Below are 100,248 nucleotides of genomic sequence, written 5' to 3'. Positions count from 1 at the left end.
AATACCTGCCTGTCACGCAGGGGGTCGCGAGTTCGAGTCTCGTCCAGACCGCAATTAAAATGTTGTGTTGAGTTAGTTAATTTGATTTAACTAACTGTGGTTTAAGAAATTAGACCGATGAGAAGCTTATCCAAACGGATGGGCTTTTTTTGTTTTGTGCGGTAATCGTGCGGTAATTTTAATGACAAAAACCATTTTTTGTCAGTTTATATAAAAAGAATCAAATTACTAAAACAAATAAGGTATGTTAATTAAATAGAATTGTGTCTGAGTATATTACCTAATCATGCTATTTTCTATATCGCTTAACTTTTAAATACATTTAGGAAAACCTAATCTTCAGTAAGTTCCTAACATCTCTTTTTTTGAACCTCTTTAAAGGCGTATTTAAATTCAATTGTTTACATCTATTTTAAAAAATCAGGAAAAACCCCTTTTTATAAGGGGGCTTTTTCCTGATTAACAGTTTATTAACATGTTTTACGGAGATTATAACTTTAGTTTTGTAGGAAGAAATATTTCTATATGAAACACTTATCTACTCTTACCTTTCTCTTTTTTCTTAATATTTCATCATCCCTGAACGCCCAAGATGTTCTATGGGAAAAGTCCCTCGGTGGATTGCAAGCGGAATACTTGTTCGATGCACAGCCCACAGATGATTTTGGTTTTATTTTGGCTGGAAGCTCTGTATCAGATAAAAGCGGTAATAAACAAGATAAAAATATAGGCAACCTCGACTACTGGATTTGGAAAATGGATGAACACGGCGGCCTGGATTGGCAAAAAAGTTTTGGTGGTGATGGGCTTGACCTACTTAATAAAGTTCTTACCACAAGGGACGGGGGCTTTTTGCTTGCAGGAAGCAGCACTTCCTCCATAAGCGACTACAAGAAGGAGAAGGCATTAGGGCTTGAGGATTTTTGGGTTATAAAGCTCAATGCCGATGGTTCTGAGCAATGGCAAAAGACATTGGGTGGCTCTGGTAGTGATATATTGAAAACAGCTATAGAAATGCCAATGGGCGGGTATCTTATTGCAGGTTCATCCTCTTCACCGATGACAGTACAAAAAAAAGGGAAAAGTTTTGGAAATAAAGATTATTGGGTTATACGGCTCAACACCTCGGGAGAAGTGGAATGGGACATAAGTTTTGGAGGAAAATATGTTGATGAAGTTGAGGCAATATGCCCTGCGCCACAAAATGGTGTCTATGTTTTAGGGTACAGCAATTCCGGGGAAGATGGCAATAAGACCACAGAACCCCTTGGCAGTGGTGATTATTGGCTTTTGCGCCTAGATGGAAAGGGCAATTTATTATGGCAAAAATCATTTGGGGGCGAGGGTGACGACCATCCCTATGCGGCACTCCAACTTAAAGACGGCAACATAATCGTAGGCGGTGTTTCTTCCTCCCAAAGTAGTACAATAAAACAAGCCAATAATAAAAACGGTACAGACTTTTGGATATTTAAACTCGATGATTCCGGCACCATTATTTGGGAAGAAACCTACGACATAGGCGAATACGATATGCTCTCCAGTATAGAAGAAAACAAAGATGGCACCATCCTCTTGGGTGGATATGCCAAAAGTGAAAAAGTGGGTCTCAAACGCAATGATAGCAAGGGCATCAATGACTATGTTGCCATTAAAATAGATACTGAAGGCGAAGAGAAATGGCGACAAGAAGTGGGCAGCAATGGAGATGATGTGCTTCAACGTCTTGTGGAAACACGTGACGGTGGTTATGTCTTGGCAGGAACCAGCAATGGAGTGGTCTCGGGAGAGCGCAACAGCTCGCAGGGCCGTCATGATTTTTGGGTGGTAAAACTGGGAGACAAGGACAAAGATGACGACGAGACTAGCTCAATGGCGGAAGCTTATCCAAATCCAACAAGTGGTTTTACAAATGTCATCATCACCTCTGAGTTTGAAACGGGCGAAGCCTTTCTTTACGATATCAGGGGCAGGCAACTTCAACATTATATTTTGTCAAGCCGTACTTTACCAGTGGATTTACGGGGGTTACCTATCGGTGTGTACCTTGTTAATATCGAAACCAATGTAGGGAGCGATTCGGTTAAAATTCTCAAAAAAGACTAATCACAATCACACAAAATAAAAAAACATCATGAAATTCAATTCTTTCATAATCATTCTATTATTCACATGCTCTGGTTTGTTAGCACAAAATGGAGATGGGAACAGCTTCAACTCCTATTCTACCGATCCTTATGCCAATATAATACCTCCTACGCCAAATGCTTCCACCTTTAATCAATACGGCAAACTTCAGGTAAACACTTCCACAGGACAACCCAACATATCCATCCCTATTTACACCATAGTGGAGGATGGGGTCAAGGTTCCTATCAGTCTTAACTATTCAGCCACAGGGATAAAGGTAGATGATATATCATCTACAGTGGGGTTAAAATGGTCGCTCAATGCAGGGGGTATGATTTCCCGAACTATAAATGACAAAGATGATTTTAGTACATATACATCTCACGGATGGATTAATGGAACAAATTTGAGTTACTTTGACGAATGGTTGGACGATTATAGTAATTTTGATTATAACAGTTATGATCAACAAGTTAATGTATTACAGCCATTCTTGACACTTCATGATAACTGGCCAGACGATTTTTCATATAATTTTCTTACTTATTCAGGTGGTTTTATGTACAACCCTGATGGAACTGTATTAAAAGAGTTTAGGGATAAATTAGAGGTTTCTGGGAATCGTAATGGATTTACAATTAACGATATGAATGGAAATTCTTTTGAATTTGGGAATGACATTGAAACAAATAAAGTTGACACTCGATTTTACGTCCAGGGTGAGACCAATATAAACATTACGAATGAATTAGAAGATGTTGGCTGGATGCTGAACGAAATCACTACCAAAAACGGTAAGACCATAACGTTTGAATATGATTCCTATACTTATACCTATGATAGGAACCCGGTCTCGCAACGGATGGTTTCATCGTCTAATTGTAGCCCTACAACCTGTACGTTTCCGTTAAACTGTCAAGATGAAGGAAACTCCCAGCTAAAGAACGATAAAATCCATGGTACAGGATTACAACAGGAGACAACCAATCAATTATTAAAACGTATCTCGACGGATAAGGTTGAGGTTGAGTTTATATATACAGACGGCAGTGCCAACGGTCACGGGGTAGATGGCTGGGACAAAAGGATCGATAAAATTATCATCACTGACCTTGTTAAAAATTATGTTCGGGAATTCCATCTCGGGTACGATGTGTTTGATGGGCTATATTCGAGACTTAAATTAACTGAGGTAAAAGAAAAAGGAGCAGATGGAAGCTTTAAGCCCCCCTATCATTTTGAATATGAAGACGGAAGCCTTCCAAATCCAGATAGTTTTTCCAAAGATTACAAAGGATATTATAATGGGCAATATAATTTGTCCTTGTTGCCAAAGACCGCAAGTACTTTAAACCGTAAAAGAACCACGATAATTGATCCAAATTCAGGTCCCGTTGTTACTTATCCCGGATACGATATACTCTCTGATCGATATTTTGATGAAAATTATATTGATATAGGTGTTCTTAAAAAAGTTTACTATCCGACAGGCGGAAGATCAGAGTTTGAATACGAAGTAAATGCAGAAGGAGAAAATATATCAGAACCTATTATTGAAAAAATGGGAGGTGCCATTAGTACATCATTCGATGATTCTCAAGACCCAGAAGCCCCTGCTATTTATAAAACCTTCAGTGCATTGTTCCGATTTGATGAAACAGTTGGCAAATTAGACCTTTCAAATATAATAGGCTGTCAAGTATGTGGACAAGAGGATTTTCGTGTTGCCAAAATATATTTGTATAAATACAATGGAAATGTTGGAGAACAAATAGATTGGAATAAAAGGTTTTTACCGGAGGTTACGTATACATCTTTTGATAGTCCTAGTTTACCATTACCTACAGAAAATGGTGTTTATCTTGTGCAGCTAAGGGTTCATACACATTTTTTTCCTCCCTATACCTCATCTGACCCTTTTATAAGTGTTGACTTGAATTGGCATCAAAAAAAGATTGATAAAAATGATAACATAATCTTTCAAGAACATTATTATGGTGGTTTACGGATTAAAGATATAAAGGATTTTGACGAAACGGAGACCGTCTATAATCACAAATCTTTCAACTATTTAGGCAGTGTCCATCATTTTACTTCAGAAATCATATCATCAGACTTTTTTAAAGAAATCGCTGGTCAAGACATTTTTTCTACTGAGGTTATCTTATTGCCAGGATCACAGAAAAAAGATGGATACTATTATTCTAAGGTAGAAACAATTTTTAAAAATACAAATAAAGAAAGCAAGATTGTAGAAGAATACGAAGGCATAGAGGGCTTTAAAAGAATACGAGGAGGTTATCTTAAAAAACGCCGAGTTTTTGACAGTGATAATCATTTAATGGAAGCTCAAAGCAATAAATATATTGGTTATGCCCATGAAGAGATGCTTTTTATGACGCCAACACTTCAGAATGCAACTGTTTATGAATATTATCAATGTAATGCCGGAAATTATTTGCTTAGGCCTGTGCCAGCATACAGTCAGCCCACACAAACCAATCAATATGAATATGAAACTTCAAGTAAAATACTCGACTCCACGATAACCATAAAGAAGTTCAACAACAAAATTATTGCAAATGTCACCACATATCAGCATAACCAAAACCATCTGGTAACAAAAGAGACCATCGACCATCGGTATGGCGCAACCTTGGATGCTAATGACAATATCAATCTTTTTATGAACGACCCCGATGCCGAAAAGATAAGTGTTGATTACGAATACCCAGAAGATTTTCCAGGCGAGCCTACCCTAACGGGCGTGCCCGCCTCATCAGTGGTAAGTAAAAAGGTTTACAACAATTCCCTGTATATACTCGGGGAGTTTTGGGAATTCCACAACGGGAACATCAAATCGCTATACCGCTACAATCGAGGTCAAGGTACACATACCGGAGGACCGAGCTACGTGGATACGGGTGCTGAAAAAATAGCAAAATATATAGTAAACAGTGATGGCAACCCCATACAGATAACAAAAGTAATTGGCACCCCTACCGCATACATTTGGGGATACAACGGTCAATTTCCCATCGCCAAGATTGAGAATAGCTCCTATGGCTCAATTGATACAAACTTGCGCAATGATGTCATATACGAATCAAACAGTTCCAATCCCAATGAGCAGTCGCTTCTCAATGCTTTGAACAACTTACGAAATAGTTTACCAGATGCTAAAGTGACGACTTTTACTTACAAACCCCTCAATGGTATAACAAGCGTGACTGATCCCAAGGGTAATACTCAATATTTTGAATATGATGAGTTCGGCCGTTTGGAATGGTTGAAAAACGATGAGAAACAGATGATCAAAAAACACGAATATCACTACAAATCACAATAAGAGAATTGAGTCCTGACCTAAAAAACAGCATTTTGAAAACAATTACTTATATCTATTATATTAACAATCAATTAACATTAATAAGAAATAGAAACGATCAACGTGTCTCTTCCTTATTGGGAACACTTACATTATTGCTGACTATGTTCCTTTTCTTGAGCACTATGGCACAAAGCCCCGGCCATAATTGGGTCAAGACGAAAACGTACAAGATACCCATTGTTACCCAATCACAGCCTAGTCAATCAGCAGTAAAGAACGATATTACCTATTACGATGGGTTAGGGCGCCCTATTCAGCAAATAGCGGCACACCAAGGAGGTACTGGGGGCGACCTAATCACGCATATTGAATACGACGCCCTGGGAAGGCAGGAAAAAGAATTCCTTCCTTATCCAAGGAGCAATTCATCGCTTGATTTTGAAAGTGGAGTCCTTGGCAGTTCTTCTACGTTTTATGGAACACAGAACCCTTATTCCCAAAAAAAATTTGAAGAATCGCCCCTCAACAGGGTGCTCAAACAGGCAGCTCCAGGTGATGACTGGCGAATGGACTTGAGCGAGCATGAGGTCAAGTTCAACTACCAGACCAATAATTCAATAGAGGTTCACCACTTTACAATTGCCGCCAACAATTCATTTTTGCCCGAACTGGAATATGAAGAAAAGTACCCTGCCAACCAACTTTATAAAACCATTATCTATGATGAAAACAACGAAAACAAGCACACCGTGGGAAGTATCGTTGAATTTAAGGATAAACTTGGGAGGGTTGTCTTAAAACGACACTATACAACCTTGACGGGACGGGATGTTGATCCAGACCCTACCAGAACTTTAGATACGTATTATGTATATGACGATTATGGAAACTTGGCTATCGTCATCCCGCCCAAGTTATCGGAGCAAATTATAGTAGGGGGCATTTTAAATGGGAATGCTGATGATCTATTAGACGACTTAGGATATCAATATGCCTATGACCATCGTAACCGACTAAGAAAGAAAAAACTACCGGGAAGACAAACGGAGTTTATCGGTTATGACCCTTTAGATCGACCAATTTTTCAAGGACCAGTACTTTCCCCCTTTGGGGATGGCGCCTTGGGTTCCATACGTACAAAATATGACTCTTTTGATCGTGTGGCCTATACCGTATGGGTTGCAGGTTGGTTAGGTGGGGGAGCAATAGATCAAATGGAAGGAAGCACTACATCAACACCCCTATCCGAAACACAAACAGGCACTAGCACCATAAACGGGGTAAAATTTGGATATACAAATAATGTTTATCCTACTACGGGCTATCACGTACTGACAGTGAATTATTATGATGATTACGATTATTGGGGCGCCCCAAGCAGCATTCCTAGCAATGTGGGCGATGGCGACATCCCCGTTTATTATGATAAAACAAACGAGCCCAATGGAATGCCCACTGGGACTTGGGTACGCATCCTAACCGATGAAAACACCTCCGATGCCAAGACCAGTTATACCCTTTATGATCGAAAATCACGAGCCGTACGGGTTCGAACCAACTATGCACAAGGCGGTTACACCCAAGCGGATACCAAGTATAACTTTATAGGCAACCCGATATATACCCTTACTAAGCACCGAAAAGAAAGTGGCACACCAGAACTGATACTTCGAGACACCTATACTTACGACAGTCAAATGCGGGTGGCAACACATAGGCATAAAGTGAACAACCTTTCTGAACGTCTTTTGGCTAAAAACGAATACGACGACCTTGGCCGTCTTGAAGTTAAAAAAACAGGGGGAACCGATGTAACGGGCGGTAATTATTTTCAAAAAGTGGACTATACCTATAATGTACGTGGCTGGCTAACGGGAATCAATGATCTTGAAGATCTTGCTGAACAAGGAGAACCATTGGATCTATTTGCCTTTAAAATAAATTATACCGAGGTGGAAAATGATATCAACGGGGCAGTTAAACCACTCTTCAACGGCAACATCGCCGAAACCTTTTGGCGTACCAGCAGTGACAATATTAAACGAAAGTACGGATATAGCTACGATTATACCAATCGCCTTTTGGATGCGTGGTACCAAAAACCAGATGCGGCCAACCCGATCAACCAAAGCTTTGATGAACACCTTACCTATGATAGCAACGGCAATATATTGACATTAAAACGTAACGGGTCGCAGGAAGTCACCGGTACACCCATTGCTATAGATGATCTTAACTACGATTATGATGATGGAAACAGACTAACAAGCGTTTTTGATAGTGAAAATAACCCTGAAGGATTTAACGATGGTAATCTGGTGGATGGGGATGATTTTTATACTTATGATGATTTTGGAAACCTTACCGAAGACTTATACAAAGGAATTACTGATATAAGCTATAACCATCTAAACTTACCCGTTAAAGTTGCCTTTGGCACTGAAGGGGTTATTGATTATCTTTATACAGCTGATGGCTTAAAATTGAAAAGAAGCGTGACCGAAGGAGGTACCCTAACAAAAAGTATAAAATATAGAGAAGGCTTCCAGTACACCAATGATACCTTGGACTTTTTCCCTACGGCCGAAGGGTATGTTAAAACTGTCCGAAACCAACTTGGTGGGGGCGGAGGTGGTGGCCCCACCATAGTGACCTATAAGTATGTCTATAACTACACCGATCACTTGGGAAATATAAGGGTAAGATATACCAAAGACCCACAGACGAACGAACTTGCCATACTGGAAGAGAACCATTATTACCCTTTTGGCCTTGAACACAAAGGCTACAATAGCGACCAAAAGAAAATCAGTTTCTTACCTGAGACCAGTACCATAGCGCTTACCCCCGTGAACCCGTTTTTGGGTAGCAGTTACAAGTACGGGTTCCAGGGACAGGAAAGACAGGATGAACTCAATTTAGGCTGGGAATCTTTTAAGTACAGAAATTATAATCCTGCCATTGGAAGGTTTATGAACATCGATCCCCTGGCTGAAGATTACTCATATCAATCACCTTATAATTTTGCTGAAAATAAAGTGATTGCAAACTTTGAGTTAGAAGGATTGGAGGCTGTTAGCATCCATACGAGGGCTTTTGCACCTTTTAAAAGTTTTGGCGGAGGATTTTCAGGTGATGGAGCAAATAGAAGATTTACAACTTCACAAAATGTAACATCAAGAATGAAGCAAGCGGTTAACATTGATTTTAATCAAAGTACGCCTGCCGTTTCTGGTGGAACGCAAACGAGTGACTCAACACACCATCCACTTTTAGGGACAGATACTGCCCCAAGCAGAAATGCTTTGAAAAATGTGCAAATCGGAGAAACAAGTACTGGAGCAAAACAAGTTAGTTTCCAATCGGAAATGGAAGGGGCAAACCCACTCACACCTGCATTTGCCACACCAAATATAGATGTTGATGGAGCTTTTTCAATATCATCTAATCAAGAAACGGGTGTTTTGAGTATATCTGCAAACATAAGTGGAGATAACTTTCCCTCTACTGAAAGCTTCATTACCGATAGTGCAGGAAACTCTGTGTTTGTAGGTGTTAGTGCATTGCAAGGAAATCCTGCATCTAGTCTTTCAGGCGAAGGTGGAACCGAAATGATTAATACTGACATTCAAATAAACTTTAACTCTGACGGTGTCTTTCAAAATGTGAATTACAATGGACAGGAGTATAATATATCAGATTATAATAAAATGTTTGAAGATCAAAACCCAAACGGCAATTAAGAAATGAATACTTTTATAAAATACTTCTTTATAGCTTTAGTAATCTCTTCATTGGTGTTATATGTAGCAACAATAAAAGAAGGTGTTGAGACACTTGACTTGGAAGGCGGTTACTTCAAAAATATAGGCAAAACTTTTGAATACTTCTTTTTATGGGTCATACCCTATTGGTGGTATATTTTAATTGGGGCATCTACAATTTTAGGGGTTATAGCAGCCTTAGTAATCAAGAAGTTGAAATAAACAAGCCCACTCTTCGAAGTAGGCTTTTGTATCTCACAGCACGGTAGGTAGTGTCCCAAAAAATTAACCGCCCACCGAGGCGGTTTTTTTATGCCCTAAAGCGCCGCCACATTTTTATTAAAGAAATCCTTGAACTTGGATTTTGTGAGCATACTGTCGATAATGCGGAACAGGGCTTTTTTATCTTCTTCTTCCAGTTGCTGTATCAGGTTGATACGCTCTGAAACCGTTTTATCGACTACCGTTACTTCTTCGGGAACATCGCCCTTCATATGCACGAGCTCGTCAAGGGACACGCCAAAATACTTGGCGAGCCTGTCGGCCACTTCTATCGAGACATCGCGTTCCCCTTTTTCCATCTTGGAATAGTTGGACGGGTGGACGCCCACGGCGTTGGCGACTTCCTTCTGCAACAGTCCCTTTTGTTCCCTGAAGGTTTTTATGTTCTCTGCTAAGTTCATAGGCTTTACTATCTGAAACACCACAAAAATAGTCAAAACGTACAATTTTATCAACATTATAATCAATTTGTATATTTATAATTGTCAATATGGAATTAAATAAATAACTTTGTAATAGTCAAATTGTCTAAAAATAGTTTTGTATGCTCGAGACCACCAATCAAGAACAACTGATATATGAGAACGACCTGTTACAATTAACGGTCTTGGGCGGTATCAAGCTGGAAGGGCTGGACAGGATGCGTGTCACGGTAAAACTACAGTTGCAAGAGAGCAGTCGCCCGCCCGTGCGCCACAACCTTGACCTGTACAACGACAACCAACTGGAAAAGTTCATCCGCAAGTGTGCCGAGAAACTGGAAATAGGCACGTCCGTCATATCGGCAAGCCTCTACGAGCTGACCGAGGAACTTGAAAGATACCGCATCCAGAGGATAAAAGAGGTCGAGGGCGAACTAAAGCCAGCCCACAAAAAACTAACGCCCGCGGAACAGGAAAAGGCAGAGGCATTTTTAAAAGAACCGGATTTACTAAAGCGTACGAATGACCTTATCGGAAAATCTGGTGTCATCGGCGAAGAGATAAACAGATTGTTAATGTACATCATCTTCACGAGCCGGAAACGGGAACAGCCGTTGCACGTGATAAGCCTTGGGAGTTCCGGTACGGGAAAGACCCACTTGCAGTCGGCCGTGGGCGAGCTCATCCCCGAGGAAGAGCGGGTCAGCATCACGACACTATCGGAAAATGCCTTTTACTACTTCGGCAAACAAGAACTAAAGAACAAAGTGATATTAATAGAGGACTTGGACGGTGCGGAGAATGCGCTCTACCCACTTCGCGAACTACAGACCAAAAAACGCATCGTAAAGACCATCGCCAGTAAGAACAACAAAGGCGAGACCCAGACAAAATACCTTGTCGTGGAAGGCCCTGTGTGCGTTGCGGGATGCACCACCAAGGAACATATCTACGAGGACAATGCCAACCGCAGTTTTTTGCTCTACCTCGATGAAACGGAAGCACAGGACAAAAAAATAATGGACTACCAGCGCGCCGTGTCGGCGGGACAGATAAACACCTACGGCCAACGGGAAATACAGGAATTTTTACAGGACACACAGCGCATACTGAAACCCATAAAGATCATCAACCCCTTTGCCAATATGCTCAACCTGCCCCAATCAGTATTTAAACCGAGAAGGACAAATAATCACTACTTACAGTTCATTGAAGCGATAACTTTTTACCACCAATATCAAAGAGAAAAAAAACACGACAAGGAAACGGGCGAGGAATTTATAGAGGTCGCCATAGAGGACATCGAGAACGCAAACCTACTCTTAAAGGAAATCCTGTTGCGCAAAAGTGATGAACTAACAGGAAGCTGTAGAAATTACTTGGAGGAACTTAAAGCATACTTAGAATCAAAGAAGAAGAAACAATTTACAGCCCTTGAAATCAGAAAGGTATTACGGTTGCCCAAGACCACCCAATGGCGCTACCATAAACAATTGAACGATAGTTACCTTATCAAGAAAGTGGCCAAGAAAGGAAAGCAGGCCAACCGTTTTGAGCTGACCGATGAAAAGGAATACAGGGAACTCGAAGCACAGATACAAAATGTACTGGACGAGTGCCTCGACAAGATTAAATCGTCTGTGGCGACCCGCCACGGTTCCACCGTTCCAAACCGTTCCAAACGCAAAACGGAACGGTCAAAGGCAAAAAAGACAGCGAGTTAGGCCAACCGTTCCAGCGTTCCACGAAAAGGTATAAGTGGACTTTAAAAAAGTCAGTTGTATTATGAAAAAACTAATCCTAAAAAATAGCAGTTACGAATACCTGCAACGTGGTTTTGGCGAGTGGCTCGGCATCCTCGGGTTCAATCCCAAGAGCGTTGAGGGAATGCCCATACGGATACGTGAATTTTTGCACTTTTTAGAAAGCAAGAACATCAACCACATTACACATTTAAACCAACAGCACTACAAAGATTATTACGATCATATTTACACCCGGGCGAACCAAAGGCGTGGCGGTGGCTTGAGCAACGTGTACATCAACCAGCACTTGCAGGCCATCGAAAAGTTCTTACAGTTCCTGCACCACAAAGGCGTTACCAAACTGCCACACTTGGGCATCCCATTGTTGAAGATCAACAAAAGGGAAATCACGGTATTGTCACAGGAAGAAATAAAGCTGCTCTATAAGGCCACCCGTAGCGAAGTGGACACGATAAAAGCCGAAGCCCTGCAAGCGAGGGACAGGGCAATGCTGTCCGTTTATTACGGTTGCGGACTGCGAAGGGAAGAAGGTGCTTTTTTGGAACTGGGCGACATCAACCTTGACAGGCGTGTACTGCACGTGCGCAGGGGGAAAAATTACAAAGAGCGTTTTGTCCCCTTTAGTAAACCCAACACAAAAACCTTCGAGGAATATATCTATGACCACCGGCCACTGTTGGCCAAGTCCAAGAACCAGGGCAAACTCTTTTTGAACCGTTTTGGCAAACCCCTCAGCGGTGGCGGATTGTACGTACGGTTAAAACTGTTGCAATTAAAGATAGACGATATCGAACTACAGGCAAAAACCATCGGGCTGCACACCCTGCGCCACAGCATCGCAACGCACCTTCTGGAAGCAGGGATGCCCCTTGACAGGATAAGCCGTTTTCTGGGTCATTCTTCATTGGAAAGCACACAGATCTATACACACCTAATCGATAAAAAAGATGGCGACATTTAAACATTACTTGGAAAGCCTTGGCCTCAGCAAAAGCACGATAACGGGCTATAACAATTATGTGCTCGATTTTATCAGTTGGTTGGACATGGACAACACCGAAGCCGAGAACGTAACGGCAAAGGAACTCACGGGCTATCTTCACAAGCTACAGGGACAGGGATTGCAGAACAAGACGAAGGCCATACGGCTCAACTGCCTCAAGCACTTCTTCAACTGGCAGATACAATGCAACAAAAGAAATGACAACCCCGCAAAACACATCAAAATAAGAGGAACAAAAACCAAGAAACTTCACGACATTTTTAGCCTCGCAGAACTGGAAAAACTCTACAACGATTATAAAGTGCCCGATGAAAATGATAAACGAAATAAAAGGAACTGGTGGCAAGAACACCTGCTCACACGAAAGCGGAGTAAAGTGGCTTTAGGGCTGTTGGTGTATCAAGGGCTGACGACTGCCGAAATAGACCGAATGACCGAAAGGGACCTGCACCTTCGGGAAGGAAAGATATTTATAAAAGGTGCCAAGAAATCCAATGAACGGACATTGGAGCTCAAACCCCACCAGATTATGGACCTGATGGAATACACCTTGCAGGTGAGGCAACAGCTCTTACAGCTATCGGGCAAGACCACGGAACAATTATTCGTGAGCAAGGGAAAGAGCTTACAGTCCAACAATAACTGGAAACGGCTCAGCCAAGTAATTAGAGAGGACAATAAAAAGTTCACGAATTTTAAGCAAGTCCGGGCGTCGGTCATTACCCATTGGTTGGGAATTTACAACCTTAGACAGGTTCAATATATGGCAGGGCACAAATACGTGAGCTCGACCGAAAGCTACTTGGTGAACCGGTTGGAAGACCTTCAAAGTGACATAGACAAATACCATCCAATGCTGTAAAGCAACCTAAGAGGTTGCAACGGTATTGTCTATGAGTGCCCGTCCCTTATGGGGTTTTTGCACAACAGCAACCTAAGAGGTTGCACTTTTTAAGGCTGAATTCTAAAAATTAGTTTTTTTTATATAGAAAAGTAAATATAGGCGTATCGTTCTTTAGGAAGGAATATATCCCAAAAATTGAAGAAATTATACCGATGAACTGCCAAATATCCATACCTCAAATATACAAAAATCCCCACAAAATAAAACCCAGTTTTTTCGTGCCTCAAAAGCCCCTGTCCTTTATCCTGTTCCGCCCGCCACACTTCTGCATTTTGTTGGCTTGCCAAACCGCCCGCACAGCACATTGCATGTTTTGTTCAAAGCCGCCTATTGAATGAACACCTGTACCACAAAAATGCAAAGAGCTGTTGCCACCGCCGAAAGCCAAAAAATGCCCCCAAGCAAAGTTACATAACGCAGGAGCTTTATGGTACACACGAAAAGAACGGTACGGTAAAAATCAAAAACAGAGGGCGTGTAGCCATAAATTGCGTTATGTAAAATTGCCGACCTGCCCCAGCACCGTCCACGGAAAGACCTTCGGATTATGAACCCGGCGTACTGGACGGCCAGTGTCCCTATCCACAAAAATCCATTGGACTTAAAATCCAACGTGCCAATCCTTGTGGCGCTCTACGCCGCTGGGCTAACCATCCCGATAGCGGCGGAAAGCCCAACGCCCCTTCCGCCACCCTTCCCGCCCCTATCGGGACGGAAAAAAGGGGCAACGGACTGAAAATCCGTGTGCCCTTAAAAAACACCATCCAAACATCTTATCCCAAAATTCAGAAAAAACAATAAAGAAATTTTTTATCAAGAATCCGTTCATCAAAACTGCGTTCACATCTTTTTTAAAGCAGATTATCCTATCTAACTTTGCAACGTTACTTACTGTTAAACAGTATATTAATCCTTCCTGAAGTTTTTGTCACAACCTTTTACAAGACCATATCCTACCTTCGTTTGGAAGGTCCGGAAAACCGATGTCCTTTTTTTATTTACAGAAAAACTAAACTTTTATCAAGCCCCGTCATATATATAAATGAAGGGCTTTAAAAAAACTGAAGCCAAAAACTGTGTTGACATTGTTACATAAAAACACAGATAGAATAATAACCACAAAAAAATAGGGTCAAATATGGATCAAAAAATAAAAGAAACAAAAATGGAACGGAAATTTAAATTTAAAATCAATATAGAGATGAGCAGTAAATCAAGGAAAAAGAACAAAGGAAGAAAACCGTCCGTCAACTGGTGGATGGTCAAGAAGCTCGTGACGATAGCTTTTGTCATAATCAAGATAATGATTACATAAATATCAGTATATTTATGGTATGGAAGGATGGACGTTCTTTGATGATTTTTTTGACAGGTGCTCTAGGGCAAAGGGCAAAAGCGGCCAGGAAATATGTTAGGTTCGTACAAGTACGGGTTCCAGGGACAGGAAAGACAGGATGAACTCAATTTAGGCTGGGAATCTTTTAAGTACAGAAATTATAATCCTGCCATTGGAAGGTTTATGAACATCGATCCCCTGGCTGAAGATTACTCATATCAATCACCTTATAATTTTGCTGAAAATAAAGTGATTGCAAACTTTGAGTTAGAAGGATTGGAGGCTGTTAGCATCCATACGAGGGCTTTTGCACCTTTTAAAAGTTTTGGCGGAGGATTTTCAGGTGATGGAGCAAATAGAAGATTTACAACTTCACAAAATGTAACATCAAGAATGAAGCAAGCGGTTAACATTGATTTTAATCAAAGTACGCCTGCCGTTTCTGGTGGAACGCAAACGAGTGACTCAACACACCATCCACTTTTAGGGACAGATACTGCCCCAAGCAGAAATGCTTTGAAAAATGTGCAAATCGGAGAAACAAGTACTGGAGCAAAACAAGTTAGTTTCCAATCGGAAATGGAAGGGGCAAACCCACTCACACCTGCATTTGCCACACCAAATATAGATGTTGATGGAGCTTTTTCAATATCATCTAATCAAGAAACGGGTGTTTTGAGTATATCTGCAAACATAAGTGGAGATAACTTTCCCTCTACTGAAAGCTTCATTACCGATAGTGCAGGAAACTCTGTGTTTGTAGGTGTTAGTGCATTGCAAGGAAATCCTGCATCTAGTCTTTCAGGCGAAGGTGGAACCGAAATGATTAATACTGACATTCAAATAAACTTTAACTCTGACGGTGTCTTTCAAAATGTGAATTACAATGGACAGGAGTATAATATATCAGATTATAATAAAATGTTTGAAGATCAAAACCCAAACGGCAATTAAGAAATGAATACTTTTATAAAATACTTCTTTATAGCTTTAGTAATCTCTTCATTGGTGTTATATGTAGCAACAATAAAAGAAGGTGTTGAGACACTTGACTTGGAAGGCGGTTACTTCAAAAATATAGGCAAAACTTTTGAATACTTCTTTTTATGGGTCATACCCTATTGGTGGTATATTTTAATTGGGGCATCTACAATTTTAGGGGTTATAGCAGCCTTAGTAATCAAGAAGTTGAAATAAACAAGCCCACTCTTCGAAGTAGGCTTTTGTATCTCACAGCACGGTAGGTAGTGTCCCAAAAAATTAACCGCCCACCGAGGCGGTTTTTTTATGCCCTAAAGCGCCGCCACATTTTTATTAAAGAAATCCTTGAACTTGGATTTTGTGAGCATACTGTCGATAATGCGGAACAGGGCTTTTTTATCTTCTTCTTCCAGTTGCTGTATCAGGTTGATACGCTCTGAAACCGTTTTATCGACTACCGTTACTTCTTCGGGAACATCGCCCTTCATATGCACGAGCTCGTCAAGGGACACGCCAAAATACTTGGCGAGCCTGTCGGCCACTTCTATCGAGACATCGCGTTCCCCTTTTTCCATCTTGGAATAGTTGGACGGGTGGACGCCCACGGCGTTGGCGACTTCCTTCTGCAACAGTCCCTTTTGTTCCCTGAAGGTTTTTATGTTCTCTGCTAAGTTCATAGGCTTTACTATCTGAAACACCACAAAAATAGTCAAAACGTACAATTTTATCAACATTATAATCAATTTGTATATTTATAATTGTCAATATGGAATTAAATAAATAACTTTGTAATAGTCAAATTGTCTAAAAATAGTTTTGTATGCTCGAGACCACCAATCAAGAACAACTGATATATGAGAACGACCTGTTACAATTAACGGTCTTGGGCGGTATCAAGCTGGAAGGGCTGGACAGGATGCGTGTCACGGTAAAACTACAGTTGCAAGAGAGCAGTCGCCCGCCCGTGCGCCACAACCTTGACCTGTACAACGACAACCAACTGGAAAAGTTCATCCGCAAGTGTGCCGAGAAACTGGAAATAGGCACGTCCGTCATATCGGCAAGCCTCTACGAGCTGACCGAGGAACTTGAAAGATACCGCATCCAGAGGATAAAAGAGGTCGAGGGCGAACTAAAGCCAGCCCACAAAAAACTAACGCCCGCGGAACAGGAAAAGGCAGAGGCATTTTTAAAAGAACCGGATTTACTAAAGCGTACGAATGACCTTATCGGAAAATCTGGTGTCATCGGCGAAGAGATAAACAGATTGTTAATGTACATCATCTTCACGAGCCGGAAACGGGAACAGCCGTTGCACGTGATAAGCCTTGGGAGTTCCGGTACGGGAAAGACCCACTTGCAGTCGGCCGTGGGCGAGCTCATCCCCGAGGAAGAGCGGGTCAGCATCACGACACTATCGGAAAATGCCTTTTACTACTTCGGCAAACAAGAACTAAAGAACAAAGTGATATTAATAGAGGACTTGGACGGTGCGGAGAATGCGCTCTACCCACTTCGCGAACTACAGACCAAAAAACGCATCGTAAAGACCATCGCCAGTAAGAACAACAAAGGCGAGACCCAGACAAAATACCTTGTCGTGGAAGGCCCTGTGTGCGTTGCGGGATGCACCACCAAGGAACATATCTACGAGGACAATGCCAACCGCAGTTTTTTGCTCTACCTCGATGAAACGGAAGCACAGGACAAAAAAATAATGGACTACCAGCGCGCCGTGTCGGCGGGACAGATAAACACCTACGGCCAACGGGAAATACAGGAATTTTTACAGGACACACAGCGCATACTGAAACCCATAAAGATCATCAACCCCTTTGCCAATATGCTCAACCTGCCCCAATCAGTATTTAAACCGAGAAGGACAAATAATCACTACTTACAGTTCATTGAAGCGATAACTTTTTACCACCAATATCAAAGAGAAAAAAAACACGACAAGGAAACGGGCGAGGAATTTATAGAGGTCGCCATAGAGGACATCGAGAACGCAAACCTACTCTTAAAGGAAATCCTGTTGCGCAAAAGTGATGAACTAACAGGAAGCTGTAGAAATTACTTGGAGGAACTTAAAGCATACTTAGAATCAAAGAAGAAGAAACAATTTACAGCCCTTGAAATCAGAAAGGTATTACGGTTGCCCAAGACCACCCAATGGCGCTACCATAAACAATTGAACGATAGTTACCTTATCAAGAAAGTGGCCAAGAAAGGAAAGCAGGCCAACCGTTTTGAGCTGACCGATGAAAAGGAATACAGGGAACTCGAAGCACAGATACAAAATGTACTGGACGAGTGCCTCGACAAGATTAAATCGTCTGTGGCGACCCGCCACGGTTCCACCGTTCCAAACCGTTCCAAACGCAAAACGGAACGGTCAAAGGCAAAAAAGACAGCGAGTTAGGCCAACCGTTCCAGCGTTCCACGAAAAGGTATAAGTGGACTTTAAAAAAGTCAGTTGTATTATGAAAAAACTAATCCTAAAAAATAGCAGTTACGAATACCTGCAACGTGGTTTTGGCGAGTGGCTCGGCATCCTCGGGTTCAATCCCAAGAGCGTTGAGGGAATGCCCATACGGATACGTGAATTTTTGCACTTTTTAGAAAGCAAGAACATCAACCACATTACACATTTAAACCAACAGCACTACAAAGATTATTACGATCATATTTACACCCGGGCGAACCAAAGGCGTGGCGGTGGCTTGAGCAACGTGTACATCAACCAGCACTTGCAGGCCATCGAAAAGTTCTTACAGTTCCTGCACCACAAAGGCGTTACCAAACTGCCACACTTGGGCATCCCATTGTTGAAGATCAACAAAAGGGAAATCACGGTATTGTCACAGGAAGAAATAAAGCTGCTCTATAAGGCCACCCGTAGCGAAGTGGACACGATAAAAGCCGAAGCCCTGCAAGCGAGGGACAGGGCAATGCTGTCCGTTTATTACGGTTGCGGACTGCGAAGGGAAGAAGGTGCTTTTTTGGAACTGGGCGACATCAACCTTGACAGGCGTGTACTGCACGTGCGCAGGGGGAAAAATTACAAAGAGCGTTTTGTCCCCTTTAGTAAACCCAACACAAAAACCTTCGAGGAATATATCTATGACCACCGGCCACTGTTGGCCAAGTCCAAGAACCAGGGCAAACTCTTTTTGAACCGTTTTGGCAAACCCCTCAGCGGTGGCGGATTGTACGTACGGTTAAAACTGTTGCAATTAAAGATAGACGATATCGAACTACAGGCAAAAACCATCGGGCTGCACACCCTGCGCCACAGCATCGCAACGCACCTTCTGGAAGCAGGGATGCCCCTTGACAGGATAAGCCGTTTTCTGGGTCATTCTTCATTGGAAAGCACACAGATCTATACACACCTAATCGATAAAAAAGATGGCGACATTTAAACATTACTTGGAAAGCCTTGGCCTCAGCAAAAGCACGATAACGGGCTATAACAATTATGTGCTCGATTTTATCAGTTGGTTGGACATGGACAACACCGAAGCCGAGAACGTAACGGCAAAGGAACTCACGGGCTATCTTCACAAGCTACAGGGACAGGGATTGCAGAACAAGACGAAGGCCATACGGCTCAACTGCCTCAAGCACTTCTTCAACTGGCAGATACAATGCAACAAAAGAAATGACAACCCCGCAAAACACATCAAAATAAGAGGAACAAAAACCAAGAAACTTCACGACATTTTTAGCCTCGCAGAACTGGAAAAACTCTACAACGATTATAAAGTGCCCGATGAAAATGATAAACGAAATAAAAGGAACTGGTGGCAAGAACACCTGCTCACACGAAAGCGGAGTAAAGTGGCTTTAGGGCTGTTGGTGTATCAAGGGCTGACGACTGCCGAAATAGACCGAATGACCGAAAGGGACCTGCACCTTCGGGAAGGAAAGATATTTATAAAAGGTGCCAAGAAATCCAATGAACGGACATTGGAGCTCAAACCCCACCAGATTATGGACCTGATGGAATACACCTTGCAGGTGAGGCAACAGCTCTTACAGCTATCGGGCAAGACCACGGAACAATTATTCGTGAGCAAGGGAAAGAGCTTACAGTCCAACAATAACTGGAAACGGCTCAGCCAAGTAATTAGAGAGGACAATAAAAAGTTCACGAATTTTAAGCAAGTCCGGGCGTCGGTCATTACCCATTGGTTGGGAATTTACAACCTTAGACAGGTTCAATATATGGCAGGGCACAAATACGTGAGCTCGACCGAAAGCTACTTGGTGAACCGGTTGGAAGACCTTCAAAGTGACATAGACAAATACCATCCAATGCTGTAAAGCAACCTAAGAGGTTGCAACGGTATTGTCTATGAGTGCCCGTCCCTTATGGGGTTTTTGCACAACAGCAACCTAAGAGGTTGCACTTTTTAAGGCTGAATTCTAAAAATTAGTTTTTTTTATATAGAAAAGTAAATATAGGCGTATCGTTCTTTAGGAAGGAATATATCCCAAAAATTGAAGAAATTATACCGATGAACTGCCAAATATCCATACCTCAAATATACAAAAATCCCCACAAAATAAAACCCAGTTTTTTCGTGCCTCAAAAGCCCCTGTCCTTTATCCTGTTCCGCCCGCCACACTTCTGCATTTTGTTGGCTTGCCAAACCGCCCGCACAGCACATTGCATGTTTTGTTCAAAGCCGCCTATTGAATGAACACCTGTACCACAAAAATGCAAAGAGCTGTTGCCACCGCCGAAAGCCAAAAAATGCCCCCAAGCAAAGTTACATAACGCAGGAGCTTTATGGTACACACGAAAAGAACGGTACGGTAAAAATCAAAAACAGAGGGCGTGTAGCCATAAATTGCGTTATGTAAAATTGCCGACCTGCCCCAGCACCGTCCACGGAAAGACCTTCGGATTATGAACCCGGCGTACTGGACGGCCAGTGTCCCTATCCACAAAAATCCATTGGACTTAAAATCCAACGTGCCAATCCTTGTGGCGCTCTACGCCGCTGGGCTAACCATCCCGATAGCGGCGGAAAGCCCAACGCCCCTTCCGCCACCCTTCCCGCCCCTATCGGGACGGAAAAAAGGGGCAACGGACTGAAAATCCGTGTGCCCTTAAAAAACACCATCCAAACATCTTATCCCAAAATTCAGAAAAAACAATAAAGAAATTTTTTATCAAGAATCCGTTCATCAAAACTGCGTTCACATCTTTTTTAAAGCAGATTATCCTATCTAACTTTGCAACGTTACTTACTGTTAAACAGTATATTAATCCTTCCTGAAGTTTTTGTCACAACCTTTTACAAGACCATATCCTACCTTCGTTTGGAAGGTCCGGAAAACCGATGTCCTTTTTTTATTTACAGAAAAACTAAACTTTTATCAAGCCCCGTCATATATATAAATGAAGGGCTTTAAAAAAACTGAAGCCAAAAACTGTGTTGACATTGTTACATAAAAACACAGATAGAATAATAACCACAAAAAAATAGGGTCAAATATGGATCAAAAAATAAAAGAAACAAAAATGGAACGGAAATTTAAATTTAAAATCAATATAGAGATGAGCAGTAAATCAAGGAAAAAGAACAAAGGAAGAAAACCGTCCGTCAACTGGTGGATGGTCAAGAAGCTCGTGACGATAGCTTTTGTCATAATCAAGATAATGATTACATAAATATCAGTATATTTATGGTATGGAAGGATGGACGTTCTTTGATGATTTTTTTGACAGGTGCTCTAGGGCAAAGGGCAAAAGCGGCCAGGAAATATGTTAGGTTCGTACAAGTACGGTTACAATGGGAAGGAACGGCAGGAGGAACTTAATCTAAATTGGATTGATTATGGTGCACGTAACTACGATGCGGCACTGGGCAGATGGATGAACATTGATCCTCTTGCTGAAGATTATTTTGATAATAGTCCATATAATTATGTGGCAAATACGCCGTTAATTGCTTATGATCCCGATGGTAAAAGAATAGCAATTGTTGGAGATAAAGATTATAGACAACAGGTTTTGGCTAAATTAATTTCATTAGCTTTAGCTTCTGAAACTGGAGCAGCACAGTTAAATGCAACTATTAAATCCGATAATACTTTAACCTTTTTTGACCCCGAGAGTGATTTTGACAATTTAAATATGTCTGATGCGGACAAAAACGGAAATAGGTCAGTAGGTTTTTCAATTGATAAAGAAAATAAAAGCCTTGATGCAGAGAATGGAAGAAACGGCAAAGAATTAGCATCAAACTCCAATACCAAAATAGGGCATGAGTTAGCCCATTTTAATAATGATTACGAAGGTATCTTAATTCAAAACGGTAGACAGATGAGAAATCCATTTGACGCAAGTGAGGTTCAAGCAGTCGAAGTTGAAAACCAAATTCGTAAAGAACTCGGAATGTACGAAAGAACACATTATGGCGGTGTCAATGTATATGGAATGTCAACTAAGCAAACCCAGTATGCGGGATATTATGAATTGACAAGAAAGAGTAGTTATGCTCAAATAGCTAAGGATAATGTAAATAGGAGCCAAATCATAAAGGGAAAAGGGTTTAAAATTTCCACTCAGGGTGTAGGTACGTATAGTTATAGACATAGAAGATTACTTCCATTTGTCAAAAAACCTGTACCAAATGAAGAAACAAGTATTGAAAAAACCAACTAAAATGAAAATTTTCTGTATATTTATTACATTGCTTACCCTTACTTCTTGTTTGGAAAGAAGTGAACCTTTTATTGATATAGATAGTTCAACTTGGAATAAAGAAACTATTGATTTTGCTTTTCAACACTGTGATTTAAATAAAAATTCTTATAACCAAATAGGAATACCTCCTATTTATAATTCTGAAAATGAAACAATAACCCTTAAAGAGGATTTAGAAAGCATATTAGAAGTTAGAAATATCTTTATTGATACCCTTTTAGGTTTAAATTTACGATATCAAGAGAACGGTCATATAACGATAGATGAAATCTATGATAAATCATCAGAACTTAATTTTATTAGTTCTTCATTTAAAGTCTATCCAAGTTCTGGTAAAGCATATTCATTTTCTTTTTTTTCTAAGAATAGTGTCGAAGTAGAAGAAATAGAGAATGTAAATCCTGACGAAATTACTTTAATAAACAATGAGAGATGCATTAATGATTTAACCCCAGGATATCCCCTAGACCTAATTGTTATTAAATCAACTATTGAAAAAAAAGAAAAAGAAGAAACAATCTATAATATAGAGCATATGGCTTTTGGCTCTACAAGCCATTAACAAGTTCTTATGCATACACCCCAGTAATGTCCCAAACAGGTGCTTTTTGACAGTAAATAGTTTTAGCAACTGTATATCATTAATTTACAAAAATAATAAGACTTGTTTTCAGGGCTTATTCTATTCATTGAAATATAGAAAACGTCTTAGAGGCTATATGGTAAGACTTCTATATTCCTAAGTGGCTCAAAATGGTGCTTAGCTATATTTGCAGATGAATTGTAAAAACTGCAACCAAGCTAATTGTATAAAAAAAGGAAAACGAAATGGGAGATAACGGTTTTTTTGCAAAAATTGTTTTTCTTCATTTCAAGACTCATATCGCTATAAAGCCTACCAACCCACAACCAATACCCTAATTATAAAACTGTTGAAAGAAGGCTGTGGCGTGTTAAGTATTCCAAGGATCATTGGTATATCCAAAAACACAGTGCTTTCCCGAATGTTGAAATTAAGCAAACAAATTACAGCTTCAGACTTATCAAAATTTGGATACAAATATGAGCTTGATGAAATGTGGACATTTATAAAAATGAAAGAGGATTTTACTTGGATCACGTATGCCATCGAAAGAGACTCCAAAAATGTAGTTGGTTTTTTAATTGGAAGTAAATCTAAAGCAAATATCAGACCCCTTGTGGAAGAAATATTATTGCTCAGCCCATAACTGATTTATACAGATAAATTGAATATATATCCAAGTCTTATCCCGAAAGAAATTCATAAGGTATTTAAATATTGTACTAACAAAATTGAACGCAACAATTTAACCTTACGGACTCATGTAAAAAGATTGGCTAGACGAACCATTTGTTTTTCTAAAGATGAAAAATACCTTGAAGCACATCTTAAGATATACTTTTGGAGGTAACAATACAAATTAAATTTTCAGTTTTCTACTTTTGAGGATTGCCGAAAAAAGTGTAATGTTCAAACCTCTTAGAAGAGTTTCGTTCAAAGGAAGGTGTTTTTATGAAATAAGAACTTGAAATAATTATATTAAAACTACTCGATGAAAAATAACAAGGAATGTTCCCTTGGAAGTGCTCAAAAGTATCTGGGCACAACAACAGGAGCATTCAAAAGGAAAAAGCGAACTATAAAAAATAACTTTTAGAACTTTTCTTATGACATATTGACGCTTTTGAATTAATGGCTAATATTTTGATAATTGATTAACATAATTATTAAATATTTTTGTGAAATTTTTATAACTGGCAAACTATTCGGTAATTCAAATAGCTTATCAGTCTTGAAGGTTTTGAGTTCGAAATCTACGAAGACTGGCTTCTCTTCGATGGTATGAAGCTGATTAAACAATATAATCGATGAGCAATAGGAAAAAATATCACGTAACTCAAAGAGAAGATGGAAGTTGGCAAGGTAAAAAAGTTGGAGGAGAGAGAGCCTCGTTTATAGCTGATACCAAAGCCGAAGCGGTTCAACGTATGTCCGAAATCGGAAGAAATCAGAATAATACGTCTGTACGTATTCACAAAACTGATGGAAAATTTCAAGAGGAAAGAACCTATGGAAATGATCCACACCCACCCGATGGATAATTATACCCAATTCAAAAAGGACGATTTTTAAATCGTCCTTTTTTATTGATATTGAGGTCTTAGGGGTTTACCCTAAAAAGAGCTTATGACGTCACAATGCAATCTTGCCTTTGATGTCCTAAAAGATTGCCAACGGAGTTTGCTATCGACTCAGATGACATCCGAAGACACGATGTCTTTTTATATTGCACTCATCAAAGTAATATAAAAGATATTGGCCAATGAAGGACAATACCTTTTTAAATAGTTGTGTTAATAAAGATAAGCTTATAAGGTGGTATAAACATAAGTTTCTGGTATCCACAAATTAGTAATGATTATTAATTACTTTTATAATTATGTAAACAGTTAATCACAACCGAAATACTAATGAGGTTTCTACTTGAGAATGTACCATACAACGAACCTGATGATAGCGTTACTTCAAATCAGCAGAACGGAAACGAAGCAGAGGTTCTTGGAGCCGCTAATCTTCTGCGAGCTATGGGGGCAGAAGTTAGTTGGGGTAGTAGAAATGAAGACGGTCGAAAAATTGATTTAATTGCTTCCTATGACCACCCTTGGATTAAAAAGGAAAGAGTCTTGATTCTAGTGCAAGTAAAATCTGGACCAACATATGGAGAAAAAACAGTTGATGGATTTAAACTATTTTCTGCATCTAAGAAAGCAGTAATGCGAACCTCACATCCCATTTGTTTGATTTGGATCGACAGAGAGATTCAATGTAATTATTGGGCTTATATACATCCTCATTCAACACCATCTAATCAGACTTACAAAGATAATCATAGGATTTCTCCGCCTATGAGATTTGACATTGCAAGAAGTCAATCTAAGTTCATACCAAATAAGCAAGGTGGTAAGGGCGTCATTATGCCATTCGGAGACTTTTCGGATTTAAAACAGAGAAGGTCAACCGTTCTCAACGAATACAAGTCCTTAAAAAACAAAAACCTCGTCAATCCCAATCTAGGTATAGTTGAAATTACTCGTATTGGATGGAGACATATGTTTAGGAAAAATAGGGCTGCCCAAAATAAAGAATCCAGTCTCGTTGTAATTCCATATTTAGAAAAAATCATTCAGGATAAACCTACTTCTATTTACGTTTCGGATTTAATAAACAAGGCTCAAGATAATTATAAATACAGAAGAAGCGAGTACGTTCTCTCCTATGAAGACGTAAAACTTTTCAAAGCTGGAGCAACCAATAGTGTTAAAGTTGTTATTAGGCTAATTGAAGAGATTAGATGGCCAGAGGATTGGATTTCAAATGCCTACTTAAGTCAACTTATAGATAGGAAAGTAAGTCTTCTTAGTAGTTATTATAAAGAGTGAGAGCTGCCAGTACTTGCAAATAAAGTTTGTCATTAATTTATAAAAACCTGACATTTTCACTTGATAGCGCACTGGTTAGTAGCTCTCGGTACAAAGATAAAAAAAAGTAGCGTCTTGAAAAAGCTATAATTAATGAAGATGATAACCATAAATTGAAAAAAATAAATATAAACAAACAATTCGGTAAGCGAAAAGTGGTGTACTTTTCAATTCTACCCAACAATATTTAGCAAAGTGAAATCTTCAACAAGAAAAATTGATAATAATAAAGACTTCGATACTGAATTAAATTTCATTAAGAGAATAGATGCAATTGAAAATATTGAGTTAAAAGAAGCTAATACTAGCGATCTATTTGCTTTATTGAATAGAGGAGAACTTAAATTTAAACTTGAAATAAGCAATATCTTTTCAGAGAACGATAATCTTCAAGAACTTTCTTTTTCACTTGAAAATAAAACCTTCATAGTTAAAGAGTTTAATGATGTGGGCAAGAAAACAAAAATATCTTCAGAAAGTGGTGTCCAACTTCTTACATCTATTGAATTAGACACATTTCACTCAACCGCATTCAAAAAGAAAGGGCGTTATAAATCATTTTACCCTGTAGAATTGAAAGATGTTAAAACCTTTCATAATGAATTTGAAACGGTAACCTATCAAAGAAACGGCATTGAACATTTTTATGATTGCCTAAGGATTACTATCGAAAAGCGTAAATATGATTTGACTCAAATCAAAGATGAAAATCGAGGGTATTATGTGTTTGAGTGTTTGCAAGATCAAAATTTTGAAGATTTTTCAGACGCATGTTACTCAATTCAACAAGCCGTAGGATTTATAAATAAACTAATGGTCGGTGGAGAAAAATTCATTTTTGATGGTAATGGTGAGTTTTATTATTCAAATTTTATCAGACCGACCCTTAGAGGGTTGTATTCTCCAATATTTTCAAATCCCTATTCAAAAATGGATATTGAAAGAAAGGTTGCAGAAAAAATGGTTAATAAGTTGTCAAGAATTTCACTTGAGGACTTATCGAGCCTAACAACTCGAATACATCAAAACCCTGTGTTCTCGGTAGTAATTTTAATAATCTTAGAATCAACTTCAATCGCATCTTTGTTGCTAATACCCTCATCATTTGCCGTAATTATTGAACAGCTTTCCAAACATCTGAATGTTGAAGAAATTGGGCTTGATAAGCCAATTGATGATCCAGAGTTAGAGTCCACTATAATTGACCAGTTACATCAGGTTATCGACCAAAACAAAAAAGATTTAACCCCCGAAAATATCCTAAAACTCAAAAGAAGGCTTAATGGCATCAATAGGCCTATGAATAAAAGAGCGTTGACCAATAACGAGAAACTTACTCGACCTTTTGAACAACTAGGAATAGATTTGACTTTACATGATATTTCCATAATTGAGCATCGAAATGATCTGTTCCATGGGAACGTTCTTCTAAATACAAAACAGAGCAGAGATGAAGAAACCACTAACTTGTATATGGCTTATGTTTCTGCAAAACTGTTTACACTTATAAGTAAGCTAATTTTGAAGAGCATTGGGTATAGTGGTTATATTTACAATCAAGCTAAGTATTTAGAAAAAAAACTTGATTTGAAAACCAATGAACAATATTTCGACAAGATATAAATACCGTTTTGCCTCATTTAAAATAACATTAAAAACTGAAAATAGAGAATACCCGAATAGAAGTTGATACGCAATCCATCAATCCAATGCTTAAAATCCAAGTGAATTTGGAGTTTCCGTATGCATCAGAAATTCCTGTCTCAATATCAGGGAAATTATGCCACCAAAACGGAAAAATACTGTCTGTACTTACAGAATATGAACTAAATAGTGATAACGATTTCGGATTAACCTTAAAAACCGAACAGGAAAAAAAGTCAAAAGAAAACGATCAAAACCGACATAATATCCAATTAAGTGCTTTGCTTTCTTCCTTGGTTATCCAATCAATCGAAGAACAACGAGAAAAAACCAAAAACAAATCTGTTGAATTTTATATCGAATTTATTGTTAAAACATTAAATCAACCTGCAAGTTTAGATAATCTCCAAGGTAATGACTTAGTTCGTCTGAATATAGAAAGAAAGCACTCAAGAATTAAAGTTGAACAAAGTGATTGGGTAACCAACTTCGCTCCAAAATTGGGTATTGGGAGTTTTTTGTTATTAGAACTGAACGTAGCCGAAAATAATGTTTCAGATTTCTGGAAAGATCTTACCCAATTGCTCAAATCCAGTATTTTGGAGATGGAAAGAAATATAAGACTTGGAGAATGGAAAAAAACAATAGAATATTCAAGACAATTTTTTGACGGACTAAATATTAAGAACAATAGAAATACGGACGCACCGTTCGAAAAGAAATTAAAAGAGGTGCTCATAGCGGAACAGCATAACGAAGAAGGAATTAACAACTTACTGAAAGCGATAAAGTCTTTATTCGATTTTACCTCAAAATATGTCCATCCAAAAGATAGGTCTGGAATTGTCAAGCCATATCCGAATGCAGGAAAAGAAGATGCATATCTTGTTTATACCCTATCTATAGGATTGTTCAATTTAATAAATAGTAAAATTCTAAAGTAACGTGAAAAGTACGAGGCAAACCGGGCATCGCTACATTTCTTCTTTTGAGATATATGTGTAAAATAATATTGTAGCCAGCATGAGATGATAGAGAATTTGCATCCAATATCATAAATTTTCCTACCTTTATAGTTCAATTTATTACTGACTCCCTAGTTACTTTCTGAATGCGGGAAACCGTAACTCTCGATAAATTAGTTTATCTAATTTGCCTTATTGATATATACTTAAATAATACTATTATGCCAATTTTAAAAGACATTATTGAATGGGTGGAAGATAAACCAAAGTTTTGGCAATATGCCGTTAACCGCATCATTCGGAACAAGAACCTTACTGAAGCTGATATCATTGAGCTGGTTGAAATATGCAAAGCTGATTATGAAATCTCGGATTCTGAATTTGAAGATGTAGATATCGAAGCCTTAAAAGAAATAGTAGACAGTTCTGAGTTGGAGCAAAGTGTAAAACTGGTAAAAATTAATGAAAATAAGAATATTAATGCGCTCAAGGATGATTCCGAATTGACTTTTGCTGAAACCGGTGTGACGGGAATTTATGGCGATAATGGTTCGGGAAAATCAAGCTATGTGAGCATACTAAAAAACACCTGTAATACTCGAGGGGATTTACCGACCATCAACCACAACTTATTTGACCCTGATAGTGAGAGCAAGGTACAAATTGCGAAGGTAGGGTATGAAAAGGAAGATGGATCTACCGGTACGGTTATCTTAGAGGATGGTGAAATTGATAGTTCTGTTCTAATGGCTATTGATGTTTTTGACACATCAAGTGCAAACCATTATATCGAGGGCGAAGATGAAATTGCTTTTATTCCCTCTGGCTTGGTTGTTTTAGAGAAACTTGCACAAGCATGTAATAGTGTTGACGAAAAAATAGATGAAGAAAAAAGTCGTCTAGGAGCTACGGCTTTTGACTATTCTTTTTTGATGGATGACTTTGGAACTGAAGTCTCAAAGTTTCTTGAGGGGATAAATGAACATACCAAGGAGGAAGAATTAGAGTCGCACTCAAACCACACTGAAGAATCTGAAGAAAAAATAAAAAAACTTTCCGAAAAAATATCTAAATTAAAGGCTACCGACCCGGCTAAAGAGATTAAGGAGAATAACCAAAAGGTAAAAAGATTTAAAACATTAAAATCAAGATACCAAGCCGTAGATACTGCATTTTCTGAAAAATCACTGAACTCGGTGAGAGATTATATCAATGAGTTTATTATCGCCTCAAACGCTTCAAAAACTGCATCACAAAAAGCATTTTCTAATTTACCTATCGAAGATGTAGGTGGTGATAGTTGGAACAGGCTTTGGGAAAGTGCAAGAAGGTTTTACAACCAAGTCAATGATGATGACGAATTCCCCAACACTGATGACGATGCTACCTGTCCTCTATGTTTACAGGAATTGGGCGATGAGGCCAAGAAACGATTTTTAAATTTTGAAGAATTTGTAAAAGCAGATTTACAGGAGCAATTGGAAAAATCGACTGAAAAACTTCAAAAAGCAAAGGAATACTATGAGAACCTAGACTTCGATTTTTCTCAATACCCACCGACCATTGAGGAAATAGAGGATATTTCTGAAGGATTTGAAGATTTACAAAACTCGTATCACGCAACGTTGGAAACAGAGAGAGATAAAGTAGTTAACCTCATTGGAGCTTTAAAAAATATTGAAACAATACCAAAAGTGGAATTTGAACACACGCCAGTAGATATAATAGATATACTAATAGCTGATTTTGAGAAAAGCAATGAACGTCTTTCCAAGGTTTCTATAGAGAAAGAGCTTTCGCCTCTTGAAAAAGAGCATAGAAACTTATTGGCCATTAAAGAACTATACAAACATCAACAAAAAGTTATTGGTGAGATAGCCCGAAAGAAAAGGGTGGTCAGTTTAGATAGTTGCTTGTCACAATGCAATACTAGGAACGTCACTCTTTTTAGCAACAGCTTAGCTGAAAAATATGTAACAAATACCTTAAAAGATAATTTTAAAGATGAACTGAAACATCTGGGATTTAAAAATATCGAAGTAGCTGCAGGCATGAGGGGCCAGAGAGGTAAGCAATACCATTATCTTCAGTTAGATACCTCCTATGGAAAGGGTCTAAGTCTTAAAGACATATTGAGTGAAGGGGAGCATAGATGTATTTCCTTAGCGACTTTCTTGTCTGAACTCTCACTATCTGAACATAAATCTGCCGTAATCTTTGACGATCCTGTGTCATCCCTCGACCACAAATGGCGAAGTAAAATTGCCAAAAGAATAGTACAAGAAGCCCTTGAGCGACAGGTCATTGTTTTTACCCACGATATTACATTTTTGATGATGCTTCAGGAAGAATCTGAAAAAGGGGCTGGCCCCATTGAAGTTAAAAGTCTGACTCGAAAGAAAACAGAAACAGGAATTCCTGCTGAGAATCCACCTTGGGATGCGCTTAATGTTAAAAGACGTATAGGAACCTTGAACAATTATCACCAGAAACTTGATAAGATTGAGCGTACTGAAACTGAGGAAATGTACCGCAATAACGTAAAACCATTTTATGGAAAATTAAGAGAGACATGGGAGCGGCTTGTGGAGGAAATATTACTCAATATGTCCGTACAAAGATTTGGCAGGGAAATCCAAACACAAAGGCTTAAAAAAGTGATAGATATAACTAAAGAAGACTATGATATCATTGATGTAAATATGAAAAAATGCTCAACTTTTTTTGACGGTCACGATAGTGCTGGAGCTCTTATCGAAAGTTATCCTGATGCTGAAGAGGTAAAAGCAGATATCGAAATATTGGAAAACTATGTTATAGACTTAAGAAAACGCAGATAGTTAAACTATACGCAAGTTAAATATATAATTGGCTATATTCACGTTGATAAAAGCCTTCATCATTAAATCTCCTTAAATTAAGAGAGGTATAGATTAAATTCTTAGCCACAGCAAATGAATTGAGTTGATTTTTGAGTTGAACATAAAATAAAATAATTTTTTGATTACATCCAAGAAAAATGTAATTTTATATTTCCAAAAAATTATCAGAGATGGAAAAGAGTGACCTAAGACCAGTAGAAGTTAGTAGTATGTACATAAAAAATATTGATGAAGGCGGAGGAAGGGCAATCAAGAAGTTTCAAGGATTTTTCCACTGCTGGAACTTAATCGATGGTATCAATTACGCCGTAATTGAGGACATTGACGGCAATGTGGGACAATATGAGGCCAACAACATCAAATTTTTGGATAGGGAGATCAACTTAGATTAAAAATGTCAAGAATTTCTAATGTCTTCCAGCACCTCCAACCTTTTTTTAATTTCATATCGATAATGTACCAAACAGGTTCTTTCTATAAGCAATTTTTTTAGCAGTTGATTATCATTATAATACAGCGATATAAGGTGTAAAAACATATCTAATTCTATCTTTTAGAACTTTTAAAAATCTTTTATAACCTATTAAATAGGGTTTATTAACTCTACGTGGATTAAATTGGTGCTTGGGGATATATTAAAATTGGTTTTTAACTTGTTCTAAAATTGAGGTATAATAATTTCGATTAACCTATAATACCTGAGATTATAATTAATTCGTGATTAGAGTTAGCTCTTTTTATAATTGGTATATTTTCTATTTAAGAATTTCTTCTCTTATATAATTCTTAGTAGGAATGAGGTGCTTATCATCTTTCATTTCAATAACAGATTCTAGTATTTTTTCCCAACGTAAAGCCTGACAATTTCAGAGTTAACATTATTCTATATTGCCAATGCAATTTTCCATTTTGTATTATTCAACAGTTTAATTTTTTCTTTTTTATTGATTTCAGCAAGAAAAAAAATAACCTCAAATTCTTTTTGTTTTTTAAGTTTTTGTTCTATTATTGCCTATGTAAAAAACCTTGTTAAGTATTGTAAACACTGAATTTGTGCTGAAAAACAGAAAATTCAAATATTTGCAACGCAAAACATAAAATCTATGTTTTTTTAGCACTGAATTTTGGATTTAAATTTAGTTCTAATTGTATAGGGTGAAATATAAAAATAGAATTTGTAAGATTAATCGCATCATAAATAATTATCAATAGTGGTGATTTTATAATATAAAGAATACAAAATATATGCGTGAGCACATAAACGATTTAATAAGTGGATTAAAACCTGTAGAAGCAATCAATATCAATCGAAAGTTGGGTGAAGTGGACTTAAACTTTGGTATTATGCCTAAAATTGATAAATCTAGTTTAGGAGCATTTATATCTTATATGGCCATTGCTCAGTTAGATCAATATTCAGATTTAAAAAAGACCCGAAGTTTGTATGATATTTATGAGTCAGAACATTTTATGGATATCCATTTAAGTTGCTACTTCAGAAGGCTAATTCTACAATCAATTAACCAAATCCCAGAACTGATTGACCGTGTAGTTAAGATGGAGAATGTGAATTTAAAGCATTTTGAACAGACAAAAGAGATACAAAGTCTTGTATTTGAGCATTTGGTGAATCGCATATCATTTGAAAGAGAAATGGATTTAGCTGTATATCTATTACGAAACCACTACATAGGCCTATTCAACAGGTCTTTACAAACAACGCTTGATAATTTTTACCTTGAATTTAAAGAGTCTAATTTAGAGTTTGATAAGTTTTTTTTCGGTAGGATAGACAAGGTCAACTTTCGATTTTTAATGGATATTTCTGAATATGATATAGAAATAATTCATCTTGGCTTTATGATCGCATTTAGAATCCCTATTTCTTACAAAAGAGCAATAAAATTTTATACATATCTAGGTGCTTTTTATGATTTAGGTAGAAAAAATAGAATAATACAGAAGTTTATGGTAGACGATATTTTAAATCATGGTCTTGATTTAAATAAACAGCAGAATGTTGTTCCGGATAATCCAATAGAACCAGAAGAAACTAAAAAAAGAGGACCTAAACTATAATGGCAAATTTAGATAAAAATATAATCAAGGCTGCTGAAGAAGTAGCTTTTCAGGATAAAAATGCAGATGTAATATTTAATTACAAACCATCAGACTATAGCATCCTAAAGGCAATTGACATCAATGATAGCTTTACGGAAGAAGAGATGCAACATATTGCCTATGTAAATACAAGGACAATGTCATTAAGGCAAGCTCTAATAATACAGATTGAAGATCGTTTACATAGGGAGATAAAATTTGATACTATGGATTTTGAAGACCTATGTAATGTCTGTAATGTCATTTATAAAGGTGTTCTTAAGAATAGAGACAAGAAAAAATTAAACTATTCTTTGGAGTACTGTCATCCTCGATTGAATATAAGAGGAAAATACAGTTATGCTGCTTTTTTAAGATATTATGAACCCGCTTTATTAAAAGTTATTTTAATACGTAATCTTTATAAAATTAAGAACGAAATTCTACTCGATCTAGTTCTTATAATAAAAAAAGTACAATTATATCGCAGTTAAGTGTACAAAACTTCTCTGTACACCTAAATGAAAATTTTTTAAAACTCCACATTACATTTGACGGTATAATAATCTTAAATACTGTCAAGTTATGAACAACCCTAAATTAATGCTTATCACAGATCAAGGAGTACAAGAATTTGTTCCAAAATTTTTTTTGGACAAAGTAATCTCCGATCATCAAAAAGAAAGTCTTATAGATGATAAAAATGATCCCAATTTAAAAGAAGAGCAATTGGTAAAAAAGCTCTACACGATGGCGCAGGTAATAAAAATCTTTATGACCTCAAGACCTACAATTTATGCATGGATAAAAAAGGGATTACTACATCCAGTGACCATTGGAGGTCGTGTTTATTTTCGTCCATCAGATATTGACCAATTAATTGATGATCGTGGAAAAGAGGAATAATTTCTTCCCCTTTCTAAAATCAATTACAACTTCAAATTAAAAAGTCCAGCCCGGGATGACTTTTTAAATGTTTAAAATAATTTCAAAATAGAACAATCCAGACCTTGTAACTCATCTTGTTGAAGAATCTTAATAATACAGATAAACCAATCTAAAATTACTTATTTAAAGACTTTAAATAAGTAACAAAAGCTTACTAAATCAACAATGCCTGTAAGTAATAGCATTGGTTGAGGTAGCAAGTGGTGTCTTTGTACTCCCTATCGTACGTACAAAAACGGATTATTCGCTAAAGCTCATACAATGAAAAATAAAACCGAAAGAATACAATTACGCGTTTCACTTGAGGATAAGAATTCCATTGAAAAGATGGCCAGAAGTAAAAAAACAAACGTGAGTCACTTAATGGTACACTCAGTTTTAAATAAACCGATTTATATTAAATGGCAACCTGACATTTACGCAGAAGAATTAAAAAAAGAACTCTCAACCATAGGGCGAAATTTATTTCAATTAGTAAAATTAAGAAGAGTATATAAGTTTCCAGAAACGATGGCTCTTCAAAATAATATTGATGAAATAGAAAAAATGATGAAAAAAATAAACCACTATTATGATAGCAAAAGTAATTACTAGTGGGAGTATAAAGAGCCTTATGAAGTATTTAACGGATAAGGAATATAGTTTAGTTGATATGAATAAGGTGTTGATGAATGGTTCTTATAATCCTGTAGTGGAAGAGTTTACACGGTTGCAGAAACAAAATGTACGGTGTAAATCGCCGAACTTTCATATCATCTTATCTTTCGCAAAAGATGAAATTATCACACCTAAAATACAGAACGATATTTTACAGGATTTTATAAAGCAATTGGTAGGGCCTGACCAAATGTGGGTGGCTATTGAGCATCCAAAATCAGGTACTCATCAACACCTTCACATTGCAATGAACAGAATCCAGAGTAATGGTAAAGCACTTTCCAGTTCCAATACTGCTTATCGCTGCCTTGATATTTGTAGAAGATTGGAAAAGAAATATAATCTTCAGCAGCTGTCAAGTTTCAAAGGAGAAAATCAAAATATCAGGAAGGAGAAACTAAAAGAGATTATCAATGTGACCATCAGAAAAGTATCGAATATGAATGACTTTAAGGTCGAACTGCGTAAACATCAATTCAAGGTGTTGCAGGCAAGAGGAATTGCCTTTATTGATAAACAATGTGGCGCAAAAATTAAAGGAAGCGATTTAGGTAGAGAGTACAGCTTGATGTATATCAAAAAACGGATAGAAATGTATAGTGCTCTGAGAGCAGAGATGAATAGTGAAAGAACTCAACAACTTCCAGAAGGTATAGAACCAGAAGGAACATTGATAGCAGATATTGCCAACTTCACCGCATTTTTATTAAAGGATAGAACGAGGAGATCCTACCAACAAGAGGAATATGATCCAGAAAAAGAGCGCAAAAAACGAAAGAGACGGCGAGGACGAAGAATGTAATAATAACCAAAAAACTAACTATTATGGAATCAGAAAGTAATAAAAGACTAGTAGAAAAAATGGATATAATTGTGCATCATTTCTCTAAACTGGAAATTTCCGATCAGAATTTAACAAATGCACTTCAGAGTATTGATACAAGAGAAATAAGCAGTTTAAAAAATGAGTTAAGTTTATTTCCAAAAAAGATTAAGGCGTTTAATGAAAAACAGGAGAGTAATTATGAGAAAATACAGATAAGTCAAATGGTTCTTCAAGAATGTATAGATCGCTTATTTAATGATCTACCGAATGATGGTAAATTTATAAGCGAAATCAATTTTGGTGAAAAAACCTCAAAACGATTTTTAAAATTGGTTTTAGCGATATTTTTGGGGATTTATATTACTATTAGCATTGGCTACTTTGGGACAAGATACTATAAAGAGAGGCCTTATAAAAAAGCTTTTGAAAGCTTATATGATATTCCAGGAGAACAATCAAAACATATAATGAAAGTTGAATGGGAAAAAGTCAACGGAAATGAATATAAGCGTTAAAATTAAATAGCAAGGGGAATGAAAGTCCAATTTTATTTCCCTTGTTTATCCAAATTAAAATAGTAATCTTTATTCTTACGTAAAACAAATTCGGAATAGTCTCGAGGTAGGTTCAAGGGGTCTTCAGTATTTTCACCCTTATCAAAAATAAAGTCTACGCAAAGTTCAATTTCCCTATTATCTGATAACTGATTCAAGAGCTCTCTATAATTTTGTTCTAAAAGATTGTGGAACTGTACCATTGCAGATTTAGAATTATCACAGGAGCCTAGTATTGTTTCATCAGCAAAGAAATGATTGTCGTATAAAAAGTCTATTGAGTTTTCACCCAGTCCATCAGCATAACGCCACCGTGGGAATGTTAAATTAAGAAAATGAATCATCTCAATATAGATAGGGTCTGTGGTAAAATCTTTAATTTCAAGGCCAGGTGGTAAATCAATGTTTTCAATCATCTTGTGTTATTTTTGTACTACTATTTGTGCTCCTGTATGTACTCCTCTTTAATTATAGCAAGCATATTATAAAATTGAGTATTTTTAGAGGAAGAGGTTATATTTGATTCTTGGATAATCTTGGAAATCACTTTAGGATGAGACTGTGTTTTGCCATAGATATTTGCATAATATTCTTTAATCCCTTTTAGATTTATTTTTTCTTTTTTAAAGATAGAATTATTTTTCAGGTTTTTTAAATTTAGGGAACAATCTTCTTTTGGGACACGCTTTAAGGTGCCCTCTTTAAATCTCTTTGTAATTTCTACAGAGGCAATATGGGTGGCTTTATTATACATTTTTAAATGAATAGGGGCGTTTTCAGAAAATTGACCATTTGTCTCTGATCTCAATTTTTCTAAATAAAAATAAAATGCCTGTATGGAAGAATAACCAGCAAGCATATCGGCAACCATTTTATCTATATGTTTTAATTGATCCGGATTCATTTTTCTGTCAATATTTTTGTGCTACTTTATAAATTTTAAAAGAATCAAGGTCTGTCAAATATAATAAAAAATATAGCAAATTTGCTATATTTTATGATGTTACATCTTTCGAAATTGCTTGAGTGAAAACTCAAGAGGATAAAATATTTGTGAAAAAGTTTGGCAAGAACCTTCGTAAGGTTAGAAAATCCAAAAAAATATCAATGACGAAACTTGCCTTTGATTCAGGTTTGGAGTATTCTCAGATTAGTAGAATAGAATTAGGACAAATAAACACATCCATTGCGGCTGTTAATAGTATTGCGTTGGCTTTGAAGATAGAAACCAAGGAGTTATTTGATTTTTAATTAGTAAATAAAGTAGAAAAGTTAAGCTTCCCAAGCTTCCTTAATTTTTAATGCTACTTTTAAATATTAAACCGTCAAATTAAATTTGATTTTATTTGATAAGGAAAGTAAGGGTAAGAGAATTTAATACCTAATCAAATTTTAACAAATTGTGGTAAACCGTAATAAATCAACTGCATAATTTGTATATTTAGAGACAGTAAATAGTCTCAGGTTATATTATAATTTCAAGAGCTAATGATAATTCATTAGCTTTTTTATTTTAGGTTATTAAAAAATGAATTGTTTATGAAAATTAAAAAGATAAAAATTGAAAACTACAGACTCTTAAAGAAGTTTTCAATTGATTTAGAAGAAATAATGTCTTTGGTAATTGGTAAAAACAATACAGGGAAGACTTCACTATTAACAGTCATAAATAGTTTTTTAAATGGTTCTGATAAAAGTAGGTTTTCATTTGATGATTTCAATATAGATTTTAAAAATGAATTAAGAACCTTAATTGAAGAGGAAATTCCGTTACAAGAAAATTATAAATCAGTAGGTATAAAACTTAAACTTTTTATCGAGTATAATGAAGACGATAACTTAGCTAACCTTAGCAGAGTTATGATGGACTTAGACCCTGAAAACAAGTTTATTGTTTTAGGTTTTGAATATCATTTAACATACGATTCATTAGAGAAAATCAAGCAAAAGTATACTGAATTTCAAGCTAAAGAAGTTGTAAAACTTGGTGAGGACGAAAACTATAGACTGAGAGATATATTTTATTTTTTAAAAATATATCAAGGGGAGTTCTTTAAATCTAGTCGAAAATCTATAGAATACAATAGAATTGATGAAATTGAAAATGAAGATAATTTCATTGATTTAGATGTGGAAAAAATATCAACTAAAGATATTATAAGTTTTAAATTTATTAGTGCTAAAAGAAGTGTAACAAATAAGGAGAATGATCAAACACTATCAGGTCAAACATCAGAAATTTATAATGAAACAGAGAAAACAGATGAGCAAAATGAAAAAATAGAGCAATTTAAAGAAGAACTAATAACAACAGATTATGCGCTATCAGAAATTTATGAAACTCTATTCGAAGTTGTTGTTGAAAAAGTACGATTATTTGGAGGTATTAAAAGTGATGATTCCACCATTAAAATAGAATCTTCTTTACAGCACAGAGAATTATTATCAGGAAACACAACAGTTATGTACAAACATAATGACACAACTTTACCTGAATATAATAATGGTTTGGGATATATGAACTTGATTAGTATGATATTTCAGATTGAAATATTAATACAAGAATTTAAAAAGAGTAAAGATGAAAAGCCTGCCGATATAAACTTGTTATTTATTGAAGAACCTGAAGCGCATACACATCCTCAAATGCAGTATGTTTTTATTAAAAATATAAAGTCTTTACTTGACCAAGGAATAGTTCGAGAAGATGGTGATAATAGAAAACTACAAACTGTAATAACAACACATTCTTCTCACATAGTTTCTGAAAGCAATTTTGATAATGTAAAATATCTGAAAAAAGAAGATGAAAACAATGTAATTGCAAAAAATCTAATAGACCTTAAAAAACAGTATGAAGCTGATTTAACACAGTATCAATTTTTAAAACAGTACTTAACTATAAGTAGAGCTGAAATATTCTTCGCAGACAAAGCCATTTTAATTGAAGGCGATACAGAAAGAATTTTGATTCCAACTCTAATGAAAAAGTTAGATAAAGATGAAGAAAGAAGATATATCGCTTTGGCAGATAAAGACCCAAAACTTCCTTTGTCCTCTCAAAATATTTCTATAATCGAGGTTGGAGCATATTCGCAGATTTTTGAAAAATTTATTGAGTTTATAGGAATAAAATCCTTAATAATAACCGATCTGGATTCTGTGGGTGATGATACTAAAAAGTGTCGAGTTGCTTTAGGTACTAATTATTCTAATGATGCTCTAAAATTATTTTTTAATAATGCCACTTTAGACGAGTTGAAGGCATTTACAATTGATGAAAAGAAAGTTTCAAAAAATGTAGAAGAATGGCAAGTTGATGTAAATGGAAACCTTTGTGTTGTTTATCAAACAATGGAAAATGGGGTAAATGCTAGAAGTTTTGAGGACGCATTTATTCAAATCAATAGAGAATTCATTAATGGAAAAAAAGAATCCTTTAGAGGATTAAAGAATAGAGCGTATTTTGATGTTGCAGCAAATGATTCTTATAAATTAGCTGAAGAATGTATTAGAAAAAAAACACATTTCGCGCTGGATATTTTATTCCATACAAACGAAGAATTTAATAATTGGGAAATACCTCTATACATTAAAGAAGGATTATTATGGCTAAAGTAGTAGAAGGAGATATAGAAGTATTAGATGAATTTAAACAGATAATTAACCACATTGGAAATGGTAATAATTTCTTGTTAAGTGGTGGAGCTGGTAGTGGAAAAACATATACTCTAGTTCAAGTTATTAAAAAATGCATTGAAGATTTCCCTACTTCAAAAGTTGCTTGTATGACATATACTAATGCTGCTGTGAAAGAAATTGAAGAAAGAGTAAATCATAAAAATTTAAATGTTACTACAATTCACGATTTCTTATGGGATAATATTAAGCATTTTCAAAAAGAACTAAAACAAAGTCTTATTGTTTTAGCTAATGATGATTTAATTACCAGAATTAATATTTCAAGTGTTAGCCCTGTTCCAGACGATTTTTTTAATGGTTTAGAAAAAGGAATTCAATATAAAGAGTATTTACGTTTACAAGAAGGTATTATATCTCACGATGAATTATTGATATTGGCTAATCACTTGTTTCAAACATACCCAAAGCTAAATGATATCCTTAAAGATAGATTTAAGTTCATTTTTGTAGATGAATATCAAGATACTAGTAAATTGGTAATAGAGATTTTTTTAGAACATTTTAAACTAAGTAATAAAAAAAATATTATTGGTTTTTTTGGAGATGCAATGCAATGTATATACGATAATACTGTTGGCAATTTAGATGAATATAAAGGTGAAGAAGATGATAAAGTTCGAGAAGTTAAAAAACAACAAAATAGAAGAAATCCAAAATTAGTTATTGATTTAGCCAATAGGCTAAGAACAGATGGTTTGGTACAAACTGAATCGGATGATAATAATGCTCCAAATATGAATAATGACGGCACTTTAAAAGTCGGAGATGTTCAGTTTTTATATTCCGATGATAACAATATTGAAGTAGTAAAAGAACATCTTGGTTGGGATTTTAATGACTCTAAAAACACTAAAGAACTTAATTTAACCCATAATCTAATAGCAGACAAAGCTGGAATTAGAAATTTGATGAATATTTACAATAGTGATGGTATAATACAATACAAAAATCGAGTTCGAAAATATATCAAAGATAATGGAGTTGATGAAGATTTCTCTGCTATGACTTTTGGAAAAGTTTCAGATTTCTTAGTAGGTGTAAGTCCTACAAATCGAATGCAACAATTTATCGATGATAATCCTGAATTGTATGATGTAGCCAGAAATCAGAATTGGGAGGTTTTCTCGAAAATATATGTAGATAAAGACCAATTACTTGATGATAAGAAACAAAGTGAGGATGATGAAAATAAAAAAGGTTCAAAGCGAGATGCTCTAATAAGACATTTATTTAAAATAGAAAACAATATTTTTCTGTATTCAAATAACCGATATAATGAGTTTCTAAGAGCCACAGACTATAGATTTAACATACGTAAAATAGAGGACAAAAAAGTTTTAAAAACAAATATTGAATCATTGATTAATGTTGGAGAAAAAACTATTGAAGAAGTAATAAATGAAGCTAATGAAAATGGTGTTTGCTTAATTGATGATAAATTAGAAAGGTTTATTGCTGATAAGGAATATTTGTTTAACAGAGTTAAGAATGTAAAATATAAGGAGTTCCAAAAATTATATATTTATTTAGAAGGTTTTACACCTTTTTCAACACAACATAAAACTAAAGGAGCAGAATTTGATAATGTATTAGTGATTTTAGACAATGGAGGATGGAATAATTATAATTTTAAAAACCTGTTTTTAGTTGAAGGTTCTGAATCTGTATTAGAAAGAACACAAAAATTATTCTACGTTTGTTGTACAAGGTCTAAAGAAAAGTTAGCCATATATTTTAATTCACCCAATGAAGCTGTATTAGCAAAAGCAATTGAATGGTTTGGAGTTGAAAATGTTATTGATTTAAATTAATTTAAAAGAGATTGTGGACAGCTTTAACCTATATAGAGAAGCAAAAGACCAATATGAGAAATTAATTCCAGAAAGAAATGATGGGTTAATCCTTTTATCTCTATATGCAAAATACAAGGATAATGACTTCACAGAAGAGAATATTATATCAACTATAACCAAGGTCTTTAAAGATCAGGGCAATGAAAGTTCGAGGACTGAATACAACAGAAATAATTCTATAATATTAAGGTTTCAAGAGTCTTTTCTATGGAGAAACGCATCTAAGAAAACCTATCAATTCAAAAAATACGGATTAGAACTTTGTCAGAATATTGAAAAGCGTTTAATCGAAAAATACAATCCAGCTAAAATCAAACGGTTCTTTGCCGAATTGCACAAAAGTCTCACTGAAAACATTGAGCAAAATAGAGACTTTGATGAATGGATTGAAGACCATTTTGAGATTAGACTTCCCGAACTTACTTCACAAATAGAAATATTAGACCAACAGGTTAACGATTCTGTAAAGGATTTTAAGACAGAAATAAATTCTGAAAACCAAGGCATACTCGATGTTCTTAAAGGTATTGAAATACGTCTTGAAGTAATTAAGGAACAAGCATTCGAACTTAGAAATGCATTTCAGATTTCCTATGATATAGATGACCTTTTAATTGGTCTTCTCGAAGAGAATAAAGGACAAAACTATATCTCAAATATTTATAGGGTTCAAAATTTTCACGATAATTCTAGAAGCCAGTTAGAACAGGTAAGTAAAAGAATTGAAAAAATAAAGCCACGAATTAGAGAATTCATTTATGATTTCAACAAAAAGAATTTTGATAGAAAAACTAACAAGTTCATTGACTATCTACTACAACAATCAGTAGTAGCTAGGGAAGGAAGTTCAAAAAGAATACAGTTTCCTAATAACCTTTCAGGGTTAGTCGTAAAGTCCACAACTCACAATCTTAAATTCAATGTTATCCCAATGAGGGAAATCAGTCCCAAACTGCCTATTGAGGTTACAAAAAGAAAGGTCGATGTTTCTAAAAGAAAAGAACTATTAGAAAAGACCTTGAAATGGAAGCAGGACAAAGAGAGAATTCGTTATTGGACCAATTTAGCATTAAAAGAATTAGAACTACAAGGTTTTCTTGATTTTACACCTCTTTTCTTTAAAATTCTAAAAGAAGACCAACTTATAATCGCTGTTAAAACAGCCCATAATATTATAAGAAAGAACACTACAAACAGGAATAAATACAATGTAGGTGTTAAAAAAGAACCTGTGTACGACACAAGAAAAAAAGGAATTTCCTTATGGCAGATGACAATACAGAAAAAATAGATACCTATAGTTTTTTAAACATTAAGAAGGCAAAAAGCATTTTTGCAAAACTTGATTACACACTTAGAAATGGTATTCATATTCAAAGGGAATATCCCTTAAATGTAAACTTATATCGATTTTTAAACGAGTCTGAAAACTATGAATCACTTAAAAACTATTATAAAGATTTTTTCAATTTAAATCTCATAAAAGAAGGTACTGACTTTAACAACTACTACTATTTAAACTTTAATGAAGACGGTAAGGGCAATGTACCATCTGACAATCGGGATTATCTAAAAAGCGAATATATCATTATAGGAATGTTATTCCTAAAAATGTTTAAGCTCGATGGAAACATCGAGCTGGATAGTGTATCTGAATTCACTACCCTCTTATATGAGGAATATGAAGAACAGAAAAATGCATTAAGGAAACTGATAAACGACAATTCTTCCGATAAGAGTACAGATTTGAGTGACCAAAGATTTGAAACAGTAATTTCCAAGGCTTTTGAAAAATTTGGGGATTTGGGCTGGTTAAAATGGGAAAGAGAAGATGAGAAGAATAAATTCAAAATAATGCCATCTTTTGAACGCTTGCGTATTAACTATCAACCCCAAATCGAAACGATTGACGATTTGATAAAGGAATTAAAAGATGCAGAATAATTATCCACGTATATACAGTCTGTCCACGATTAGTATCAAACAGCATTTCAATGCCGATTACCTTTTTCATCCATATAGAACAGACTTCAGTGGCGAGAGTGGTAGCGGAAAGAGTATGATTGCAGATATGATTCAGTTGGTTCTCGTAGGTTCAAGTGAATTTAAATCTGCAACTGAAGGTAATAAGCAAAGAAATGTCAAAGGGATGCTAATTACAAAAAAAGGCCATTCATCAACTAGAGGTTATATTTTTCTGAACATTGAGGTTAGCCCAAAAAATTTTTTTGTTATTGGGGTTTACATTGAAGGAACAAGCAATGCGGCAGAAATGTTCATTATTCAAAACGGCTACGATTGGGATGATCTGACTACTTTGAATAAGCCAGTTTTCAATAAGGATTTAATAATAGACAATAAGATTGATACACTTAAGAATCTTTGCGAACGGGTTGAATTTGCTAGGATGAAATATTTCAGAAGAAAGGATTACCACCAAATCCTTTACGATAATGCCATTTTGTCTTTGGATTTAACGAAAGATGAAACTCTCAAAACTTATGCAAATATCTTAAGGTCTTTCTCAAGAGGGAAAGGTTTTAAAACTGAATCTGAAGATTTAAAAAAATTCCTTTTTGGCGATGATGAAAAAAATGCCATTATAGAAAAGTACAATGAAGAAGTTGAAAATATAAATAATGACTTCTACGAACACAAAAGATATTCTCAAGAAATCGAACTTATAAATGACAAGCAAGTTTTACTAAAAACTATCCTAGAAAAACAAAATAACTACAAGACCATCTACACGCAATATTTAGTAAAAAAGTTCAGTTACTGGAATACTTTCAAAAAGAAAACAACTACCAAGAAGCTCAAAATAGCCAAAGAACTAAATTTAAAAAAGAACGAGCTACAATTTCTCGAAAATGAAATTCTGAAATTAAAAATAGAGGATTTCGAAGAGCTGTTGGGCGTTATGAAAAAAGTTATCAAACTAACTGATAAAAACGAAGATAAAAATGATATAGCAGAACAATTTGTAGATATCGGTCAGTCCAAACTTCAAATTGAAATAGTAGAAAAATGGCTCTCTTCCCACAATAATAATATTGAAAAAGTAACTAAATGGTTTGCTTCTCAACGGCAAGAGAATAATAATAAATCTGCTTTACAAGAATTTACAAAATACCTTACCACTAATAATATTCTAGATGCTTTTAATGCATCCAATTGGCTAATTGATTACAAAGAAGAAAGCAAGGAACATTTAAAAAAAATCAAAGAATTAGAAAAGGACATAGCAGAGCTGGAATCATTATCAAGATTTTCAGACTTAAACAATCCAGAATCGTTGGTTAACTGGGCTGTAGATAATTTAGACTTTCCACTATCGAATATACTTGAAAGTATTTTAATCTACTTTCAAAAATATGAGAAGGTCAAACCTTCGGAAGAAAATTCCAAGAGGTACGTCCCATTTCCAGAGCAGCTTTTTCGCAATATAGATTCAAATATTAAGGATAAAAGTGAACACGGGTTTTGGCTTAATCTAGATGGTGTCTATGAGTTTATAGCTTGTTCAGAACATCGTGCTCTAAATGTTGAAGACCCAAATGATATTATAGAATCTTTATCTAAACTAAAGGAAGGTGTTGAAGAAAAATTATCCAAGCTTATCACGAAAAAGCAAAATATAGAACACCTTAAAAATGCACTGTTTGAATACAGTAATCTTGAAAAGCACATTGACCTTTTTAAAAGAAAGGACGAGCTACTTAATTTCAAAATTGACAATAGTTTGGAAGACCTTTCTGAAGATTCTTTTAAGCTTCATATACAGGTACAAAAGAACAAAGCTAAAATCCTTGAGAAATATAAGTCTTTACAAAAGGAATATGAGGAATTTACAAGCAGAAAGAGTCTTCTAGAAAATTATCAAAATAGAATTAAACAATTACAGTCTGAACTTTTCGAAGATGATAATCCTATTAATATTCAATTAATAGAAGAAAGAATGGCTTCAGAGGAACAACATCTGACAGAAAAAGAAAAAAACTTGAAAGAAAAGAACTTTGATGAAAAGCTATTTTTCGAAACGTACTCCAAGGATATTGTTAATAAATCTAGACTTGCATTCTTAAATCTAAAACATCAACTTTTAGACGCTATCAAAGACCTAAATAGAGATATACAGCAAAAAGAAGAACAACTCACTTTGGCACAAGAACAAATAGATGAAACCAAGCAATCAAACGAACAGCTTTTTAAATCAAAAATTAATTTTGATGAAAATATTGAAGAAGCTTTAAATCCTGATAATGGCGGAAACAATTCTTTTCAAGCTAAAGCCAATAAAGCACAACTTGCTTACAATGAATATTTAAAGATAATAACCAAAGACCTGCCGTATGATGAAACTGCTTCAATAGGACAATTGGCAAATTATCTCTTGCCAACTGTATTTCCTACTCATAAAGTCAATGAAGATTTAATTGAAAACGATATTGTAGAAAGGTTAAACAAACTAACTCAAGATATACAGGAAATCGGTTCTAGAAAAGTAGAAATTTTAGGAAGCATCTTTAATGACGTTTATAAAGTTTATACAGGATATCTTACGAAGATTAATGAAATTGATAACTATCTCAAAAAAGGGAACAGAGGTATAACTGGCGGGAACAAAGCATCATTAACTTCTAAAAAATCAATCCACTACCCAGAGAATTGGCTTACCACCTTTAGGAAACAGCTACATAATCAACTTAACTATACGGGTTTATTTAGTGAACTTCGTGAAGAGATTGATATTAATGAGATGATGATTAAAGCATTTCAAAAACTTGGTGGTAGTACTAAAGTTGGACCTGAAGATTTAATGAACCCAAAATCCTATTTTGATTTGGTATTTGAGTTAAAACTCGAAAACGAAGAAGTCAATTCTGGTAGCAATGGACAAACCTATGCGGCTAATGCTTTATTATGCTTGGCTAGGCTATCACTAATAGAAGAAAAGGACAAAGAAGGATTAAAAATTATGCCAATAGACGAAGCAGAAGGTTTGGGAAGCAATTATGATATGCTGCACGAACTAGCAAAAAAAGAAAAATACCAAATTATTACAATGGCAATTGAGACGGCAGGCGAAATAACAGAAAACGGTCAATACATTTATATTATGAACGAGAACAACTTGGCCAATGTAGATAGCTTTGTACCACCTTTAGGTATCTTCTCTGAAGAAGTGACTGAAGACATTGACGAATACATACAATCCCTATCAGATAATGAATAAGAACATTACTTGGAAAGAACTTAAAGCGCTTGATGATTTATATCAAAATAAAAGAACTAGGGCGATAATTCAAGGGCATCCTTACATTAACCATCTCATTCACGAAAGAGGTATTTTGGACTTAAAGCCGGATAACATAAAAGTTATAGTTTCCACCGATAGGTTTGATACGTTCTACGAAAAGGAATTCAAAAAACCTTTTGAAGAAGCAAAGAAGTTTTTATTAGAAAATGACATTAAGTCAACAGCCAAAAAAGCTTTCACAATCGAGGATGTAAAAACGCTAATGTTCATTGCAGAAAACAAGGTAGAATTAAAGAACAATCCGACTAATATAGAAGACTTCTCAAATGAGTTTTTTGACACCTCAAAATACCTTAAGAATAGAACGAGCGTAAGAAAAGCAGTTTTTAAAATTTTAGACATCTCACAATTCCCGTTGGACAAAAAGGAAAACCAATGGCGGTTGGTAGTTGATAGTACACATCCAAAAGCTGTAATAATGTGTGAAAATAAATCCTTCTTAAAACAACCTTGGATTGCAAAAGAGACGCAAACGAAATTATGGTACGTTGGCGGAAACAACATCGCTATTATTGATGATATAGATGAAAACGATCTTTCAAAGCCAATCTACTATTCCTGCGATTGGGATTTGGCTGGCTTACAAATTTATTCTAGAATAAAGGCTAAACTTAAAGAGCGGAACAAAGATATTCAGTTATTATACCCAAATGAGCCACATAAAAGAATAAGTACCTATATTGATTATCACTATAGTCATTGGAATTTAACAAAAAAGTTATCTGGTTTAGAGTTAGAAATTTTTTCTAAGAAAGAATTATTATTGATAAATAACTTAATTCAAAATGAAGAATGGATTGAAGAGGAATCATTGGATTTGATTGAAACCCTAGAAATAAATAGTATAATTAGCAAATGAATTTTAAATTATTAGCAATTAGACCACTAGAAAAATGTGGTAAAAAGTTTTTAAAAAACTTACAAAAGAATAGAATCTATAAAATGTATAATGACTATACATTCTATTCTGATGGTATTCTTTTAGATGATTTTGACACTAATAATCCAGAATATTCATCAATTGATAAAATAGAATATAGAAACAAATTGCCTAAAGACTTTTTTGGATCAAAAGTTAATGTGTCGGCAATTATAGGGAAAAATGGAAGTGGTAAAAGTAGTCTGGTTAATTTGTTTGTATCTGCTATTAATCAAATGTCTATTAAACTTCAAGCTCAAAATAAATTGGAAACTACTGCTTACCTTATTCCTACTGGAGAAGATGGTGAAAGCAAAATTTATTGTGAGTTTTATTATCAACTAGAAGGCGAATACTATATAGTTATAATAGAAGATGGAGAGTTTCTTTTTAAAACTTTGGATGGTGAAATTAACTTTGATTTCGAAAAATTCTTTTATTCAAATGTCATCAATTATTCGATATATGGTTTCAATTCTTGGGAACTTGGTGATTGGATAGACAATTTATTTCATAAAAATGATTCATATCAAATCCCAATAGTAATCAACCCAAAAAGAGAAAGAAAAGACGAAGGTAAAGCAGGTATTATAGATATAAATAATGAAAATTATTTATTACAACAGCGCCTTTTATCAGTTGTTATAATGAATAAAGATTTCGAAGTTACACAAAATCTTACCGTTCATTCTTTAAAACTAGATTATAAAAAAACAAAATCTTTTTTTGCCTACAGTAAGGACATCTACCAAGAAGGCAATGATTATACAGATGAAGAAAAGATAAAGCAAAATTTTCAGAAAGTTTTAAAATCAAATCTAGGCATAAGTTTCAGGTCAAATAATAGTAACCAACCCCCAACTCTATACTTTGATTTAGACAAAGTACTGGAAGTATTTAAAGAAAGATTAAATATTAATACTATATCTATCCCAGAAAATGTTCTTTATAGATTAGATATTTATATCATTTATAAGATAATAAGCATTTGCGAAAAGTATGTTAGTTACAATGGCTTCGTAACAGATGATGGTAGTGAAAAACATAAACGCTATTATATCAATATTAATGGTTTTATTGATAAGTTAGAAGGCAGTCATAGTCATATTGTTTTAAAGCTCAAACAAGTTGTGAATTTTATAAAAAACTATGAAAACATCTGGAAAGTGCTTCTTTATGAAAATTCAACTACGAAAATCTCTATAAAAAAATTATCAAATGAATTAATTTCTAAATCAAATTCCAATTTATCACTTATAGAATTGCTTCCACCTGCTATTTTTGAAACAAGATTATTCTCCAAAAATAATATTGATTTATTAGATAGTATTAGTTCTGGAGAAATGCAATTAGTACATTCTACGAGTTCGGTGATATATCATTTAAGTAATTTGAATTCAGTAGAAAAGGATGATGTTTTAGTCAAGTACCAGTATGTAAATCTTGTTTTAGATGAAATAGAACTTTATTTTCATCCGGAGTATCAAAGAAAGTTTTTGAAAAGATTATTAGATGATATCAATAGGGCAAATTTAAATACAATCAAAGGAATAAATATTTTGATAATTTCCCATTCCCCTTTTGTTTTGTCGGATATTCCAAGTCAAAATGTACTTTTTCTTGAAGTTGATGAATCCAAACAAGCAATTCCAAAAAAATATGGTTCTGATAATACCTTTGCTGAAAATGTCCATGAAATTTTATCAAATGGCTTCTTTTTAAACAATATGATGGGTGAATTTGCAAGATCAAAAATTCAAGAATTTTTGAGTTTTGAAAATGAGGATAAGTCTGATTCAATAGAACAGAAATATAAAGGAGAAAGAGCTGATTTTGTAAAACTTATTGACCTTGTAGGTGAAAAATATATAAGTAATATTCTCAAAAATCATTTAGAAGTTTTAGACAACAAATATTTAAAAGGCAAAAATCGTATTGAAAAACTTCAAGAAGAAATTGAAAGACTTCGATCAGAAAAAAAGAGATTAGAGGATGAGGAAAATTAATTACCATAAAGATTCTAAAGCTTTTAAGGACTTCAAGGAAGAATACAGTAAATGTATATTAGATAGGAACCTTCTTAATAAAGCTGAAGCTGAAAAGCTTTTAAAAAACATAGGTATTCAATATTCTTTGAAGAAAATATTGTTGTTACCAATTGAAGAATTAATAAAATTACCAGAGTTAAGTTCTTCAAATGTATTTAAAGGTCTAGACCAAAAAGAGATACAATTAAAAAAGAATAAAATTAAAGGCGTCTTCAACTATACAAGATATCAAACTAATATTTTATCAAATTTCTTTATGAAACACAGTAAAGAATTAAAGATTAAAACATGCTGTTATTGTAATATAGATTTTGTAAATCCGTATATCCCTTTTTCAAATGATTTCATGGATTTTTACCATTTTATCAATAGTTGTACAAAAGCTGATTTATTAAAAATAAAAAATATTGGTCCCAATCGAGCAGATATTATAATAGGTAAATATCAAGGTAAGATTAAGAAGTATAAGGATATCGAAAATTTAATTGATGATATTAGAATAAAGAACATATTAAAAAATCTCACAGACCAATCTGGAGTTTTAAAAACTGATAATTTTTTAGTAAAAAATAAAAACCATTTTACATTGGACCATGTTTTGCCTCAAAATCTTTATCCATATCTTTCACTATGCTTGTTTAATCTGACACCAAGCTGTTACTCTTGTAATTCAAAACTAAAACGAGATGCTAAAATATACAGTAGTATTTCTGAAATAAAATCTATTTCACCAACCGGTGTTGAGGGTGTCTTTGATTTGAATTTTAAAATTTATTTCAAAGACGGTTTTGATGAAAATAATCTACCAGATACAGCTAATGAATATTCCATCAAAATTGATAGTATACATAAAGAGTATATAGAAAAATTAAATCTTCAAGGAAGATATAATTTTCATAAGGATATTTCTTTTGGATTAATTGATAAACGTAAAACATACTCTGACTCACAGATTCAAGAAATTGTAACTTTATTTGGCGAAAAAAATATTGAAATTAATGAGGTTCAGTTGAAGAAACAGATTTTTGGTTCAATTATTTTTGAAGAAGATTCAAATACTCAATTTGAAAAATATAAAAAAGATATTGCAAAACAACTGGGTATAATTTAAAACTGCTAAAACAACTTTATTATAAATTCTTTAACTAGTTATAGAAACCTTTATGTTTGGAGACCTCTTAAATTTTATCTCTTTATAATAGTGAGAAGCTCTTTAAAATAATATTTAATAAGTTTAGTTCTATTCCATTTCATTAGGTCTTGAATATTGTCTTTAATAGAAGAGTCCTCAGTCCGACTAAAGTTATATTGCCAAGAATGTATTGATTCGAGTAAGCCTCTAGCTATATTTTCTTTAGCATTTTCAATAGATTTCCCATTATTAAATTTTGAAAAGTGGAGTCCATAAAAAACATAAATATTTTCATCTTCAGTTCCTTTTGAATGAATTAATGAATCTTGTAGTGATTCAAGAAGTGTTTTATCGAATAAGGTCTCGTAAAAAGACTCAGCAGTTTTACATGCAGTTGAATTATTTATATTCCATAGCGTACCTATATAAGCCCTAGTTCTTATAGCTATAAAGTGATTTTTAATATCATAGGCAGACCAGCATGTGTTGTTGAATATTAATGGTGAATGGCGTCCAGCTGCTAAATGGGCAAACATTCCCATATGACTAAATTTATAGCAGGTAATTTCGTGTGAGTTTTCAAGAGTAACTCTTTTTGAACTAATTTTATTTTCTTTAATAGGAACTTCTTTAAACATTTTAGGAAAAATTGATGAGGGGTAATTTTGCTTTTTGAACTCTTTTGTTTTAAAAGGAGTTCCATTCAATTTTCTTGGAAAAATTTTTGTAGTAACCTTTATAAGAGGTTCTCCCTTGGCATTTACTTTACCTGATTGAGGTGCTAAACTCAACGAAAAGAAATATTCAAATATATGCTCCTGTCCAAATTGATCTACATATTTTTCTTCAATTAGTGAGCCTTCCGTTTGTTCACCATGACTACATAAATGCAATATGTTAAAAGGAAGTTCTTTAACATAATAATCCAAATTTATTGAAGAAGCTTTTTCTTTGATTAAGGTATTAACATGATAATTGTTCTCCTCTAATTTATTTATTACAAAATCTGTTTCTTCTCTAGAAAAAAATCTTGGAGAAAAAACAATAGCCGAATCGATATTGTAATTATCTTGAAAATAAATGTTATTGAAAATAAAAAAATCAGCATTTAATTTTAACCCAACATAAGTACAAGGGATTATATTTTCTATTATTAATGAATACGGAGCACCTATGGTAAAGAATGTTACAAAATCATAATTTTTAAATTCAACATTTTCTATTTTATTGTAAATTAATGATTGTAATTTAAGATATGATTTCTCCTCTAATTTAGTTTTGGTTTCTTCTCTCCATAATTCAATTAATTCCAAAAATTTCTTTTCATGAAAATCATATGGTTCAATAAACTCTATATCTGCATCAATTGAAATTGCATAATTTGTTGCAACAACCGTTTCAAAGGAGTTATCATTTTCAACTAATATTAACCCACCTTTATTTTTTTTCTCAATTTCTATATCTTTAGCATTCTCATCAATTTTTATAGCTTTTTCTTCTTTTGAAGCTATCTGTAAACCTAAAAGTAATTGTTCGGTAGTGCAGGGAATATTTTCTTTATTACTTATAGGCTGTAAGAAGAAATCAACATCCTCTAAAGAATTAACATCTATGATATTATATCCATCTAAAAATGATAAATAAGATTTTTGATTTTCGTTTAATCCAACAAGAATTAAATATTCACACCCACCAATTCTATTTAAAGTGTTCTTTAGATTAATGTCCAACGTTGTTGCTCTTATTCTAGTTATTTGATGTTCGTCATTTATATTTAAATTTTTACCATCATTTGCTTGAGTCACTTCAGAGAACCCAAATATTAAAGAATAGCGCTTTGGACTATTTATATGAGATGAAACAACGGTAGTTAATATAGTCTCATCTCTATGTGCAATACAGAAATATTCATTATCAATTTTTGGAATAGGACTTGGCATAAATCTTTATTAAAAAAGTTTCATTAGTTAAAAATAGATAAATAGTTTTTCACACATAAGAATCAAGCTTTTCGTTTCTCCAAATTCTCTGTTATTTTGTTGCTAACACTAACAAGGTACATCGTTTCTTACTTAGTAATATAATTGAATGTCATTCTTTTAAATATCTCTCCAATTGCTTCCAGATTAATAGCTTTTGTCATCAAGAGCACTTTGTCATGTTAACTTATTCGTTCATATCTCGTTTCTAGAATGTCTTTGTAAGCGACTTTCATATCATTCGATAAAAATGAGTTATCAACCCATTCCATAGCTTTGGGTTTATTTTCAAACATTCTTTTAAAAACTCCTTTTATTTGTTTTGGAGTCAATCCTAAACCTTTTCCTAGAGTTTCAAAATGGACTTTTTTTAGCTTTTTCTTTTTACCCTCTAAAGTCAATGCTAACTCTTCTTTATCTTCAGGTAGCACTATTGTCACATTCAACAAATCGTAAGCAGGGGCTAAGACCCAACCCGTAGAAGATTCGATCATAGAGAAGTTTTTTAAATGCATATCATTATTGCCCGTTAAAAAACTAAATAGCACTAATTCAAAATAAAAGATCTTATCCAATAAGGGGTTACTTGAATATGCTCCCAAAGCCCTGCCTACTTTTTCCATCGAACTTCGATATTTATCAAAAGCCTCAGTAATCTGAAACATATCTTGCATATGGATTTTATCGCCTGTTTCGGTTCGATCAATCCGTTTGGTTACGTACGCAAGTTCTCCTGAAGCAAGTCGTATCAAACCTGAAGGTACCACATTAATATCATAAGCTTCTGCGATTCGCATTGTTAGATGTTCATTGGCGGGCATTTCAGGGAAATGTTGTGAAGGTGGCTTAAGTATAAACTGACCGCCTAAAGCTCCTACTACTGTTAAACGATTATCAGGTTGTTCTTGTGCATCCGTAAGTAAGGTCATCGATAACTTGGGTTGTACTCCAGGAACAGTTACACTACGTTCTACCACATCTTTTGCTAATTCAGCCATTTGATCAATGGTATAAGGTATCTTTGGAGGTGTGGGGGTTCCAAAAAACTCTAGCGAACACTTTTCATGAAAATCCGATGTGCCTTCAAGAGGCTTATAACAATACAGACATTTATTCTTCATCTTCTCCATTTATGGGTATAATACTTACAGCTCCAATGCAATTTTGACAACAGGCCAATAAAAGGCCCATTCGATCATTTGAATTGATTTTCCAATTCTTACTGGCAATCTCCAACAACCAACCTTCAGGGATTAAGCCTTCAAAAAAAGGAAATAACCGCTTATCTTTATAAGGTTCTTTTGTTACCGGCATTGTAAAACAAATAAATTGATTTGGATTCTGTTCTACATAGTCCTCATCATAATGAAAAATATATTCTCCTTCATCAGTTTCAGTAATCAATCCTGCAAGATTTTCTTTATAAAATACCTTACCTTGTCTCATCCTCGTTTAAGTTTTTTAAATTGACAGGGACTAACGTATGACCAAACATTGCCAATACCAAATTGACCTTATCTAGATTAAGATTGGTTTTTCCTTGTTCTATTTTACGAATAACAGTCAATGCCACACCAGCTCGTTCTGCAAACTCTTTTTGGGTCAGATCTACTGCTTTACGTCTATCTTTAACAAACTCTGATAAACTTTCCATTATATGCTTTTAAATATAAAATATAACAAATATACGTAATTATATGCTTTTAAATATAATTACAAAAAATAAATTGATTTTATATGCTTTTGAATATAAATTTAAATTTCTGTATAGTAGATATTTTGAATATTGTTATGGTTAAGCTGTGCTTAAAATTTAATAAAACTGGCATCTAGTTTATACACCCCAAGCTTCTTTCAGCTTCAATGCTGCTTCTAAACTTGATAACTTTAAATACCTTCTAAATGCTTTTTCAGTTTTATGTCCCGAAATTTTCATAATTAATTGAACATCAATTCCATCTAAATAGGCATTGGTGCAAAAAGATCTCCTACAAGTATGGGAACTTATTAATTCATATTTTTTATAGGTTTTCGATTCTTTTATGCTCCCTCTTTTGTGTTGAAGTTCTACTGGTGTATTAATATTTGCAAGTTCACCGAGATCTTTTATGCGTTTGTTAAAAACAAAACTGGTTACATTTGGAGAAGAATAACCATACTTTTTTAAAATAGCTTTAGCAAGAGGACGGAGTGGCACGATAACTTTTCCTGAAGTTTTCTTTTGTCGTATTTGTAATAAGCCATCATGTATATATTGAGGTTTTATTCTAGATATATCTGAAAAGCGGAGACCTGTATAGCACCCGATAATAAAAAAATCTTTCACTTTCTCTAACTCACTATCTGAACTACAATCAAGCTTAGAAATAGCTAAAATTTCATCACTTTTTAGGTATATATGGTCAACTTCTTCTTGTATGGTTTTATAGGCGGATAAATCAATAGGCTCTATTTTTTTAGTTTGAATACAATAGTTAAGAAAAGACTTTAAATTTTTAACGGACTTTCCAATGCTATTGTTTTTAAGTCCCACGAGCTTATCTCTGCGAACATATTCATAAGCCAGAAAATGACACCAATCGTGATAAAACTGATAAGTAAAAGACTGAAAAGTAATTTCTACCTCTCTATAATCTTGGAAAGACAGCAAGTGCTTTTTTAATGTATTGTAATCTTTAATAACATCTGCAACAACTTTATCCTCTTTATCTTCGATGAATATATCTAACTCTGTGAAAAAACCTTGAGTACTTTCATTTAATTCATCAATTGATCTATTATTAAAATGATATTTAAATTTCTTGCGTGTTAACGGTATTGCTTTTTCTTTGTAATGATAAATTATAGTGTTGACTAACTTTTCAAGTTTTTCGAATTCGGCAAACTCAAAAGGTATTTCCGCTGAGTTTTTTAGTCTTTTCTTTTTTTCGCTCCAGTGTCTCTTGGCTATTTTAATTCCTGTATCAATTTGAACACGTTTTTTTCCGTTTTCATAATATCGGATTTTTAAAGGAATATTAGCTCCGGTTTTTTTAGAATTGGCATTGATATTAAATGAAAACTTATACATAGAAAAAAATTTATCGTGCGGTAATCGTGCGGTAAATTTAAATAAATTCACTTAAATTATCCTAATTTAATGTATAATTAATTTATTAAATATTTGATTACAAGTTATATATTTAATATGCTGTAAATTGATGTAAAAGCATTAGGGTCTCGTCCAGACCGCACATTAAATTATGTAATCGCTTAGAAATCATATAGATAGCTAGGCGATTTTTTTATGGGGTAACAATATCAGTACAATGCTCTCATAAATAACTGATAGCTACAACATTACCTTCAGCCTGTTAAACACCTAAATTTTATACCTTTGTATAGTGTCCTTTAGCTATACATATCAAGATTGGAAAGAAGGTAAAATTCTTTGGAATGGAGTCGATGGTAATTGGCATAGGAGCGATTATATTGCCAAGGGCTGTATAGCCCAAATTAATTCAGAGCAAGAGAAGATTTTTGAGAGAGAAGCCAAATTAATTACTGAAAGACTTTTAGAGGACTACGTGGTTGAAAAGCGAACAGATACAAACAGGGAAACAACAATTAAAAATACATATAAAACTGTTGAAAATTTACTTGGTGGTGATGTGAATTCATTCAATGATACATCATTATTATTTGAAACTCGTGGTGATAATTACTATGAATTGTCAGATGAAATTGATAGAAAATTAATACCTCCACGGAATTGGGATGATTTCGATGAAAGTGAAATTAGGTCAATCCAAGATGCCTACGAAAATTATAAAAATAGAGGTGATCAATGGAATTATAAAACTGTTCAAACACCGATTATTGAAATACTAAACAAGCACATTGATTATATAGGTGAGGTTAATGCCAAAGCGTATCTAGACTACTCCAACCATTTAAGAAAATTCAATGGAGAAGTATACAATTCATTTGATACACATATTTCTGAATACAGGTTATCTAAAATAAGAAGTAAACTGAAGAAAGGTAATTTCATTGATGAAAGGACTAACAGTATTTATTTCGAAAGAGTGTTTCAGAAAAAATATATTTTCAGAAGTGAAAGAATAAATTGGATTGGAACCAAACAATCACTTCGCTGTTTCATACAAAAAATTGAAACTTCCTTTGAAAAAACCGATACCAGAAGCAAATGGGGTACACTACAAAACTGTTTCATTTATAATGGTGAGGAAATAGAGCCTGATACTATCCGCAAAGCGAAACCAACCAAAAAATCTTTGACTGAAGTTAACTTACTTACCAAGCTTCTGAATAATTTCGGGTTTTAACGACAAATCTACCTCACTCTTCAAAATTCTTTGCAACGTTAAAGTCTATTTAATATAGTAATCTCACTTATTATAGGCGACAACAAAATATAAGTCATTTTAAGGCTTGTTCATCATTTCTACTTTTATCAAAAATTCAAAGAAATGGCAAGTAGTCAAGATGATACAAACTCTCTTATGAAGCTCTTAATTAAAGAGGTTGCAGCCGAAGCTTCAAAGCGATTAGTATCAGCCGTTGAGCAGCATCTCGAGAACAAAATTGCAAACGCTCTAAAAGGTCAAAAACTACTTGTTGATTCCGATGAATTAGCAAAACAGCTAATGGTTTCAAAATCTACAATTGTCAAATTGCGCAAGCAAGGTTTACCTACAATTCGAATTGGTGATAGTGTGCGTTTTGATCCAGAAGATGTTTTGCTTTTTATTAATAACAGTTTTAAAAATAAGCCAGATGATAACAAAGGATAAGCTGAGCAGATCAGCAATACTAGAATTAACAGAAGGAGGTTGGATATATTTCATTTCTCTTTTTCCAGAACTACCAAACGCTAAGATTAATGACAATCGATGTAAGAATATAATTAATCACCTTCGTGGAGAACAAAATGCTTCTTTGAGCTGCTATCATAAAGATGATAGGTGGATTTTACATGATCATGGGGATCCAGATTGGAGTGGTGACGTTTTTACAATCTACGGATTGATAAATAATGTTACTGAGTTTCCAAAAATAATAGAAGGTATTTATCGTGAAATTACTGGAGAGGAACCACCTGCTTTAGATACTAGGTCAACATCTAATATTGAAGAAGTGAAGCTTCCAGAAGGAGTAGATTTTGAGATTGAACCCATAGACTTTAAAAGTTTAGAAAAAGCTGAGAATGATTTTTTAGAAAAATTTCATATAAAAATAGAAGCTATGAAAGAATATAATTCCAAGTTTTTATCTTCTTATTCATTTAGAGCCAAGAGCGGGAAGCAGTACCGTATTAAGAAAAAGGTTGGCGAAGTGTTAATTGCATATGAATACGCAGAGTCTGTTAAAATTTATAAACCATTTGACAAAGAATATAAATTTACTTGGTTAGGTGATAAACCAAAAGATTACGTGTTTGGTTTGTCTATGCTGAATAACTTAAATGATGAGCATAAAAAATATAAAAATGAAAAATATCCCGACGAGAACAAAAAACTGAGTTTGTTACTATGTGCAGGAGAGAAAGATACCTTAGTCGCTAGGTCAATGGGGCTTAACTCAATATGTTTAAACTCTGAAAGCACTTCTTTTTTCCCTGAAGTATTATATATTCAGTTGTTGGATTTGAATGATTTTTTAGCTGATAAATTTCAACTACTTGTGCTATATGATATTGACAAGGCAGGTGTAAAATTTGCTAATAGAATTGAAAGTAAACAAGGAAAGTACGATTATAACTTAAAAGTTATTGAGTTACCAGAAAAACTAGCAGAGAAAGAAGGTAAAGACTTAGCAGATTGGGTTTCATTAGGGTTTTCAAAGGAAGAGTTGATAGATATTGTCAATAACCCCGTATCTCCTATTTCAGACATTTCCCCTAGCGAACAGATTAAAGACGACAGTACTTCACTAGAAGAAAATCAAGGAAAAAGTAAGAGTCAAAATGAAAGTTCTGAAAATACTAATTTACATCTTGAAACTGAAATTTCAGATAATATAGTAGAAGGCTTACCTTCATTTTTTCGAGAAGCTATTGGTCCATTTGAAAAGGAATATCGGACTATGATGACTTTAGCTTTTATTACAGTATTAGGTTCTGTAACTAAAAATGTATTTACAAACTTCCGACGTGATAGGCTTTATCCAAATTTATACACTGTAATTATTGCACCTCCTGCATCAGGGAAGAGCTTGATAAAATGGGCTAGAAAACTGATTATGCCTGTTGAAGATTTTTTGAACAAACGTAGCGAAGGTTTTGCAAAAAGTTATGAGCATGATCTTGAATTAGTAAATAATGGTGAAATGAATAAATCCGAACTAGGGAAAGAACCGCCCTATGTTCTTCATTTAATACCTACAGATATTACTTCCGCAATGTGGATAAAACAAATATCTGACAATGATGGAGAGGGGCTTATGTATGACACAGAAATTGATGGTCTCGTTGAATCAAATAGTGGAAACTTAAGGTCATTTACTGATTACCTCCGGAAAGCCTATGAAGGAGAGCCACTATCACTCATGCGAAAAACAGATAGAGAAAGGATTTTAGTTAATGAAGGTAAGATGTCCATGCTAATTTCTGGAACTCCTGGTCAATTTACTAAACTCATTCCAGATGCTGAGAATGGTTTATTTAGTAGAATAGTACCGTGCAAATTTTCAGGCAAAAATGAATGGCAAAATGTATTTGAGCCAGATGAGTTTGATCTTCAGTCCCATTTTGAAAGTTTATCTAAAAGAGTTCTTAAATACTATATGCATCTTGATTCATTTCCAGAACCAATTAAATTCAGTCTTTCAAATGAGCAAAAAATAAAGCTTGATAAAGTATTCTCGAAAAGACTTAAAAAAATCAACTACGAAGCTGGTCTGGATGGTAGAGCGACTGTAATGAGGCTAGGAGCAATTACTGTTAAGATAGCAATGATACTTACAATGTTTCGAAGGTTTGAAAATGATGAGGTTTTCAATCAAAATCCTTGTCATACAGATGACTTTAACTCTTCTTTAAAAATTTCTGAAATAGTGTTAAGCCACGTTTTATCAACTTTAAAAATGATGAAAGACGAAAAAATTGAAAATTCTTATCGAGGGAAAAAGCGAGATTACTTTTATGCCTTGCCAATTACATTTACATATAGAGAGTCACAAAATATTGCAGAAGAACTTGGTATTAACTTGAAAACTGCTGAAAAGTGGATTTATAGTTTTCGAAATAAAGGCTTTCTTATAAACCCTGAAAAAGGGCACTATAAAAAAGTAGCATAATAGGTAGCCCTATTCGTTGTCTATGGGCAACGGATGGGGGTACTTTATCCTAATCGTTAAATATAATCGTCTATGGCAACATTCAAGTTTATAATTAGAAAGAACAAATCATCAATTAACAAGGATGGTACTACACTTTTGTTTTTGAGATATACACATAAAGGTAAAACTTCTTATTTCACTACCAAAAAAAGAATTCCCGTTAACTCTTGGGATCAAGATGGACAGAGAGTAAAAAGATCATATAACGGTCATTCAACACTAAATATGTATCTGTCTAAATTTAGGCAACAGATAGAAAACATCGTAAACAAAGCTTTATTTGATTCAATAGAGCCTACAACTAATTTTGTGCGTAATAAATATGATTCAGAAAATAGTAGAGAGGGGAAAGAGAAGAAACAGGAGATAGATTTATCTTTTGAGCAATTTGCGCTTCAGTTTATAAAAGAATCTAAAAGAACTAAAAAGCCTTCTACAATTAGAAGTTACAACGACTTCATTAATATACTTGACCTATATAAAAAGAGTAGAAAAAGAAGAAAGCTTGTTTGGGAAAGCTTCAACATGGATTGGTATTATGATTTCATGGATTTCTATGTTTACGAGAGAGGAGCGAATAACAATACATTTGGAAAAATGATAAAAACGTTAAAAACCTTTTTGAATGCAGCAACAGATCAAGGCTGTAATTCAAACTTAGAGTTTAGAAATAAGCGTTTTAAAGTTTACCAAGAAGAAGTAACCAATATCTATTTAAATGAAAAAGAGATTCAAAAGCTATTAGACATTGATTTGTCAAATAATTTAAAGAGACAGACTATTAGAGATTTGTTCGTTATAGGATGTTATACAGGATTACGTTTTGGAGATTTCAAACAAATTAATCAGAAAAATATAAGTAACGACCGCTTGAAGATAAAAACCCAAAAGACTGGAAAGTATGTTGTTATTCCTTTTCACCCGATAGTAAAGGACATTATCAATAAGTATGATGGCAAATTGCCAAGATCCTATTGTAATAATATTATAAATACTGAATTAAAAGCCTTAGGTAGGTTAGCCAAATTTAATGAGAATGTGATTCAAGTTCGGATGCATGGAACGGAAAGAAAAGAAACAAAATATAAAAAATGGCAGTTAATCTCTACTCATTGTGCTAGAAGATCGTTTGCAACTAATTTATTTAAACAAGGTTTCCCCGCTATAAGTATTATGAAAATTACTGGGCACAAGTCTGAAAAAACTTTCATGCGGTATATTAAAGTTACCGAGGACGAAGTAGCAACAATGCTGGAAGAGCATTGGAGTGATAATTTAAAAAAAGCAGTTTAACTTAATCGTATTATTATGACAAAAACACAATTAGTAAAGATAATAGACAATCGTATTCAAAATATGGCTACAAAAGGGGTTTATTACCCAAGAAGATTGAAACCAAAATGGGATAGCTTAAAAAAGGTGAGTGAAAAAATAGAATTATTTGAAAAGTACTTAGATAGCAGTACTTCTTCAATAGGCTTTCTAAGGTTAATGAAAGTAAACCTGCCTAATAAAACTCTTGAGTCAATTATTATAGAGAATAAGAGTTGTTGTGATATATTAAGTATTGATGATCCATATCAAAAATGCATTAACAAATTCAAAAAATATAAGAATGGAAAAGATTATCTAATTATTAAAGGAATAAGCTAAGGGCCGCTCTGTTAAAGAGTGCTTCATATAGTTAGCGGTTAAGTACATTAAGTTGTATTTTTACAGTGCTTAAAATCAAAAGCTATAAGAAAATAAAGAATTAGACATATAGATTTAGCGTTAGCTGTTGTTCTGTTTGAGAAAATCGCCAGTTTTTAAAACCACATGAATAACAAGTTCTAATGCTCACGCTATGGCGTGGGTTAGTACTTGTTTGTGGTTGGGTGTCTGGCGATACCTCTTAAGCGACAAGGTTTGAAACCCCACGCTTCTTTATTTATAATAACCACTAAGGGGTTCGGTGATCATATCAAACAAAAAATGAAGAATTTAATTTTAATATTACTTTTATTTACTGTTTTTAACTCATTGTCTCAAGAGGTAGAATCTAACTTATTTAAAAGCTATTTTATTAAAGAAAAAGACTTAACAGCTGATAGAATAGTTAAATTTAATAACAAGTTTAATATTGAGCAGAAAAGTGAAAATCAATTTAAACTTGAACTAAGTATAGGTCAGGATATTTTAAATGCTCAAGTAAGCTTTATTGAAAAGACATCTTTTGGTGGCACAAGCTATTACCAATATGATGGAAATGCGATGATAAATGGAGAGCCTAATAGAATTTCGATTGAATCTAGTGTTGGACTAGAAAGTTTCGCAAAAGGCTTAGGCTATAAAGAGTACTCTAATCAAGATTTACAATTGTTCGAAATTCATTTTTTTTACTGGGCTAGTAATATCGAAGAGCCTCTAATTAAATCAAATTTTTACTTATATCCAATTAACAATCTAGCTCAAGGTGATAGAGATTATATTAAAACGAATGACAGTAAGAAAATCAATTTAAAACACGTACTAAAGAGAGAAAAGGTCAACAGTAAAATAACCGGAACTTATGATTTAAATGACTATATAGCTTTTAGAGTTATAGAGTTAGAAAACAATCAAATTTTATTTTCCCTTAGTTTTGGTGCCATTGGTTATATAGAAGGTTTAAGTCATTTTGAAAATAAAATTTCTGTTTTTGAAAATAATGTTTTTGGGCCTTGCAAATTTCAAATTACTTTTAAGAAAAATAATCAAATTGCAATAAAAACAGTTAAAGGGAATGGCGGGAGTGATTGTGGGTTTGGTAATAGAGCTTACATATCTCACGAGGAACAGCTTTATGTTAAAGTCAGTAATGAAACTCCTAATATAAGAAAGGCTCGATAGTATATACTAAGTTTTCTTTCAGTGTCTTTTTATTATAGAGGAAGGCACTCAAAGAAACTTCAGCTATGGAATAACATATAAAGAAATACGACATAACCTCTTTGCTAAACTCTACTTATAAGTATTCTATTGTTTTGCAGTGTAAAGTCCCTCTCATTAATTTAGATAAGCAACAGTTATTTTTATATTTTAGATAAAAATTTTAATCTAATGGAGAAGAGTAATTTAATTTTAGAATTTGAAACTGATTTAAGGAGTAAGATTAATGAAATGAAAAATAAAAAAATTCATAATCCATCTTTATTCTTAAATATGGCTAATGAGGAAGGATGGTATGAAGCCACCAAGAAATTAATTTCAAAACCTAAAAACACTACTGGGTTTACAGATTTACTTTTGAAAGGCAGAACAGATCTCTCCTTAGAAAGTTTAGTAGTGCAAAAAAAGTACAACTCTTTATTTTCTAATGAAGAAATAAAAATGTGTCAAAGTAGACTTTCTTAGATTTACTAACCAATCTGCTTACTAAAAGGAACAAATGCACTTGTAAGAGAAGAAGTGTAATGATCATTATCATTTACTGTAATAATTTCAGTTGTATATAACCATCCCCCTGGTACTCTTCGAACATTAGTGTTTTTATATTCAGCATTATCAATTGTTACCTCTTCGTTTAATGCAAGCTGATATATATTTTTCATAATTAAATTAATTTATACTTAAAGATCCTTTATACTTATCAAATAACAAACTTTAATCATAAAAACTTATAACAAAGCTCAATTAATTAAAAGGGTATCATTGCAGAGTAGAAATTATCGTTACCGCAACAACTATTAATTTACTTTCCCTCTTTTTTTTACCAGTAATTGCTACAAAAATCGTTACCGAATAAAGTTGGCAAACATTTAAAGCATTATATTTTAACGTTTTATAATAATAAGTAAGCGGTCTGAAATAGACTTATAAAAAATAAATATCTTTGGTTTTGAGTTTTCCTCTTGGTAACAATTTGATAATAGTACATTTTGTTTATTACATCAAGTATTTTAAAGGATAATTTAGCAAGATTATTAATTTACAAAAACATTTATGCCATTAAGATTTGCTACACATAGTAAGAGAGTTCAAAAAATAGCTGTTGAGCATGGATGGGAGCCATCAGCGAGGTATACTAATCTAAGAGACGTGCAAGATTTTGATAATGTAAACTTTATTGACATAGACTTTAAGAATTATGACTTCGATAAGCACTTAGATGCAGTAAAAGCAACAAAACCACATTTAACTGTGGCACAGGATGTTATTCATTTAGGAGAATTAGATCGAACTCTTGATCAAGCTGAAGAGTTAAATAAACATGCTGATAAAGTTATTATAGTTCCTAAGGCTATAGGTTTTGAAGGGATATTGGAATCCGCTATACCTAAAAATTATATTTTAGGATATAGTCTGCCTACTAAATATGGAGGAACAGAACTTAAACCAAAAGAATTTAAAAGACCTGTACACCTTTTAGGCGGGAGACCAGACACACAAAGAAAATTAGGTGATTTAATGAATGTATATAGTTTTGACTGTAATCGATTTACATTAGATGCTAAGTTTGGAGATTACTTTGTTGGTACAAAGTTTGTTCCACACCCAATTGGCGGATACGATAATTGCATAAAAGATTCAATAAAAATGATTAACTTACTGTGGGAAAATTATAGTTATGAATCCAAGTTTTGATGAAAAAGACCGAAAGGATTTTCTAATCCAAATGTACAATCAGCTTTGTTCTGAAATAGACAGGCATATAAAAATTATATGGCAGATTGTAGGTGTGCTTTTAAGTGCTTTTGCAATATTTGCACTTGTTGAAAAAGATATTATTTCAATTGATATTGCATCTGATATATTAGTTCTTGTATGTGGATTGAGTATAGCAATTATTATAGAATCAAACTATTGGTATAATAGAAATCTTGTTATTATAGCTAATATTGAACGTCAATTTCTAAAGGAATCCGATGCAAAAGAAATACATTACTATTTCACAAAACATAGGAAAAATAATTCATACATAGATATGATGAAAATTCAAATATGGTTTATTATAATTCTTCTCTGTGTTATCTTAGTGTATCATTTTTCAGAACAAGTGTTACCCTATATAAATTTAGATGCTTCTAATTTTTCACCAATAAAAGCGACACCATATATAGTTGTTTTAGTTGGCTCAATTGTACTGTTAAGATTTCATAAAAAAAGGATAAAAAATTATAATGCGTTTATTAAAAATTCTCCAGGAGTTCATCAAGAAAATTCAAGTGACTTTGAATCCAATTCGGATCATACAACGTAAGTAGCCCTATTGGATTAAGATAATTATCCCTAAACCTTGATTTTGCCTTGCAATCGCTATGGTTTAATTACTATATTCGATTAGGTTTGTTATATTTACAAAGGTCATTTCATTAGAAAAATGACAAATTGAATGATAAATTCCCAGCTATCGGTATATACTGGTAGCTGTTCTTCTAAAATATAATTATGAATCAATATGAAACTTTACTTCGCCATGTCTATGAAAATGGTAAGGATAAATCCGATAGGACAGGAGTAGGTACGAGAAGTGTTTTTGGCTATCAAATGAGATTTGATTTAAATGAAGGATTTCCTTTGGTAACAACAAAAAAAGTACACCTTAAATCGATTATTCATGAATTATTGTGGTTTTTAAAAGGTGATACAAATATTAAATATTTAACGGATAACGGAGTGACTATTTGGAACGAATGGGCAGATGAAAATGGAGAACTTGGGAGTATTTACGGATATCAATGGCGCTCATGGCCAACGCCAGATGGAAGACATATTGATCAAATATCTAATATAATAGATACGATAAAAAGCAACCCAGATTCTAGACGAATAATTGTAAGTGCTTGGAATGTTGCAGATATTGATAAAATGGCATTACCACCTTGTCATACGCTTTTCCAGTTTTATGTCTCTGAAGGAAAACTATCCTGTCAGTTGTATCAAAGGAGTGCTGATTTATTATTGGGAGTCCCATTCAACATAGCATCTTTTGCATTATTAACCATGATGATTGCAGAAGTTTGTAATCTGGAATATGGAGATTTTATTCACACATTTGGTGATGTGCATATTTACAAAAATCATTTCGAGCAAGTGAAATTACAACTAAGTAGGAACCCTAAACAATATGCAAATATGATTATAAATAAAGAGGTGAAATCAATTTTTGATTTTGAATATAATGATTTTACATTAGAGGGGTATGACCCCTACCCTCCAATAAAAGCTCCAATAGCAGTATGATAGGAGTTGAAATATTTTCGGGTCCAGGAGGGATGGGCTTAGGTGCAAAGTATGCTGGTATTGATATTGCTTTGGCAGTTGAAAAAAATTTCTATGCAGCACAAACATATCTGGAGAATCATAAAGGTACTACAGTTGTTCCAGAGGACATTAAGAATATTCAAGAATTTAGCTTTAAAAAGAAAAGTCAAGGAGTAGTACTTTTTGGTGGACCACCTTGCCAAGGATATTCTAATGCCAATAGAAAAACTAGATTTACAAATAATCCGAAGAACTGGCTATTTATGGAGTTTATGAGGTCAGTTGATATAGTTAAGCCAGATTGGGTGGTTATTGAAAATGTTCCAGGGTTAAAAAACTTAGACAAAGGGTTTTTTCTAGAAGAAATATGTAATAATCTACACTCTAGGGGTTACACACCTAATTTTAAGATTTTAAATGCTGTTGATTTTGGTGTTCCTCAAAAAAGAGAAAGAATATTTATTGTTGCTTCATTACATGGTATAGCTTTTGAATTTCCTATAGGGAATTTTAAGGATAAAATAGTAACAGTAGATGAAGCATTTTCAGACTTACCTTTCTTAAATAACGGTTCTAAAGAAGATGTTTTAACTTATAAGTGTAAGGCAGAATCAGATTATGCAAAATTAATGCGTGGTAAAAAGAGAAAAGTATCTCAAAACTACGTGTCAAAAAATTCTGATTTGGTAATTGAAAGATATAAACATATACGACAAGGTCATAATTGGAGTGATATTCCATTAGGTTTAATGGCAAATTATACAGATCCCTCTCGTTGCCACCATGGTATTTATAGAAGATTGAAGTCTGACGAACCAGCTTATGTAATTGCAAATTACAGAAAGAGTATGTTGATACATCCAACTGAAGATAGAGGCTTGTCAATTAGAGAGGCTGCAAGATTACAATCTTTTCCAGACAATTATATATTTAAAGGGCCATTAGTGCATATACAGCAACAAGTAGGGGATGCGGTTCCCCCATTACTCGCGAAGGCAGTTTTCGAAGAAATAATTAATATAAGTTAATTAAATAATGAATTTAAACAATTCTACATTAGATGATTGGTTAATATCACCAAGTAGTGACTTTTTAAAAAGGGGAGGTGATGATTTTGAATATCATTCGAAATATGATGTTTTTAGAAGTTATTTAGGAAATGGTTTACATAATGAAGTGACAAAACAAGCTATTTATAATGAAATTAAAAATGAGCAAGATTTTGATAAAGTTATTTGGCTAAATGACCATGGTCCAAAACATATTAAAGCGGTTATTGAGAGAGCTAGTCAATTATTAGATACCGGTAAAGATGATATTCAAAATTTTATTTACAGTTTAAATGCTAGAGAAGTCTTCTTATTATTAAATGCAATCCAAGTTCATGATATTGGAAATTTTTATGGTAGACATAATCACGAAAATAGAGTCTTGGACGCTATTAAAAATGGTTTAACACCAATTTTATTCGATATAACTGAAGTAAAATATATTAATGATATTGCAAGAGTGCATGGTGGAAAAGTTAAATATAAAGACGGTTCGAAAGATAAAAACACCATAAGAACTATAAGGAAGGAAATAATGTCGAATAGTTATCCGATTCGGCTTCAAATGTTGGCTGCTATTTTAAGATTTGCTGATGAACTAGCCGAAGAAAAACAAAGAGCAGATATTAACAGTTTAGAAAACGGTAGCTTACCTAAGGGTAGTGAAGTATTTCATGCTTTTTCAGCTTGTATAGACTCTATAAATGTAAACCATCCAAAAAGCACTGTGGAGGTACATCTCAAGATACCTAAAAAATATGTTACTCGTACTTTTGGTAAGCTTGTATTTGAAGAAGGTAAAAAAAGAATAATTAATGTATTTTTATTAGATGAGATTTATAAGAGAATTTTAAAAATGCATTATGAGAGAATTTATTGTTCAAAATTTTGGAAAGGAATGATTGAAATTGAAAACATTTGGGTTCAAATTGAATTCTACAAAGACTTTGATGCCTTATCAGAAACTCTAGATTTTAATGAATTAAACGTGCATAAAGATATTACATTTAATTTGCATGATAATTATTATCCAATTGAAGGAGATAAAAATATCTTTGATCATTGTCCAGAATTGATTTATGAAAATTCGTCAAAAATAACAGGTGAAAGCTTAAAACTAAGAATCGAAAAAGATGAATAAAAATCCATTTGAATTTAAATATCCTGATGATATCAACCCTAATGATGTTATTGATTTATTTGTTCCAGTTTTCGGTGAATATTATAGTGTGCCTGTTGTCGGTCATACATTCATAAACGGAGCAAGAGGGTCGGGTAAAAGTATGATGTTTCGTTTTATGAAACCAGATTGCCAGGTCTTAGTAGATGATGAAGGGATAAGATTAAAAGAACCTAGAAAAATATGTGATATTGGCTATTTTGGGATTTATATACCAATTAAGAAAGGACATTTAAATAAAACAGATATTAAGCTAAATAATAAACATGGAGAGGCTTTACTAAATGAGCATTTCATGGTCATTAATTTTGCTTTATCAATATTTAAGGAACTTTCAGAAGCTGGTTTTGAAGATAATGATGTTAATAGAAAGGCTCTTGCTTATTTCTTTAATAATGTTTTTGTGAAATTTCTGAAATATTCTGGTTATGATGAAAGCAAAGTTTTAGATAAAGATAATCCAATACAAAATACCTTTGAGAATATTATAGATACGTTAAGATCTGTATCCAGTGAGTTTCAACATGGTTATATTAAAAAACTAATAGGTTCTACAGAACCAATACCATATAATGGTGCTCTATTGTTGTACTCTGATTTTCTTTTTGAGATTTTAACAAGAATTAGGAAGCTGCCATTTATGCCAACTAAACCAATTTATTTATTAATCGATGATGCAGACGAGCTTTCAGAAACACAAAGAAAAATATTGAATTCGTGGGTGTCATTAAGAACTACTAATGAGGTAAGCTTGAAGATTTCTACACAGCTTAAATATAAGGTATTTAGTACGATAAATGGCTCCAGAATTGACACTCCACATGATTATTCTGAAGTTAATGTAAATGATATTTATACAACCAAAAAAGATCTGTATTATAAGAGGGTAAAAGAAATAGTTGAGAAAAGATTGATAAAGTATGATTATAAAATAACTGACCCGGAAGTTTTTTTTCCAGTTGATGAAGCCCAGAAGAATAAAATTGAAGCGATAAAAGACCAGTATATCAAGGAGCAATTAGAATCAGGTAAAACAGAAGGGCAAGCTTATGACTTTGCGTATAGATACGCTGAACCAGATTTTATAAAGGGACTTGGGGGTAATAGATATACATATAGTTATGCTGGTTTTAAGCAGTTAGTAAATATTTCATCTGGAATTGTAAGAGAGTTTATAGACTTTGCTTCTGAAATGTATGTTGGAGAGTTATCAAGGACAGATGAAAGAGAATTTGAATTCATAAGTCCTTCAGTTCAAAATCATGAAATAAAAAAATATTCTAGAAAAAAAATGGAATCAGAATTTGATAAATATAAGAAGGAAGCAGCGAATAAAGGTGACATGGATAAATTGAGAAATTTAATTATGGGTATGGGTGGTTTATTTCAAAAAATAATAGTGTCAAATGCATCAGAAAGAAGAGTTTTTTCTATTGCCTTAAACGATGAGCCAAATGAAGAATTATCAAGGATAATTGATTTGGGAATTCAACATGGGTATTTACAAAAATCTATGATAGGTAATAAGTATGGAACTGGTAAATCAAGGCTATATATTCTAAATAGAATTTTATCTCCTCATTTTGGATTAGATCCTTCTAGTTTTGCAGGTTACAAGTTTATGGATGCTTCGATATTAAAATTAGCTCTTGAAAATCCAAGAAAATTTATATTAGCAATAATTAAGGATATTGACGGAGCTATAGATGATGGTCAAATATCTATGTTTAATGAAATTGATGATAGCCATGTTTTATAATTTCAATGAATTCAGTTCAAATGTAAATGATTTGTCAATAAATGTATTCATATGTTCAGCTAGTTTTGAAGATAGATGCTTTGTTATACCAAAACTTATAGAGGAATCAGATGTCAAAGAGAGCTATATTTTTTTTAATGAAAATGAAGCAAAAAGTATTTGTGTTAATGCAGAAGAATTAAGTAATTTATTAGAAATAAAATCTAATCGTGTAGCGTTAAACTCTAATGATGCAATATCAAACTATATTGAAATAATGAGAGTGATTAATGATATTACTCATAATTATAAGAAGCCTAATATATTAATCGATACAACCACTTTTACTCATGAGTCTTTATTAGTATTAATTAGGCTGATTGAAAATAAGAAACAATTATTAGGTAATGTTTTTTTGAGTTATGTTGGTGCCAAAGAGTATTCTGTAAATGACGAAAAAGATGAGGATAAATGGTTGTCAAAAGGAGTTGATGAAATAAGAACTATAATTGGATTTCCGGGTTTTACAGATCCAACGAAGAAAAATCACTTAATTATTTTATTTGGCTTTGAATATGATAGGACACTCAGAATTATTGATGAGTATGAATACGATTCTATTACTTTGGGATTTGGAGACCAACCTATCGAAGATAATCATATGAAAATTAATTTTGAACGTCACAAACGACTCTTATCAAGGCATCCTGAAGCTAGTGAATTTAAATTTTCTCTTACCGATCCTTCAGAAACTAAAAATCAATTGCTGGAATATATCGAAAAAGAAAAATTATCTGACAAAAATATTGTTATAGCGCCAATGAATAACAAAATTTCTACTGTTGGAGCAGGTTTTGCTGCTATTTCAAATCAAAATATTCAGCTGGCATATGCGAAAGCTAGTTTATATAATACTGAGGGATATTCTTCCCCTAGTGATAATATATATTTTTTTAAAATTGATTTTGAATAATTTTAGCTTACAACCTTAATACAATAGATTACCAGTTTTATTAAAGCTATCGTATTATATCTTTCAAACAAAAAGCAAAAAGTTTTTTCATTGCACTTACCAAAAAATAACCAAGGATATGTGCCTATAATGGACTATTATTTTTGCATATACATCACCAGCCAATTCTCAAAGCTGGAATAACAAGATTAAAGTGTAAAATAATTTACCTCAATAAAGTTTAGGATTACAATAATTTAATGCTAAATTTGCCAAAAATTAAAGTAATTGAAGGCAATTTTTGATAGTCATTATAAAGATGTTGTGTTGTCCTCATTAATTTGAGGAAGTGGTTCAGAGTAATCTGACCGATGAAAGGCTTTTCCAAATGGAAAGGCTTTTTTTGTTTGGGGCTTTTAGTATATTTAAATAAAATTAAAGATTTATGAGCACTTTACAAGACTTAGTTGGTAGAACTGTCAATATAGATATTGAAGGTCTTCAAGAGGGTAATGAACCCCTTGAAATGGCATTTGTAATTACTGATGTGCGCTTAAATGATTACTATTTTATAGAAAAACCATTTGAACAAATTTTTATTGAAATTTCTGCAACTCCAGTTAACTTTGAGACCTTGGATAAAGATTTAAAAGAGTGGTGGATAGATAATTATTCCGATCATTATTTTTCACTTGAAGAGTTAAAATGGCATCCCGATTATAATAAAAAAGTTAAGTGAGGGCTTTATATAGTGTGGTTAGAATACAAAAATCAGTACAATGTTTCTAAGTGTATCGAGATGTTCTGAGATATGGATATAAATAATCACATGCAATTTTAGTGTATAGAGATGTGTAGAGCGTAATTAGCATCCCTTTTCAACCCGCTCGTCCAGACCGCTACTTTTACTTCAAAGAAGTAGATAAACAAAGTTGTGTTGTCCCGATTAAGTTCGGGAAGTGGTTTAGAAATAGACCGATGAGAAGCTTATCCATATGGATGGGCTTTTTTTGTTTTAAAATGCTTCCATATCATAGCTTTTCTTTATTTCTAAAAAATTAACAAGTAGATTACGTCTAACTTCTAGATGTTTTAAAATTTGATAATGAGAAGATTAAGGCTATAGTTGGTTTTGTGGTTAACAGCAGCTTCAGTTTCATTAGCAATAATAGGCTTTCAACTCTTATTTTATGGGTACTTTTGCGCATAATTGACAATAAATTTTGTCAGTTTATTTATAATCTATTAAAAATTTTAAACATTATGATTAAAAAATTACTATTTGCGTGTATTATAACTTTAGGGTTAAACTCATTTGCCCAAACTGTTGTTTTTGAAGAAGATTTTAATGACGAAAGTACTTGGGGTTCTTGGATTTTAGCAGATTTAGATGAAGATGGCGAACTTTGGGAATTTGCCGATGCTGAATTTCAAGAAGTAGAGTCGTTTAATGGAGGGTTTGTTTGGTCTTTTTCTTGGTATTTGGAGGCATTTACTCCAGACAATACGTTAACAAGCCCGAATATCTCATTGCTAACAGAAAATAATTTAGAATTAACTTTTAAGGTTGCTGCGTATGAAGATGAAGAGGTGTTTCAAGAGCACTATGCTGTGTATGTTATCCCAGCAGCATCAGAATTCTCTGGAACTGAAGAGCCTGTTTTTGAAGAAACGCTTGATGCTCCTTATTATAATCCTGCTAAAACTGTAAATGTTGACATTTCTTCGTTTGCTGGTCAAGAAGTAAAGTTGGTTTTTAGACATTACGATTGTACAGACATTTTTTACATTGGAATGGATGATGTACAAATAACACAATCTGAATTAGGTGTTGATGGTGTTCAAAAAGAAAACATAAAAGTATATCCTAACCCTACAACAGATATTGTTTCTGTTCAGGGAATACAAGATGTAAATAAAATTCGTGTATTCAATCTTCAAGGAAAGTTATTAAAGGAAACGAGTGCTTCAGAAATAAACATCGAGCAATTCCAGGCGGGGACGTATCTAATCAATTTCTATACGGACAAAACAGTATATTCAAGAAAGGTTATTAAAAAATAATTTTTTTAATAGAAAGCATAAAAAACCCGAAACGTTTGTTTCGGGTTTTACTTTTTTAAAGAAAATTAAAAATTAATTATCGTTATCGGTCTTAACCTTCATTTTGGTTTCGCCGTCTTCTTCTTTAATTTTTACTTTTTTGTCTTCGGTTTCCATTTTTATTTTGGTTTCATCACCGTCAACTTTTTTCTCTACTTCAGCACCTTCGTTCTGCATTTCTTCTACCATTTCTTCAGCTTCTGTCTTTTCTTGATCGCGACAAGAAGTTAATGGGGCTAAGAATAATGCAGCTAAGGCAATCATTGCTATTTTTTTCATAATAACTCGTTTTAGTTACTGGTTAAAATTTGGTTTACATGTCATCAGTACCACCGGTGCCTGTATTTTCTTCCACTTCATTAACACCTTCTTCGATAGCATCTCCTGTGTCATTCACAGCATCTTCAACTGCATCACCAGCATCGTCCATAGAATCTTCTACATCATCTGCTACGTCTTCTACGTCGTCTGCTTTTTTGTTGGTGTCTCTACAAGACACGAAAGTGGTGCTAAATGCGACTACTAATGCTAAACTTAAAATTACTTTTTTCATGATTTTTGGGTTTTTGTTGTTAGGTTACTATATTTAGTTATCATCGCCAATTTTGTCAATCTCTTCGTTAACTTCTTTGTTAACTTCCTTATCAACTTCTTTGGCAGTTCTTTCTAAAATTCCTTCAGTTTCATCAGCTGTTTCTTCAGTTTCTACTTCTACTTCACGAACAACTTCTTTAGTTTCCGTTTTGGTCTCTCTACACGAAGTTGTAGAGAAGCCTACTAATGCCAATGCGGCTACAATAATTACTTTTTTCATAATTGGTTTGTGTTAAATTACACAACAAATCTATGTATTTTAACAGTTGGCATATTGTAAAGTTTTATTAAAATTTGAAACGAAAGTCTTTAAAATAAGTAGTTTTAGAGGAAAAAATGAACTTTAAAGACCTATATCAATTTCTACGGAAACTTCAAAAAAATAATAATAAGGAGTGGATGGACGAACATCGCGGCGAATATCATGCCGTGCGCGATTCGTATATTGATTGGTTAAACGAAATGAATATAAAATTAGCCGCTATTGATCCAGATTACACGCCTACCAATGGAAAAAAAGCCATCAACCGAATAAATAATAATTTAATGTTTCACCCAAACAAACCTATTTATAAAGACCATTTTGGGGCGGGTTTGGACCAAGAAAGTAAACAAGGCGATTTCTACATACATTTAGGAGTAAATGAATCATTAATAGGCGGGGGCTATTGGCACCCTTCTTCCAAAATTTTGAAAAGCATTCGAGCAGCGATAGATTATAATGGAGAAGATTTGAAAAACATTCTGAATAAAAAGAGCTTTAAAACCATGTTTGGTGAAATGATAGTTGATGATCCTCTTAAAACATCACCTAAGGGGTACACTCAAGACCACAAACATATAGATTTGCTTCGGCGAAAATCGTTTGCAGTCTCCTGTCCACTTACTCAAAAGGAAGTAATGGCATCAAATTTTGAAGAAAAAGTCATTGCTATTTACAAAGAAATGTTGCCTTTTAGGCGTTATTTAAATCAGGCCGTTACGGTGTAATTTAGTTATATAATCTAAAGTAATATTTGTCGCGCCGGTATTGCTATTCACAAAATGCCCCGCAATCATCCCGGTTTTTTCCCTGAAACTTCCGTTTGTAACCAGCTTGGTTAAAATTTCAGTGCATTCTGTTGCTGAATCTACAACAAAAAGTCCAGCTAATTGCTGTAACCGCTTGGCTTCAGGAAAGTTTTCAAAATTCTTTCCAATTACAATAGGAATCCCAAAAGTGGCGGGTTCTAATATGTTATGCAGTCCAGTTTTGCCCATTGCACCACCTACATACGCAATATCGGCATAGCTATAGATTTTGGTCAATAAGCCAATAGTGTCAATTATAAAGACAGAATAATCTGCTAAGTTTTTTCCTTCTTTTTCTGAATATAAAACCGAAGGGCCTTTCAGTTTTTTCCTAAACTGCTCAATTTTTGAATCAATAGTATGAGGCGCAATAATAAACTTTACATCTTCCGTAGCTTCATTAATATAATTCAGCAAAATGGCTTCATCTTCTGGCCAAGTGCTTCCGCAGACAATACAAAGCGAATTTTCTTTAAATGCTGAAATAAAAGGTAAGGAGTTGTCGTGTTCAATTTGGTGTGAAACACGATCAAAACGAGTATCTCCACTCACAGTCACATTGGTGATGTTAATATGTTTCAATAGTTTTTCTGAAGTTTTATCCTGCACAAAAATATGATCAAAACTTTTTAGAGCCTTTCGCATAAAACTACCGTGACCTTTAAAAAACACTTGCCCTTCCCTAAATAACCCTGAAATTAATAGGGTAGGAATGTTGCGATTTTTCAATTCGAAAAGATAATTTGGCCAAAACTCATACTTTACAAATAGAACAAGTGATGGATGAACAGCGTTTATAAATTTTTTGGCGTTAGAAATTGTATCTAATGGAAGATAAATCACCACATCGGCCACTGGGGTGGTTTTCTTTACTTCGTAGCCCGATGGTGAAAAAAATGAAACCACTATTTTATGATTTGGAAATTCCTTTTTTACAACCTCCATGATGGGTAGGCCTTGTTCAAACTCCCCTAATGATGCGCAATGAAACCAAATAGTTTTATCTTCAGGAGTAATGTGTTGTGACAAATTTTCAAAAACTTGTGTTCTACCTGACACAAAAAGCTTCATTTTTTTACTGAAATACTGTGCTATCCATAAAAACAGGTAACTAATTCGGGTTAAAAAACTATATAAAATACGCATACTTGGAATTTACACCGCTAAAATACGGTATTATACTATTATTGGAAATTTATAGTTATATCTATTGAAGTTTTAATAGCAAAATCCTCTTTTTTTCTGAAAATCCTATTATAAACAAGAGCAGTCTGTGACTTATTTCCCCGTGAATTTCAAAATAAAATTGGTTTAACAAAAAATTAGTACGATTATAAATGGTTGGCACGGTTTTTTATATAATTTAGAACATTAAAATAGAAGAAGAAAGATATGCGAATTATGAAAAAGAATTTAAAGGTACTGTTCCTTGCTGTATTTGTTGCGGTCGCATCATGCAGTTTTACGACTAAAGAGTTTAACGATACTGATAAAGATAAAGTACTTATAGACCTTATAACGTATGTATTGCAAAAAGGGCATTACAGTCCGTCAGATATAAACGATGAGTTTTCTGCAGAGGTTTATAAAGATTTTATAACTGGGTTAGATCCATTAAAAAGATACTTCCTTGCTTCAGATATTGAAGAGTTCAGTAAATACAAAACTGAGATTGACGACCAAATAAAAAGTAAAGACCTTACGTTTTTCAACTTGGTGTACAATCGTTTGCAAGAACGGATGGAAGATGTGAAAAAAATCTACCCTGAAGTACTAAACACTCCTTTTGATTATACAAAAGACGAATCCATAAATGTGGATTATGATAATATTGATTACGTATCTTCAAAAAAAGAACTAAAAGAACGCTGGAGACAACAGCTTAAGTTTTCCACTATTTCTACTTATTATGATAATGTTGAGGAAAATAAAACAGCAGCTGCTGATAATGATTGGGAAGAAAACGAAGACTTTAAACCTGAGAGTGAAGAAGAATTAGAAATTGAAGCTCGCGAAACTTCAAAAACTTCATTAGATGAGTATTTCGATTTCACACAAGATTTAGAACGAAAAGATTATTTCTCAATCTATTTAACCACGATTGTTGAAGAGTTTGATCCGCATACCAATTATTTTGCTCCGCCAGATAAAGATCGTTTCGACCTTAGAATGAGTGGACGTTTAGAAGGTATTGGGGCAAGGCTTCAAAAGAAAAACGATTATATAAAAGTAATCGAAGTAATAAGTGGTGGTCCAGTATGGCGTGGTGATCATCTTCAAGTAGGAGACTTAATCACCAAAGTTAGACAAGAAGACGAAGATAAGGCTGTGAGTATAGTGGGAATGCGTGTTGACGATGCCGTAAAACTGATAAAAGGACCCAAAGGTACAAAAGTGACGTTAACGGTAAAACGTGTAGATGGCGCTATTGAAGAAGAAACTATTACTCGCGATGTAGTAGAATTAGAAGAAACGTATGCTAAATCTTCTCTTATTGAAAAAGAGAACAACAATTATGGGCTTATAAACCTTCCGCAGTTTTATTTTAATATGGAAGACTATAAAGAGCGAAATGCCGCTAGCGACGTAAAAAAAGAAATTGAACGCCTTAAAGAAGAAGGTATAGAAGGATTGGTTCTTGATCTTCGTGGAAATGGCGGAGGTTCTCTACGCACCGCAGTAGATATTGCTGGTCTTTTTATCGAAGAGGGACCTGTAGTTCAGGTAGCTTCTAACGGTAAAAAAGAAGTGTTGGAAGATGAAGACGACGCAATCGTATGGGATGGGCCATTAGTAATTCTAGTTAATGAGCTTTCAGCTTCAGCTTCTGAAATTTTAGCTGCAGCGATGCAAGATTACGAACGTGCTATTATATTAGGAAGTAAACAAACCTACGGTAAGGGTACTGTTCAAAATGTATTGGATTTAAACCAATGGATTAGAAAAAGTGATATGGGCGATATGGGAGCTTTAAAAATAACAACTCAAAAGTTCTATAGAGTTAATGGTGGATCAACACAGCTTGAAGGTGTAAAAAGTGATGTAGTTATGCCAGATCAATACAGTTATTTTGATGTAGGGGAACGCGATTACGATAATCCGCTGCCATATGATAAGATAGACTCAGCTGATTATAAAAAATGGGATGGTTACATTGACTATAAGGAAACCATTAGCAAGAGTAAAGCCCGTATGGAAAAAAATGCACAACTTCAATTAATAGATGAAGATGCAAAATGGATAAAAGCACGTCGCGATGAGTCTGAAGTTCCACTTAACTTTGACAAATATGTAGCCGACATAGAGAAGCGAAAGGAAGAGACAAAAAAGTTTGAAGAGATAGATAAATATGATAATAAATTAGATTATAAATCGCTTCCTTACGAAATTGAAATGATGAGGCAAGATACCACCCTTCGTGAAAAACGTAAAAGGTGGCACACAAATCTTGCTAAAGACATTTATGTTGAAGAGGCAATTAACGTTCTTAGAGACCTGAAAATAAATAATATTAAAGCCGGAAAAATGGCAGATATTAAAAATTAAGTTGCGTTATAAGTGTTGTAAGTAAAATGGAAAGCTTGAACCTTTTTGTTACATTTACAGCGTGAAAACATCTACTTCATTAACAAAATTAGCGCTCCAAAAGTTCAAGAAGAACTTTTGGGGCGTTTTTAGTTTTTCATTTTTAGTAGTTTGCGCGCTTATTGCAATTTTTGCCTATGCCATAGCGCCGGATAATTCGCAAGATGCTAACCAGATGCATCTTTCTGTTCACTCAAAACAACCCGGTTTTGCAGTGAAAATGCTTACAGTGCCGGCAGAGCTTAAAGAACAAAATGCCATTTCGGTGTTTTTCTTCGGAAAAAAGAATGCCGATAGTGAAATTCCTATCTCAGCCTATTCAGTAAAAGATTCAATACTTCAAGCAACATTATATACAGGCGATGGCAGCAAAGGACTTCAAAAGGAATATCCTTTAAAATTATTTCCGGAAGCTAAAAGCGTTAAAGAAATTCCTCAAAAGTATATTTCAGAAAAAACGTTTTTACTAGGCACCGATAAATATGGCCGCGACCTTTTAAGCAGAATGCTAATTGGTATCCGAATATCATTGGGCATCGGTTTTGTAGCGGTTTTTATTTCTTTAGTGATAGGAGTTAGTTTAGGTGCAATAGCCGGTTATTTTGGCGGAAAAGTAGATGCAGCCATTATGTGGATTATCAATGTTACGTGGTCTATCCCTACCTTACTTTTGGTAATTGCCATCACTTTAGCTTTAGGGAAAGGTTTTTGGCAGGTTTTTATTGCTGTTGGGCTCACTATGTGGGTTGAAGTAGCAAGAGTTGTAAGAGGGCAGGTAATGGGCGTTAAACAAATGCAATATGTTACAGCGGCAAGAGCTTTGGGGTATAAAGATTTCAGAATTATTACCAAACATATATTACCCAATGCGATGGCTCCTGTCATTATTATTTCGGCGGCTAACTTCGCTTCGGCAATTTTAATTGAAAGCGGGTTAAGTTTTTTAGGAATAGGCGCACAGCCGCCTATGCCTAGTTGGGGAGGTATAATAAAAGATCATTACGCCTATATTGTGTTAGGGAAACCATGGCTAGCCATTATCCCAGGTTTAGCTATTATGAGTTTGGTAACTGCTTTTATGCTAATTGGTAATGCGTTAAGGGACGCTTTAGATGTAAAAACATAAAAGCAAACCACTACACTTAGTCTACTCGTGTATAATTTTCAGAATAATATTTATTGCCCTGTTCATCAAGCGCTATTTGACTAAAAGTACTTTTAGTCATTTCTAGATTAAAACGGAACACTTTTGTAGTGTCTATTATTTTCATCATCTGAAAAGATCCATACTCTAAGCGTTCTTCTAGAGTGCCGTCTTTTACAATATAGTTTCCATAACCAAACCATTCTACAGAATCCTTTGGGTTGTAACGTGTCCACATTACCTTATTATTTGTGTACATTTTAACTTGGCGACTATTTTTATAATTTTCAATTGTATCAACCACCATATTGTTTTTGTACATATATTGATCTTGAAGCTCCCAAACACCTTTGAGAGTGTTTTTTTCTTGTTGATCTGTTGTTGAAGCACTAATTAATATGGTAATAAGGGTTAATCCGAGAATAAGAAAAGTTACATTTTTCATAGGGATAGATTTTAAGTAAAAAAATTAGGTATAGTAAGATACAAAAAATCAACATATTATATATGAATATGGTTTTTGTAAAATTAAGATTTCGCGTAGTTATAAAATAGAAAAGCCATCACAGCTGTGATGACTTTTCGCCCCAAATTTGATCGACCCATTTTTAAGTTGGTCAACCTACTTATGTATAACAAAGCTACTAAAATTTATAAATCTTATATCATAATTTTCATTTTTGTGAAAAAAATAAGGGTTAGTACGTAGGATATAACTCTCTAAAATAGAAATGGTTACTTTATTTTTTGTAAGAAAATTCTATAATTGTTTACTATATTAGTATAGCTTTTCAACTGTAAATACATATAAAACAGTTAAAAAAAAGTAAATTCAGTTTTCAGCGTTTTTAAACATAGTATCTTTAAAAAATTCTTACTGTACTTATGACACTACGTTGGGTAATTTTCATTTCAATATACATTTTAGTCGATATTTATGCTTTTCAAGCCATTAAAACGGTAACTCGAAGTTATTGGGTGTATGGTCTTTGGGTGCTTATTTCACTTCTAGTATTGGGAGCCTTAATTTATCAATTAGGAATTAGTTCTGATAGACTGATAGGTGTAGAAAAAATGTATGTTTTTGGCTTTTTCTTAGTCGTTTTTGTTCCAAAATTAATATTGGTTATTTTAATGTTCGGCGAAGACATTATTCGTTTATTCGTTGGACTTTTTACAAAAATTGGCGGTGGTAGCGAGGCATTTCACCTTCCCTCGAGAAGAAAATTTGTTAGTACCTTAGCATTAGGGATTGCAGCAATACCTTTTGCTTCTTTGTTGTACGGAATGTATAAAGGAAAGTACAATTATAAAGTGCTTAAATATGCGTTGGAGTTTGACGATCTTCCCGATGCTTTTCACGGCTATACTATAACACAGTTGAGCGACATTCACAGTGGGAGTTTTAATGATGAAGAAAAAGTAGCTTACGCAGTTAACTTAGCCAATGAACAAAAAAGTGATGTAATTCTTTTTACTGGAGATCTTGTAAATAATGTTGCAGATGAAATGAATCGTTGGAAAAAAACTTTTTCAACTTTAAAAGCAAAAGACGGGGTGTTTTCAGTTCTTGGAAATCACGATTATGGCGATTATGTAAGTTGGGAAACCGAAACTGCTAAAAATGAAAATCTATCACAATTAAAAGCCCTTCAAAAAGAAATAGGATGGGATTTATTGTTGAACGAAAACCGAACGCTTACACGGGATGGAGAAAAAATTAAGTTAATAGGAGTTGAAAACTGGGGCGAGGGAGGATTTAAAAAAGCAGGTGACCTTAATAAGGCTTCTGAAGGTGTTACAAAAGAAGACTTTAAAATACTAATGAGTCATGACCCATCGCACTGGAAAGCTCAAGTAAAAGAAGATGATAGAAATTACCAACTTACCCTAAGTGGTCATACCCACGGCATGCAGTTTGGAATTGATATTCCTGGATGGATTAAATGGAGCCCGGTGAAATATAGGTATGAAAACTGGGCTGGTATTTATGAAGAATTTGGAAGATACATAAACGTAAATCGTGGTTTTGGCTTTTTAGGGTATCCAGGAAGGGTTGGAATGTGGCCTGAAATTACCGTTATCCAACTTAAAAAACGAGGTAAAGACGCATAATGCGTTGGAAATACTATATTTGTAATAAGATTTATTCAAGAAACACTATAAGCAAATGTCAAAATTTGGAGAATTAATCGAAACGAAACTACCCGTCCTACTTGCATTTTTTGCAGATTGGGATGAAGCTTGTAAAGAAATGCACCCAACCTTACGGGATGCAGCTGCCGCGCTTGGCGATAAAGCAAAAGTTGTAAAAATCGATGTAGATAAAAATCAAGAATTGGCCGAAGCACTTCGCGTTAAAGGATTGCCTACGCTTATGATTTACAAAAACGGCGAAATGAAATGGCGCAAGAGCGGAGAACAAGATGCCAATACACTTATCGGTTTAGTCAAGGAGTATATTTAATCCTTCGTACCTAAGTGTGTTCGCTAACATTTTGATAAAAGTGAAAAATCACATCCTGAACGTCACGACTCACTCTTTGTTTTTCAATTATTATTACCTACTATTTGATTCAAATATCAATAAATAACACTTATGATTTCAGAAATAATTAAAAACAGACGATCTGTTTTTCCAGTTCAATATAACAACCAACCTATTTCAGAAGAAGAAATACAAAAAATAGTAGGAGCAGCAAATTGGGCACCTACACATAGAAAGACCGAACCATGGCGCTTTAAGATTTTTCATTCTGAAACTGCTAGAAAAAAACTAGCTGATTTTTTAGGTAAAACCTATAAAGACATAGTTGAAAACCCTTCAGAATTTAAACAACAAAAAATTGAAGAAAAGCCCATGCAGTCTGCTTGTGTTATTGCTATTTGTATGCAACGCGACCCAAAAGAATCGGTACCTGAATGGGAAGAAATTGCAGCAACTTCCATGGCTGTTCAAAATATGTGGTTAACCGCTCACGACATGAAAATTGGTGGCTATTGGAGTTCTCCGCCATTGAAAGATCATTTGCATAATTTAGTAGCGCTCAATAAAGGGGAAAGCTGTCTAGGCTTTTTCTATATGGGGAAATATGATGAAAACCTCTCCGAAGGACAACGCAAAACTTCCATAGGCGAAAAAACTACTTGGGTTTAATAGAAAAGTTTCTACTTTAATTTTTTTGAAAAAAATTTAAAAAAGGCTAACCATTAAAATTTATAACTAAAAAATTAGTTTAAACTAAGTATTTAGTTTATATTTGATTCCATAATAGTGATACCATGAAACAACTTACAAAAGCAGAAGAAGATATTATGCATATTCTCTGGGAACTTGGAGAAGGCAATGTGGCAGCAATAATTGACGAGTTGCCAGAGCCAAAACCAGCATATAATACTGTTTCTACTATTGTACGGATTCTGGAAAGTAAAGAATTTGTGGATTATAGAAAAGAAGGTCGCGGGCATATTTACTTCCCAAAAGTGAAAAAAAACGAGTACAGTAACCAGTCAATCAATAAATTGGTAGATGGTTATTTTCAAGGTTCGTTTAAGAGTATGGTATCCTTTTTTATGGAGAAGAACGACATCAGTATCAATGAACTGGAAACGATAATGAACGAGATTAATAAAGAAGAAAAGTCATGATACATTATATAGTACAAACTATCGCTTTTCAACTACTGTTTTTGGTAGTCTACGATCTATTTCTGAAAAAAGAAACCTTTTTCACATGGAATAGGATTTATCTTTTGGCAACCCCAATTATAAGCTTTTTGCTTCCTTTATTTAAAATTGAAGCGTTTAGAAACGCAATTCCAGAGCAGTATTTAATACAACTTCCGGCGGTGATTATTGGTGGTGAAACAGCTCAAAAATCCATACAGTTAGATGCCGTTACTATTTCAGAAACAGGTGCATCTTTTTTGACTATTTCAGAAACAGTACAAATTATCTGGTTGCTAGGAATGTTGGTAGCATTAACTCTTTTCAGTTTAAAAGTGATCAAGTTTTATAAGTTAAAACAATCGGGTATTAAAAACGAATTTGAGAACTTGAAAATCATCCAACTACCAAACAGCAAAGCGGCTTTTTCTTTTTTCAATACCATTTTTTTAGGAAGTGATCTTTCAGAAAAGCAAACCGAAAACATTTTACTGCACGAGAAAGTACACGCAAAACAAAAACATACAGCCGATTTGTTATTTTTTGAAGCCTTACGCATCATTTGGTGGTTTAACCCATTGGTGTATGTGTTACAGAAAAAGATAACCGAACTGCAAGAATTTATAGCCGATAGTAGTGTGGCTAAACAGCAAACCAGAAAAGCATATTATCAAAACTTATTATCGCAGGTGTTTCAAACATCGGATATTTCATTTACAAATACATTTTTCAATCAATCATTAATCAAAAAACGAATCGTTATGTTACAAAAATCAAAATCAAAGAAAATTTTTCAACTAAAGTATTTATTACTTATTCCCGTAGTTTGCGCCATGTTGTTTTATACATCGTGTACCAATGAAGCGGACGAAGTAAAAGAGGAAGCAAATTTAGTTTCAAACACTGGCGATAGTGAGGTGATGACCAAAATCAATGAACTTTCCGAAGCTATTATGAAAAAAGGAAACTTGACTCCTGAAGAAGAAAAAGCGTTACAGTTTTTGGCCACAAAAGCAGAACCTGGAGATAAGGTATATACTTCTGTTCAAGAATATCTTGACGAAACTGAGGACGACACAGATGTTCCGTTTGCGGCAATCGATAAAGTGCCTACTTTCCCGGGTTGCGAAGGGATGAGTAATGAAGATGCTAAAAAATGCATGTCTAATAACATAATGCAATTAGTTGTAGACAATTTTAATAGCAAAGTAGGCGATAATGCCAATTTAAATGGAAAGCAGCGCATTTTTGTTCAGTTTAAAATAGACAAACAAGGAAATGTTGCAGATGCCAAAGCGAGAGGGCCACATCCCGATTTAGAGGAGGAAGCACTTCGTGTGGTAAATAAAATCCCACAAATGCTACCAGGTGAGCACAGAGGAAAAAAGGTAGGTGTGCTATATTCATTGCCAATTATTTTTGAAATTAATTAAAATAGGCCTACAGATAAAAATTCAAACCCGAAACAGATCTGTTTCGGGTTTTTTATTGAAGAACTTCATTTTTCAAAGGATAATTGTAATATATGCTTCTATTTTTACTACCGCAGATGCAAATTCTTTTATCCTATTTTGTGTTTTTATATGTTCTTCGGTTTAAAAACCAAAAAAGAATCCCAACTATCAATATACCTGCAATTACAAAGATATACCAATAGGTTTGAGTAGGTTCCTGTGCTAGATCGGTAGTGCCATAATATACAAAAGCACCCCAATAGTAGGGTGATTTTTGTGGGTTGGCTATGTTTTCGTTGTTTAAGTAATCTAAACTTGCTTTATGAAGAGAAATATCCCGGGACCCTGTATTTTTTAAATGCTTATAGTAATTCTCTATTAATTGGGCGGTGCTTTTATCGTTTACCTGCCACAATGAAAACAGTACATTGGGAGCACCTGCATATTGAAAACCGCGAGCCAAGCTAAGCGCACCTTCACCTTTTACAACTTTCCCCACGCCCGTGTCACAAGCACTTAAAACCACCAATTGTTGTGAAAATTGAAGTCCGTACAATTCTTCGAGTGAAAAGGAACTATCGATAAACTGAATGTCCGGTTCGTTGGTAAAGCTTCCCCCTAGCGCGTGGGTGGAAATATGTAAAATAGAATGTGACTTGGCAGCGTCTAAAAACGATTGGGCGGTTGCTTGGTCTCTCATTAGTATTTTGGAAGGAAATAAATTGCCAATTTCTTCTGCTTCCATAACCGAATAATGTAGTTCCTGCGGAGTATCTGTAAAAACCGGAAAGACGCCTAAAACCGATTGCTTTTCTGTAAAACCTTTGTTGTTATTTACATATTGTTGAAACGATACGGCATACGATATTGAGCTCTCGAAAACTAAAAAAGCCATGTCGCTATATTGTTTACTCTGCGTTGTTTTAGTTAATAATGTTTGAAACGGCACAAAAGAAAGTAAACCATCTGGGATGATAAGAAGCCCCTCCGATTTTGGTATTTTCAGTTTGTTGAATAAGGTGTGTGAAGCTGTGGTAAAGACCGAAATATCATTATTTATGGTTGCAGGAGTATTAAAAAATCGGTTGTATTCACGGATGAAAGTTAAAAAGTTTTGATATTCTTTTTTTGAAGAAATCAGCTTTTTAAAGCTTATTTTTTCTTCTGAAACAATAAACTGAAACCCCGTTTCTTCTCCCAGAAAGTAACTTACTAGCATTTTTCCTGTTGTTGAAGCTTTTTGTCTCAGTTTCTTTACCATTGTAGTATCGAAATCTTGATTTTTAGCGTGTTTAACCTGCATACTGTCATATACTTTTCGTTGGTGCGTCAATAATGAGCTATATGTTTTTTGTAGGGAAACCAGTTTTTTATAATCAGGATTAGAAGGGTCACTAAGCTTATTGATTTGATTGTTAACCACTGACAATTTCTCTTGCAGTTTTTGAAACTCGTTTGCTTGTTCGCCCAATTTATTTTTTAAGGTGACAGCTTCAAAAACTACCCAGCCTTTAATTCGATTGTCTAGTTGTATAGCCTTTTCTATCCAGCTTGTATCTTTGGTATCTTGATATTGCGTATAAAGAAGGTTTAGCATTTGCTCAGCTCGACGTTTACTATTTTGTTGCGTCATAATTTTGCTATCCTGAACATACAATTGTGCGAACAGATAGTTGTTTACTGTAAACGCCATTTCAAATGTTTCGATAGCTTTTCTAGGGTTGTCTGTTCGCGTCAGAGTAGATGCGTGCAAGTCCAGTGCATCCATTAGGGTGGTTTCGGCATATAATTGCTCGGCGTTCGGTCTTTCTTGTGCTGTTTTATAACTCGGAAGCAATAACGAATAGACTTTTTGAAGTTCTAAAATAGTATTTTGAGAATCGTTACTTTCAAAATATGTTTCGGCCAATGCTAGGTGTAACTTTGCTCGTTCTCGACTACCGATACTGCGGCTCTGTTCTGCAATTGTAAGAGCGTGTTGTAAAGCTAAAATCGCTTTGTCATAGGCTTGTTCCGAACGATAAATTTGTGCTAAAAGGTGATAGGTGGAACTATTTTTTGATGTAGCTATTAATTTTAAGACTATTTTTTTCGCTTCTTCAACCTGTCCTAACCCAAAATAATTGGTTGCCAAATTAAGTTTTAAATCGGGGTAGTTCGGTGCTTTTTCTATACCTTGCCGTAACAACTGTATGGCTTTTTTATAGGCTCCCCGGTTGTGATACAGGACCGAAAGGTTTAAAATTGCACTGACTTCCTGTTTAGCTTGACCCTTTTCTTGTGCCAAGACCAAATAGTGTTTAATAGTATTTTCGGCTTCGGACAAGGCGCGAGTTTTAATGTAGAGGTTTCCTAAGGGTTTTAAACAATATTCAGTAATATCATATCCACTCAGCTTTTTAGAAAAATAAAGTTGCTTGGCAGTTTCATAATAATCGATGGCATTTTGCAACATACCGTTTTTAAATGCAACATACCCCATATTACAGTAAGCAATTGTTTTGGCCAATTGTACGGATTTTTCGGTAGTTGAAATGGTTTCGAGATATGCTTTTAATTTTTTAGTATGTTGGGATGAAGGCTGTTCTAAATAAACGTCTAGTTTTGTATAAATGGAATCGGTTTCAGCTTGTTGCGAAAAGTTGGGTAACGCCACAAAAAATAGGAGTACTAGGCAAACAATATGACGGTTTAAAATTTCCAAATTGCGTAGGCTTGCAGTTGCGAAGTGGGTTCCTTAAAATTAAATACATACCGTAGCCCAACACTAGGTCCAATACGAACGCCACCCGCATTGATGCCTACAAAAACCCCGCTATTAAAATTGGTAAAGCTATGCGTGCATTCGGTTTTTTGATAAGTATCGTACACATCGTCCCGTATTATGCCTTCTCCCGGAATGTTCAAAAATGCTTCTCCTTCGGTAAAGGTTTCTACTTTATTTTGTAAATCGAGTTGTACTTGCACACCGGCCCCGACCGCTAAAAAATTGTTGAGATTATATCGGTATGAAATGGGCACTGCATAAGCCGTAATATTTTTTTCTTCGTTTTTTTCTGAAAAGCGCATCAGTTCCTTAATCCCCACAGCATTTGTAGTACTGGTTTCAAAGTTTTTTAACTTATCTAAAGAACTTGCAGATAGAAACAATTCGGCCTGAAAATACCCTCGGTATGATTTAAAGGGCGAAATGGTGGCCCCAGCAAAATACTCCTTGCTGTTGTTCCTTGATGGGGTAAAAATATACCCAGCTTTAGCACCAATAGAAACCCCAGGCATAAAACGGGTGGTGCTGTAATTGGTGATAATAGGTTCATTTTTGTCAAAAAAAATGGCTGTTTGGCTACTGGTTTTCGTTTTATGGAAATCATTGCCAAACTTCATCGAATATTTCACAAATCCTTTGGTAGAATCGCGGTCTACCACATTTTTTTGAGCCGTTCCCGGAAGGTATATTTTTTTAAACGTAAAAATGAGTTTGTCTTTTTCATAGATAGTATCCAAGCAGGAATAATTTACTTCCCGTCCTTTTGGACAAATACGGCATTTGGGGTACATATCGCTTACTTGCAACGTGCTTTTGTCAAACATATCTGGCGTGTCCACTTCTAATCGTATGGTATTCGCGGGGCCTTCCCCGTTGTTTTGAAATTTCACCTTAAACTTTACCCGTTTAAAACGGACCAAACGATAATTAAGAACGGTACCATTGGAGGACATTTTATTGGGGTCATGAGAGGTTACAATTTCCAGTTCTGTATCTTTTACGGTATGATTTTGGTAATTTTTATCGGGTACGTAAATGGTTCGTAATGTAGCAATAGCACTGGTGTCTTTCAACATTTCGGGGGTTGTTTTCAAGGTCCTGAAAATATGTCGCTCTTCGCCTGGCTGCATATTGTTAAACTCAATACGCTGGTGGTTTCGATACATTTGTTCCGATTCTTCAAATGTGGCAGGTAAATTTGTGCGTTTGGTTGAATCCTGTTGAATACTAGTGTCTATAAAAGGCTGGTTTTGCCTACTGGCAAGAAAATAACGCGAAGCATCAATATGGGCCACTTCAGCAAAAGCTGGTGTAGAAGGTGCAATAGTTTCGCCATGGTGTAAACGGGTGTCTTCTACTTCAAAATTATCGTCCTTGAATTTTGTATCGTTATAATATAAATATAAAGAACCGTTGGTTACGTAGCTTTTGGTGTTTTTATAACTTGTTATCAAGACCATTTCTTGATCTGGTAAGGGGTCCCGATTGGTTTTGATTATTAGATGTTCCCCTTCTAGGAAGACGGTTGGTTTGGTTTCTTCGGTAAGTGTATTGTCGACACTGGCTTGATCGTTGTTATATGAATCGATTTTTACCCTTTCTGGTCTGCTTTCTGGAGGTTTTCCGTTGTCGTAATTGTTGGTGCTCCATAATCTCGCGGTATAATCGCCCTCCTTTTTATAGGTGTGTTTGGGTTTTTCCTTAAAACTGAAATCACCATCACCAAACTCCCAATAATACGTGTAATACGCTTTTGGAGCTCCAGAAACTTGATTTAAAGGTGGCATTTGAGGATTGAATTCTACTTTATTTCCCTTAACATCGTAAAAAATTGGGGCGGATCTAGTTAGAGTATCTTGGACGGCGGTTTGGCCAACGGCAGTTGTTACCGTTGTAGCAAGACAAAGTAGAAAAACAATAGATTGTATTGCTTTTTGCATAAGTTACAGGTTATTGATATAGGCTATTAAGGTTGTTTCAGAGCCTGATTGCAGGTCTTGGGTAACTGTTATTTTACCATCTTTAGTTATAACAGCACTGGAACCGAACTTAAATTCGGTTTCCGGTTTACTTACAAAAATCACTTCGCTCGGGGTGTTATTGGGTATTTCGTTGTATTGCTCACTAAACACTTTATTTTCGTTGTCAAATTTTGAAAACATCCCAATGGCTGTACTTGTGCCATCATAATACAAAAAGGTATTGCTATTCGAGATATTGTATCCAGCTATTGCTTTATTATAAAGAGTACCTCTTGGTTCTTGGCTGTTATTGTACCGTGCAATACTAAGCCAACCTGTGGTTTGTATAGATGATCTGTAACCTAAGACTACATCGCCCGTAGGATTGGTGTAGGGCTCTTCAAATATGTCTCCTTGTGGCTTTTCTTCCCAAAGGACGTTACAGTCCAAGTGTGGACAACTGGGGGAATGAAAAAGTGAGAGTTCTAAATTTTGGTTTTCCGAAGGAATAAAAACTTGTATATCCTGGTTGAAAATAACCGGTTCATCGTTGTAGGTAACATCTAAAAAAAAGATGCTTTCACTCAGTAAAGGTTCAATGCTTTGATTTTGGTTTAGAGCATTTGTGGAAAGTTGGCAGGCAATAATCTCCCCAGGTTGGTACATCTCAAGCATTGAAATGATTACATCGCCTTCCACCAAAGTACCGTCGGGTTTTGAAAAGGTTTTGGGGTTTATGTTTAAAATGGTTCCTTGATTTGCTACAATTTCAGAAAAGGAAAAATTGGATACTTGAAACCTTTGTACTCTTGGCAATCTGCAATCGTGTGCACTTTGCCTATAAGCTGTACTGTCTATTACAGCTTGCTGATTTGGGTTTTCAATAGGTCCAATATTACAATCCTCACTATCGGAACTACATGATAAAAGGGCAATACAGACATAACAACCCAAAATTGTAAAAAAATACTTCATAACCGGTTAGTTAGTTGCGCCTAAGTTACAAAATTTTAAAAGAGTGCCCCGCTTCCCCTCAAAAGCAGGGCACTAACACTCACATATAGTGAGGCTTAATCTTTAATAAATTTAAAGGTCTGGCTTTGGTTTATACTATTGGCAACCGTTATAAAGTAGATACCTGTTTTTAATGCGGAAACATCTAGGGTAGTTTTTTTGTTACTTCCCTTCAAATTTTTAGATGCTACTTGCTGCCCTAAAACAGAGTGAACCATAAATGACTTAATACTGTCTTGACCTAAATAAACAGTAAGTTGGTCTGTTGCTGGATTGGGATATAGTCCGCCAGTTTTATTATTAATATTATCCTCTGTACCCATTGTAGTACCGCAATCGTTAAGGTTGTATGTATAATTGCTACCAGTAACATTCATAGGACCATCCACAGTGGATACAGAACCTGAACTAACGGAGATGTTAGTCACAGCAATAGAGGTGTGGGGTAAGGTGAGTTCTCTGTTATGACACATATTGAGCTTATCACTTGTTTTTGTAATTTCGGCAAAAGTAACTTGTGTACCTGTGGGAGTGCGGTATCCTGTGGTAAGATAATCTCCTGGAGATCCCTGGTTGTTATTCAAGACAGTTGCCATATCTGGATAATAGATTAGTGGCATTTGCCCGTTCCAAAAATTGTATTCATCACCAGGCATTTCTATATGTGGCGTTAAATATTGGTAGTTTATAGAAATTTGGTTTCCAGTTGCTTTTTCAAACTCATAAACAATAACATTGCTCTGTCCTATTTGATTTACTCCAGCTGCATTTGCCCAATTCTCATTTCTGTCATATCCAAATACTACCAGATTGTTAGAGGAATTTATCGATTCTTTTAAAGTAAATCCATAACGGTCTAGATCGCCTGAATTGATTACCCAAGAAAGACTGTTTATTATCGTTCCATTTGGATCAAATACGGTGATTCCGAAGTTATGCATAGAAGAATAATTGGAAAGCATATAGATATTTCCAGTAGTAGGTTCATAATAGGCATCAACACTTACATCTCTTGAGTTTCCGAAGATATAACTGCTGTTCCATACTGTATTTCCCTCATAGTCAATAAGGTACGCTAGAGCCCCTTGTCTTTCAAAGCCTAGTTGTGTCAAACCTGTAGCACTTCCTGTCAAGAAAAAACCATCACTTGTTTCGGTAATTTTATTAATGAAATCGTAATCACTATTGGAGTTTACCGAAGTATCTACTTCTGTAGTCCATAGTACATTTAGGGAATCATCTACTCGAAGAACATAACCAATATTAAGGTTACACAAATAATCCAAATCATAACAACCACTAAAGAATCCTCCTACTACAAAGCCCGGATCGGAGGTTCCGTTGCCAGTAGCATCGGTATTTGTATAGGCAATATTGAGGCCAGTGGAATTAAAATTTGGTGAAACAATATCGAAATATTTTACATTGAGTACGTTCCCTGTTGCCGCTTCAATTTTTGCAATAAAGGTACGTTTGGTTCCAGCCACGTCTATCGATCCTGTAATTACTACAGTGTCAAACATATTTGCAACATCAAAAACCCTTGCGTTTTGTAGTGAGCTGTCTGAATATTGCTTTGCCCAAACAATGTTTCCATTTTCGTCCATTCTTTTTAAACTGATTTCGGAATTGTTCATGCCAGTGTCAAAAATATTACTTGCGACGATAAAGTCGGTGGTTCCGTCTTCAATAATATCTAAGTTGAGATCGTGATAAATATCGGAATTGCGTTGTACTTGTTTTTGAAAAGTTTGCGCTTGAGCTGTCAAGCAAAACAATCCGATTAATGCGATAAAAAATAATTTTGTTTTCATAATTTGTTCTTTAGTGTTACTATTTGGCACTGATTAGATGCCCTTTCTATTGGTATATTGACGAACTCAGTTTTTGTTACCCCTTTTTTAAAACTTTTTTATCAAGCCCTGTTATAAACAATAAAAAGCCACCTGTTACGGTGGCTTTTTGGCTATCAAACAATCGACTAATCAAAAACCAACAAAATTATGGGAGACTGTTGATGGCCGCTAAAACGTTTTCTAAGGTGTCTGTTTGAGTGTCCTCAATAGTAAAGGTATAGATGTCATTTTCGGCAATGGTTACTCCTTGTGTTGCATATCGCCAGTTATTTCCATCTGCCGACATGAAAATAAGGTGTGCTTCAATGCCAATAGGTATTTGGCCGTAGTGTTCTGTAAATAAATCGTTTACTTCGTCATAGCTATCCAAATTAACCAAGACATTTGCTTCTCCATCAAACGATAGATAGACGGCACTGTTCTCAAATTCGAACCCTTCCGGTACATCGACAAGCAACGTTGTTTTTGGTCTGGGATCGTCGAAAAACTTATCGATGTTGTTCCAACCAAATGCTTCTGCAAATACATAATAGTTTCCTCCTTCAGTATAGATCTGTGCATTGTCTTCTTCTTCCACTTCGTCCCAAGTTAGGTCACCGTTTTCGTCGATGATGCCATTCCATAGTACCATTTCAGGATCGATGCCCCCTGTGTTGTCGCTAGGGACCATTAGCTGGTATTGGCAGCCCATTTCTAATAAATCACCATTCTGTCTTACTTCAATAAAAAACTCGCCACCACTTACCAAAGGAGCTTTATCGCCATTCTGCATTAAACCCATAGTGGGTTTGTTGGTTGTGGCCATGTCGCGTTTTTCATAGAGGTCTATAAAGGTGAGCTCTACTTCGCCGTTGACTAAATCCCCTTCATTGTAAAGACAATTGGGAAATATTTGTATTTCGGCCCCATCGTTGGAGGTAAATTGAACACCATCTTCGGCGTTGAAGATTTTATTTTCAATATGCGTATTCAAAGCGTCATCCCTTAAGGCTGTGAATGATGCTGGGTCGCCTACTGTATATGGCAAGGAGCCATCATCTACCGGTACGGTACTTTCTGGGCTACAGCTTATACCAAACCCTACAAATAGGGCAAGTGAAATAAAGCTGTATACATACTTTCGTGTTGTTCTGTTTGTGCGTTTCATAATTTTTATTTTTTAATGATTACATCCTTATATCAACCGTTTTTTTTTTTTGTTACCCATTAGCTGGTAATTTTTAATTTTATTGGTATTGAAACCATAAAGTACAATAAGAAAAACATTGTACCTTTGAGATAAAACAAACTGGAATAACATTAAACCCTGTTTTTGACAGCAAAAAAAATACATCCCGACCAAAAATACGTAGAAGCACTTCTGACAAATAACCGTGAACTTATAGATGAAATTTATGTCAAATTTGCTCCAAAGATTATTGGCTATGTGCGTAAAAACAGTGGTGATGAAGCTGCTGCCCGCGATATTATCCAAGAATCTTTAATAACCCTGTACGACCAAGCCAAAACTAAAGGATTGCAGCTAACATGTCCTTTCGACGCCTATTTTTTTCTGATCTGTAAACGCAAATGGCTTAATATGCTAAAAAAATCTTCTAATAAAGAGGTAACAATTGAGGAGGAGCGTTTATATATAAGTGATGATGCTGATGAAACAGCGGCATCAACTCAAGAATTTGAAGAACAACAAAACTTATATATAGCCATGCTTTCAAAAATGGGCGATACCTGTAAAAAGATAATTACCTTAGGGTTTTCGTCTATGTCCATGCAAGAAGTAGCAGATCAGCTAAACATTACCTATGCTTATGCTCGGAAAAAAAAGTCGCTCTGCATCAGTAAGTTGACCCAATTAATTAAAAAAAGCCCTGAATACCGGCAGCTAAATAATGGATGATAGTAGTATGGAAACCGAAAAAAACACATTATTTATAGCATATATAGAGAAAACAATGTCGGATTCTGAACGTAGGGCGTTTGTAGAAAGACTTGAAAAGGATACAGCACTCCATGATGAATTTAGTGCTTTTTCGAATATTTATAAGGTGCTAGAAAATCGATTTTCTACTAAGCGAGCTGATGTATTGCAATCCATACAACAAGCAGACACGAACTTTAAACTTTCACAAGATTCAACTATTTCAAAAGGGAAAGTCATACTTTTTAAACCGTGGCATTATGCCGTGGCAGCTACAGTTATATTGGTTGTTGGGTTGTTTTTGTTCAATGACTTTGGTAAACCAACCTATTCCGAATTTGCAACGCAAGACGCTATTTCATTGACAATGCGGGGTAATAGCAACGCAACTGCCAAAGAAGCTGAAACAGCATTTAATAATGGTGACTATAAAGAAGCTTTGACGCATTTTAATAATTTGTTGCAAAATGCACCCGATACTGTTCAATTCCAGTTGTACAAAGCACAAGCATTAATTGAACAGGATAAATTTGAACAAGCTGAAAAGATATTGAAGCATATTTCAGAAGGAAACTCGGTTTACGTTTCAAAATCGCGTTGGTGGATGGCATTGAGTAAATTAAAACAAAAAAAATATATAGAGGTGGAACAAATATTAAACTCCATCGATGCTGATTCCGAAGAATATAGCAAAGCCCAAGAACTGTTGAAGGAGTTGTAGTCTTCAGCGGCCTCTTGGATTACTTTTTTCTACCTATTCTATATAGGCTAAAAGTTTGTGCCTCACTTATAAATTATTCTTATAAATTTGCAGGAGTATGAGAGCGTTGTATTTATGAAGCACCTAATCCTTTATCTTGTTATTGCTGTTACAACGGTTTCTTGTCAGTTTTTTGAAACCGAGAAAATTTCTTCGGAAACTTTTTATGATGAAGAAATTAAAACGATAGACTGGAAAGATGTAGATCAATACCCTGTTTTTAAGTCGTGCGAGGCTTTTTCAGAAAAAGAGGCGCAAAAAAACTGTTTTGAAAATACGTTGGCAACGTCTCTTTTTGAAGCTGTTACTAGTAATAAGGATATGTCTATAAAAGACTTGAGCGATACGGTGTATGTGAAGTTTTCAGTTTCAGAAAAAGGGCAACTTTCCGTAAAAAGTATTGAGATGGATAGTCTAACCCAAGCCGAATTACCTAACTTAAAAAAGAGTCTGCATATTAAAATTGATTCTATAACGTTGATTGCTCCAGCTTACAAACGTGGCATTCCTGTAAAAACCAAATTTACACTGCCCATTGTTTTGCAAACAGACGAGGAATTATAAATTGAACTTATACCCTACCGTAAAATCCACCGGAAATTCGTCACTGCTTTCTCGTCCAATAGCTACAATATCGTTGTATGAGACGGTAAGATAACCATTACCTAATGCAATGTCGGCGCCTAAGCCAAAAGCTCCAGGCGTTTGTAAATCACCTCCAGAACCAGTGATACGCTCTTCGTTTCCACTACCGTTAATAAAAATAACATCACGTGACGCATACGAATAGGCAACAATCTTGGTGTTTACAAAAACGTCTATCGCACTTCTTTTTATAAACTTAAAGCGGTAGTTCAAGGAAAATTCTGAATTTGAAAAGTCATAATCACTGTTTTTCAATAATTGCTTAAACCGAAATACAATGGCATGTCTTTTTAGCTTTACTTCATCTATAATTTCAAAATCTACCCCAAAAGCCGGTAGCACTGTATTATCAGGGTTTGTGTAGTACACATTATTTGAAGCTCCTACAAATGCTCCCAAGCGTGTTTTAAGTTGGATAGATTTTTTTTCAGAAGTATACGTAGAATCTACTTGTTTGTTGTAACGCACAACAAAATCTCGTAAGCTGGGTAAGGTTAATTTTACATCGTCCACTGCAAGCGAAGCATCTGAAGTTTGCAACTGCAACACCTCTTTATATTCTGCTTGGTAATCGCCGTTAACTTTGGTATTTTTTAGTTCGGTTATGGTATTGTCTTTTTGTAAGAAATAGCGATACTCATTATCAATACTATTCCATAAAAGGGTGAGTGGACCGTCAACTTCCTTTTGTAACATATAAGTTTCACCATTTACAGAATATTGTTGCTGAGCTATAGTAGTAATACTGGCTAATATGATGAATAAGAAGAGCAGACGTTTCATAGGGACAAATTTTATAATGCTAAAGTTAACTAAAAGTAATCAATTTGAAGTTACGCTTTAAAACGGCGGCCTTTCCAGTGATAACTCCCTAATAAGCTCATAATAAATACAATTACCATTATAAATGGATATAGTAGACCACTGGCTATAACGTGCAAAATTGATATTAAAGACACTACTTTATTTTTGAAAAGAGCTTTTGTTGAGAAAATAATAAACCCTTCAACTGCTATTTTGATAAGGAGAACAAAAAGATAAAAGTATAGAAACTGTGTGTTGTAAATAATGTAAATCCATCCAAAGGCAATCCAAAGATTAACCATAAAAACAAGTACTCCAATTATTTTTGGAAGCCAACTTTCCTGTTTTGTTGTTTTTGAAGCCCATCGCACCCGTTGATTTATTATTTGTGTCCAGCTTTTTTGTGGTTGAGTTGTTACAATTGCGGTAGCGGTTTTTAAAAAATGTATGGAGTTTGGAGCGTGTTTTTTTATTTTTTCCAATAGAAATATGTCATCACCACTCGCAATATGATTATTTCCAGTAAAGCCCTTTAGTTCGTTAAAAATGGTCTTTTTGTACCCTAAATTAGCACCATTAGATAGAATTTCACGATGCTGTCCAAACCCTCCCATGGTTACAGCTTGTAAGCTCAATCCATCAAACTTTTGAAAAGCTTCAATTAGGCTGCCATTGCTTTTATAAATAACTGGCCCGCAAATCATATTTGGATTATCTTGTTGAATTACAACGTCAAAACATTGTAACCATTTTTTTGGCACAGAACAGTCGGCATCAGTTGTAAGGATCCATTCGTGTTTTGCTTCAGAAATAGCAGTAGCAATTGCATCTTTTTTAGGCGAATTGGAAAACCGCTTGTTTCGAATTATTTTAAAAGGAAACACACAATTTTCTAATGCTTTTGAAACGGTTAATACCGAGTTATCTTCCGATTCATCATCAACAAAAATCACTTCAAACAATTCAGGAGAATAGTTCAGTTGTTTTAATGAAGTAATTAACGTAGGTAAGTTTTCAGCTTCGTTTCTAAAAGGGACAACAATGGTGAATGCAATTTTGGATTCTGTGGTATGCAAAAGCAGTGGTTTTAACCGAACCATTCCTACCCAAATAAATAGTAAAAGTACCAGATAAACGGTGAGCAAAACAAAACCCAATGTCATCATAAGTTTGCGGTTTTATAACGTGCTACAAAAAAACTTCCCACAAATGCGGGGAGAATAAAATTAAGCAGCCACATAGTAAAAACTGTACAAAGTATCGTTAGTTCGTTCACATTTGCCAATGAAAAAAGCCAAACAGCAACGCCTCCTCTCACAACCACGTCAAAAACAAAAAAGGAAGGTAGTATAGAGACTAAAAGGTACATTGCAAATATGAGGGGAATAGCTTGTAAAATTGAAATTTCAGCATTAAAAAACAATAAGATTACATAAAATAAGAAGCTAAAAACAATGTATCGCAATAAGGAATATAACAGCAGTTTCGATTTTAAAGCATACGATAGTTTTTTGATATACTTAAATAGGTTAACAATAGAGAGCCCTTTTATAATAAGCTGTTTTTTTCTGAAAAAATACGTAGCAACAACTACGATTAATAAAACTGAAATTAAAATACTGAGGTTGACGCTTGATATTGGTAAGGAGTAATTTAACCCCAAAAAACAAAGTCCAATACCCCCAAGAAAACAGGTGATGATCATTTGGGCACTATTGCTTAAAAAGTTGAGTAGAAGTATTTCTTTTCTTTTTTCTGAAGGATAAAAAAAGGCTTTGGCACCATAATCACCAATTCGGTTTGGCGTTGGTAAGGATACGGTTAAAGCCATCAAGCTTTGTTTAGTGGCTTCGGAAAATGAAATGATTTTTATTTTTGAAACTACCGTTTGCCATTTCGCTATTTCAAGAAACCAATTAATTCCTGCTAGTAGAATAAAAGCTAGAATGTAAGCGAAGTTTTTCGATTGAATTTCAGAAATAAACAAGTTCCATTTTAGTGTTTCTCCTGAAGTGATTTTATAGTAGATATACGCAAATGTGCTCCCCAGCAACAAAACTTTTAGGGCAACCAGCCAATATTGTTTAGATTTGTGCAATACGGTGCGCATGAGCAACGAAGTTACAGAAAGTTTTTAAATATGAGTTCAGAAAAAATAATCTTGGGTATAGATCCCGGAACCACCATTATGGGTTTTGGACTTATAAAAGTTGTAGGAAAGAAGATGCAATTTCTACAGTTAAACGAACTACAACTTACCAAATACAAAGATCACTACGTGAAACTAAAGCTTATTTTTGAGCGTACCATTGAATTGATCGATACGTTTCACCCAGATGAAATAGCCATCGAGGCGCCTTTTTTCGGAAAAAATGTACAATCCATGCTTAAATTAGGAAGAGCGCAAGGTGTGGCAATGGCGGCCGGACTTTCAAGAGAGGTGCCTATTACCGAATATTCTCCTAAAAAAATAAAAATGGCAATCACCGGTAACGGAAACGCCAGTAAAGAACAGGTCGCCAAAATGTTGCAAAGCACACTTGGATTAAAAGAATTACCTAAAAATCTAGATAGCACTGATGGACTGGCAGCAGCCGTTTGTCATTTCTATAACGAAGGTCGTATTAAAACGGGTAAAAGCTACACAGGTTGGTCTGCATTTGTAAAGCAAAATGAAGATAGAGTGGGCGGTAAATAAACCACCCACCTCTATACTATTTTATCATATCAAACCCACAGTACGGTACT

Annotated in this window: 86 protein-coding genes and 1 pseudogene; 64 read left to right on the top strand and 23 right to left on the bottom strand. The window is 34.4% G+C overall.

Features of this window, described 5'->3' with window-relative positions; translation table 11 throughout:
* The first annotated feature begins 525 nt into the window (after window positions 1-525).
* Genes AACZ92_RS01145 through AACZ92_RS01130 form a run of 4 tightly spaced genes read left to right on the top strand, consistent with a single transcriptional unit; the run spans window position 526 to window position 9,447 of the window.
* A complete protein-coding gene (locus AACZ92_RS01145; RefSeq protein ID WP_339695990.1) occupies window positions 526-2,106 on the top strand; it encodes a T9SS type A sorting domain-containing protein in 1,581 nt (526 codons plus the stop codon).
* A 28-nt stretch (window positions 2,107-2,134) separates the two neighbouring features.
* Window positions 2,135-5,479: a hypothetical protein gene (locus AACZ92_RS01140; protein ID WP_339695987.1), complete on the top strand. Its 3,345-nt coding sequence runs from the start codon at window positions 2,135-2,137 to the stop codon at window positions 5,477-5,479.
* 32 nt (window positions 5,480-5,511) lie between these two features.
* Complete coding sequence (locus AACZ92_RS01135; RefSeq protein WP_339695985.1) at window positions 5,512-9,204, top strand: DUF6443 domain-containing protein; 3,693 nt, start codon at window positions 5,512-5,514, stop codon at window positions 9,202-9,204.
* Window positions 9,205-9,207: 3 nt separating this feature from the next.
* The gene (locus AACZ92_RS01130; RefSeq protein ID WP_339695979.1) at window positions 9,208-9,447 is read left to right on the top strand and encodes a hypothetical protein; all 240 of its coding nucleotides are present in this window, start codon (window positions 9,208-9,210) and stop codon (window positions 9,445-9,447) included.
* A gap of 95 nt (window positions 9,448-9,542) precedes the next feature.
* On the opposite strand, the gene AACZ92_RS01125 is transcribed toward AACZ92_RS01130, so the two are convergent.
* Window positions 9,543-9,908, bottom strand: a complete 366-nt coding sequence (locus tag AACZ92_RS01125) for a helix-turn-helix transcriptional regulator (RefSeq protein ID WP_339695976.1) — start codon at window positions 9,906-9,908, stop codon at window positions 9,543-9,545.
* Between the two features lie 143 nt (window positions 9,909-10,051).
* Between AACZ92_RS01125 and AACZ92_RS01120 the strand changes: the two genes are divergently transcribed.
* The 5 genes from AACZ92_RS01120 to AACZ92_RS01100 all read left to right on the top strand — a co-directional run bounded on the left by AACZ92_RS01120 (window position 10,052) and on the right by AACZ92_RS01100 (window position 16,135).
* The gene (locus AACZ92_RS01120; protein WP_339695973.1) at window positions 10,052-11,653 is read left to right on the top strand and encodes a hypothetical protein; all 1,602 of its coding nucleotides are present in this window, start codon (window positions 10,052-10,054) and stop codon (window positions 11,651-11,653) included.
* A 61-nt stretch (window positions 11,654-11,714) separates the two neighbouring features.
* On the top strand, window positions 11,715-12,656 hold the full coding sequence (locus AACZ92_RS01115; protein WP_339695970.1) for a tyrosine-type recombinase/integrase: 942 nt from the start codon (window positions 11,715-11,717) through the stop codon (window positions 12,654-12,656).
* Window positions 12,643-13,560, top strand: a complete 918-nt coding sequence (locus AACZ92_RS01110) for a tyrosine-type recombinase/integrase (RefSeq protein ID WP_339695967.1) — start codon at window positions 12,643-12,645, stop codon at window positions 13,558-13,560. The genes AACZ92_RS01115 and AACZ92_RS01110 overlap by 14 nt, the downstream gene beginning before the upstream one ends.
* Before the next feature lie 1,450 nt (window positions 13,561-15,010).
* The gene (locus AACZ92_RS01105; RefSeq protein WP_339695982.1) at window positions 15,011-15,892 is read left to right on the top strand and encodes an RHS repeat-associated core domain-containing protein; all 882 of its coding nucleotides are present in this window, start codon (window positions 15,011-15,013) and stop codon (window positions 15,890-15,892) included.
* 3 nt (window positions 15,893-15,895) lie between these two features.
* Window positions 15,896-16,135, top strand: coding sequence for a hypothetical protein (locus tag AACZ92_RS01100; RefSeq protein WP_339695979.1), 240 nt, complete (start codon window positions 15,896-15,898; stop codon window positions 16,133-16,135).
* A 95-nt stretch (window positions 16,136-16,230) separates the two neighbouring features.
* Here AACZ92_RS01100 and AACZ92_RS01095 read toward each other — a convergent pair whose 3' ends face one another.
* Complete coding sequence (locus AACZ92_RS01095; RefSeq protein WP_339695976.1) at window positions 16,231-16,596, bottom strand: helix-turn-helix transcriptional regulator; 366 nt, start codon at window positions 16,594-16,596, stop codon at window positions 16,231-16,233.
* Between the two features lie 143 nt (window positions 16,597-16,739).
* Between AACZ92_RS01095 and AACZ92_RS01090 the strand changes: the two genes are divergently transcribed.
* The 18 genes and pseudogenes from AACZ92_RS01090 (at window position 16,740) to AACZ92_RS01005 (ending at window position 36,681) form a co-directional block, all read left to right on the top strand.
* Window positions 16,740-18,341 (top strand): hypothetical protein, encoded by a 1,602-nt coding sequence (locus AACZ92_RS01090; protein ID WP_339695973.1) that lies wholly within the window; start codon window positions 16,740-16,742, stop codon window positions 18,339-18,341.
* Between the two features lie 61 nt (window positions 18,342-18,402).
* The gene (locus tag AACZ92_RS01085; protein ID WP_339695970.1) at window positions 18,403-19,344 is read left to right on the top strand and encodes a tyrosine-type recombinase/integrase; all 942 of its coding nucleotides are present in this window, start codon (window positions 18,403-18,405) and stop codon (window positions 19,342-19,344) included.
* A complete protein-coding gene (locus AACZ92_RS01080; RefSeq protein ID WP_339695967.1) occupies window positions 19,331-20,248 on the top strand; it encodes a tyrosine-type recombinase/integrase in 918 nt (305 codons plus the stop codon). Before AACZ92_RS01085 ends, AACZ92_RS01080 begins: the two co-directional genes overlap by 14 nt.
* A gap of 1,450 nt (window positions 20,249-21,698) precedes the next feature.
* Complete coding sequence (locus AACZ92_RS01075) at window positions 21,699-22,601, top strand: RHS repeat-associated core domain-containing protein (protein WP_339695964.1); 903 nt, start codon at window positions 21,699-21,701, stop codon at window positions 22,599-22,601.
* A complete protein-coding gene (locus AACZ92_RS01070; protein WP_339695961.1) occupies window positions 22,570-23,205 on the top strand; it encodes a hypothetical protein in 636 nt (211 codons plus the stop codon). The genes AACZ92_RS01075 and AACZ92_RS01070 overlap by 32 nt, the downstream gene beginning before the upstream one ends.
* A gap of 331 nt (window positions 23,206-23,536) precedes the next feature.
* Window positions 23,537-24,076: pseudogene (locus tag AACZ92_RS01065) on the top strand (IS1 family transposase); the annotation flags it as partial.
* A 457-nt stretch (window positions 24,077-24,533) separates the two neighbouring features.
* On the top strand, window positions 24,534-24,767 hold the full coding sequence (locus AACZ92_RS01060) for a DUF2188 domain-containing protein (RefSeq protein WP_339695959.1): 234 nt from the start codon (window positions 24,534-24,536) through the stop codon (window positions 24,765-24,767).
* Between the two features lie 369 nt (window positions 24,768-25,136).
* Window positions 25,137-26,105 carry a hypothetical protein gene (locus tag AACZ92_RS01055; RefSeq protein WP_339695956.1) on the top strand — a complete coding sequence of 323 codons (969 nt, stop codon included), beginning with the start codon at window positions 25,137-25,139 and terminating at the stop codon, window positions 26,103-26,105.
* A gap of 234 nt (window positions 26,106-26,339) precedes the next feature.
* Window positions 26,340-27,767, top strand: coding sequence for a hypothetical protein (locus tag AACZ92_RS01050; RefSeq protein ID WP_339695953.1), 1,428 nt, complete (start codon window positions 26,340-26,342; stop codon window positions 27,765-27,767).
* Between the two features lie 86 nt (window positions 27,768-27,853).
* On the top strand, window positions 27,854-28,732 hold the full coding sequence (locus AACZ92_RS01045) for a hypothetical protein (protein WP_339695950.1): 879 nt from the start codon (window positions 27,854-27,856) through the stop codon (window positions 28,730-28,732).
* 242 nt (window positions 28,733-28,974) lie between these two features.
* The gene (locus AACZ92_RS01040) at window positions 28,975-31,593 is read left to right on the top strand and encodes an AAA family ATPase (RefSeq protein ID WP_339695948.1); all 2,619 of its coding nucleotides are present in this window, start codon (window positions 28,975-28,977) and stop codon (window positions 31,591-31,593) included.
* A gap of 212 nt (window positions 31,594-31,805) precedes the next feature.
* A complete protein-coding gene (locus AACZ92_RS01035) occupies window positions 31,806-32,027 on the top strand; it encodes a hypothetical protein (RefSeq protein ID WP_339695945.1) in 222 nt (73 codons plus the stop codon).
* An 853-nt stretch (window positions 32,028-32,880) separates the two neighbouring features.
* Window positions 32,881-33,714 carry a hypothetical protein gene (locus tag AACZ92_RS01030; protein WP_339695942.1) on the top strand — a complete coding sequence of 278 codons (834 nt, stop codon included), beginning with the start codon at window positions 32,881-32,883 and terminating at the stop codon, window positions 33,712-33,714.
* The gene (locus tag AACZ92_RS01025; protein ID WP_339695939.1) at window positions 33,714-34,229 is read left to right on the top strand and encodes a hypothetical protein; all 516 of its coding nucleotides are present in this window, start codon (window positions 33,714-33,716) and stop codon (window positions 34,227-34,229) included. Before AACZ92_RS01030 ends, AACZ92_RS01025 begins: the two co-directional genes overlap by 1 nt.
* Window positions 34,230-34,320: 91 nt before the next feature.
* Window positions 34,321-34,641 (top strand): helix-turn-helix domain-containing protein, encoded by a 321-nt coding sequence (locus AACZ92_RS01020; RefSeq protein WP_339695937.1) that lies wholly within the window; start codon window positions 34,321-34,323, stop codon window positions 34,639-34,641.
* 303 nt (window positions 34,642-34,944) lie between these two features.
* Window positions 34,945-35,277 carry a hypothetical protein gene (locus tag AACZ92_RS01015; protein WP_339695934.1) on the top strand — a complete coding sequence of 111 codons (333 nt, stop codon included), beginning with the start codon at window positions 34,945-34,947 and terminating at the stop codon, window positions 35,275-35,277.
* Entirely contained in the window at window positions 35,255-36,142 is an 888-nt protein-coding gene (locus tag AACZ92_RS01010; protein WP_339695931.1) for a relaxase/mobilization nuclease domain-containing protein, read from the top strand. The genes AACZ92_RS01015 and AACZ92_RS01010 overlap by 23 nt, the downstream gene beginning before the upstream one ends.
* A 23-nt stretch (window positions 36,143-36,165) precedes the next feature.
* A complete protein-coding gene (locus AACZ92_RS01005; RefSeq protein WP_339695928.1) occupies window positions 36,166-36,681 on the top strand; it encodes a hypothetical protein in 516 nt (171 codons plus the stop codon).
* Window positions 36,682-36,713: 32 nt separating this feature from the next.
* On the opposite strand, the gene AACZ92_RS01000 is transcribed toward AACZ92_RS01005, so the two are convergent.
* Entirely contained in the window at window positions 36,714-37,136 is a 423-nt protein-coding gene (locus AACZ92_RS01000; RefSeq protein WP_339695925.1) for a hypothetical protein, read from the bottom strand.
* Between the two features lie 20 nt (window positions 37,137-37,156).
* The gene (locus tag AACZ92_RS00995; RefSeq protein ID WP_339695922.1) at window positions 37,157-37,624 is read right to left on the bottom strand and encodes a hypothetical protein; all 468 of its coding nucleotides are present in this window, start codon (window positions 37,622-37,624) and stop codon (window positions 37,157-37,159) included.
* Window positions 37,625-37,746: 122 nt separating this feature from the next.
* Here AACZ92_RS00995 and AACZ92_RS00990 point away from each other — a divergent pair, with 122 nt between their 5' ends.
* The 9 genes from AACZ92_RS00990 to AACZ92_RS00950 all read left to right on the top strand — a co-directional run bounded on the left by AACZ92_RS00990 (window position 37,747) and on the right by AACZ92_RS00950 (window position 51,673).
* The gene (locus AACZ92_RS00990; RefSeq protein WP_339695919.1) at window positions 37,747-37,971 is read left to right on the top strand and encodes a helix-turn-helix transcriptional regulator; all 225 of its coding nucleotides are present in this window, start codon (window positions 37,747-37,749) and stop codon (window positions 37,969-37,971) included.
* A gap of 288 nt (window positions 37,972-38,259) precedes the next feature.
* A complete protein-coding gene (locus AACZ92_RS00985; protein WP_339695916.1) occupies window positions 38,260-40,341 on the top strand; it encodes an ATP-dependent endonuclease in 2,082 nt (693 codons plus the stop codon).
* Window positions 40,329-42,233: an ATP-dependent helicase gene (locus AACZ92_RS00980; RefSeq protein WP_339695913.1), complete on the top strand. Its 1,905-nt coding sequence runs from the start codon at window positions 40,329-40,331 to the stop codon at window positions 42,231-42,233. The genes AACZ92_RS00985 and AACZ92_RS00980 overlap by 13 nt, the downstream gene beginning before the upstream one ends.
* Window positions 42,234-42,246: 13 nt before the next feature.
* On the top strand, window positions 42,247-43,566 hold the full coding sequence (locus AACZ92_RS00975; protein ID WP_339695910.1) for a hypothetical protein: 1,320 nt from the start codon (window positions 42,247-42,249) through the stop codon (window positions 43,564-43,566).
* On the top strand, window positions 43,539-44,219 hold the full coding sequence (locus AACZ92_RS00970) for a hypothetical protein (RefSeq protein ID WP_339695907.1): 681 nt from the start codon (window positions 43,539-43,541) through the stop codon (window positions 44,217-44,219). The genes AACZ92_RS00975 and AACZ92_RS00970 overlap by 28 nt, the downstream gene beginning before the upstream one ends.
* The gene (locus tag AACZ92_RS00965; protein WP_339695904.1) at window positions 44,209-47,511 is read left to right on the top strand and encodes a hypothetical protein; all 3,303 of its coding nucleotides are present in this window, start codon (window positions 44,209-44,211) and stop codon (window positions 47,509-47,511) included. Before AACZ92_RS00970 ends, AACZ92_RS00965 begins: the two co-directional genes overlap by 11 nt.
* The gene (locus AACZ92_RS00960) at window positions 47,504-48,454 is read left to right on the top strand and encodes a hypothetical protein (RefSeq protein ID WP_339695901.1); all 951 of its coding nucleotides are present in this window, start codon (window positions 47,504-47,506) and stop codon (window positions 48,452-48,454) included. The genes AACZ92_RS00965 and AACZ92_RS00960 overlap by 8 nt, the downstream gene beginning before the upstream one ends.
* Window positions 48,451-50,520, top strand: coding sequence for an AAA family ATPase (locus AACZ92_RS00955; RefSeq protein WP_339695898.1), 2,070 nt, complete (start codon window positions 48,451-48,453; stop codon window positions 50,518-50,520). The genes AACZ92_RS00960 and AACZ92_RS00955 overlap by 4 nt, the downstream gene beginning before the upstream one ends.
* On the top strand, window positions 50,507-51,673 hold the full coding sequence (locus tag AACZ92_RS00950; protein ID WP_339695895.1) for a hypothetical protein: 1,167 nt from the start codon (window positions 50,507-50,509) through the stop codon (window positions 51,671-51,673). The genes AACZ92_RS00955 and AACZ92_RS00950 overlap by 14 nt, the downstream gene beginning before the upstream one ends.
* A 74-nt stretch (window positions 51,674-51,747) precedes the next feature.
* Here AACZ92_RS00950 and AACZ92_RS00945 read toward each other — a convergent pair whose 3' ends face one another.
* From AACZ92_RS00945 to AACZ92_RS00925, 5 genes are all read right to left on the bottom strand, one after another.
* Window positions 51,748-53,634, bottom strand: coding sequence for a hypothetical protein (locus AACZ92_RS00945; RefSeq protein WP_339695892.1), 1,887 nt, complete (start codon window positions 53,632-53,634; stop codon window positions 51,748-51,750).
* Between the two features lie 221 nt (window positions 53,635-53,855).
* Window positions 53,856-54,794, bottom strand: a complete 939-nt coding sequence (locus tag AACZ92_RS00940) for a HipA domain-containing protein (protein ID WP_339695889.1) — start codon at window positions 54,792-54,794, stop codon at window positions 53,856-53,858.
* The gene (locus AACZ92_RS00935) at window positions 54,784-55,119 is read right to left on the bottom strand and encodes a HipA N-terminal domain-containing protein (RefSeq protein WP_339695886.1); all 336 of its coding nucleotides are present in this window, start codon (window positions 55,117-55,119) and stop codon (window positions 54,784-54,786) included. The genes AACZ92_RS00940 and AACZ92_RS00935 overlap by 11 nt, the downstream gene beginning before the upstream one ends.
* Complete coding sequence (locus AACZ92_RS00930) at window positions 55,106-55,327, bottom strand: helix-turn-helix domain-containing protein (protein WP_339695883.1); 222 nt, start codon at window positions 55,325-55,327, stop codon at window positions 55,106-55,108. The genes AACZ92_RS00935 and AACZ92_RS00930 overlap by 14 nt, the downstream gene beginning before the upstream one ends.
* Window positions 55,328-55,507: 180 nt before the next feature.
* Window positions 55,508-56,743, bottom strand: a complete 1,236-nt coding sequence (locus AACZ92_RS00925; RefSeq protein ID WP_339695881.1) for a tyrosine-type recombinase/integrase — start codon at window positions 56,741-56,743, stop codon at window positions 55,508-55,510.
* Window positions 56,744-57,056: 313 nt separating this feature from the next.
* Here AACZ92_RS00925 and AACZ92_RS00920 point away from each other — a divergent pair, with 313 nt between their 5' ends.
* The 7 genes from AACZ92_RS00920 (at window position 57,057) to AACZ92_RS00890 (ending at window position 64,389) form a co-directional block, all read left to right on the top strand.
* Window positions 57,057-58,001 (top strand): hypothetical protein, encoded by a 945-nt coding sequence (locus AACZ92_RS00920; protein ID WP_339695878.1) that lies wholly within the window; start codon window positions 57,057-57,059, stop codon window positions 57,999-58,001.
* A gap of 144 nt (window positions 58,002-58,145) precedes the next feature.
* Complete coding sequence (locus AACZ92_RS00915; RefSeq protein ID WP_339695875.1) at window positions 58,146-58,469, top strand: helix-turn-helix domain-containing protein; 324 nt, start codon at window positions 58,146-58,148, stop codon at window positions 58,467-58,469.
* Window positions 58,453-60,972, top strand: a complete 2,520-nt coding sequence (locus tag AACZ92_RS00910; RefSeq protein WP_339695872.1) for a DUF3987 domain-containing protein — start codon at window positions 58,453-58,455, stop codon at window positions 60,970-60,972. The genes AACZ92_RS00915 and AACZ92_RS00910 overlap by 17 nt, the downstream gene beginning before the upstream one ends.
* 72 nt (window positions 60,973-61,044) lie before the next feature.
* Window positions 61,045-62,307, top strand: a complete 1,263-nt coding sequence (locus tag AACZ92_RS00905) for a tyrosine-type recombinase/integrase (RefSeq protein ID WP_339695869.1) — start codon at window positions 61,045-61,047, stop codon at window positions 62,305-62,307.
* A 15-nt stretch (window positions 62,308-62,322) separates the two neighbouring features.
* The gene (locus tag AACZ92_RS00900) at window positions 62,323-62,667 is read left to right on the top strand and encodes a hypothetical protein (RefSeq protein WP_339695866.1); all 345 of its coding nucleotides are present in this window, start codon (window positions 62,323-62,325) and stop codon (window positions 62,665-62,667) included.
* Window positions 62,668-62,988: 321 nt separating this feature from the next.
* Complete coding sequence (locus AACZ92_RS00895) at window positions 62,989-63,885, top strand: hypothetical protein (protein ID WP_339695863.1); 897 nt, start codon at window positions 62,989-62,991, stop codon at window positions 63,883-63,885.
* Window positions 63,886-64,095: 210 nt separating this feature from the next.
* The gene (locus AACZ92_RS00890; RefSeq protein WP_339695860.1) at window positions 64,096-64,389 is read left to right on the top strand and encodes a hypothetical protein; all 294 of its coding nucleotides are present in this window, start codon (window positions 64,096-64,098) and stop codon (window positions 64,387-64,389) included.
* A gap of 5 nt (window positions 64,390-64,394) precedes the next feature.
* Here the strand turns inward: AACZ92_RS00890 and AACZ92_RS00885 are convergent, their stop codons facing one another.
* Entirely contained in the window at window positions 64,395-64,586 is a 192-nt protein-coding gene (locus AACZ92_RS00885) for a hypothetical protein (RefSeq protein WP_339695857.1), read from the bottom strand.
* Between the two features lie 391 nt (window positions 64,587-64,977).
* On the opposite strand from AACZ92_RS00885, the gene AACZ92_RS00880 reads away from it, so the two are divergent.
* The 9 genes from AACZ92_RS00880 to AACZ92_RS00840 all read left to right on the top strand — a co-directional run bounded on the left by AACZ92_RS00880 (window position 64,978) and on the right by AACZ92_RS00840 (window position 74,222).
* Window positions 64,978-65,619 (top strand): DUF6610 family protein, encoded by a 642-nt coding sequence (locus AACZ92_RS00880; protein WP_339695854.1) that lies wholly within the window; start codon window positions 64,978-64,980, stop codon window positions 65,617-65,619.
* Complete coding sequence (locus AACZ92_RS00875; RefSeq protein ID WP_339695851.1) at window positions 65,603-66,235, top strand: hypothetical protein; 633 nt, start codon at window positions 65,603-65,605, stop codon at window positions 66,233-66,235. Before AACZ92_RS00880 ends, AACZ92_RS00875 begins: the two co-directional genes overlap by 17 nt.
* 188 nt (window positions 66,236-66,423) lie before the next feature.
* Window positions 66,424-67,218, top strand: coding sequence for a thymidylate synthase (locus AACZ92_RS00870; protein ID WP_339695847.1), 795 nt, complete (start codon window positions 66,424-66,426; stop codon window positions 67,216-67,218).
* Window positions 67,215-68,267 carry a DNA cytosine methyltransferase gene (locus tag AACZ92_RS00865; RefSeq protein WP_339695845.1) on the top strand — a complete coding sequence of 351 codons (1,053 nt, stop codon included), beginning with the start codon at window positions 67,215-67,217 and terminating at the stop codon, window positions 68,265-68,267. The genes AACZ92_RS00870 and AACZ92_RS00865 overlap by 4 nt, the downstream gene beginning before the upstream one ends.
* A gap of 7 nt (window positions 68,268-68,274) precedes the next feature.
* The gene (locus tag AACZ92_RS00860; protein ID WP_339695842.1) at window positions 68,275-69,429 is read left to right on the top strand and encodes a hypothetical protein; all 1,155 of its coding nucleotides are present in this window, start codon (window positions 68,275-68,277) and stop codon (window positions 69,427-69,429) included.
* Window positions 69,422-71,227, top strand: coding sequence for a hypothetical protein (locus AACZ92_RS00855; protein ID WP_339695839.1), 1,806 nt, complete (start codon window positions 69,422-69,424; stop codon window positions 71,225-71,227). The genes AACZ92_RS00860 and AACZ92_RS00855 overlap by 8 nt, the downstream gene beginning before the upstream one ends.
* On the top strand, window positions 71,199-72,179 hold the full coding sequence (locus tag AACZ92_RS00850; protein WP_339695836.1) for a hypothetical protein: 981 nt from the start codon (window positions 71,199-71,201) through the stop codon (window positions 72,177-72,179). The genes AACZ92_RS00855 and AACZ92_RS00850 overlap by 29 nt, the downstream gene beginning before the upstream one ends.
* A gap of 424 nt (window positions 72,180-72,603) precedes the next feature.
* The gene (locus tag AACZ92_RS00845; protein ID WP_339695834.1) at window positions 72,604-72,897 is read left to right on the top strand and encodes a hypothetical protein; all 294 of its coding nucleotides are present in this window, start codon (window positions 72,604-72,606) and stop codon (window positions 72,895-72,897) included.
* 524 nt (window positions 72,898-73,421) lie between these two features.
* Window positions 73,422-74,222, top strand: a complete 801-nt coding sequence (locus tag AACZ92_RS00840; protein ID WP_339695831.1) for a choice-of-anchor J domain-containing protein — start codon at window positions 73,422-73,424, stop codon at window positions 74,220-74,222.
* A gap of 72 nt (window positions 74,223-74,294) precedes the next feature.
* On the opposite strand, the gene AACZ92_RS00835 is transcribed toward AACZ92_RS00840, so the two are convergent.
* From AACZ92_RS00835 to AACZ92_RS00825, 3 genes are read right to left on the bottom strand one after another with little or no spacing between them, the layout of a single operon-like run.
* The gene (locus AACZ92_RS00835) at window positions 74,295-74,540 is read right to left on the bottom strand and encodes a hypothetical protein (protein WP_339695828.1); all 246 of its coding nucleotides are present in this window, start codon (window positions 74,538-74,540) and stop codon (window positions 74,295-74,297) included.
* A gap of 34 nt (window positions 74,541-74,574) precedes the next feature.
* The gene (locus AACZ92_RS00830) at window positions 74,575-74,814 is read right to left on the bottom strand and encodes a hypothetical protein (protein ID WP_117158437.1); all 240 of its coding nucleotides are present in this window, start codon (window positions 74,812-74,814) and stop codon (window positions 74,575-74,577) included.
* Window positions 74,815-74,847: 33 nt separating this feature from the next.
* The gene (locus AACZ92_RS00825; protein WP_339695822.1) at window positions 74,848-75,075 is read right to left on the bottom strand and encodes a hypothetical protein; all 228 of its coding nucleotides are present in this window, start codon (window positions 75,073-75,075) and stop codon (window positions 74,848-74,850) included.
* A 116-nt stretch (window positions 75,076-75,191) separates the two neighbouring features.
* On the opposite strand from AACZ92_RS00825, the gene AACZ92_RS00820 reads away from it, so the two are divergent.
* Window positions 75,192-75,845, top strand: coding sequence for a DUF2461 domain-containing protein (locus AACZ92_RS00820; protein WP_339695819.1), 654 nt, complete (start codon window positions 75,192-75,194; stop codon window positions 75,843-75,845).
* On the opposite strand, the gene AACZ92_RS00815 is transcribed toward AACZ92_RS00820, so the two are convergent.
* Window positions 75,822-76,997: a glycosyltransferase N-terminal domain-containing protein gene (locus AACZ92_RS00815; protein WP_339695817.1), complete on the bottom strand. Its 1,176-nt coding sequence runs from the start codon at window positions 76,995-76,997 to the stop codon at window positions 75,822-75,824. The genes AACZ92_RS00820 and AACZ92_RS00815 overlap by 24 nt on opposite strands.
* 330 nt (window positions 76,998-77,327) lie before the next feature.
* On the opposite strand from AACZ92_RS00815, the gene AACZ92_RS00810 reads away from it, so the two are divergent.
* Both AACZ92_RS00810 and AACZ92_RS00805 read left to right on the top strand, forming a co-directional pair.
* Entirely contained in the window at window positions 77,328-79,472 is a 2,145-nt protein-coding gene (locus AACZ92_RS00810) for a carboxy terminal-processing peptidase (protein ID WP_339695815.1), read from the top strand.
* 61 nt (window positions 79,473-79,533) lie between these two features.
* On the top strand, window positions 79,534-80,637 hold the full coding sequence (locus AACZ92_RS00805) for an ABC transporter permease (RefSeq protein WP_339695812.1): 1,104 nt from the start codon (window positions 79,534-79,536) through the stop codon (window positions 80,635-80,637).
* Window positions 80,638-80,653: 16 nt separating this feature from the next.
* On the opposite strand, the gene AACZ92_RS00800 is transcribed toward AACZ92_RS00805, so the two are convergent.
* Window positions 80,654-81,100, bottom strand: coding sequence for a hypothetical protein (locus tag AACZ92_RS00800; protein ID WP_339695809.1), 447 nt, complete (start codon window positions 81,098-81,100; stop codon window positions 80,654-80,656).
* 440 nt (window positions 81,101-81,540) lie between these two features.
* On the opposite strand from AACZ92_RS00800, the gene AACZ92_RS00795 reads away from it, so the two are divergent.
* The 5 genes from AACZ92_RS00795 (at window position 81,541) to AACZ92_RS00775 (ending at window position 85,754) form a co-directional block, all read left to right on the top strand.
* Complete coding sequence (locus AACZ92_RS00795; RefSeq protein WP_339695806.1) at window positions 81,541-82,770, top strand: metallophosphoesterase; 1,230 nt, start codon at window positions 81,541-81,543, stop codon at window positions 82,768-82,770.
* Window positions 82,771-82,825: 55 nt separating this feature from the next.
* Entirely contained in the window at window positions 82,826-83,122 is a 297-nt protein-coding gene (locus AACZ92_RS00790; RefSeq protein WP_339695803.1) for a thioredoxin family protein, read from the top strand.
* A 132-nt stretch (window positions 83,123-83,254) separates the two neighbouring features.
* Window positions 83,255-83,812 (top strand): nitroreductase, encoded by a 558-nt coding sequence (locus AACZ92_RS00785; protein ID WP_339695800.1) that lies wholly within the window; start codon window positions 83,255-83,257, stop codon window positions 83,810-83,812.
* A 125-nt stretch (window positions 83,813-83,937) separates the two neighbouring features.
* On the top strand, window positions 83,938-84,303 hold the full coding sequence (locus AACZ92_RS00780; protein WP_339695797.1) for a BlaI/MecI/CopY family transcriptional regulator: 366 nt from the start codon (window positions 83,938-83,940) through the stop codon (window positions 84,301-84,303).
* On the top strand, window positions 84,300-85,754 hold the full coding sequence (locus AACZ92_RS00775; RefSeq protein ID WP_339695794.1) for a M56 family metallopeptidase: 1,455 nt from the start codon (window positions 84,300-84,302) through the stop codon (window positions 85,752-85,754). Before AACZ92_RS00780 ends, AACZ92_RS00775 begins: the two co-directional genes overlap by 4 nt.
* A gap of 133 nt (window positions 85,755-85,887) precedes the next feature.
* Here AACZ92_RS00775 and AACZ92_RS00770 read toward each other — a convergent pair whose 3' ends face one another.
* The 5 genes from AACZ92_RS00770 to AACZ92_RS00750 all read right to left on the bottom strand — a co-directional run bounded on the left by AACZ92_RS00770 (window position 85,888) and on the right by AACZ92_RS00750 (window position 94,520).
* Complete coding sequence (locus AACZ92_RS00770) at window positions 85,888-88,479, bottom strand: CHAT domain-containing protein (protein ID WP_339695791.1); 2,592 nt, start codon at window positions 88,477-88,479, stop codon at window positions 85,888-85,890.
* Window positions 88,467-90,482: a PKD domain-containing protein gene (locus tag AACZ92_RS00765; protein WP_339695788.1), complete on the bottom strand. Its 2,016-nt coding sequence runs from the start codon at window positions 90,480-90,482 to the stop codon at window positions 88,467-88,469. Before AACZ92_RS00765 ends, AACZ92_RS00770 begins: the two co-directional genes overlap by 13 nt.
* Window positions 90,483-90,485: 3 nt before the next feature.
* The gene (locus AACZ92_RS00760; protein ID WP_339695785.1) at window positions 90,486-91,478 is read right to left on the bottom strand and encodes a hypothetical protein; all 993 of its coding nucleotides are present in this window, start codon (window positions 91,476-91,478) and stop codon (window positions 90,486-90,488) included.
* A gap of 95 nt (window positions 91,479-91,573) precedes the next feature.
* Entirely contained in the window at window positions 91,574-93,331 is a 1,758-nt protein-coding gene (locus tag AACZ92_RS00755) for a T9SS type A sorting domain-containing protein (RefSeq protein WP_339695782.1), read from the bottom strand.
* Window positions 93,332-93,518: 187 nt separating this feature from the next.
* Window positions 93,519-94,520 (bottom strand): hypothetical protein, encoded by a 1,002-nt coding sequence (locus AACZ92_RS00750; protein ID WP_339695779.1) that lies wholly within the window; start codon window positions 94,518-94,520, stop codon window positions 93,519-93,521.
* A 165-nt stretch (window positions 94,521-94,685) separates the two neighbouring features.
* Between AACZ92_RS00750 and AACZ92_RS00745 the strand changes: the two genes are divergently transcribed.
* The 3 genes from AACZ92_RS00745 to AACZ92_RS00735 all read left to right on the top strand — a co-directional run bounded on the left by AACZ92_RS00745 (window position 94,686) and on the right by AACZ92_RS00735 (window position 96,615).
* Entirely contained in the window at window positions 94,686-95,270 is a 585-nt protein-coding gene (locus tag AACZ92_RS00745) for a sigma-70 family RNA polymerase sigma factor (RefSeq protein WP_339695776.1), read from the top strand.
* Window positions 95,263-96,012, top strand: coding sequence for a tetratricopeptide repeat protein (locus AACZ92_RS00740; RefSeq protein WP_339695773.1), 750 nt, complete (start codon window positions 95,263-95,265; stop codon window positions 96,010-96,012). Before AACZ92_RS00745 ends, AACZ92_RS00740 begins: the two co-directional genes overlap by 8 nt.
* Before the next feature lie 114 nt (window positions 96,013-96,126).
* Window positions 96,127-96,615 (top strand): hypothetical protein, encoded by a 489-nt coding sequence (locus tag AACZ92_RS00735; RefSeq protein WP_339695770.1) that lies wholly within the window; start codon window positions 96,127-96,129, stop codon window positions 96,613-96,615.
* On the opposite strand, the gene AACZ92_RS00730 is transcribed toward AACZ92_RS00735, so the two are convergent.
* Genes AACZ92_RS00730 through AACZ92_RS00720 form a run of 3 tightly spaced genes read right to left on the bottom strand, consistent with a single transcriptional unit; the run spans window position 96,610 to window position 99,610 of the window.
* Window positions 96,610-97,479 carry a hypothetical protein gene (locus tag AACZ92_RS00730; RefSeq protein WP_339695767.1) on the bottom strand — a complete coding sequence of 290 codons (870 nt, stop codon included), beginning with the start codon at window positions 97,477-97,479 and terminating at the stop codon, window positions 96,610-96,612. The two genes, AACZ92_RS00735 and AACZ92_RS00730, sit on opposite strands and share 6 nt — an antisense overlap.
* 50 nt (window positions 97,480-97,529) lie before the next feature.
* A complete protein-coding gene (locus AACZ92_RS00725) occupies window positions 97,530-98,666 on the bottom strand; it encodes a glycosyltransferase (RefSeq protein ID WP_339695764.1) in 1,137 nt (378 codons plus the stop codon).
* On the bottom strand, window positions 98,663-99,610 hold the full coding sequence (locus AACZ92_RS00720) for a lysylphosphatidylglycerol synthase domain-containing protein (protein ID WP_339695761.1): 948 nt from the start codon (window positions 99,608-99,610) through the stop codon (window positions 98,663-98,665). The genes AACZ92_RS00725 and AACZ92_RS00720 overlap by 4 nt, the downstream gene beginning before the upstream one ends.
* Before the next feature lie 30 nt (window positions 99,611-99,640).
* Between AACZ92_RS00720 and ruvC the strand changes: the two genes are divergently transcribed.
* The gene (ruvC, locus tag AACZ92_RS00715) at window positions 99,641-100,198 is read left to right on the top strand and encodes a crossover junction endodeoxyribonuclease RuvC (RefSeq protein ID WP_339695758.1); all 558 of its coding nucleotides are present in this window, start codon (window positions 99,641-99,643) and stop codon (window positions 100,196-100,198) included.
* The last annotated feature ends 50 nt before the right edge of the window (window positions 100,199-100,248 follow it).

It is taken from the genome of uncultured Marixanthomonas sp. (assembly GCF_963974425.1).
GTDB lineage: Bacteria > Bacteroidota > Bacteroidia > Flavobacteriales > Flavobacteriaceae > Marixanthomonas.
This window is presented reverse-complemented; position numbering and strand designations above follow the sequence as displayed.

Bases quoted from the DNA above. Each gene is read 5' to 3' on its own strand.
- AACZ92_RS01145 (WP_339695990.1), top strand. From the start codon at position 526: ATGAAACACTTATCTACTCTTACCTTTCTCTTTTTTCTTAATATTTCA.
- AACZ92_RS01140 (WP_339695987.1), top strand. From the start codon at position 2,135: ATGAAATTCAATTCTTTCATAATCATTCTATTATTCACATGCTCTGGT.
- AACZ92_RS01130 (WP_339695979.1), top strand. From the start codon at position 9,208: ATGAATACTTTTATAAAATACTTCTTTATAGCTTTAGTAATCTCTTCA.
- AACZ92_RS01125 (WP_339695976.1), bottom strand. From the start codon at position 9,908: ATGAACTTAGCAGAGAACATAAAAACCTTCAGGGAACAAAAGGGACTG.
- AACZ92_RS01120 (WP_339695973.1), top strand. From the start codon at position 10,052: ATGCTCGAGACCACCAATCAAGAACAACTGATATATGAGAACGACCTG.
- AACZ92_RS01115 (WP_339695970.1), top strand. From the start codon at position 11,715: ATGAAAAAACTAATCCTAAAAAATAGCAGTTACGAATACCTGCAACGT.
- AACZ92_RS01110 (WP_339695967.1), top strand. From the start codon at position 12,643: ATGGCGACATTTAAACATTACTTGGAAAGCCTTGGCCTCAGCAAAAGC.
- AACZ92_RS01105 (WP_339695982.1), top strand. From the start codon at position 15,011: ATGTTAGGTTCGTACAAGTACGGGTTCCAGGGACAGGAAAGACAGGAT.
- AACZ92_RS01100 (WP_339695979.1), top strand. From the start codon at position 15,896: ATGAATACTTTTATAAAATACTTCTTTATAGCTTTAGTAATCTCTTCA.
- AACZ92_RS01095 (WP_339695976.1), bottom strand. From the start codon at position 16,596: ATGAACTTAGCAGAGAACATAAAAACCTTCAGGGAACAAAAGGGACTG.
- AACZ92_RS01090 (WP_339695973.1), top strand. From the start codon at position 16,740: ATGCTCGAGACCACCAATCAAGAACAACTGATATATGAGAACGACCTG.
- AACZ92_RS01085 (WP_339695970.1), top strand. From the start codon at position 18,403: ATGAAAAAACTAATCCTAAAAAATAGCAGTTACGAATACCTGCAACGT.
- AACZ92_RS01080 (WP_339695967.1), top strand. From the start codon at position 19,331: ATGGCGACATTTAAACATTACTTGGAAAGCCTTGGCCTCAGCAAAAGC.
- AACZ92_RS01075 (WP_339695964.1), top strand. From the start codon at position 21,699: ATGTTAGGTTCGTACAAGTACGGTTACAATGGGAAGGAACGGCAGGAG.
- AACZ92_RS01070 (WP_339695961.1), top strand. From the start codon at position 22,570: ATGAAGAAACAAGTATTGAAAAAACCAACTAAAATGAAAATTTTCTGT.
- AACZ92_RS01060 (WP_339695959.1), top strand. From the start codon at position 24,534: ATGAGCAATAGGAAAAAATATCACGTAACTCAAAGAGAAGATGGAAGT.
- AACZ92_RS01055 (WP_339695956.1), top strand. From the start codon at position 25,137: ATGAGGTTTCTACTTGAGAATGTACCATACAACGAACCTGATGATAGC.
- AACZ92_RS01045 (WP_339695950.1), top strand. From the start codon at position 27,854: ATGCTTAAAATCCAAGTGAATTTGGAGTTTCCGTATGCATCAGAAATT.
- AACZ92_RS01040 (WP_339695948.1), top strand. From the start codon at position 28,975: ATGCCAATTTTAAAAGACATTATTGAATGGGTGGAAGATAAACCAAAG.
- AACZ92_RS01035 (WP_339695945.1), top strand. From the start codon at position 31,806: ATGGAAAAGAGTGACCTAAGACCAGTAGAAGTTAGTAGTATGTACATA.
- AACZ92_RS01030 (WP_339695942.1), top strand. From the start codon at position 32,881: ATGCGTGAGCACATAAACGATTTAATAAGTGGATTAAAACCTGTAGAA.
- AACZ92_RS01025 (WP_339695939.1), top strand. From the start codon at position 33,714: ATGGCAAATTTAGATAAAAATATAATCAAGGCTGCTGAAGAAGTAGCT.
- AACZ92_RS01020 (WP_339695937.1), top strand. From the start codon at position 34,321: ATGAACAACCCTAAATTAATGCTTATCACAGATCAAGGAGTACAAGAA.
- AACZ92_RS01015 (WP_339695934.1), top strand. From the start codon at position 34,945: ATGAAAAATAAAACCGAAAGAATACAATTACGCGTTTCACTTGAGGAT.
- AACZ92_RS01010 (WP_339695931.1), top strand. From the start codon at position 35,255: ATGATAGCAAAAGTAATTACTAGTGGGAGTATAAAGAGCCTTATGAAG.
- AACZ92_RS01005 (WP_339695928.1), top strand. From the start codon at position 36,166: ATGGAATCAGAAAGTAATAAAAGACTAGTAGAAAAAATGGATATAATT.
- AACZ92_RS01000 (WP_339695925.1), bottom strand. From the start codon at position 37,136: ATGATTGAAAACATTGATTTACCACCTGGCCTTGAAATTAAAGATTTT.
- AACZ92_RS00995 (WP_339695922.1), bottom strand. From the start codon at position 37,624: ATGAATCCGGATCAATTAAAACATATAGATAAAATGGTTGCCGATATG.
- AACZ92_RS00985 (WP_339695916.1), top strand. From the start codon at position 38,260: ATGAAAATTAAAAAGATAAAAATTGAAAACTACAGACTCTTAAAGAAG.
- AACZ92_RS00980 (WP_339695913.1), top strand. From the start codon at position 40,329: ATGGCTAAAGTAGTAGAAGGAGATATAGAAGTATTAGATGAATTTAAA.
- AACZ92_RS00970 (WP_339695907.1), top strand. From the start codon at position 43,539: ATGGCAGATGACAATACAGAAAAAATAGATACCTATAGTTTTTTAAAC.
- AACZ92_RS00965 (WP_339695904.1), top strand. From the start codon at position 44,209: ATGCAGAATAATTATCCACGTATATACAGTCTGTCCACGATTAGTATC.
- AACZ92_RS00960 (WP_339695901.1), top strand. From the start codon at position 47,504: ATGAATAAGAACATTACTTGGAAAGAACTTAAAGCGCTTGATGATTTA.
- AACZ92_RS00955 (WP_339695898.1), top strand. From the start codon at position 48,451: ATGAATTTTAAATTATTAGCAATTAGACCACTAGAAAAATGTGGTAAA.
- AACZ92_RS00950 (WP_339695895.1), top strand. From the start codon at position 50,507: ATGAGGAAAATTAATTACCATAAAGATTCTAAAGCTTTTAAGGACTTC.
- AACZ92_RS00945 (WP_339695892.1), bottom strand. From the start codon at position 53,634: ATGCCAAGTCCTATTCCAAAAATTGATAATGAATATTTCTGTATTGCA.
- AACZ92_RS00940 (WP_339695889.1), bottom strand. From the start codon at position 54,794: ATGAAGAATAAATGTCTGTATTGTTATAAGCCTCTTGAAGGCACATCG.
- AACZ92_RS00935 (WP_339695886.1), bottom strand. From the start codon at position 55,119: ATGAGACAAGGTAAGGTATTTTATAAAGAAAATCTTGCAGGATTGATT.
- AACZ92_RS00930 (WP_339695883.1), bottom strand. From the start codon at position 55,327: ATGGAAAGTTTATCAGAGTTTGTTAAAGATAGACGTAAAGCAGTAGAT.
- AACZ92_RS00925 (WP_339695881.1), bottom strand. From the start codon at position 56,743: ATGTATAAGTTTTCATTTAATATCAATGCCAATTCTAAAAAAACCGGA.
- AACZ92_RS00915 (WP_339695875.1), top strand. From the start codon at position 58,146: ATGGCAAGTAGTCAAGATGATACAAACTCTCTTATGAAGCTCTTAATT.
- AACZ92_RS00910 (WP_339695872.1), top strand. From the start codon at position 58,453: ATGATAACAAAGGATAAGCTGAGCAGATCAGCAATACTAGAATTAACA.
- AACZ92_RS00905 (WP_339695869.1), top strand. From the start codon at position 61,045: ATGGCAACATTCAAGTTTATAATTAGAAAGAACAAATCATCAATTAAC.
- AACZ92_RS00900 (WP_339695866.1), top strand. From the start codon at position 62,323: ATGACAAAAACACAATTAGTAAAGATAATAGACAATCGTATTCAAAAT.
- AACZ92_RS00895 (WP_339695863.1), top strand. From the start codon at position 62,989: ATGAAGAATTTAATTTTAATATTACTTTTATTTACTGTTTTTAACTCA.
- AACZ92_RS00890 (WP_339695860.1), top strand. From the start codon at position 64,096: ATGGAGAAGAGTAATTTAATTTTAGAATTTGAAACTGATTTAAGGAGT.
- AACZ92_RS00885 (WP_339695857.1), bottom strand. From the start codon at position 64,586: ATGAAAAATATATATCAGCTTGCATTAAACGAAGAGGTAACAATTGAT.
- AACZ92_RS00880 (WP_339695854.1), top strand. From the start codon at position 64,978: ATGCCATTAAGATTTGCTACACATAGTAAGAGAGTTCAAAAAATAGCT.
- AACZ92_RS00875 (WP_339695851.1), top strand. From the start codon at position 65,603: ATGAATCCAAGTTTTGATGAAAAAGACCGAAAGGATTTTCTAATCCAA.
- AACZ92_RS00870 (WP_339695847.1), top strand. From the start codon at position 66,424: ATGAATCAATATGAAACTTTACTTCGCCATGTCTATGAAAATGGTAAG.
- AACZ92_RS00865 (WP_339695845.1), top strand. From the start codon at position 67,215: ATGATAGGAGTTGAAATATTTTCGGGTCCAGGAGGGATGGGCTTAGGT.
- AACZ92_RS00860 (WP_339695842.1), top strand. From the start codon at position 68,275: ATGAATTTAAACAATTCTACATTAGATGATTGGTTAATATCACCAAGT.
- AACZ92_RS00855 (WP_339695839.1), top strand. From the start codon at position 69,422: ATGAATAAAAATCCATTTGAATTTAAATATCCTGATGATATCAACCCT.
- AACZ92_RS00850 (WP_339695836.1), top strand. From the start codon at position 71,199: ATGAAATTGATGATAGCCATGTTTTATAATTTCAATGAATTCAGTTCA.
- AACZ92_RS00845 (WP_339695834.1), top strand. From the start codon at position 72,604: ATGAGCACTTTACAAGACTTAGTTGGTAGAACTGTCAATATAGATATT.
- AACZ92_RS00840 (WP_339695831.1), top strand. From the start codon at position 73,422: ATGATTAAAAAATTACTATTTGCGTGTATTATAACTTTAGGGTTAAAC.
- AACZ92_RS00835 (WP_339695828.1), bottom strand. From the start codon at position 74,540: ATGAAAAAAATAGCAATGATTGCCTTAGCTGCATTATTCTTAGCCCCA.
- AACZ92_RS00830 (WP_117158437.1), bottom strand. From the start codon at position 74,814: ATGAAAAAAGTAATTTTAAGTTTAGCATTAGTAGTCGCATTTAGCACC.
- AACZ92_RS00825 (WP_339695822.1), bottom strand. From the start codon at position 75,075: ATGAAAAAAGTAATTATTGTAGCCGCATTGGCATTAGTAGGCTTCTCT.
- AACZ92_RS00820 (WP_339695819.1), top strand. From the start codon at position 75,192: ATGAACTTTAAAGACCTATATCAATTTCTACGGAAACTTCAAAAAAAT.
- AACZ92_RS00815 (WP_339695817.1), bottom strand. From the start codon at position 76,997: ATGAAGCTTTTTGTGTCAGGTAGAACACAAGTTTTTGAAAATTTGTCA.
- AACZ92_RS00810 (WP_339695815.1), top strand. From the start codon at position 77,328: ATGAAAAAGAATTTAAAGGTACTGTTCCTTGCTGTATTTGTTGCGGTC.
- AACZ92_RS00800 (WP_339695809.1), bottom strand. From the start codon at position 81,100: ATGAAAAATGTAACTTTTCTTATTCTCGGATTAACCCTTATTACCATA.
- AACZ92_RS00795 (WP_339695806.1), top strand. From the start codon at position 81,541: ATGACACTACGTTGGGTAATTTTCATTTCAATATACATTTTAGTCGAT.
- AACZ92_RS00790 (WP_339695803.1), top strand. From the start codon at position 82,826: ATGTCAAAATTTGGAGAATTAATCGAAACGAAACTACCCGTCCTACTT.
- AACZ92_RS00785 (WP_339695800.1), top strand. From the start codon at position 83,255: ATGATTTCAGAAATAATTAAAAACAGACGATCTGTTTTTCCAGTTCAA.
- AACZ92_RS00780 (WP_339695797.1), top strand. From the start codon at position 83,938: ATGAAACAACTTACAAAAGCAGAAGAAGATATTATGCATATTCTCTGG.
- AACZ92_RS00775 (WP_339695794.1), top strand. From the start codon at position 84,300: ATGATACATTATATAGTACAAACTATCGCTTTTCAACTACTGTTTTTG.
- AACZ92_RS00765 (WP_339695788.1), bottom strand. From the start codon at position 90,482: ATGCAAAAAGCAATACAATCTATTGTTTTTCTACTTTGTCTTGCTACA.
- AACZ92_RS00760 (WP_339695785.1), bottom strand. From the start codon at position 91,478: ATGAAGTATTTTTTTACAATTTTGGGTTGTTATGTCTGTATTGCCCTT.
- AACZ92_RS00755 (WP_339695782.1), bottom strand. From the start codon at position 93,331: ATGAAAACAAAATTATTTTTTATCGCATTAATCGGATTGTTTTGCTTG.
- AACZ92_RS00750 (WP_339695779.1), bottom strand. From the start codon at position 94,520: ATGAAACGCACAAACAGAACAACACGAAAGTATGTATACAGCTTTATT.
- AACZ92_RS00740 (WP_339695773.1), top strand. From the start codon at position 95,263: ATGGATGATAGTAGTATGGAAACCGAAAAAAACACATTATTTATAGCA.
- AACZ92_RS00735 (WP_339695770.1), top strand. From the start codon at position 96,127: ATGAAGCACCTAATCCTTTATCTTGTTATTGCTGTTACAACGGTTTCT.
- AACZ92_RS00730 (WP_339695767.1), bottom strand. From the start codon at position 97,479: ATGAAACGTCTGCTCTTCTTATTCATCATATTAGCCAGTATTACTACT.
- AACZ92_RS00725 (WP_339695764.1), bottom strand. From the start codon at position 98,666: ATGATGACATTGGGTTTTGTTTTGCTCACCGTTTATCTGGTACTTTTA.
- AACZ92_RS00720 (WP_339695761.1), bottom strand. From the start codon at position 99,610: ATGCGCACCGTATTGCACAAATCTAAACAATATTGGCTGGTTGCCCTA.
- ruvC (WP_339695758.1), top strand. From the start codon at position 99,641: ATGAGTTCAGAAAAAATAATCTTGGGTATAGATCCCGGAACCACCATT.